Source organism: Aeromonas sp. TECH754 (assembly GCF_056279295.1).
Genome location: NZ_JBWBRA010000001.1, coordinates 4556470 through 4667799, shown reverse-complemented (window position 1 = coordinate 4667799; position 111330 = coordinate 4556470). Strand labels below are relative to the sequence as shown.

Sequence of the window (111330 nt, the reverse complement as noted above, 5' to 3'; positions counted from 1 at the left end):
GAGCGGATGACGGGGGCGCCAGGCAGCAGGCGTTCCAGCGCCATGCCATCCAGAGTGGCGGACATGATCAGCAGCTTGAGATCGTCCCGCAGCCCCTGCTGACTCTCGATAGAGAAGGCCAGCGCGGTATCGGCATGCAGGCTGCGTTCGTGAAATTCGTCGAAGATGACCAGAGAGACGCCCGCCAGTTCGGGATCTTGCTGCAACATCCGGGTCAGCACTCCCTCGGTCACTATCTCCAACTTGGTCTGTGCACTGGTGCGACTCTCGCCGCGCACCCGCAGGCCGATGCGCTCCCCCACCTTCTCCCCCAGCTGACGAGCCAGGAAGCTCGCGATGTTGCGCGCCGCCAGACGGCGGGGCTCCAGCATGATGATGCGACCGGGCAGCCGGTTTTGGCGCACCAGCTCCAGCGGCAGCAGGGTCGATTTGCCCGCGCCGGGGGGCGCCTGCAGGATCACGCTCGGATGAGCCGCGATGGCATCAAATAGCTCGGACAGCACCGAGACGATGGGGAGTTGGGACAAAACGGCGAAAACCTTCTGTGGCGACCTTAAAAACGGTGTCCATTCTGCCATAGCATCCGCCACGACCGTAAGCGGATGTCGCCGGCACGCGGCAACAACCCCGGGGCACGCCCCTCATCTCGACACCGAGCCCCGCTACCGGCTTCGCCATGGACCAGGGGCACCTGACAGCGATGGCAAGACAGGATCGGGCTCGCTGCCATAGAATGGGCCATTCCACTGTGCCCACGAGGACCGACGACGCCCATGTCCAAACTCTTCTTCGCCCTGCCTCTGCACGCGCTGGCGCCCGCCCTGATCGACTGGCGCGAGCGGCGTCCCTGGCCCGGCCTGCCAGTGCCCGAGGCCAATCTGCATCTGACCCTGGCCTTTCTCGGTGAGGCCGACGAGGCCACCCAGGCCCAACTGATGGCGGCCGCCGAGCTGCAACACTGCCCGCCCTTTCGCGTCCGGATCGATCAGACCGGCTGGTTCAGTCGTGCCAAGGCCGCCTGGGTGGGGCCGAAGGAGTGGCCGAACGAGCTGAACGTGCTGGCCAGGGCGCTGCGTCGTCACGGCGAGAAGCTGGGGCTTGGCAACGGCGAGCAGGGCTATCGCCCCCACATCACCCTGTCGCGCAAGGCCGGCGAGGCCCCGATTGAGCTGCCGGCGCCGGATTTCACGCTGCTGGCCGATCGCTTCTGCCTCTATCGCTCCGTCAGCACCCCGGAGGGAGTTCACTACGAGCCGCTGGCCTGCTGGCCACTGCGGGCCCGCGCCAAGCAAGACGAAGGCGTTCGCGTCACAGCAGAAAACCATAACGAGAACAATCGATGATCTTCGATCCCCCTTTACAGTCCGGGCAGTTGATCGCCCGCTACAAACGCTTCCTGACCGACGTGCAACTCGACAGCGGCGAGACCATCACCATCCACTGTGCCAACACCGGCGCCATGACCGGCTGCGCCCTGCCGGGCACCCGGGTCTGGTACTCCACCTCGGATAACCCCAAGCGCAAGCTGGCCCACAGCTGGGAGATAGCCCAGAGTCCGGCGGGCCACTTCATCTGCGTCAACACGGCCCGCGCGAACCAGATCGCCAGGGAGCTGATCGAGCAGGATCAGCTCGCCCCGCTGGCGGGGTATGCCAGGCTGCGCACCGAGGTGAAATATGGTGAGGAGAACAGCCGCATCGACCTGCTGCTGGAAGACGACCACAGGCCCTCATGCTACATAGAGGTGAAGTCCGTCACCCTGCTCGATGAGCGCGAGCAACCCGGCATGGGCTACTTCCCCGATGCGGTCACCGCCCGTGGCGCCAAGCACTTGCGTGAATTAATGGCCATGAAGGCGGCCGGCCACAGAGCCGTGCTGCTGTTCATGGTATTGCACTCGGGAATTGAGCGGATGCGCCCTGCGGCCCATATAGATCCGCTCTATAGTCAACTTATTGAGCAGGCTATGGCGGCAGGGGTTGAAATTTTATGCTATCGCCCCCATGTTGGGGTGCAAGGCATGGTGGCACAGAATTTTATTCCATTTGAATCTGGCTACCTGCTACCCGAGGGCTGCGAATAAATACTGGAGTGGGTAACATAATTGGCAAGGCTTGTTTGCCTCCGGTTAACCCTTCTGCTATAGATACGGCCCTCAATTTACGGATGGCACGGGTAGCGTGCTGAATTAGGAGACAGGGCATGCCAACAGGCGAAAACAGGAAATCTCTGGGCCCCCTGGCCATTGCGGGTGTAGAGCCTTACCAGGTCAAAGCCGGTGAGGAGTACATGAATGACCAACAGAAGGTACATTTTCGCAAGATCCTGGGAGCCTGGCGCAACCAACTGATGCAAGAAGTTGACCGCACCGTCGACCATATGAAGGATGAGGCTGCCAATTTCCCGGATCCAGTCGATCGCGCCGCGCAGGAAGAAGAGTTTGCTCTCGAACTGCGGACCCGCGACCGTGAGCGCAAGCTGATCAAGAAGATCGAGAAGACCTTGCTGCTGCTCGAAGAAGACGACTTTGGTTACTGCGAACACTGCGGCATCGAAATCGGCATTCGTCGTCTCGAAGCCCGTCCGACCGCCGACCTCTGCGTCGACTGCAAGACGCTGGCCGAAATCAAGGAAAAACAGATGGCCGGCTGATGCCGACCGTCGAGATGTACAAAAAGGGAGCCTGCGAGCTCCCTTTTTTATTGAGCTTTTGGCCGGTGCGTCCCAAAATGCTGCCTCAATGCATCCTTTGCCCGAATCGCCAACCCCGTGAACACAGCTCCCCCCTCCCGGCGCCGTCCTTATATAGGCCGCTTTGCCCCCTCCCCCTCGGGTCCGCTCCATTTTGGCTCCCTGATCGCGGCGCTCGGCAGCTTCCTGCAAGCCAGATCCCGGCAAGGGCGCTGGCTGGTGCGCATCGAAGACATCGATCCGCCACGGGAGATGGCGGGGGCCAGCGGCCTCATCCTCCAAACTCTGGAGGCCCACGGCCTGCACTGGGACGGGGAGATCATGTTCCAGAGCCAACGGCACGGGCGCTATGACGAGATCATCGAGCAATTGTATCGGGCAGGAGCGCTCTACTGGTGCCGCTGCACCCGGCGCGAGATCATGGCCAGCGGCGGCCTGTACAACGGCCATTGCCGCACGCTGGGGCTGGGGGCACCGGATTGCGCCGCCCGCCTGCGCCAGCATCACCCCGTCTATCGCTTCGAGGATGCACTGCAGGGTGAGATCGCCGTGCCCAGCGGGCTGGCCGAGGAGGATTTCATTGTTCGCCGCCGGGACGGGCTCTACGCCTATAACCTGGCGGTGGTGGTGGATGACATGGACAGCGGCATCACCGAGATAGTGCGTGGCGCCGATCTGCTGGAGCCCACGGTACGCCAGATTGCGCTCTACCAGACGCTGGGAGCCACGGTACCCGACTGGGTGCACCTGCCGCTGGCGGTGCTGGCCGATGGCAACAAGCTGTCCAAGCAGAACCATGCGCCGGCGCTGGCGATGGATGATGTCAGACCGGCCCTGTGGCAGGCGCTCGCGTTTCTCGGCCAATGCCCGCCACCTGAGCTCAGAGCGGGCTCGGTCGACGAGATCGTCACCTGGGGCATCGAACACTGGCAGCTGGCACGGGTCCCGCGCCAGCAAAAGATCGCTTTGGGAGCCCGATAGGCAGACCCCATTGTTGCTCATTGGCTGAGCACGGCGCCTGCCGAATACCGCCCGTGGTTTTGCTCGCGGGCAGGCCCGAGGCCCCTGAAGAAACCGCACTGTTTCTCATTTGGTCAGGGCTGAGCTATGATAGGCCGCTATTTTTTGGCCTCCCGTCAATTTGAAGTCATGAAGAGGTGTACCATTTTTTCCCAGATCGCAAACTTTTGCCGCAAGGTGCTCGGCAAGGAAGACGGCGAGCAGTCGGTGGAGTCAACCATTCCGACCCACGTAGCCGGCCAGCGTCGTACCTTAAGCCGTGACCAACACCCCATCTCGCGCAAAGAGATCAGCGAGAATGCACTCAAGGTGCTCTACCGCCTGAATAAAGGTGGCTATGACGCCTACCTGGTCGGCGGCGGCGTCCGTGACCTGCTGCTCGGGAAGACGCCAAAGGATTTCGACATCGCCACCAACGCGACCCCGGAGCAGATCAAGGCGTTGTTCAGCAACTGCCGCCTGATCGGCCGTCGCTTCCGCCTGGCCCACATCGTCTTTGGTCGTGACGTGATCGAAGTGGCTACCTTCCGTGGTCACCACCATCAGGTCAATACCAGCAAGCATGTGTCGGCCCAGTCTGATGAAGGCATGCTGCTGCGGGACAACGTCTACGGCACCATCGAAGAAGATGCCGAGCGCCGCGACTTCACCGTCAACGCCCTCTACTACAGTGCCAAGGATTTCACCCTGCACGACTTCGAGGGTGGCATCGAGGATCTGGCCCAGCGCAAGCTGGAGCTGATCGGCGACCCCGAGACCCGCTACCGGGAAGATCCGGTGCGGATGCTGCGTGCCGTGCGTTTCGCCGCCAAGCTGGACATGACCATCAGCCCGCGCAGCGCCGCCCCCATCAAGGAGCTGGCACCGCTGCTGCAGGACATTCCGGCCGCACGCCTGTTTGAGGAGACGCTCAAGCTGTTCCTGGCCGGCGATGGCCTCGCCACCTACAAGCTGCTGCGCGAATACGGGCTGTTCCAGCCGCTGTTCCCGCAGGTGGCCGCCCTGTTCACCCCCCACGGCAACTCGCCGTTCGAGCAGTTCATCGAGCTGGCGCTGATGGACACCGACAACCGGGTCCGCGAAGACAAGCGGGTCAATCCGGCCTTCCTCTACGCCACCCTGCTGTGGGGCTGTGTCGAGGCCCGCGCCCGGGTGCTGGAAAACGAGAGCGGCCTGCCCTGGCACGACGCCTTCATGCTGGCCATCAACGAGGTGCTGGACGCCCAGGTACGGATCATCGCCGTGCCGCGCCGCTTCACCACCGACGTGCGCGACATCTGGGCGCTGCAACAGCGGCTCACCCGTCGCCAGGGCCGTCACCCCGAGCGCGCCATGGAGCATCCGAAGTTCCGCGCCGCCTTCGACTTCCTGCTGCTGCGCAACCGGGTCGAACGGGGCCTGGGCGAGCTCGCCAGCTGGTGGGAACGCTACGTGGCCTCCAACCCGGACGTGCGTCCGCAACTGCAACGGGAAGCGACTCGCCGCCCGGCGAGCGGTGAACGCGCCCCGGCAACGGAGCCCCGTGGCAGTGACGGTGAGAAACGCGGCACCAACAGCCGCAATCGCCGTCGTCCCCGCCGCCGCAAACCCAAAGCGGCCGAGTGATACTCTGATGACCGAGGTCTTCGTTGCCGTCGGCTCCAATCTGGGCAATCCCGTCGCCCAGGCCCGGCATGCCATCGCCGCCCTGGGCAGGCTGCCGGAGTCAGAGCTGCAACAGGCCTCGCAACTTTACGGCAGTCGCCCCATGGGCCCTGCGGACCAGCCGGACTACGTCAATGCCGTGGTGCGACTTCATACCCGGCTCGGCCCCCTGGCCTTGCTGGATCAACTGCAGAAAATCGAGTTGGAACAGGGACGTGTGCGCAAGGACGAGCGTTGGGGACCAAGAACTCTGGATCTGGATCTGCTGCTGTACGGCGAGCAGGTCATCCAGCATGAGCGCCTGACCGTCCCCCACTACGGCATGAAGGAGCGGGAATTTGTCCTGCTCCCCCTTGCCGAGCTCGTACCCGCCCTGGTGCTGCCCTGCGGCACCCCACTCACCGAACTGGTTGCCCGCTGCCCGCGCAATGGTCTCGTGATCCTTGCCGGCGCCACGGGTGAGTAGAGGAGTAGGAGCAACCTTATGAGCAAGATAACCACCACCAGCCTGTTGAAGATGAAGCAGGACGGGCAAAAGATCACCGCTATCACCGCCTATGATGCCAGCTTCGCCAAGCTGTTCGACGACGAAGGCGCTCAGGTGCTGCTCATCGGTGACTCCCTCGGCATGGTGCTGCAGGGGGGGGAAGACACCCTGGGCGTCAACATGGACGAGATGGTCTATCACACCCGCTGCGTGGTGCGCGGCACCAGCAAGGCGCTGGTGGTGAGCGACATGCCGTTCATGAGTTACGCCACCCCGGAGCAGACCTACCAGAACGCCGCCCGCCTGATGGCCGCCGGCGCTCGTATGGTGAAGATGGAAGGGGGCGACTGGCTGTGTGACAGCATCCGCCACCTGACCCGCAACGGCGTGCCGGTCTGCGGTCACCTCGGTCTGACCCCGCAATCCGTGCACGTGTTTGGCGGCTTCAAGATCCAGGGCCGCGACGAGTTCCAGGCCCAGGAGATGTATCGCCACGCGCTCGAACTGCAAGCCGCCGGCATCCAGTTGCTGGTGCTCGAATGCGTGCCGGTCGCCCTGGCCGAGCGCATCACCAAGGCGCTGCGCATCCCGGTGATTGGCATCGGTGCCGGCCCCGCCACCGACGGCCAGATCCTGGTCATGCACGATGCCTTCGGCATCACCTCCGGCTATGTGCCCAAGTTCACCAAGAACTTCCTGGCCGAGACCGGCGACATGCATGCCGCCATCCGCCTCTACGTGAAGCAGGTCAGCGAGGGCACCTTCCCCGGCCCCGAACACTGCTTCAACTGATTGCACGCCCCACGGGCAAGAGCGGGGGCACAGGCCCCCGCTTCGTCATTCTTAACTGGTCGATTCCATCTCTCTTTGAAGTATCTGAAGGTGAACTCTTGATGTTGGTCGTTAACAATCCCGCCGCGCTGCGTGAGCAGATCAATCAATGGCGTCGCGAAGGCCGAGCCATCGCATTCGTGCCCACCATGGGCAATCTCCATCAGGGCCATCTCACGCTGGTCGATGAGGCGCGCAGCCACGGTGAGAAGGTGGTGGTCAGCATCTTCGTCAACCCCTTGCAGTTCGACAAGGCCGACGACCTCGCCAACTACCCCCGCACCCTGGAGCAGGATTGCACCGCCCTGCAAGCCGCCGGCGTGGATCTGGTGTTCACCCCGACGCCAGAGCTGATGTACCCCCACGGGCTCGCCAGCCAGACCTTCGTCGAGGTACCCGGCCTCTCCGGCCTGTTGGAAGGCGCGCTGCGGCCGGGGCATTTTCGTGGTGTCAGCACCGTCGTCGCCAAGCTGTTCAATCTGGTGCAACCGGACGTAGCCTGCTTCGGCCAGAAGGATTATCAGCAACTGGCGCTGATCCGCAAGATGGTGGCCGACCTGGCCATGCCGGTCCAGATCGTCGGCGTGCCGACCGTGCGGGCCGAGGACGGGCTGGCGCTCTCCTCGCGCAACGGCTACCTCAGCGCGGCCGAGCGGACGCTGGCCCCCGAGCTCGCACGCACCATGAACTGGATAGCCCAGCAGATTGAGGCGGGGGATCATCACCTGCCCTCGCTGGTGGCTCAGGCCAGCCAGCGTCTCGACAACGCCGGCTTCAGGACTGATGCCATCGACATCGTCGATGCCGACACCCTCGAATCCGCCACCGGCGAGAGCGAGCGGCTGGTGATCCTGATGGCGGCCTATCTCGGCAAGGCCCGCCTCATCGACAACCGCGTGGTTGCCCTCATCAACGAGCGGCACGACTGACGATCCCGATGGCCAGCCGTCATCCCGGTCAGGCCATCTTGTCGACCACAGTGTTGCGGCGTACCAAGCCGCCTGAGCCCAAGGAAACACCATGTCCAAGAAGGTTTATTGCATCGCCCAGTTCCAGCCCAAGCCGGGCCAGGAGCAGGCCCTGTTCGCCGTGCTGCAGAGTCTTGAGCCCAACACCCTGCGCGAGGATGGCTGCCAGCAGTACATCGTCACTCGCCACATCCCCAGCCCGTTCGCCGGGGGCGAGAGCTTTCCCCTGGTGTTCAACGAGATCTGGCGGGACATGGCGAGCTTCGAGGCACACTGCCAGCGGACCGAGATCAAGGCCTTCTTCGAGCGCTGCTGTCTGGCCGAAGATGGGATCGTCGCCAAGTGGAACGTCTGTGTCTATAGCGATGAACCGGAGCAATACGACGCCCCCGTTCTCTGAGATGGTCCAGCTATCAAGTAAAAAGGCACCCGAGGGTGCCTTTTCTCATGGCGCCAGCACTCAGTGCCGCAGGCCGGTGCCACGGGAGATCAGCCACCAGGCCAACCCGTAGAACACCACGATGAAGCCGATGATGATGAGGTAGGCGGTGCCGAGCGGCACGTCCGAGATGCCGAGGAAGCCGTAGCGGAACGCGTTCACCATGTAGATGATGGGGTTCACCTGGGAGACACCCTGCCAGAAGGGAGGCAGCAGGCTGATGGAGTAGAAGACCCCGCCAAGGTAGGTGAGCGGCGTCAACACGAAGGTCGGGATGATGCTGATGTCGTCGAAGGTCTTGGCAAACACCGCGTTGATCAGCCCCGCCAGGGAGAACAGGATCGAGGTCAGCAGCACGGTGAAACAGACGCTGAACAGATGATGGATCTGCAGCGGCACGAAGAACAGCGACACCAGCGTGACGATGAGGCCGACGCAGAGACCGCGCGCCACGCCACCGCCCACATAGCCGGCGATGATGACGTAGTTCGGCACCGGCGCCACCAGCAGTTCCTCCACGTTGCGCTGGAACTTGGCGCTGAAGAAGGAGGAGGCGACGTTGGAGTAGGAGTTGGTGATGACCGACATCATGATGAGGCCGGGCACGATGAACTCCATGTAGCTGAAGCCACCCATGTCACCGATGCGCGAACCGATGAGGTTGCCGAAGATGACGAAGTAGAGGCTCATGGTGATGGCCGGCGGCACCAGGGTCTGCAGCCAGATCCGGGTGAAACGGGTCACCTCCTTGGTCAGGATGCTCTTGAAGGCGATGTAATAGGTGTTGGCGTTCATGCGCTATGACTCTCTTCCACCGGGGTGATGCAAATAGAATGGGTATTCATGCCTTGCGGCCCTCCTCCACCAGATTGACGAACAGCTCTTCCAGCCGGTTGGCCTTGTTGCGCATGCTCTGCACCTGCACGCCCTGGGCCGAGAGCTGTTCGAACAGGCTGTTGAGGGACTGGCTCTTGTCCAGCTCCACCTCCAGGGTGCGCTCATCCTGCATGCGGCCCTGGAATGCGGGCACATCCGGCACGGCCGAGCCGGGGGCCAGGTCCAGCATGAAGGTCTCGCGACCCAGCTTGCCGAGCAACTGCTTCATGCTGGTGTTTTCAATCAGGCGACCCTTGTCGATGATGCCGATGTTGCGGCACAGCATCTCCGCCTCTTCCAGATAGTGGGTGGTGAGTATGATGGTGACGCCCTGCTCGTTGAGCTGCTGCAGGAACTGCCACATGGAGCGGCGGATCTCGATGTCCACCCCGGCGGTCGGCTCGTCCAGGATCAGCAGCTTGGGTTCATGCATCAGGGCGCGGGCGATCATCAGGCGGCGTTTCATGCCGCCGGAGAGGGTGCGGGCCGCCATGTCGCGCTTGTCCCACAGATCGAGCTGGCGCAGGTATTTCTCGGCACGCACCTTGGCCTCGCCACTCGGCACGCCGTAGAAGCCAGCCTGATGGGTGACTATCTGGCTCACCTTCTCGAACATGCTGAAGTTGAACTCCTGCGGCACCAGCCCGAGCTGGGCCTTGGCCTGCTCCAGCTGGCTGTCGATGTCGTAGCCGAACACCTTCACCTTGCCGGCACTCTTGTTCACCAGTGAGCTGATGACGCCGATGGTGGTGGACTTGCCCGCCCCGTTCGGGCCGAGCAGGGCGAAGAAATCCCCCTGCTTGACGGTGAGATCTATGCCCTTGAGGGCTTCGACGCCCCCTTGATAGGTCTTTTTCAGACCGGTGATTTCCAATGCGTTCATTGCAACCCCTGTGATGGATGATGCGCCCATCGCGAGACAGAAAAGGCGGCCAAGGCCGCCTGCAGACAGTGATGGCGGACCATCATCCTGCCTTTGCCACTTCCGAGCCTTGCTTATTCTTGCGGAACAACCTTGCCGATGAACGGCAGATTACGATATTTCTGGGCGTAGTCGATACCACAGCCCACCACGAATTCGTCCGGGATGGCGAAGCCTACCCAGTCTATCGGCACCTGTACCTCACGGCGAGACGGTTTGTCCAGCAGGGTGCAGATGGCCAGGGACCTGGGTTCACGCAGGGAGAGGATCTCGCGCACCTTGTTGAGGGTGTAACCGGTATCGATGATGTCTTCGACGATCACGATGTCCTTGCCCTTGATGTCATCATCCAGGTCTTTCAGGATGCGCACGTCACGGGTGCTGTGCATGCCGGAGCCATAGCTGGAGGCGGTCATAAAATCCAGGGTGACGGGCAGTTGGGTCTGACGGCACAGATCGGCCAGGAAGACGCAGGAGCCGCGCAAGAGGCCAATCATGACCACTTCATCGGAACCCTGGTAACGGGCGGTGATCTCTTCACCCAATTTGGCGATCCGGGCGGCGACTTCGGCCTCGGAGATCATCACCTCGACAATGTGCTTCATCACATACTCCAATAATGGCCAAGGGTTATTGGCCGTTCATTAACATCAAAACCGAAGATTCTACCATTCCAACCGGAGGGCGTCAGGCATACGTGATGCTTTTATCGGCTTATTTTAATTGATAGAGTTAGCGAGCCTTTTGGCATTATCGGTGACAATACTATAAACACCATAATCAATAACTATTAGATGAAAAAACTATGGAACCACGCGCAGAAATAAGACGTCGGACCCGGCTCTCGCCGGAGGCTCGCCGTGATCAATTGATGGAATGTGCCATCGAGGTGTTCTCCCGTCGCGGCATCGGCCGTGCGGGGCATGCCGAGATTGCCGAGCAGGCCAAGGTATCGGTCGCGACCGTGTTCAACTACTTCAACACCCGTGAAGAACTGGTCGATGAGGTATTGGCCGAGATCGAAGGCTTTGTGCAACAGATCCTCGAGCAGGCTTACAGTGGCCAGGGTCCAGTCAGGGACAGCATCCACCGCCACGTGAAGCTGTTTGTCGATGCGGCCTATGATCAACCAGACCACGCCAGTATCTGGCTGGAGTGGAGCTCATCGGTGCGGGAAGAGGTATGGCCTCGCTACACCCGCTTGCTGGACAAGGCGCTGGAACGCATTGCGCCCCACCTGCAAGCCGCCATGGACAGTGGCGAGATCCAGAGCGTGCTGTCGGCGCAGGATCTGGCCCGCTCCCTGACCGGGTTTGGCTATGTCATGATGCAGATGATCAATCAACCTCAGCGCCCGTCCCGGGAAGAGGTGACCGATTTCCTGTTCAAGTATGTGACGGCCCCCATCCAGGCCGCTTGATGCCCTGCCAATGAAAAGCGGCGCCGACTGTTCAGGTCGGCGCCGCTTTTGTTTGTCTGTTATCCACTCAGATCAAGGCTTGGCATAGCCCCAGCGCTGGGTCAGATCCTGCTCGATACCGAGGTGGTCCAGGATCCGCGCCACCATGAAGTCCACCAGATCCTCGATGCTCTTGGGCTCGTGATAGAAGCCCGGCGCCGCGGGCATGATGGTCACCCCGAGCCGCGCCAGCTTCAGCATGTTCTCCAGATGGATCGCGGAGAAGGGGCTCTCTCTGGGCACCAGGATGAGCTGGCCGCGCTCCTTGATCACCACGTCCGCCGCCCGCTCCAGCAGGTTGTCGGAGGCACCGCAGGCGATGGCCGAGACGGTTCCCATGGAGCAGGGACAGACCACCATCTGCTTGGGGGCAGCCGAGCCCGAGGCCACCGGCGAGAACCACTCCTCCTTGCCGCAGGCCACTATCTGCCCCTCTTTTGCACCATATTGGCGGCAAAGGTAAGCAGACAACTCCCTGGGGGAACTCGGCCAATCCACCTGCCGCTCGGTTTTCAGCACCACCCGGGCCGCCGAGGAGGCCAGCAGATAGACCCGATAATCGGCTTGCACCAGACATTGGAGCAGTCGCAGGGCATAAGGCGCGCCGGAGGCGCCCGTCAGCGCCAAAGTGATCTGTTTATCCATATTAACTTGAGATCTTCTGCTGGAGGCGGGCGAGCAGCTTGTCGTGAATGCCGCCAAAGCCGCCGTTGCTCATGATCAGAATATGATCGCCGGCGCGACTCTCGGCGACCAGGTTGTCGATCAGGCGCTCCAGATCGCCAAACACGGTCGCCGGACGGCTCATGTGGGAAGTGACCTCGCCCAGATCCCAGCCGATGTTGGACGGCTGGAAGAAGAACACCTCATCGGCGCCGTCGAAGCAGGCGGCCAGCTCAGCCTTGTGCACCCCCAGCTTCATGGTGTTGGAGCGGGGCTCCAGCACCGCCAGGATGCGGGCCTTGCCTCCGTTCGCATCAACCCTGGCGCGCAGGCCGCCGAGGGTGGTGTCGATGGCGGTCGGGTGGTGGGCGAAGTCGTCATAGACGCTGACGCCGGCCACCTCGCCTTTGAGCTCCATGCGCCGCTTGGGAGACTTGAACTGGCACAGGGCTGCGATGCCGTGCTCCACCATGACGCCGGCATGGCGGGCCGCGGCGATGGCCATCAGGCCATTGCTGACGTTGTGCTCGCCGATGCACTCCCAGTGCACCTCACCCTGTTTGGTGCCGTCGAGCCACACCTCGAACACCGAGCCGTCGTCCGCCAGCTTGACCGCCTTCCACTTGGCGTCGTCCTGACCCACCAGCTCCACCTCGCTCCAGCAGCCCATCTCACGCACGACACTGAGATTGTGATCGGCCTGCGGGAACAGCACCCGGCCATTGCTCGGCACGGTGCGCATCAGATGGTGGAACTGGCGCTGGATGGCGGCCAGATCCGGGAAGATGTCCGCGTGGTCGAACTCCAGGTTGTTCATGATGAGGGTGCGCGGATGGTAGTGGACGAATTTGGATCGCTTGTCGAAGAAGGCGCAGTCGTACTCGTCCGCCTCGATGACGAAGAAGGGTGCAGATCCTAAGCGCGCGGAGACCGGGAAGTTGCCCGGCACGCCACCGATGAGGAAACCGGGTTCCAGTTTGGCGTACTCCAGCACCCAGGCCAGCATGCTGGCGGTGGTGGTCTTGCCATGGGTGCCCGCCACGGCCAGCACCCAGCGATCTTTCAGCACATGCTCCAGCAACCACTGCGGGCCGGAGATATAAGGCAGATTGCGATCCAGCACATATTCCACGCAAGGGTTGCCACGGCTCATGGCATTGCCGACCACCACCAGATCCGGGGCCGGGCTGAGCTGGGACGGGTCATAGCCCTCGGTCAACTCGATGCCCTGCTGCTCGAGCTGGGTGCTCATGGGGGGATAGACGTTGGCATCCGAGCCGGTCACCCGATAACCGAGCTGCTTCGCCAACACCGCCAGACCACCCATGAAGGTGCCGCAGATCCCGAGAATGTGAATGTGCATACCACTGCCTTTTCCAGTAAAGGGAGCCCGCATTCTACCAAGGTAACTGCAATTTGGCAGACCCAAGCTGACCGATGGGCGCCAACTCTGTCGCAGTGCCCTTGAAATATGGTCATTTGATGCGACATCGCTATAATATCGGCCTGCAAACTTGACTCAAACACTCAGAGGAAACGTCATGAGCCTGAACCTGGTACCGGCTGGCAAGAGCCTGCCCGACGACATCTACGTCATCATCGAGATCCCGCAGAATGCCGATCCGATCAAATACGAAGTCGACAAGGACAGCGGTGCCATCTTCGTTGACCGCTTCATGTCCACCCCGATGTTCTACCCGTGCAACTACGGCTACGTGAACGCCACCCTGTCTCTGGATGGGGATCCCGTCGACGTGCTGGTGCCGACGCCGTACCCGCTGCTGGCTGGCTCCGTCATTCGCTGCCGCCCGGTCGGCGTGCTGAAAATGACCGACGAATCTGGCGAAGATGCCAAGATCGTGGCCGTACCGCACTCCAAGCTGACCAAGCAATACGATCACATCAAGGATGTGAACGATCTGCCCGAGCTGCTGAAGGCCCAGATCCAGCACTTCTTCGAGCGCTACAAAGAGCTGGAAGCAGGCAAGTGGGTCAAGGTGGAAGGTTGGGGCGACAAGGCTGCCGCCGAAGCCGAGATCGTTACCTCCGCCGAGCGTTACGCTGCCGCCAAGTAAGCGTACCCCTCGCAAAAAAGGCGCCTCATGGCGCCTTTTTATTTGCTCTGGGCTGGCGATCCGGCGGATCCCCCTGGATATAGAGATCACGCCCATTCTGCCGGTAAGGGCGATAGTAGCTGTCACCACAGCGGTAGTCCCCACCAGCTTCCCCCACCAGATCGCAGTTGACCGGCAACACCTCCAGCCATTTCACCGCCTGCTGGAAACGCAGCCACTCCTGCCACTCATGTTCCCGCGCCAGCTGATCCCGCAGGGCAAAGGTGTCGGCCGTGGACAGCCCCTGATTGACGAAGACCTGGCCCGCCGCCGCAGGCAACGCCAGCAATAGCAGAAAGAAGGTGGCGACAGCTTTCATGGTGGTTCCCCGTATGACTTATTTTCAAAATTAAATTTAAAGTTTTATCAGATAATTACCAATTCATGTGCATATGAATCAATCCAAATTCCGCCGTCTAACCTAGTTGTTTAATATTACCCGGCGCAGGATGCACCCTCATGAAACTGGCACAAGGTCTGCTGTGGAGTCTGGTACTTGGCTCGGCCACCGCCCACGAGGTCAACTTCAGCTGGCAATGGCAGTCCGCCGACGGCCAGCAGAAACACCTGCAACTGAGCACGGATGATCGTGTCATCTCGGCCAGCCGACACGAGATGACGCTGATCGATACCTCCCTCAACTTCCCGCTGGAGACGCTCTACTCCTACATCAGCCCCCGGCTTTACAGCAGCATCAACCAGATCAACGAGAACAGCCCCGAAACCGCCACCAAATTCCGCAATCTGGAACAGGCGTTTACCCTGCACGACGACAGCCTGGAGTCGGCCCAGTTCTGGCAGGCCTATCAGCAGTATCAGGAAGATGCCTTCTACCAGATGCGGGTGCTGCCCTGCGTTCATCCGGCCAATCGCAAGTTGCCCTGTGTGAGACCCAATTATTCCCAGTTGTTCTATCAGTTCAAGGGGGACCTGAAGGCCCTTGCCCAGCAGTTCTCGGCCAAGGATCTGGCCACCAGCGTCAACCTGTTGCAGGAGTGGTTGAACGCCATTCCCACTCCCCCCGAGCAGATGGATCACTTCGCCCCGCCCCTCCAGGCGCTGCAGGACAACAAGGCCGACAGCGACGAGAAGGCGCTGTTGATGGCCAGCCTGCTGGCCGAGCTGGCGCCGCAATATATGCTCAGCATCATCTATCCGAACATCAGCATCGGCAGTGTCTCCCCGGCCTGGCTCGCCATCACGGCCGACAGCGGCTTGAAGGGAGAAACCGTGGTGATCGACAACCAGCGCCACATCTTGCTGACCGGCTCCCCCCTGCTGGCCCAGCAGATGACCATGGCCCAGATCCCGCTGGTGAGCGAGCCGCTCTACTGACACCGACTCCTCAAACCAGTTAATAATCGATTGATTATTAACTGCCGCATGCCATTCTAGCCGCCCTCGCCCGCCAGCGTCCTGCGTTGACACGCAGCATAGCCTGATCATTCGCGACTTTATTTAACACTTTTTAAACACATCCGATCAGTTTAGGATGAGTACTGCCCCATTCCCTCAATCATGAAATCGTTATAACATAACAAAGGAGTGTCATCAGGATGAAACATCTCGTACTTACTCTGGCGCTGCTGCCGAGCCTGGTCATGGCCCACAACATCAAGGAATCCGCTCAGGTGCCGCTGGTCAATATCAGCGACAAGGGTGAGCTGGTGCTGAAAGACAAAGAGATCAGCTACCAGCCATGGCAGAGCCAGGTGCTGACCGGCAAGGTATTTCTGATCCAGCACATCGCGGGTCGTTCCAGTGCCAAGGAGCTCAACGCCCCCATGATCGAGGCGATCAAGGTGGCCAAGTTGCCCCACGAGCAGTACCAGACCGTCACCATCATCAACAGCAATGACGCCATCTGGGGTACCTCCGGCTTTGTGAAGAGCAGCGCCGAAGACACCAAGAAAGAGTTCCCCTGGTCCGCGCTGGTGCTGGATGCCAAGGGCATGGCCCGCAACGCCTGGGCGCTCGCGCCGGAGAGTTCGGCCATCGTATTGCTGGATAAAGAGGGCAAGGTGCTGTTCGCCAAAGATGGCCAGCTCGATGCCACCGACATCACCAAGGTGATGGGGCTCATCAAGTCCCATCTGTGAATCAGAGAGGAGGGGCGCTGATGGCGCCCTTTCCATAGGGGTTTATGGTTAGTTCCAAGCTGAAAATCTGGCTATTGCTGCTGGGCTGGTTGTGGTTGCAACCGGCACTGGCACAGCACCCGCTGGAAGCGGATCTGCCTGACCACAGCCACCATTGCCTCATCTGTGCCCTCCATCTGGATGGCAAGCTGGCGCTGACCCCGCCCCCCAGCCTTAGCGCTCCGCAGTTTTCCGATTATCCCCCGGCCATTCCCGGCTTCACCAGCACGGGCAACCTCAGCGCCCGCTATTACAGCATCCGAGCCCCGCCAGTCTTTCATCGTTCCCGTTTTTGAATAGCTCCCCTATTAATTGTTTTAAAAGGAATAACGATGAAAGCAGTCACCCTGTTGCTGGCGGCCGCCGCCTTTGGCGCACAAGCGAATCACGATGAACACGAGAGTCACGGTGCCCACGAGCACGGCCACGGCCACCTCAATCTGGTGCTCGATGGCAACCAGCTGATGATCGAGCTGCAGGCGCCCGCCGCCGATCTGGTGGGCTTCGAACATGCCGCCAAGACGGATGCCGAGAAGGCGCAATATGCCAAGGCCATGACCCAACTCAAGCAGCCGGCCAGCCTGTTCCGGCTCGATCCCGCCGCCGGTTGCGCCCTGACCCAGCAGGAGATCAACGCCGCCAAGGAAGAACATGACCATGACCATGACCATGACCATGACCATGAAAAGGCTGGCAGCGATCAGGATGAACACCACCACGAAGACGGCCATGCCGATCTCGGCGCCATGTACACCTATACCTGCGCGGCCCCGGCCAAGCTGACTGGATTGGAAGCCACCCTCTTTACCGTCTACCCGAGCCTGGAGAAACTGAGCGTGCAGGGCATCCTGCCCACCGGTCAGACTGCGGCCGAGCTGACCCCGTCCGCCTACAAGCTGAGCTGGTGAACCCATGAACAACGCCGTGGTTGAGATCCGCGATCTGGCCTTCGCCTGGCCAGGTGGCGAGGCTGTACTCGATCTGCCCGCCCTTCGCATCGCGCAAGGGGAGCGGGTGTTTATCAAGGGGCCTTCGGGTTCCGGCAAGTCGACCCTGCTCGGGCTGCTTGCCGGGATCCAGACCGCCGACCACGGCACCCTGGAGGTGCTGGGCCAGCCTTTGGCTCAGCTCTCCGGCCGCGCCCGTGACCACTTCCGGGCGGCCAATCTGGGTTATATCTTCCAGCAGTTCAATCTGCTGCCTTTTTTATCCGTACTGGATAATGTCACTACTGCACTCACCTTCTCCCGAGAGAAGCGATCCCGCCTGCGCGGCAGTCCGGAACAGGAGGCTCGCCGCCTGCTGGGCGAGTTGCAGTTGCCGGACGAGGCGCTGCACAGGCCGGTCCATGCCTTGAGCATCGGCCAGCAACAGCGTGTCGCCGCCGCCCGGGCGCTGATAGGCTCGCCGCCCCTGGTGATCGCCGACGAGCCCACCTCGGCGCTCGATACCGACAACAGAGCCGCCTTCATCAAGCTGTTGTTCGAGGAGTGCGACAAGCAGGGCTCGACCCTCATCTTCGTCAGCCACGACCCCTATCTCGAACCCCTCTTCCCCCGGGTGGAAAACCTGCAGCAGCTTAATCGGAGGGCCGTATGAGCAGCAGCACCCCTCTCTGCCTGTGGCAGAAAAAACCGACCAATAGCGCTACCCAAACCATAAAAAGGAGGGTGGCATGCTGAAACTCGCCCTGCAAAGTCTCTGGGCCCGTCGCCTCACCGCCGGGCTCACCCTGTTGGCCGTGGCCATCAGCGTCACCCTGCTGCTCGGGGTGGAGCGGGTGCGCACCGAGGCGCGCGAGAGCTTCGCCAATACCGTCTCCGGCACCGATCTCATCGTCGGCGCCCGCTCCGGCCAGGTGAACCTGCTGCTCTACGCGGTGTTTCGCATCGGCAACCCCACCAACAACGTGGGCTGGGACACCTATCAGGCCATCAAACAGCGGCCCGGCATCGCCTGGACCATTCCCCTCTCCCTCGGGGATTCCCACAAGGGCTTCCGGGTGCTCGGCACCACTGGCGACTACTTCCGCCACCTGAAGTACGGCCAGCAACAGTCCCTGCAGATGCGGGAAGGCCGCCCGTTCGAGACGCCGTTCGAGGCGGTGCTCGGCGCCCAGGTGGCCGAGAAACTCGGCTACAAACTGGATCAGTCCATCGTCATCGCCCACGGCGCCGGCAACACCTCCTTCAGCCAGCACGACAACCTGCCGTTCAAGGTGGTGGGGATCCTGGCGCCGACCGGCACCCCGGTCGATCGTACCGTGCACGTGCCGCTGGCCGGCATCGAGGCCATCCACCTCGGCTGGGACACGGGTCGCCACAGCAAGAACGTCACCGCCGAGCAGGCGCTGGCGCAGGATCTCACCCCCAAGACCATCACCGCCTTTATGGTGGGCTTAAGTAATCGCATATTGGCGTTCCAGCTGCAGCGTGGCATCAACACCTACACCGGTGAACCTCTGATGGCCATCTTGCCGGGGGCCGCATTGCAGGAGCTGTGGGGCATGATGAGCGTGATGGAGACGGCGCTCAGCGTCATCGCCGGCTTCGTGGTGGTGGCGGGCCTCATCGGCATGCTGACCACCCTGCTGGCGGGGCTCAACGAGCGGCGCCGCGAACTCGCCATCTTGCGCTCCCTCGGCGCCGGCCCGTCCCATCTGTTCCTGCTGCTGGCGCTGGAGGCCATGGCCCTCACCACCCTCGGCATCGCCCTCGGGGTCGCGGTGCTCTACCTCGGACAGCTGCTTGCCACCCCCTGGCTGCTCAGCCACTATGGCCTGCAACTCGGCCTCGGCCTGCCGAGCGCCTACGAATGGCAACTGCTGGGACTGGTGTGGCTGGCAGGCATGGTGATTGGGCTGCTGCCCGCCGCCCGCGCGTATCGCTACAGCCTGAGCGATGGCATGAGTATCCGGATATGACGATGACGAAAGGAAAGATGACGATGTGGAGAATGCTGGCGCTGCTGCTGGGTGTGTTGGCATTGCCTGCCCATGCCGTAGATTACAAGACAATCGACTGGGATGTGCTCATTCCAGAGGGTGAAAAACTGCTACCGCCGCCCCAGGTCAGCCACGACGGCAACCTGGCCTCGGTGCCGCAGCCGGTCGGCGGGGTCAACAAGAAGCTGGACAACCAGGACTTGCGCATCCCGGGCTTCGTGGTGCCGCTGGAGGGAGATGCCAAGAAGATCACCGCCTTCCTGCTGGTGCCCTACTTCGGCGCCTGCATCCATGTGCCGCCGCCCCCCACCAACCAGGTGATCTACGTGAGCTACCCCAAGGGCGCGCCTGTGGACGATCTGTGGGACGCCATCTGGGTGAAGGGCAAGATGCGCACCATCAGTTCGAGTCACGAGATGGCCACCGCCTCCTACTCCATGGAGGCGACCGAGGTCAGCGTCTACGAAGAGTAAGCCGCTACGCCTATTGTCTTGATGCACAATCAAAATGGTCTCCCTCGGGAGGCCATTTTGTTATCCGGCCTGCACATCGGGCCCCAGCACCGTCTGAGAATCTGTTCACGACCTGTAACGAGAGGTCGTCAGCAAAGTAAAGAGCAGCGCAGGAACCGGAGCGTATAGATATACGTGAGGATTCCGAGCAGCACATGAACCTTGATCACGAGCTCACAGTAAGATCGTGGATAGGTTCTGGGGATTGCTCGTTTGGCTGCTTGGGGTAACATTGAATACCAGCCTGATCCACCCCTGCCATCACGGAGCCAGCATGGCCGATCTTCCGCCCCCCAAGAAAGAGAGTTCCATTCTGAGCAGTCAGGAGCAGACCCTGCGCCTGGCCCGCAGCCGCAACATCGATGGCATGCTGACCCGCAACAGCGACAGCACCTTCGAGCAGCGCGCCACCTTCCGCCAACTGGCGGATCAGGCCGCCCGCCAGCGCAACCTGGAATCCATCATGGTGATGGCGGCGCGCCACTGCGAGGAGACGGCCGCCGGTGGCGAGATGGACAGCGACTGGCTGACCCGCTTCCTGCAGCTGGCCGAAGAGATCAGCATGGTGCCCATGCAGCAGCTGTGGGGGCGGATCTTCGCGCTGGAGGTGGCGACTCCGGGCCGCTTCTCCATCCGGGCCCTCAGCACCCTCAAGGAGATGACCCAGCGCGAGGCCCAGCTGTTCCAGCGCATCTGCGCCCTCTGCTGTCACTACGAGGGCAGCGACGAGCAGCGCCTGCTGCTCGGCATGCACAAGGGCGCCAGCCTGCTCAGCCGCGCCAAAGTCACTCGCATGGGGCTAGGCAAATACCGGGTGCCCTACAGCGCCCTGCTGCTGCTGTTCGATCTCGGCCTGCTGCACCGAGGGGAGCTGGAATCCGGGCCGCTGCCGGCGGACGGGGTCGAGCTCGCCTTTGGCAACCAGCATTGGCGACTGCGCCAGCGTCAGAGCGGCCTGACCCTGCTCTACTACCGCCTCACCCCGGTCGGCAACGAGCTCGCCCTGCTGCTGGATGAGCCGCCGCTGGAGGAGTACCTGCAGGATCTGAAGACCCTGCTGGCGACCAACCTGCAGATAGAGACCCTGACAGCGCCCCCCGCCAGCGCGCCGGAGATCAACGCCTGAATCGGCCGGGAGCCCATCTGGGCTCCCGCTTCACGGCTTGCCAAATTGCGAAAGCAGGGATTTCATTCCCAAAACGGCTCCCAAAAAGCGAATCGATTCAGCAATCTATCGATACCTCGCCCGGTCGCCCTCCTCCGCTGACACATTTTTTTCGAACAACTCCCGTCCAGCCCATTATTTGAGCTTTTTCCGCCACTCTGGTGCACGGCTTGCAGACGGGACTCATAGCCCCAATCCCAGCCGGAATCCCTATGAGAGTCAATCAACCCGTCACCCAGCGTGAGCGTCTCTTTCCCGAGCATCAGAGCCTGATCTCGACCACGGATCTGGAGAGCCGTATCACCCATGCCAACGAGGAGTTCTGCCAGATCGCCGGCTTCGCGCTGGAGGAGCTGCAAGGATCCCCGCACAACCTGGTGCGCCACCCCGACATGCCGAGCCAAGCCTTCGCCGACATGTGGGCACACCTGCGCCAAAACAAGAGCTGGATGGGGCCGGTCAAGAACCGCTGCAAGAATGGCGATCACTACTGGGTCAATGCCTTCGTCACCCCCATTCAGGATGCCAACGGCAAGGTCGTGGAGTACCAATCCGTGCGCACCGCGCCGGATGGGGAGCTGAAGCAGCGGACGGAGCGGGTCTATGCCCAGATGCGGGAGGGGCAACAACCCCTGGCCCTGCGCCTACCAGCCTTCTCCCACACGCTCGTGCTCAACCTCTGCTTGCTGCTTGCCCTGATGGCCATGCTGGCGCTGGGCTATCGCCACGAGTCGGGTTGGCTGCTGGCCACAGCCGTCCTGCCGCTGGCGGGCGCTGCCCTTGTCGTCAACGCCCTCTCCCGGCGCCTTGGCACACTCGGCAAGCTGGCCCGCAACCGCTTCGACAACCCGCTGATGCAGTTGCTTTACACGGGCCGGGTCGACAACCTGGCCGCCGTCGAGCTCGCCATGCGGATGAATCAGGCCGAGTTCAACGCCGTGCTGGCCCGCACCCAGCAGACCTGCCAGCAGATCTTGCGGGCGGCGCAGACGGACTTGCACAACGCCGAGGCCATCACCGACAACCTGCAGCAGCAACAGGCGCAGACCAACCAGGTCGCCACCGCCATCACCGAAATGGCGGAATCCATCCGCGAGGTATCCCACAGCTCGACCGCCTCCTCCGATCGCTTGGACGAGACCGCCGATCTGTTCAAGGAGGGCAATCGGAGCGTGCTAGAGACCATGACTGCGGTAGAAGGAATGCACAGCGAGCTGGTCACATCCAAGGGGGTGATCAACACGCTCGCCACTCAATGCCGGGCCATCGACGGCATCCTGGATGTGATCAACAACATCGCCAACCAGACCAACCTGCTGGCCCTCAACGCCGCCATCGAGGCCGCCCGGGCCGGTGAGGCGGGCCGTGGCTTCTCGGTGGTGGCGGACGAGATCCGCTCCCTTGCCATCAAGACCCAGTCCTCCACCGGCGAGATCCAGAAGATGATCAGCCTGCTGCAGGGCAGTGCCGGGGATGCAGAGCAGGCCATGGAGAAGGGGGAACAGCTCTCTGCCAGTTGCCGGCTCAAGGCCTCCGCCACCGGCGACGTGCTGCAGCAGATAAGCGACCGCTTGCTGCAGGTGGCCGCCGGCAGCAGCCAGATTGCCCAGGCGGTGCAAGAACAATCCCAGGTCACCATGGACATCAACCGCAACGTGCTCAACATCAAGAGCCTCGCGGATGACTCCAGTCTGGGCAGCCAGCACGCGGTGCAGGGCGTCATCGCGCTGGTGCGGCAATTAAGCGAACTGGAGCGGCTGGTGCGCCAATTCCAGCAACGTCCCTCCCCCCATGCAGCCAGCGAATCGCTGTCCAGTGGTCGAGCCCTGCTCGCCCGCTGAGCCGATCCCGTCACAACCAAGAACTAAGTAAGCCGTGCGCTAAAAATGAATGGGCCCGTATCGTCACCGATACAGGGCCCATCGACATTATGGCGCCAGCGCAGGGATTTCTTTATCAGACCCCGACCCCACAAAGCGGCCAGCCGCTTATCCACCCGTACCACCACCGGCTTGCCCTTGCCGCTCTCGGAATAGCGGCTGTGCGACACCGCACTCGACAGGGTGATAGCCCCGAATTCACTCCCCCGCCCAGATGCGCTGTGAGCGTTGGGGGCCAGATGCCCATCACCACCTGTTATTAATAAATTTGTTGATCTGGCCCAGAAAACGCCCCTCTTCCGCTTCTCTCCCCAGCCCCGTTCGGTAACACTGCCATTTGGTAAATGTCTCGTCGGAATCACCCATGAGCCAGACCAGAGCCATATCGCAGGTAAAAAGCAGCAGACTGGAGGCTGTCATTCAGGGGCGGTAGCGTGGTTTTGCAGGTTGGCGCAGAGCGCAGCGAAGCCCAACAGACGAGCATTATCACGTCAACCAGAGCGAGATAAACATGGATTTGGTCGAACGGTAAAACAAATTTGCAGATACGTTTCGCGGTAAACGTTGGGCTTCACTTCGTTCAGCGCCAACCTACGATTTTTAGCCCAACATACGAGATGAGCGCCGTGTAGCGGCCAACAGGTCGGCGAGCGGCCCCCTCAGTCACAGGCAGGCACGGTATTGTGACATCCGATTCGCCAAAGCGAGGCAACAACGGCAGGCAATGGAAAGCCTGTCAGCAAAAGACGATTGTGACTGCCTTATCTTGATCTTGCTACAGCCCCAATACATGTAATTAATCATCTCATGGAACGAGCATGAAAATTGAATGTCCTAAATGCTTTAAAAAAAATGATTTGCATCTTGAAGCAAAAGTTAAATGTGGCAACTGCCAAGAGGAACTGACTGGAAATACGTTTAAAAAACCGATTATATCAGGTGGTGCTATATTAGCTATTGGTCTTGTGAGTGGACAGGTAGCTGACTATGCTTTCTTTGATAATCGATATCCCATGCTGGTCGAGTATTCAATTGTTGATACATGTACCAACTCAGATCAAGATTTGGTAAGTAAAACCATATATATTAATAGAAGAAACATTTGTTTATGCGCAATGACAGATACCATGAATGAAATTTCATATATTAGATACAAAGCTGATAACAAAAGTTTTTTATCAGCTTTTCAAAAAAACTCTAATGAATGCATAAGGCGGGAAGACTAGCTTCACCGCCCCTTTGTTATGATTTATTTGCCACTCTTTGATGGCGCGTTTCCTCTTCCCCCTCCTGAAATACCACCTGTTGTCGAAGGCCAGTTACCACCCGGACCAGGGTGTGACGAAGGGCCTCGATTACTACCTCCCTTACCTGAATTACCTGAATTACCTGAATTACCTGAATTACCTGAATTACCTGAGTGAGAATTTCCACCTTTTGCCATATATCGATACTCTCCATGTAAGTTCACATATCCAGAGACCGTCTGGATATGTGAAGGCTACCGGTAACATAGGGGACATTTGGAGACAAATATGCAACATGATGATTTTTCCGTAAAAATTAAAATGGAGCTTTCTAGGATCGGCTGGAGCCTTAATGATTTTGTTATAGAGTATGACAAATATTATTCATATAAGTCGAAACTCACCCTTGATTCATTCAAAAAACAGTTATCAAGGAAAACGACCAACCATTCTTTACTTAAAAACTACCTTTATTTCATCTATCAACATGAGACATGGCGGAGGTTAGATAATATCAAGCCCTCGTTTGTAGGCGATCATCTTGAGGAAGAGTTTATTTGTGAAATGACCAATATATCCCGCAGCATCACAAGAAAACTAAAAAAAGACTAATTTGAGCCCCCACCGTTCTGAGCGCTGCATAGCGGCCAACAAGTTGGCGAGCTGTCGCCTCAGTCTATTGCTTCCCCCTCCGACTCGCCGAGACGCAGGAGAGCGAATCGGCGGGGGTGCCTTTCTTTTGGTGACTTTACTTTGGCCACACAAAGAAAAATCACTCGCCACAGCCCGAAAAGCTGGCGAAACCCCGTATAACGGCAATCCAGCAGGGATTGTGATGTGAATCATAGGTAGAGGCCAGGCGCTTGACCGAGCGCCTTCCTCTTTGACGGTGCAATACGCTGCACTTATTGCACCCTACATCCATCTCAAAAACGCTCGGCGAAGAAATAGCGGCAGCGATAAAGGGAATGGTTGGCAGGCAATAAACAAGGGGGCAAACGCCCCCTTGTTTATCACTACTCGATATGTGCAAGCGCACCTTAGTCGATCAGCCCCCGCTGCCGCAGGGCGGTCAACAGCTCGTCCACCAGGGCTTCCACCGGCTTGCCGGCGTTAAGTAGATGAATTTCCGGCTGCTCGGGAGCCTCGTAGGCGGAATCGATACCGGTGAAATTGCGGATCTCGCCGGCCCGCGCCTTCTTGTAGAGCCCCTTGGGGTCCCGCTCTTCGCACACGGCGAGCGGCGCATCCACAAACACCTCGATAAACTCGTCGGCACCCAGGAGATTGCGCACCAGATCCCGTTCGGCACGAAACGGCGAGATAAAGGCGGTGAGGACGATAAGGCCCGCATCCACCATTAATTTCGCTACTTCGCCAACCCGGCGGATATTCTCCTGCCGGGCGGCATCGTCGAAGCCAAGATCACCACAGAGGCCGTGGCGCACGTTATCTCCATCCAGCAGATAGGTGTGCTTGCCCTCGGCTGCCAGCGCCTGCTCCAGCGCCCCCGCCAGGGTGGATTTGCCCGCCCCGGACAGCCCGGTAAACCAGAGCACCAGCGGCTTCTGCTCCTTCAACTGCGATCGGCTCTGCTTGCTGACGGCATGCTGATGCCACACGACGTTATTCATCCTGACTCCTTCTCTACGGCTCGTTCCCTCCCCCTCCCCCAAAGGGAGAGGGGATATTAAACCCCTTCTCCCTCTCTGTTTTTAATCGGCGGGAGAAGGGTTGGGGATGAGGGGAAGCGCTTCATCGCGCCCTCTCCCGAGGGAGAGGGCGCCAGGCTTTATTGCTTGCCGCTGTCGTTGCCGACTGCCAGCGCCTGCCAATGGGGGAAGTGCTTGCGCACCAGGGCGTTGAGCTCGATTTCGAACTCGCTGTACTGCCCTGCTTTGCCAGCAAGAGTCACCACCTGGGCCGCCAGCCCTTCCACTATCATGCCGGCACCGACGGTGACGTTGGTCAGCCGGTCGATCAGGATGAAGCTGCCGGTGTCGCGGATCTCTTGGTAGGGATCGAACGCCACCGGATCGGTCAGGCTCAGTTCGCACAGACCGATCTCGTTGAGCTTCAGTTCGCTCGCGTCCAGCTCGTCCAGCTTGTTGATCTCGATGCGGTGGCGAATGACCTCCACCTGGCCACGGGTCTTCTTGGTGGCCAGCTTGATGTCGTAGACCCGGCCCGGTTGCAGGGACTCCTCCCCCATCCAGACGATGTGGGCCAGCACGTTCTGGGTCACCTTGGGCTGGCGAGCGGCGTCCACCAGCAGATCGCCGCGGCTGATGTCGATCTCGTCCGCGAAGGTGACTGTGATGGCCTGACCCGGCAGGGCATACTCCAGATCCCCGTCGAAGGTGACGATGCGCGTCACCTTGCTCTGCTTGCCGGACGGCAGCACCGCCAGGGTGTCACCCACCCGCAAGATACCGGATGCCAGGGTGCCCGCGAAGCCGCGAAAGTCCAGGTTCGGGCGGCTGACATACTGCACCGGCAGGCGCACCGGGTGGCGTTCCAGCTCCCGCTCCACCTCGGCATTTTCCAGCAGGGAGAGCAGGGTCTCCCCCTGATACCAGGCCAGCTTGTCGCTCGGGTTGACCACGTTGTCCCCGTCCAGCGCCGAGACCGGCACTATCTGAATCGTCTCGACGTTGAGCTTCTTGGCGAACTCCCGATACTCGGCGCTGATGCGCTCGAACACCTGCTGGCTGAACTCCACCAGATCCATCTTGTTGACCGCTACCACGAACTGCTTGATACCAAGCAAGCTGGCGATAAAGCTGTGGCGACGGGTCTGATCCAGCACCCCCTTGCGGGCATCGATGAGGATGATGGCGAGATCGCAGGTGGAGGCGCCGGTGGCCATGTTGCGGGTGTACTGCTCGTGGCCCGGGGTATCCGAGATGATAAATTTGCGCTTGGCCGTGGAGAAGTAGCGGTAGGCCACGTCTATGGTGATGCCCTGCTCGCGCTCGGCCTGCAGGCCGTCCACCAGCAGCGCCAGATCCAGCTTCTCACCCGTGGTGCCGAGCTTCTGGCTGTCGGACTCCAGCGCCTTGAGCTGATCTTCATAGATCTGCTGGGAGTCGTGCAACAATCGGCCAATGAGAGTGCTCTTGCCGTCATCCACGCTGCCGCAGGTGAGAAAACGCAGCAGGCTCTTGTGCTGCTGGGCGTGCAGGTAGGTTTCGATGCCCTGCTCTGTGATGGCGGTCTGAATGTGGTTGTTCATGTGTCGATCCCTTAGAACATTTTTTTAGAAATAGCCCTGACGCTTCTTCTGCTCCATGGAGCCCGCCTGATCGTGGTCGATGAGTCGTCCCTGCCGCTCGCTCGAGGTGGTCAGCAGCATCTCCTCGATGATCTCCGGCAAGGTGGTGGCGTCGGATTCGATGGCCCCGGTCAGCGGGTAGCAACCGAGGGTGCGGAAGCGCACCAGCTCCTGCTTCACCTCGTCTTCCGGGCCTATTGGCATGCGCTCGTCATCCACCATGATCTTGATGCCGCTGCGCTCCACCACGGGGCGCACGGCAGCGAAGTAGAGCGGCACTATGTCGATGTTTTCCAGGTAGATGTATTGCCAGATATCGAGCTCGGTCCAGTTGGAGAGCGGGAACACCCGGATGCTCTCCCCCTTGTTGACCTGGCTGTTGTAGACGCGCCACAGCTCGGGCCTCTGGTTCTTGGGATCCCAGCGGTGAGACTTGTCACGGAAGGAGTAGACCCGCTCCTTGGCGCGGGATTTTTCCTCATCCCGGCGCGCGCCACCGAAGGCGGCGTCGAAGCCGTATTTGTTGAGCGCCTGCTTGAGCCCCTCGGTCTTCATGATGTCGGTGTGCTTGCCGCTGCCGTGCACGAAGGGGTTGATGTCCATCGCCAGACCGTCCGGGTTCTTATGGACGATGAGATCCAGCCCGTACTTGGCGGCGGTCTCGTCCCGGAACTTGATCATCTCCTTGAACTTCCAGTTGGTGTCCACGTGCAGCAGGGGGAAGGGGATCTTGCCCGGGTAGAAGGCCTTGCGGGCCAGGTGCAGCATGACGGAGGAGTCCTTGCCGATAGAGTACATCATCACCGGGTTTTCAAATTCGGCGGCCACCTCGCGGATGATGTGGATGCTCTCGGCTTCCAGTTGTTGCAGGTGGGTTAGTCTTTCACGATCCATGTCTGGGTCCTCAGTCATTACCAGCACGCCTTGGCGTGCCGTGGGTTCAGTGCGGCGCCGCGTCTGCAGCGCCGGAAAATCGATTCATCTTTGGCGGGAGATGGCTCAGGCCAGGCTGATCAGCTTCAGATCCGTGCTGCCCACATCGGCAACCTGCGCGCCCCCTTGCTCGCCAAACCAGGCGAGTTGCTCGCGCAGGGCCACCACTTCGCCGATGACGATGAGCGAGGGGCTTGCCGCCTGCTGGGCCAGACCCGCCAGCTCGCCAAGCGTGCCGATCAGCACGCGCTGGCACGGCTGGGTGCCCCGCTCGATGATGGCGATGGGGGTGGTTCGACTTCGGCCATGGTCGACCAGCTGCTGCTGAATGTGTTCGGAGCGCATCAGCCCCATGTAGATCACCAGGGTCTGGTTGGTGACGGCGAGCTGTTGCCAGTCCGGCTCCTTGCCATCCTTCTGACCCCCTTGCTGACAATGCCCGGTGATAAAGACGGCGCTCTGGGCATAGTCGCGGTGAGTGAGCGGAATACCGGCGTAGGCGGTGGCACCGGCGGCAGCCGTGATGCCGGGCACCACCGAGAAGGGAATACCCTCGGCGGCCAGCACTTCCAGCTCCTCGCCACCGCGGCCAAACATGAAGGGATCGCCGCCCTTGAGCCGCACCACCCGATTGCCCGCGCGGGCATATTCCACCAGCAGGCGGTTGGTCTCCTCCTGGGGTACGCTGTGGGCGCCGGCCTTCTTGCCGACCGACACCAGGGTCGCGTCCCGGCGCACCAGATCCAGGATCTCGGGGGAGACCAGCTGGTCGTAGAGCACCACTTCCGCCTGCTGGATCTGTTGCAGCCCCTTGAGGGTCAGCAGGCCAGGATCGCCGGGACCCGCACCCACCAGCACCACTTCGCCGACTTCAGTCTGGGCCTTGTCCAGCCCCTCATTGAGCCAATACTCGGCACTCTGCCAATCCTGCTGCTCGATCAGGCTGCCGAGGGTGTTGGAGGCAAAAGCACGCTCCCAGAAGCGGCGACGATCGGAGAGAGACGACAACACCCGTTTGGCCTTGCCACGCACCCGGCCGGAGAGTTCGGCCAACCCGCCCAGATGGCGGGGCAGCAGGCTCTCGAGTCGCTCGCGCAGCAACCGCACCAATACCGGCGCCTTGCCGCCGCTGGAAACGGCAACCACTATGGGGCTGCGATCGATGATCGACGGGAAGATAAAGCTGGAGCGCTGTGGGTCATCCACCACATTGACGAACAGGCCGAGGGCGTCGGCACTCTGGTAGACCAGGCCGTTGACTTCGAGGCTGTCGGTGGCCGCCACCACCAGGATCTGGCCCGCCAGATGGGCCGGGTCGAATCGCGCTGCCAGATGGGTGAAGCGATCGGCCAGTTCATTGAACGCCGAGTCGAGCACCGGGGAGACCAGGGTCAGCCGGGCGCCCGCCGCCAGCAGCAGGCGCGCCTTGCGCAGGGCAACCTCGCCCCCGCCCACCAGCAATACCGGGCGGCCTTCCAACTTGGCAAACATAGGTAAATAATCCATCAGGGCCCGCTCCTCGGCATACGACGACATCTGGGGCGACTATAGGCAGGCTGCTTATTCCTTCAAAATAATAAAAAATGCTCTTTAATGCGTTTTGGTAATTAGTAAAGCCCTATGCTGGCAAAGCCGAGTGAATGTCCTTGTGGTGCTGAGCACCAGACTCTAGGCTAGTGAAAGTGTTTCATAAGGAGCTTAATAATGAATGAGTCATTGATTGTATTGGGGATCTTCGTGTTCCTGGTACTCGCGACCCTGAGCGCCGGCATCAAGATAGTGCCGCAGGGTTACAACTGGACGGTGGAGCGCTTCGGCCGCTACACCCGCACCCTCTCCCCCGGCCTCAACCTGCTCATTCCCTATGTGGATCGCGTGGGACACAAGATCATCATGATGGAACAGGTGCTGGACATCCCGGCCCAGGAGGTGATCTCCCGCGACAACGCCAACGTCACCATAGACGCCATCAGCTTCGTGCAGGTGGTAGACGCCCGCAAGGGTGCCTACGAGGTCAACGATCTCACCAGCGCCATCCGCAACCTCACCATGACCAACATGCGGACCGTGCTCGGCGCCATGGAGCTGGACGAGATGCTGTCCCAGCGCGACACCATCAACGAGAAGCTGCTACGCACCATGGATGCCGCCACCGCTCCCTGGGGCATCAAGGTGACCCGGATCGAGATCAAGGATGTGCGCCCGCCGCTCGCGCTGGTAGAAGCCATGAACGCCCAGATGAAGGCCGAACGGCAGAAACGGGCCGAGGTGCTGGAGGCCGAAGGGGTGCGCCAGTCCAAGATCCTCAAGGCGGAGGGGGAGAAACAGTCCCAGATCCTGAAAGCCGAGGGCGAGCGCCAGGCCGCCTTCCTCGCCGCCGAGGCGCGCGAAAGGGCCGCCGAGGCCGAAGCCAAGGCGACCCACATGGTCTCAAGAGCCATAGCGGAAGGGGATATGCAGGCCATCAACTACTTCGTGGCCCAGAAATACACCGAGGCGCTGGCCCGTATCGGTGAAGGCCCCAACAGCAAGATCATCATGATGCCGCTGGAGGCGGGCAGCCTGATAGGCTCGGTCGCCGGTATGGCCGAGCTGTTCAACAAGGATGGCAAGGGCAACAAGTCATGACAGCCCTGTTCGAGGGGCTGACCCACTGGCACTGGCTGGGGCTGGGCTTCGCCCTGCTGGCCATCGAGGTGCTGGGATCGGTGGGCTTTCTGCTCTGGACCGGCATAGCCGCACTGGAAGTCGGGATCCTGCTGCTGCTGTTGCCCTTCGGCTGGCAAGCCCAGTTGCTGCTGTTCGCGGTGCAGTCCCTGCTCACCACCTGGGCCTGGTGGCGCTGGCAGCACAGGCGCGATCGCTCTAGCCAGGATGCGGCCAGCACCATCAACGAGCGGATGCACAGCTACCTGGGGCGGGAGCTGACCCTGCTGGATGATGTGATCCAAGGCAGCAGCCGGGTGCACCTGGACGACACCGTCTGGACGGTACGCTGCGAGGTCGCCCTGCCGGCGGGCAGCCGGGTCAAAGTGGTGGGCGCCGACTCCCACATCCTGCTGGTGGAGCCGCTGACCTGAGCGCGGTGCCTGCCCCTCAACCTCGTGAAAAACCCATAAAAAAACGGGCCCGACGCACAAGCGCCGGGCCCGTTTTCAGATGAGGTGCAGGCTTAGTTGGCCTTGGCATCGCTCACTGCAGCTTCCGCCTTGGTAGCTACGTCAGCAGCAGCCTTCTCGACGGTAGCAGAGGCTTCGGAAGCGGCCTTCTCTACGGTAGAGGCAGCTTCGCTAACAGTTGCAGCAACTTCGGCGGCCGGAGTAGCGGCCGGAGCGGCGGCTTCTTCTTTCTGACCACAGGCGGTCAACATCAGACCCAGGATACCGGCTACCAGTACTTTGTTCATGTGCATACCCTCAAAAAAAGATGGAGAGATGGTCTCGACGACCATCACTGTGCGTCTTCACCCCCGGTAAGCAAAGCCATACACCGGGAGCCAGGAGGCGCGCGAAATATAGCGCCATACGCCGCCAATGAAAACGCATATCACAATGATATTTTCTCGTGAGCTGGATGAAAAGAACTACTGCAACGACAAATATTAATATAATCCACCATAGAACATCGTCAATTGCATAATAAAACACCGTTACCCACGCCATTACCAGCCACTCATTGCCGTTTCACCCAACCGGCTCCGGCCCCGAAAATCGACCTCAGTCAGACAGCTTCTGACAGCTCAACCGTTTGCCCTGGCTGTCGCTCTCCCTGGCCAGATCCAGCAGCGCCATCACCGCCAGTGCCTCCGGCGCAGGCACCGGGTTGCTGGCTTCGCCTCTGATGGCGGCGCAGATCCCACGGTAATACGCGCCGTAGTCACCCGCCTCACCGGCCACTGCGTGCTGCTGCACCTGACCATCCCGGATGCGGCTGAGCTGGCCCGGCTCCGGATCCCGGCCCCATTCGGCAGCGGGCGGACGCAGGCCGAGCTTGAGCTGCTCCTCCTGCACGTCCATGCCGAACTTGATGAAGGACCCTTCGCTGCCGTGGATCACGAAGCGCGGCATGGTGGCGGACACCAGGCAGCTGCCGTGCAGGATCACCCGCAGCGCGCCGTAGCCCAGCACCACGTGGAAGTAGTCATCGCTCAGGGCACCGGGGCGCTGCTGGGCCAGATCGGCCTGGATCCAGTCGGGCTGGCCGAACAGCTGCAGCGATTGGTCGAGGATGTGCGGGCCGAGATCGAACCAGAGGCCGGAGCCCGGACCACCGGCCTCGCGCCAGCGCTGACGCACCTCGGGGCGATAACGGTCAAAGTGGGATTCAAACTGGGCAATCTCGCCAAGCGCTCCCTCGGCCAGCAGCCGGCGCACCGTGAGGAAGTCCCCGTCCCAGCGCCGGTTGTGGAAGATGCTGAGCAGCCGTTGCTGCTTCTGCGCCAGCTCCACCAGCGCCTCGGCTTCGGTCAGATCCAGCGCGAACGGCTTGTCGATCACCACGTGCTTGCCTGCCAGCAGTGCCTGACGGGCGATGGGGGCATGGGTGTCGTTCGGCGTGGCGATCACCACCAGATCCACGCTCGGATCGGCCAGCACCTGTTCCAGGGTACCGACCTGGCAACCGGGCAACTCTGCCTGCACCTTGGCGGCATCCCGGCTCACCACCCAACCGAGGGAGAGACCCGGGGTAGTGGTCAAGAAGGGGGCATGAAAGGTCTGGCCTGCAAAGCCATAGCCCACCAGGGCGGCGTTGATTGTGTGACTCATGGGATTCTCCGCTGAACTCTGTCCATTATGATAAGCGTCGGCTGGGCTCTCGCCCAAAAAACAAGGGGGCCCAAGCCCCCGTTTGCGCTCATCAGAGCACAGGATTTATTGCCAACACAAGCCGCGTTATCCATCAGCCCCGAGGAAATGGGCGGCTCGCGCCATCAAGGCTGCAGACAGAGGCGACGGCCCTGACGGGTCATCAGCAGCAACAGCGGCGGCAACAGCAGCCACATGTGCAGCGCCAGCTGGCCGAGAGGATCCGGCATCAGCGCGCCGGTGAGCCCCACCAGGGCGCCGGAGCCGCTCATCTGGAACAGGCCGAGCAGGGCTGCCGCCGTGCCGGCGCAGTGGCCGAAGGGAGCCAGCGCCATGCCTGCCGCGGCGCCCAGGATCATGGCGAAGCCGATGCTGGAGAGGAACACAGGCCCCATCATCGCCAGCGGATGAGCGAGGTGCATGGTCAGGGTCAGCACCACGGCCGAGGCCAGCAGCACCAGCAGACCGATGCGCAGGGTGCGTCTCGGACCCACCCTGGCGATGAAGCGCGGCGCCAGGAAGCAGGCCAGAATGTTCAGCGCCGCGTTGGCGGTAAACCAGTAGCTGAAGCCGTTCATGTCCAGACCCAGCTTGACCATCAGTTGCACCGGCGCGGCGGTGACATAGGCCAGGATCACCGCCATCGCCAGCATGCAGAGGCTGGCGTTGAACAGGAAGCTTGGGCTTCGCAGCACCGGGCTGTAGCGCGCCCAGCTGATCAGTTGGCCATGGCTGTTGGTCTCCTCCGGACGAGTCTCCGGCATGCGCCACAGCAACCAGCTGCCGACGATGACCGCATAACCGGCCATGAACCAGAAGTTCGCCGACCAGCCCGCCTTGGCGGTCAGCCAGCCACCGAGCAGCGGTGCCAGCGCGGGAATGAAGCAGATGGCACCATTGAGATAAGAGATCATCTGGCCACTCTTCTTGGGGCCATAGCTGTCACGCACCACCGAGAAGGCGGCAACCGAGGTGGCGCAGGCGCCGAAGCCCTGCAGCACCCGCGCCAGCATCAGCTCACCCAGGCTGGCGGCAAAGCCGGCGGCCAGGGCACTCAGGCCATAGAGCAGCACGCCGCCCAGCGCGATGGGCTTGCGGCCATAGCGGTCGGCAAGCGGTCCCACCAGCAACTGACCCAACCCCATGCTGAACAGGAACCAGGTGATGGTGCCCTGCATCAGGGTCACCTCGGCGCCGAGCTGCTCGGCCATCTGCGGGATGGCGGGCAAATAGATGTCGATGGCCAGCGGACTGAACAGCACCAGGAGTACAAGCAGAAGAATCAATGGCATCAGTCACCTCAAGCCGTGGGGAATGTCGATTGGGGCGCGAGTCTACTGACTCACAGTAATGAATTGAAATGGTATTTAATCACTTCGGTTATTCCTTTACGGAAAGATGCATCTAGCTTGCTCCTAAACCATCCCAATCCGTGGCCGGGGCGGCCCTGGCAAGGGGTAATTGGCGCTTTGACTAAATGCCCGCCCCGCATAGAATGCGCAGATTATTTTTGCGGAGATGCGTGATGAGCAAGCTTGTCCTGGCAACAGGTAACCAGAAAAAGGTGAAAGAATTGGCCGCCATGCTGGCCGATATGAAGATCCAGGTGATCCCGCAGAGCGAGTTCGCTGTCCCCGACGCCGAGGAGACCGGCACCACCTTCGTCGAGAATGCCATCATCAAGGCGCGTCACGCCGCCCGCATCACCGGCCTGCCTGCCGTCGCCGACGACTCCGGCCTGGAGGTGGACCTGCTGCACGGCCGCCCCGGCGTCTATTCCGCCCGCTTCGCCGGTGTGGGTGCCAGTGACCAGGACAACATCGCCAAGCTGCTGGAAGAGCTCAAGGGCGCGCCAGACTACCTCAAGAGCGCCCGTTTCTGGTGCGTGCTGGTCTATATGCGCCACGCCGACGATCCCACTCCCATCATCTGCCAGGCAAGCTGGGAGGGGACCATCCTCGATGAGCCGCGCGGTCAGCACGGCTTCGGCTATGATCCCGTGTTCTTCGTGCCCGATCACGACTGTACCTCAGCCCAGATGCCGGCGGAGCTGAAGAACCAGCTCAGCCACCGTGGCCAGGCGCTGGCCAAGCTCAAGGCCGCACTGGCGGCGGCCCACTGAGACCGGACTGCACACCGGCATACTGCGGCCGGCATTTCATCTACAATGGGGGCCATCAGCCCCCGTTTTGCTCGTGGTCTCGTCGCTCAACCAACACGCACTGTCATTGACAACGGGGGTCAGACTCGGCCCCCGTTTTGATTTTTTGATTACTGGAAACCCCATGCTGCAACTGCCGCCTCTCTCCCTCTATATCCATGTGCCCTGGTGTGTCCAGAAGTGCCCCTATTGCGACTTCAACTCCCATGCCCAGAAGGGAGAGCTGCCTCACCTCGAGTATGTGGCCGCCCTGCTGGAGGATCTGGATCAGGATCTGCACTGGGCCCAGGGACGCCCGCTCTCCTCCATTTTTATCGGCGGGGGAACACCCAGTTTATTGAGCGTCGAGGCCATGCAGGCGCTGCTGGACGGGGTGCGGGTGCGCATCGCGCTGACCCCGGATTGCGAGATCACCATGGAGGCCAACCCCGGCACCGTGGAGGCGGACAAGTTCGCCGGTTTCCAGCGCGCCGGCATCAACCGCATCTCCATCGGGGTGCAGAGCTTCCAGCAGGAGAAGCTGACCCGGCTCGGCCGCATCCACGGCCCCGAGGAGGCGCGCAAGGCCGCCGAGTTGGCCCACGCCATCGCACTGCCCACCTTCAACCTGGACCTGATGCACGGCCTGCCGGATCAGAGTCTCGACGATGCGCTCTACGATCTGCAGCAGGCCATCGACTGTGCGCCGCCGCATCTGTCCTGGTATCAGCTCACCATAGAGCCGAACACGGCCTTCGCCTCCAAGCCGCCCACGCTGCCGGAGGATGACACCCTGTGGGACATCTACGAGCAGGGCCACGCCATGCTTACCGCCCAGGGTTACCACCAATACGAGATTTCAGCCTACGCCAAGGCGGGCTATCAGTGCCGCCACAACCTCAACTACTGGCGCTTCGGCGACTATCTGGGGATCGGCTGCGGCGCCCACGGCAAGATGACGGATCTGACCAACCAGCGGATCCTGCGCAGCAGCAAGGTGAAGCACCCGAAAGGCTATCTGGATCCCGCCCGCCCCTATCTGGACAACCAGTGGCAGGTGAGCGAGGACGATCTGCCGCTCGAGTATTTCATGAACCGGTTCCGGCTGTTCGAGCCCGCCCCCAAGGCGGAGTTCGAGGCCTACACCGGTCTGGCGCTGGAGCGAGTGGAGACCATGCTGACCATCGCCCAGACCAAGGAGCTGATCGAGGATCTCGGCGACTGCTGGCAGCTGACCTCACTCGGCCATCGCTACCTGAACGTCTTGCTCGAGCTCTTTATGGACGAATGAGGACTTGCTCAGGGTCTTGCTGCAAGACCTTGAGCCAGCTCTGCCGAAGAGAGAAACAACAGGGGCGCCAATGGCGCCCCTGTTGTTTGACCTGGTGCCTTGCGGCAGAAACCCGCTCAGCAGCAGACGCTCATCATCCGCTGTTGACCGGGCTCCCACCGCTTGCCGTGCTTGGCCTTGCGCTGATAGCTGCCCTTGCCCTTCTTGCTCGGCTCGACCCGTCCCTGGAACAGCGGGGAGGTCACCAATGCCTTGAGGTGATTGTCCTGGATGACCCCGCGCTGATGATCGTGAGCGGGCTCGGTGGTGGCGATGACCACCTTCTGCTTGGCCATAACGGCTCCTTTGCGATGACTGAGTCTGATTGTCGGTTGTTCAATGCCTAGCCGAAGTTGACACCCGGTGGCGAAAAACGCGCCGATTGTGCGCTTCCCCTACGCCGAGTGCAAGAGAGGGCGGTACAAGGATTCAGGCTGCGGGCGGCAAGGGTGCCGGGCGGTAGACAACCCGTACCAGACCGCTCGGCAGCAGGGTGCTGGAGACAGGATTGAGGCCGCCGGGCAGGGCCCCCGCAAACAGCGGTACGCCGGCACCTAGGGTGACCGGCACCCAGAACAGGGTCAGCTCATCCACCAACCCGGCCTGCAGTCCCTGGCGCACCAGATTGCCACCGTCCAGATAGAGATGCCGTGCCCCCTCCTGCCACAACGCCCCCAACACCTGCGCCAGCGTCCCTTGCCGGAAGGAGACGTTCGCTGCAGGCTCGGCCGGTCTGTGGGTCAATACCACCACCGGCTTGTCACCGTAGGGCCAGTCGGGAAAGGCGCGCACGACATCGAAGGTGTTGCGCCCCATCAGCAGCGCATCCACGCTCGCCATCAGGGCGTTGTAGCCGGTCTCCTCCGGCGAGTCGCCGGAAAAGGGGGTCAGCCAGTCGAGACTGTCCCCCTCCCCGGCGATGAAGCCGTCGAGAGAGAGCGCCAGGAAGGCGGAGAGTCGGGGGCGCTGGGACGCCGCGTTCATGGATTCAGTGCTCATGGTCGTGATGCTCGTGGCGGGAGGGGGTACCGGACTCCAGGGTTTCGAGGATGGCGCAGTGCTCGGCCGAGCGCGGACCACCGCAGCAGATGTTGGAGAGCTCGCGCAGGTTATCGCGAAACCGGGTCAACTCGATGATCTTCTGCTCCACCTGCGCCAGCTTGGCATCGGCCACCGCCTTCACCTCCTGGCAGGTGACGCTGGCCTTGTTGGTATCGAGATCCAGCAGCTCGCCGATATCGGCAAGGGAGAACCCCACCGACTTGGCGCGGATGATGAATTCCAGCCGCCGCCTGTCCTGCTCGCCGTAGAGGCGATAGCCGGACTCGTTCCGGAGCCCCGGCGAGATGAGCCCGTTCTTCTCGTAAAAACGCAGGGTATCCGCCTTTACCCCGCATGCCCTGGCCAGTTCCCCGATCCGATACATGTCCGCTCTCCCGCTGGCATTGGTACTCAATATAAACCGGCTCTCACTATCACCCCTTTGCCTGTCGATTGCCAGCCAAAGGCAGGAAAGCAGTAGATAACAGGCTCCCGCCCGCTCATTTCCAATCAAAACACTGAAAAGACAAACGTTTCACAAAATGCGGGCAGAAAACGTTTAACACCGCACCACAAAAGGCTTCGCGATTTCAAAAAATCCACCACGGCTCACATTTTCTGTGTAGAATACGCGCCCACAAGAGAGCGTCGCGTCAAGCGGGTATTTCCTAAAATACTTTTGCCAGCTGCCGGTGAGAGTGCTTTGCGAAATCCCCCACTTCCATTTATTTGGGGACTCTCTGTGTTGAGCCTCGCCTCCCATGGAACGGTCCCCGTTATGCTGAGGACGATAGTGTGATGGAACAAGCTCGACCCATTCGCCGTGCACTGCTGAGTGTGTCTGACAAGACCGGCATCCTGGAATTTGCCAAGGCCCTCAACGAGCGTGGTGTGGCCCTGCTCTCCACCGGGGGCACCGCCAAGCTGCTCGCCGAAGCGGGTCTGCCGGTGACCGAGGTCTCCGACTACACCGGATTCCCCGAGATGATGGACGGCCGGGTCAAGACCCTGCATCCCAAGGTGCACGGTGGCATTCTCGGCCGCCGCGATCGGGATGACGCCATCATGGCCCAGCACGCTATCTCCCCCATCGACATGGTTGTCGTCAACCTCTATCCCTTCGCCGCCACCGTCGCCAAGCCAGGCTGTACCCTGGAAGACGCGGTCGAGAACATCGATATCGGTGGCCCGACCATGGTGCGCTCCGCCGCCAAGAACCACAAAGACGTGGCTATCGTCGTCAAGGCTGCCGACTACGGCCGGGTGATCGCCGAGATGGACGCCAACGGCAACAGCCTGCGCCTGGCTACCCGCTTCGATCTCGCCATCGCGGCCTTCGAGCACACCGCCGCCTACGACGGCATGATCGCCAACTACTTCGGTACCCTGGTGCCTAGCTACGGCGACAACAAGGAGGGCGACGCCGAGTCCCGCTTCCCGCGCACCTTCAACAGCCAGTTCATCAAGAAGCAGGACATGCGCTACGGCGAGAACAGCCACCAGGCTGCCGCCTTCTATACCGAAGAGCATGCCGCCCCGGGTTCGGTGGCAAGCAGCCGACAGCTGCAGGGCAAGGCCCTCTCCTACAACAACATCGCCGACACCGACGCGGCGCTGGAGTGCGTGAAGGAGTTCAGCGAGCCGGCCTGCGTCATCGTCAAGCACGCCAACCCTTGCGGCGTGGCCATCGGCACCGACCTGCTGGCGGCCTACGAGCGCGCCTGGCAGACCGACCCTACCTCGGCCTTCGGCGGCATCATCGCCTTCAACCGTGAACTGGATGGCGCCACCGCCGTCGCCATCGTCGAGCGCCAGTTTGTGGAGGTCATCATAGCCCCGAGTGTCAGCCAGGAAGCCCGTGACGCTGTTGCCGCCAAGCAGAACGTGCGCCTGCTCGAATGCGGCCAGTGGACGGCACCGGCCCAGGGCTTCGATCTGAAGCGCGTCAACGGCGGCCTGCTGGTGCAGGAACGCGACCTTGGCATGGTCACGCTCGGAGATTTGAAGGTCGTCAGCAAGCGCCAGCCCACCGAGGCCGAGCTCAAAGATCTGCTGTTCTGCTGGAAAGTCGCCAAGTTCGTCAAATCCAACGCCATCGTCTACGCCAAAGACGGCCAGACCATAGGGGTCGGCGCCGGCCAGATGAGCCGGGTCTACTCCGCCAAGATAGCCGGCATCAAGGCCGAGGATGAAGGCTTGACGGTGGCGGGTTCCGTCATGGCGTCCGATGCCTTCTTCCCGTTCCGCGACGGCATCGATGCCGCCGCCGCCGCCGGCATCGCCTGCGTTATCCAGCCGGGTGGCTCGATGCGGGATCAGGAAGTGATCGACGCCGCCGACGAGCACGGCATGTGCATGCTGTTCACCAACATGCGCCACTTCCGCCACTGATGAGACGGGCCGCCACAAGCGGCCCTCTTTCCAACGAACTATTTCAACTGACTGGTTTGCACCTGCAAATGCAGTGAGTTATCACGAATAGAAGCGAGCGAGACGATGAAAGTACTGATCATTGGTAATGGCGGCCGTGAACATGCCCTGGCCTGGAAGGCCCAGCAATCCCCCATGGTGACCCGGGTGTTCGTCGCCCCCGGTAATGCCGGCACGGCCCACGAGGGCAGCATAGAGAACGTCGCCATCGAGCCCACCGACATCGACGGCCTGCTGGCCTTCGCCAAGCAGCAGCAGATCGGCCTCACCATCGTCGGGCCGGAAGCCCCGCTGGTGAAAGGGGTGGTGAACGCCTTCCGCGCCGAAGGGCTCGCCATCTTCGGCCCGACCGCCGCCGCCGCCCAGCTGGAAGGCTCCAAGGCCTTCGCCAAGGATTTCCTGGCCCGTCACGCCATTCCGACCGCCGAGTACCAGAACTTCACCGAGGTGGAGCCGGCACTGGCCTACCTGCGTGAGAAAGGCGCCCCCATCGTCATCAAGGCTGACGGCCTGGCCGCCGGCAAGGGCGTCATCGTCGCCATGACCCTCGAAGAGGCCGAAGAGGCCGTGATCGACATGCTGTCCGGCAATGCGTTCGGCGATGCCGGCGCCCGGGTGGTGATCGAGGAGTTCCTGGACGGGGAAGAGGCGAGCTTCATCGTCATGGTGGACGGTGAGCATGTGCTGCCCATGGCCACCAGCCAGGATCACAAGCGGGTCGGCGACGGCGATACCGGCCTCAACACCGGCGGCATGGGGGCTTACTCCCCGGCCCCCGTGGTGACCGATGCGGTACACCGACGCGTGATGGAGCAGGTGATCATGCCGACGGTGCGCGGCATGGCCGCCGAGGGTAACGTCTACACCGGTTTCCTCTACGCCGGCCTGATGATCGACGGCCAGGGCAACCCCAAGGTGATCGAGTTCAACTGCCGCTTCGGCGACCCCGAAACCCAACCCATCATGCTGCGCATGCGCTCGGATCTGGTGGAGCTGTGCCTGGCCGCCTGCGCCGGCAAGCTGGATCGGGTCGAAGCCATTTATGATCCCCGCGTCGCCATCGGCGTGGTGCTGGCCGCCGGCGGCTACCCCGGTGACTATGTCCAGGGCAAGCCCATCAGCGGCCTGCCGGTGGAAGAGGCGAGCGGCGAGAAGGTGTTCCACGCCGGCTCCCGGCTAGACGGGGATACCGTGGTCACCGCCGGTGGCCGCGTGCTGTGCGCCACCGCGCTCGGCCACACGGTCGCCGAGGCGCAGCGCCGCGCCTACCAGCTGGCGGATCGCATCCAGTGGGACGGCGTCTTCTATCGCCGCGACATCGGCTGGCGCGCCATCCTGCGTGAGCAGGCCCAATAATCGGGCACTCGTCTCAAGCTGAACATCAGGGCCTGCGGGCCCTTTTTGCTGCCCCTTTTTGCTGCCCTCGGCGGGGTGCCATCGGTCGGACCGGCCCTCAGAACACGGCCATGATGCCCGACTTCCCTCTCTCTCAGTCGGTTCGCAGACGAGCCGCCAATCTGACTCGCATCTCCCTCCGTTTTGCTCTGACCGGCTACATGCCGTCAGCACAATGCACACATTTCGTCACAATTGGTCGCACTTTATCCATACAATTGCCCCGCTTTCATGGCATCATGCTGCATGACACCGCACTCAAATGAGTGCCATAAGAAACTGCAATGTCGTTACCTCATAAGGAAATCCCATGTTGAAAACTGTGCGCCCCCTGCTGTTGCCCCTGATGTTCGGTCTGCTGGCCCTGCCTGCCATGGCCGGCGATCTGGAGCAGCCGATGAAGAATATCGGCTTCAACTACAAGCAGGCCGTCAAGGCTGACGATGCCGCCACCATGGAGAAACACATCAAGGAGATGAAGGCCCAGCTCGACATCGCCAAAGAGAAGAAGATGCCGGACGCCAAGAAGGCGAAGTTCCTGGAAGGCATGAACGAGGTACAAGGTGAGCTGGATGCCAGCCTGGCTGCGCTGCAGGCCGGTGATCAGGAGAAGGCCCGCGCCCATCTGGCCAAGGTCAACGACCTGAAGAAGGAGTACCACACCTATGCCAAGCAGAAGGGCTGATCCCTTTCGCTGGGATGCGCTGGTTCGTCTCACTCACTGGGGAGTGGCGGCCGCCTGTGTCGCCAACCTCTGGTTCAACGAGGCCGGCGAGACCTGGCACGAGCGGCTCGGCTATCTGGCCATCATATTGATTAGCCTGCGACTGGGCTGGGGCCTCTCCTTCGCGAGAGGCCCCGCCCGCCTGAGTGCCCTCATCCCGCATCGGAGCGAGTTCCATCAGCAGGCGGAGGCGTTGCGCGAACGTACGCCCCCCGCCCCCGGCCATCACGGCAGCGGCAAGCTGGCGGTCTGGGCACTCTGGTTGCTCATCCTGGCCACCGCGGGCAGCGGCTGGTTCCAGAACACCGAGCTGGGCTTTGAACTGGGGGCCGACGACTGGCACGAATGGTGCACCTGGGCGCTGCAGGCCATGATAGCTCTGCACCTGTGCGCCATCGTCTATACCTCCTGGCGCCAGCGCCACAATCTGGTGACCCGCATGCTGCCAGCTCGCCGCCGCGCAGCCCCTGCCCGCCAAGAAACGCACTCCTGAGCCAGGCGAGCACCCACCCCGGGTGCTCGTCCCATCCCGGATATCCCGTCAGCCCTCTGTTGCCGCCATTGCATGGCCAGGCACAGTGATCTTCCTGCGCCGAGGTTCACACTCGTGGTCCCCATCCGCCAACCGCTGGCTGAGATTGAACAATTTTCCGATCAGGGTCTCAATACAGCCTTTTGATGAGCCTCATATGAAAGCATTTTCATTCACAGTTCTTAATTAATTCTCGCTGTTCGATTTTCAACCATTTCGATTTCATCAATGCTACTGGCCGAACGAGGTTGTTCGTCGTCCGTTCGAGACTCAGGCAGTGATAACCAATAACAAAGTCGAAGGGAAAATCGTCATGCACAACACACTGTTTCGAACCGCCCTGCTCGCCGCAGCGCTTGGCTCATTCAGCCACAGCGCCAGCGCCGAAGGGGTCATGGTCCACCTGTTCCAATGGAAGTTCAACGATATCGCCAACGAGTGCGAGACCGTGCTCGGGCCCAAGGGGTTCGGGGGCGTCCAGATCACGCCGCCGGCCGAACACAAGCAGGGCAGCGAGTACTGGTGGACCGTCTACCAGCCCGTCAGCTTCAAAAACTTCAACAGCTTTGGCGGTAGCGAGGCGGAGCTCAAGAGCATGATCGCCCGCTGCAACGCCGCCGGGGTCAAGATCTACGCCGACGCCGTCTTCAACCAGCTCGCCTCGGGCACAGGTACCGCCACCGGCGGTGGCAGCTACAACTCGGGTCAATTCCAGTACCCCCAGTTTGGCTACAACGACTTCCACCACAGCGGTGACATCACCAACTACGGCGACAGCAACAACGTCTGGAACGGGGCCCTCTATGGCATGCCGGATCTGAACACCGGCTCCGCCTACGTGCAGGATCAGATCGCCACCTACATGAAGACCCTGCTCGGCTGGGGGGTCGCTGGTTTTCGAGTCGATGCGGCCAAACACATGGCCCCGAGCGAGGTGAAGGCGATCCTCGACAAGGCGGGCAGTCCCAAGGCCTATCTGGAGGTGATAGGCGCCGGCGGTGAGTCCGCCGAGATCCAGCCCAACCGTTACACCTATATCGACAGGGTCACCGACTTCAAATACGGCACCAGTCTGGCCGCCAACTTCAACGGCCAGATCAAGAACCTCAAGACCCTGGGCGAGAGCTGGGGCCTGCTCCCCTCCGACAAGTCCTTCATCTTCGTGGTCAACCACGACCGCGAACGCGGCCACGGTGGCGGCGGCATGCTCACCTTCATGAACGGTGCCCGCTATGAGCTGGCCAACGTCTTCATGATGGCCTGGCCCTATGGCTGGAAGCAGGTGATGTCAGGCTATCGCTTCGCCGACATGGGCAAGTACGAGACCGACAAGGGGGCGCCCGGCAGCACGCCTTGCTCCGACAGCCAGTGGAACTGCGAGCAGCGCCGCCCGGCCATCATGAACATGGCCCTGTTCAACAACCGCACCGAGGGCACCGCGGTCAGCAACTGGTGGGACAACGGCAACAACCAGATCGCCTTCGGCCGGGGTGACAAGGGCTTCGTCGCCATCAACAACGAGAGCGGCAGCCTGGTGGCCTCGGTGCAGACCAGCCTGCCGGCCGGCGAGTATTGCAATATCCTGAGTGGCAACGACTACTGCAGCGGCGCCTACATCACAGTCGATGGCAGCGGCAAGGCCAACCTGAACCTCGCCGGCATGAAGGCCGCCGCCATCCTGGCTGGCTGCACCAAGGCCAGCCCCTGTGGCGGGACCACCCTGCCTGGCAACAAGTTCAGCAGCATGCACCTGCGCGGTACCCACAATGCCTGGGGCAATACCCCCATGACAGTCGATGCCCACCGCGTCTGGTCCGCCACCGTCAACCTGACCGGCGCCGGTGATGCCACCGGGACCCAGCGCTTCAAGTTCGACGTCTTCGGCAACTGGACCGAAAACTACGGCGACAACGAGGGGGATGGCATCGCCGACAAGGGCAGCACCAAGGACATCTACCTCAGCGGCACCGGTCAGTATCGCGTCTCCCTCAAGGAGAGCGACCTCAGCTACCAGATCTCCCCGCTGAACAACAACCAGGCGCCCGTCGCCGTCCTCTCCCCCAAGACCATCAGCGTCAAGCTGGGTGAGAGCGTGGTGTTCGATGCCTCTGCCTCCAGCGACGATGCTGGCGTGGTGAGCTACGCCTGGTCCACCGGCGGCAGTGCCAAGACCGAGACAGTCCAGTTCGATACGCTGGGAACCCGTACCGTCACCGTGACCGTCACCGACGCCGAGGGGCTGACCGCCAGCGCCAGCGCCGTCGTGACCGTTACCGACAACAACGGCGCCTACAACAGCGTGTTGCCGACTCTGAGCTTCCGTGGCACCCCCAACAGCTGGGGGACGCTTGCCATGACGCTGGTCGCCGACAACCAGTGGGAAGCGTTGGTCAGCTTCGACGGCCAGACCAATCAGCGCTTCAAGTTCGACGTCAAGGGAGACTGGACCCAGAACTACGGCGACACCGACAAGGACGGCATCGCCAACCTCGCTGGCAATGACATCACCACCACGGTCATCGGCCAGTACCGGGTGCGCTTCAACGACCAGACCCTGGCTTATAGCCTGACCCCGGTCAGCGTCGGCTATGCGAAGACCTTCCCCAGCCTGAACATCCGTGGCACCCCCAACAACTGGGGTTCCATCCCCATGAGCCTGGTCGGCGATCACCTGTGGCAGGCCAGCGTCACTTTCACCGGCAGCGGTGATGCCAGCGGGGGCCAGCGCTTCAAGTTCGACGTCAAGGGCGACTGGAGCCAGAACTACGGCGACACCAACAAGGATGGCGTGGCCGAGTCGGCAGGCGCCGACATCACCACCGCCGTAGTCGGAGCCTATCTGGTGCGCTTCAATGACCAGACTCTGACCTACAGCCTGAGCGCCCAGTAAGCGACGAGATTCCGGTGGCAGGCGGCGCCATGCCGCTCGCCACCGGATGCAGGCCTCTCCCACCATGACAGAGCCGTGTCACCGGCCCCCCGATCCGGTGACGCGGTTCTGCTTACATCCTCCCTCATATCCCAATCTCCAGCCGCACGGTTCATACGCAGCAGATGAGCTCGCTTACCCCATTTCCCGGCCACCGACTCGCAGGCATACTGGGTCGACATTCCCATGCTGGAGCGCATATGAAACAACTCGAAGCCCTCAAGGCCGAGGGCAGGATTGAAGAGGCACGTCAACACGGTCTGCTGCAGCTCGCCGAGCACCCGCAGCACGCCGAGCTGCACTACGAGGTGGCCGGTCTGCACGACATGCTCGGGCGCGAGACCCAGGCCATTCCCCTCTACCAGAAGGCCATCGCACTGGGATTGAGTGAAACCTCGCTGCGGGGTGCCTGGCTGGGCCTCGGCAGCTCCTATCGCAGCACCGGTCAGTACGCCGAGGCGCTGGCCGCCTTCGACCAAGCCCTGACTCGCTTCCCCGATGCCAATGAGTTCAAGGTGTTTCGTGCCATGACCTGTTACAACCTGGGGCAGCACAAGGAGGGGATGGAGAGCCTGCTGACGGTGTTGGCCGCGACCACAGCGGATCCGTCCCTCATCACATACCGGCGCGCCATGGCGCTCTATGCCGAGGATCTGGACAGGCGCTGGTGAAACGCCAGAAACGACAAAGCCGCTCATGATGAGCGGCTTTGTCTGGATTTGGTGGCCCCTGCCTGACTTGAACAGGCGACCAATCGATTATGAGTCGACTGCTCTAACCAACTGAGCTAAGGGGCCAGAATCTTGCTTTTGCGGCGTGGATTATAGGGGATGGGAGATACCTCGTCCATAGGCAGATCAACCACTTGCCGAGATTTTGTACAGCCTCCGTCAATATCTGTGATCCCCGCGCTGCCAACAACCCGGATAAAACAAAGCCCCGCATGGCGGGGCTTTTTGACAAGGCTTGTCGGCTACTTTCAGGACTATTCGTCCAGGAAGCTGCGCAGCACTTCCGAGCGGCTCGGATGGCGCAGTTTGCGCAAGGCCTTGGCTTCGATCTGACGAATACGCTCACGGGTCACGTCGAACTGCTTGCCCACTTCCTCAAGGGTGTGGTCAGTATTCATGTCGATACCGAAACGCATGCGCAGCACCTTGGCTTCACGGGCAGTCAGACCGGCCAGCACTTCGCGGGTTGCGTTGCGCAGGCTCTCGCTGGTCGCCGCATCCGCCGGCAGGGCCAGGGTGGTATCTTCGATGAAGTCACCCAAGTGGGAGTCTTCATCATCACCGATGGGCGTCTCCATGGAGATGGGCTCCTTGGCGATCTTCAATACCTTGCGGATCTTGTCTTCCGGCATGCCCATGCGCATCGCCAGCTCTTCCGGGTTCGGTTCACGACCCATCTCCTGCAGCATCTGGCGGGAGATACGGTTGAGCTTGTTGATGGTCTCGATCATGTGCACAGGGATACGGATGGTACGGGCCTGATCCGCGATGGAGCGGGTAATGGCCTGACGGATCCACCAGGTAGCATAGGTCGAGAACTTGTAGCCACGACGGTATTCAAACTTGTCCACCGCTTTCATCAGACCGATGTTGCCCTCCTGGATCAGATCCAGGAATTGCAGGCCACGGTTGGTGTACTTCTTGGCGATGGAGATAACCAGACGCAAGTTGGCCTCAACCATCTCTTTCTTCGCACGGCGGGCCTTGGCCTCACCGATGCTCATGCGACGGTTGATGTCCTTGATCTGGGCAATTGACAGGCCGGTTTCTTCTTCGATCTGCTGCAGCTTGCCGATGGCACGCAGCACATCTTCGTCCATCTCGAGCAGACGGGGAGACCAGGCCTTGCCAGCCTGCTTCTGGTATTCGAACCACGCAGTCTCGCACTCGTTGTTGGTGAAGGCCGCGACGAAGGTTTTCTTCGGCATCTTGGCCTGCTCAACGCAGAGCTTCATGATGATGCGTTCCTGCACACGAACCCGTTCCATCATCTCGCGCATGTTGTTGACCAGGCGATCGAACTGCTTGGGCATCAGGCGGAATTGACGGAACACATCGGCCAGCTGGGCGATAGCGGCCTGGGTGTCGTCGTGGGCACGACCATTCTTCTGAATGGAGAGACGGGTTACTTCGTACTGGGCACGCAGTTCACCGAACTTCTCACGGGCGACTTCAGGATCCGGACCACCGTCCCCTTCTTCGTCGGCGTCGTCACCATCCCCATCTTCATCTTCGTCTTCATCTTCGTCTTCGTCAGCCAGGTCATCTTCGCTGAGCTCGGAGCCGATATGAGTAGCGGTTGGCGCCACATCATCAGCTTCGTTAGGGTCGATAAAGCCAGAGATGATATCGGACAGGCGCAGTTGCTCGGCTTCGTACTTGTCGTACTGTTCGAGCAGGTAAGTAATGGCTTCAGGATACTCGGCAACGGAGCTTTGTACCTGATTGATACCATCCTCGATCCGCTTGGCGATGTCGATTTCGCCTTCGCGGGTCAGCAATTCGACGGTGCCCATTTCCCGCATGTACATGCGGACGGGATCGGTCGTGCGACCGATCTCAGATTCAACAGATGCCAGAGCCTGGGCCGCTGCTTCGGCAGCGTCCTCATCGGCGGTGCCACCTTCGGCCATGATCAGGTCATCGGCATCCGGGGCGTTTTCCACCACCTGGATACCCATGTCGTTGATCATCTGGATGATGTCTTCGATCTGGTCAGAGTCGACGATGTCTTGCGGGAGGTGATCGTTCACCTCGGCATAGGTCAGGTAGCCCTGTTCTTTACCTTTGGCAACGAGGAGTTTAAGCTGAGACTGCGGGGTTTGCTCCATAGAACTCATCCGGTTGGTGTTGCTAGGTTGCGCGTACAGTGCGCTGCTGCGCAAATAGCCAATTCTAATAGAAAACCGCCAGACATGCTATGTCTGGTTGCGGCGTCGGTCATGAGAAACCCCTGCCCGCAGTATTGTCGGGGCCAGGCGGTTATAAAATTTTTGCTTTTAATCCCGTCGATTCGGGCAACAGTAGACATATTGGGGCCCATCACTCAAATATCAAGCCCCGCTCTCATTTCTTTTCTCGGTCTGTACCTCTTTGATCAGCATCATCAGCTCCTGTGTTTCCTCAGAGCTTAGTCCCTCCTGAGCCACTTTGGCCTGCAATTCTTCAATCCGTTGCTTCAGAAACTGATTGATGAAACCGACGAAGGTATCCTGCAACTCCCCCAGAATATCCGGCTCCTGGTCGAGCCTGACATCTTCAAACAGGTCGTGCATCGCCAGTTGGGCGAGGATCTCCCCTTCCCGAGTACCGCGCCAATGCTCCAGCAAAATACCGGTGGTGACGGCGGGCTGGGACAGGATCTGTTGATGCAGTTGCAGCAGAAATTTGATCCCCTGCACTCGCAGCCCGGCGAGTTCCGGCATGGCCGGCAACTCGGCCGTCACCGCCGGATACTGCAACATCAGTGCCAGCGCGCGCCGGATCGGCGTCAGCTTGGCGGCCTTGGGTTTGGTGAGCTCGGCCTTTGGCTGGCTGTTGCGGGCAAACAGCTCGGCGATCCGCTGCTTGTTCTCTCCCCAGCGCATCATGCTGGAGAGCCGGGTGATCAACCCCTCCCGGGTGAAGCCTTCCGGCACTCGGCGAATAAGCTCGGCCGCCTTGTTGGCGACTTCGAATTTACCCGCCTCACCGGACAACGCCGCATCCCGCCCCAGGCGTTCGAACATGAAGTCGGCAAAAGGCTGCGCCTCGTCCAGCAAAGCCTCGAATCCCTCCTTGCCAATCTGACGCACCAGGGAATCCGGATCCTCGCCATCCGGCAGGAACACGAACTTGAGTTCACGCCCGTCCTGCAGGTGAGGCAGTGCATTATCCAGTGCTCGCCAGGCCGCCTCACGACCGGCATTGTCACCGTCATAGCAGCAGACCACTTCGGCCGTGGTACGAAACAGGGTATGGATATGGTCGCTGGTGGTGGCGGTGCCAAGCGCCGCTACCGCGTAGTCGATGTCGTACTGCCCGAGCGCCACCACGTCCATGTAGCCTTCCACCACCAGGATCCGGCGAGGATCCTTGTGTGCCTGCTTCACCTCATAGAGTCCGAACAGCTCTCGCCCCTTGTGGAAGATGGGGGTTTCCGGCGAGTTGAGGTACTTGGGCGTACCATCACCGAGCACCCGGCCACCGAAGCCGATAACTCGACCACGCTTGTCACGGATCGGGAACATGATGCGATCGCGGAAACGATCATAGCTGCCGGGACCACTATCACGCGTGATCAGCATGCCGCCGGAGATAAGCAACTGCTCGTGATCCCGGCTGGCACCAAAGCGGCGCCTGACCTGATCCCAATCTGCCGGGGCATAACCGATATTGAAGCGCTTGACCACTTCTCCGGTCAGACCACGCCCCTTCAAATACTCGACTGCCTGGGGGGCATTTTTCAGATTGCTCTCGTAGAAGCGGGCAATCTGGTTCATCAGCTCGAAGAGATCCTTGCTGACTGCCGGCGATGCCTTGCCCGTTCCGCCCGCACTCTGTTCGCGGGGCACCTGCATGCCTTGCATGTTGGCGAGCTCTTCAATCGCGTCGGGGAATTCGAGTCCGTCGTACTCCATGACAAAGCCGATGGCATTGCCGTGGGCGCCACAACCGAAACAGTGATAGAACTGTTTCTCCTGGCTGACGGTGAAAGAGGGGCTTTTTTCGTTATGAAAAGGACAGCAAGCCTGATAGTTCTTGCCGGCCTTCTTCAGCCGCACTCGCGAGTCGATCAACTCGACGATGTCGGTGCGTACGAGCAGATCATCGATGAAGGATTGTGGGATCCTGCCTGCCATAACCGTCCTGTTTCATTACTCGGAAAAATAAAAAAGCCGCGCATTCACAGGGAAGCACGGCTTCTTTCGACTAACAAGAGAAATGCCTGTTACGCCAAGCGGGTTTTCACCTGAGCACTGACGGCGCCGACATCGGCACGCCCCTGAATCTTCGGCTTCAAAACAGCCATGACCTTGCCCATATCAGCCATGACGGCAGCACCACTTTCAGTGATGGCTTGCTCGATCAACGCGGCAATTTCGTCTGCGGTCAGCTGTTGCGGCAGGAATTCCTGCAACACCACGATCTCGGCAGACTCTTTGTCGGCAAGATCCTGACGACCGGCAGCTTCAAATTGGCTGATGGAATCGCGGCGCTGTTTGACCATCTTGGTCACGACAGCGAGGATATCCTCATCATTAAGCTCGATACGGGAATCAACTTCACGCTGCTTGATTTCTGCCATCAACAAACGGATCGTCCCCAGGCGAGCCTTATCTCTGGCAAGCATGGCGAGTTTTTGTTGATCCTTGAGTTGATCCTTCAGAGACACGGCATTATCCCCGATTAGTACAGGCGGATACGACGTGCGTTTTCGCGGGACAGCTTCTTGGCGTGACGCTTAACGGCAGACGCTTTGGCGCGCTTACGGATGGTAGTCGGCTTCTCGTAGAACTCACGGCTACGAACTTCAGACAGGATACCGGCCTTTTCGCAAGAACGCTTGAAGCGACGCAGAGCAACGTCAAACGGCTCATTTTCACGGACTTTGATTACTGGCATGTGCCTTTCACCTCAGTGATATATTGTTAGCTGACCATCAGTCGATCAGCATGTCTTAAAATGGTGCGAAATTATACTCTGGACAGGGAATGAAAGTAAACCCGTAGAGATCGCTCTGGTTTAAAAAACCCGCGAAGGTTACCATAGCCGTCTCATTTTAGCAGTGAAATTTTTTAGCAATGCGTGTATTGGGCATAGAGACATCCTGTGACGAAACCGGGATCGCGATCTTCGATGATCAAAAAGGGATCCTTTCCCATCAGTTATACAGCCAGGTCAAGCTGCATGCGGACTACGGTGGCGTCGTCCCCGAGCTTGCCAGCCGAGATCATGTGCGCAAGACGATCCCCTTGATCCAGGCCGCATTGCAAGAGGCGGGGCTGGGCAAGGATGACATCGACGGCATCGCCTACACCGCGGGTCCAGGTCTGGTTGGCGCCATCCTGGTCGGTGCGACCATAGGCCGCTCGCTTGCCATGGCGTGGAACAAACCGGCCATCGCCGTACATCACATGGAGGGTCATCTGCTGGCTCCCATGCTGGAAGAAAAAGCCCCCGAGTTCCCCTTCGTGGCGCTGCTGGTCTCCGGTGGTCACTCCATGCTGGTGCGAGTCGATGGCATCGGCAGCTATCAGCTGCTGGGCGAGTCCATCGACGATGCCGCCGGCGAGGCATTCGACAAGACCGCCAAGCTGATGGGATTGGACTATCCGGGCGGCCCTCTGCTGTCGCGTCTTGCCGAGAAGGGCACCACGGGCCGCTTCACCTTCCCGCGCCCCATGACCGATAGACCCGGGCTCGACATGAGCTTCTCCGGCCTCAAGACGTTTGCCGCCAACACCATCGCGGCCAATGACAACGATGAGCAGACCCGCGCCGATATCGCCCGCGCCTTCGAGGATGCGGTGGTCGACACTCTGGCCATCAAGTGCCGCCGCGCCCTGAAAGAGACGGGGCTGCAGCGCCTGGTTGTCGCCGGTGGCGTCAGCGCCAACCGCCATCTGCGGGCCCAGTTGGCCGAGCTGATGGAGAGCCTCAAGGGCGAGGTATTCTATCCCCGCACCGAATACTGCACCGACAACGGCGCCATGATCGCCTACGCCGGCATGCAGCGCCTCAAGGCTGGCGTGTTTGAACCCCTGGTCATCAAGGCGGTGCCGCGCTGGCCGCTGGATACCCTGGATCCGGTGTGATCCACAGGATCCATCGCAATATAAAAAAGGGGCCTCAGGCCCCTTTTTGCTTATCTTCGTGGTACGAATACCCTGATTAATACGGACTAATTGGTTCTAAACAGAGCCTCGATGGAGAGCCCCTGTCCCATCAGGATCTCCCTCAGACGACGCAGCCCCTCGACCTGGATCTGGCGTACCCGCTCCCGAGTCAGCCCAATCTCGGCCCCCACATCTTCCAGGGTGGCAGGCTCATAACCGAGCAGGCCGAAACGACGAGCCAGCACCTCACGCTGCTTGGGATTAAGCTCCTCCAGCCAGTGCACGATACTGGCGCGCATATCGTCGTCCTGGGACTCCAGCTCCGGGCCCATGCCACGCTCGTCGGAGAGCACATCCAGCAGCGCCTTGTCCCGATCGCCTCCGATGGGGGTATCCACCGAGGTGATCTTCTCATTGAGCTTGAGCATGCGGTTCACGTCGTCGACCGAGCGATCCAGCGCGTGGGCAATGTCCTCGGCGGTAGGTTCATGATCGAGACGGTGAGAGAGCTCGCGGGCGGTACGCAGATAGACGTTCAGCTCCTTGACCACATGAATGGGCAGACGGATGGTGCGGGTCTGGTTCATGATGGCCCGCTCTATGGTCTGGCGGATCCACCAGGTGGCATAGGTGGAGAAACGGAAACCGCGCTCGGGATCGAATTTCTCGACCGCACGGATGAGACCGAGGTTACCCTCTTCGATGAGATCCAGCAGCACCAGGCCGCGGTTGTTGTAGCGTCGGGCGATCTTGACCACCAGCCGCAGGTTGGATTCGATCATGCGCTTGCGGGCGGCTTTGTCACCACGCAAGGCACGACGGGCGTAATAGACTTCTTCTTCGGCTGTGAGCAAGGGAGAGAATCCTATCTCCCCCAGATAGAGCTGGGTGGCATCCATTACCTTGTTCAGCTCGGGCACCATGAGCTCGTCGGAGATAATCTCCTCAGCCTCGGCGGTGACTTCCTGAACTTCTTCTTCCTCCTCCTCTTGAGACTCCAGCTCTTCGTCGAACTCTAACTCTGCATCCTGCATTACCAGTTGTTCTTGGCTCATGATATGTCTCCCTGACCTGAACCAGAGCAAGACTCAGCTCTCTGGGTTAACGCTTTGGCAAATAGCCCATCGGGTTGATTGACTTGCCTTTGTACCGGATTTCAAAGTGCAAGCGCACATCCGGCGCATCCGTGCTACCCATATTGGCGATGACAGCCCCGCCCTTGACGGAGTCTCCCTCCTTCACCCTCAACTCATCGTTATGGGCATAGGCGGAGAGGTAGTCATCGTTGTGCTTGAGAATAATCAGCTTGCCATAACCCCGCAGTGCGCTACCCGCATAGACCACCTTGCCACCGCTCGCGGCGTAGATGGGTTGCCCCTTCTGGCCCGAGATATCGATACCCTTGTTACCCTGTTCGGCAACAGAGAAACCTTCGACGATCCGGCCTTGCGTCGGCCAGTGCCACGAGAGTGTCGACTGGGAGTTGCTGTTTTTTTGTTCTGTCGACTGAGCGTATGCTGTTGAAGATGCCGGAGCAATGCTTTTTTGTGCGATGAATGGGGTGGTCGTACCTGCTGGTGCAGTCGCCAAAGGTTTCGGACCGGAACTGGTCACTGCCGGTGTCGTCACCGCCACCATCTGGCTGCCGCCGGTCGCGACCGACGAGGGTACGCTGAGCACCTGACCCACATGCAAACCATAGGGTGCCTGCAGGTTGTTGCGCTGTGCCAGGGTCTGGTTGGAAACGTTGAACTGGCGGCCGATGCTGCTCAGAGTATCGCCACGGCGCACCTCATAAGTGCCGTTACTGGCACCGCTGCCTTGGCTGACTGCGCTGCCCACAGCCACCACGGCACCGGATGAGGCGCCATCCAGCCTGAGTTGCTGACCCGGATAAATGTTATAGGGAGGGCTGATGCCATTGAGACTGACCAGCGATGCGACATCCATACCCGAGCGGAACGCGATGGAATAGAGCGTATCCCCTCTGACCACAGTGTAACCACCACCCGGGATGGCGGGCTTGGTCATGCCTTGACGCGTCGGAATGGTCGAGGCGACCGGATCATTGCCCAGACTTTGTACCGGAGCAGCAGTCTTGCTGGAAGAGCAGGCAAGCAGCAGCCACGACAACACGACAACACTGCTACCTTGCCAAACACGCGAACGCATAGTGGATCCTTAACGACTAAACCAGAAATAGGCCGCAATGGCCAAACCAATACAGAGCCAGCCCAGCACATCCACGTAGTGCATCAGCTTGCGCTCCATCTTCTCACCGCCCCAGCTCATCAGTCCCGCCACCAGGAAAAAGCGCATGCCACGACCGATCAGAGAGGTCAGGATGAAGGGCAACAGCGCCATGTGGAGCAGGCCTGCCGTGACGGTAAACACCTTGTAGGGGATCGGCGTGAAACTGGCAATAAAAATCACCCAGATCCCCCACTGCTCGAACCACTGCTCGGCCAGGACAATCTTGTCTTCGTAACCGACCGATATCACCAGCGGCTGCACCACCGGATCCCACAAGGCATAGCCAAGCAGGTAACCAAACAGCGCACCCAATACTGAAAACAGGGTCGCGAGAGCGGCATAATGCCAGGCACGCTGGGGCCTGGCCAGCGCCATGGGGGCCAGCATCACATCCACCGGAATGGGCCAGAATACCGACTCGATGAAGGCGGTGATGGCGAGATACCAGGGGGCATATTTGTGGCGAGCCCAGCGCATGACCACGGCGTAGAGGCGGGAGAACAACTTCACTCAACATCTCCGTCGATAAGAGGAACAAAACGCACCGGCTCCAGCACCCGGCTGGTCAGCTGGGAGCCTGAGCGTTCGATAAGCTGCAGCGTCTGCTGACTGTCACCCACCGGTAACACCAGTCGGCCGCCATCGGCGAGCTGATCAGTCAGTGCCTTGGGCACCTCGCTCGCCGCCGCCGTCACCAGGATCGCATCGAACGGCCCCTTGTTGGGCCATCCCAACCAGCCGTTGCCGTGCTTGGCCGAAACGTTGTGCAGATCGAGCTGACGCAGCCGGCGCCGGGCCAGGAACTGCAGCGACTTGATTCGCTCCACCGTATAGACATGTTCCACCAAGTGAGCCAGCACGGCGGTCTGATAACCGGAGCCAGTGCCGATCTCCAGCACATGGGCCGGATTGTTCTGGATCAGGAGCTCGGTCATCCGCGCCACTATGTAGGGCTGAGAGATGGTCTGACCCTGACCAATGGGCAGGGCCGTATTGTCCCAGGCCTTGTGCGCCATGGCCTCGTCCACAAATAGCTGGCGCGGCACTTTCGCAATCGCCGCGAGCACGCGGAAATCACGAATGTCCTGAGCGATCAGCTGATTCAACAGGCGCTGTACGATCACCGCGTCATCCCTGCAGATCCAGCCAGGCTCCCAGACTCGCCAGACTGCCATAGGCCGTCATGTCGATGGTCAAGGGGGTGATGGAGACATAGCCCTGCTCGATGGCAGCGAAATCCGTACCCTCCCCCGCATCCTGCTGGCTGCCCGGCGGGCCTATCCAGTAGATGGGCTGGCCACGGGGATCCTCGGTGCGGATCACCGCTTCGGCCCGGTGGCGATTGCCAAGGCGGGTCACCCTGATCCCCTTGATCTGCTCGAGGGGCAGATCCGGTACATTCACGTTGAGGATCTGATCGGCGGGCAGCGGGTGCACCATCAGGCCCCGCACCAGCTGGGCCGCATAATGGGCCGCCGTGCCGAAGTGAGTCTTGCCCACCAGCGAGATGGCCAGCGACGGGAAACCGAGGTGACGTCCCTCGGTGGCGGCCGCCACCGTGCCCGAGTAGATGACGTCATCCCCCAGATTGGCGCCGTGATTGATGCCGGCCACCACCATGTCCGGCTCCGGGCGCACCAGCTCATTGACCGCGAGGTGCACGCAATCGGTCGGCGTACCCTTGACCGCATAATATCCAGTTTCACTGATGCGGGTGACCCGCAACGGCACTTCCAGCGTCAGGGAATGACTCGCGCCACTGCGGTTGCGATCCGGCGCGACCACAATGACCTCGCCACAGGCAGTCAGTGCCGTGCTGAGGGCACGAATGCCCTCGGCGTGTACTCCATCGTCATTACTGACCAGAATTCGCATCGGTTGGGTTCCTGAAACCGTGATCGGCCTCTTCGGCCTGCATTAACTCGCGTACCACGCTGGTGGCAAAGGCGCCGGCTGGCAGGGAGAACGACAGGGTCAACACGTCAGCTCCCAGCTCCCAGCTCATCCCTTCCGGTTGCAGCAACAGCGGGCGTCTGTCCTGATCCAGCCCGGCCTTCTCCAGGCCCGCGCACCAGTCGGCGTAAGTGGCCAGCACGCCCTGTTCGAATTCGGCGGCGGCGCCCTGACTGGCCAGTCGACCACGGCCCCACTGGGGAGCGGTCAGTTGCACGTCACCCGAGGCCAGCCGCGCTTCCAGCTCGGGAGTCACCGTCTCCTCACTGAAGATGGAGTGGCTGCCCTTGAGCATCAGACAATCACCGGCCAGCAGCTGGTGAGCCAGTCCCTGCTCGATACGGGCGCTGACGATGGCGTTGAACAGCATGCTGCGGGCGGCGGACAGATAGAGGGAGCGCTTGTTGCGATCATTGATCCGCTTGCCGGCGAACATCGCCTTGGCCGCTTCCAGGTTGTTACCACCGCGGCCGAAACGCTGCTCGCCGTAGTAGTTCGGCACCCCCTGGCTGGCGATAGCCTGCAGGCGGGATGCCAACCCCTCGGTCTGCTCCAGGCCGGTGAGGCGCAGGCTGAAGTGATTCCCCTTGAGGTAACCGACCCGCAGCTTGCGGTTGTGACGCCTGGCTTGCAGGATCTGGATGCTGTCGCTCTGGATCACCGACAGATCGGGTTCGGCCTTGCCCGGCAGGTGGATGCCGAACCACTGCTCGGTCACCGCATGGCGATCTTTCAGGCCGGCCCAGGTCACCGCATTGCGGTTGACCCCGGCCGCATCGGCCAGCAAGCCCGCGACCCAGGCGGTATTTTCGCCGGTCTTGCGCACCCGCACGAAGATGTGTTCACCCTCGCCACAGGGCTCGAAGCCGAGATCCTCGACCACCACGAAGTCACTGGCCTCGGCCTTGAGGATGCCACGGGCGGTCGGCACCCCGTGCAGATAGCTAAGCTGTTCCAACATTATTGTTTCACCAGTAAGACGACGGCTTCAGTGGCGATCCCTTCCTTGCGCCCCGTAAAACCAAGCTGTTCGGTGGTGGTCGCCTTGACGTTCACCCGGTTCAAATCACATTGCAGATCGGCGGCCAGCACCGCGCACATGGCGTCGATATGGGGCGCCATCTTGGGGACCTGGGCGATGATGGTCACGTCCAGGTTGCCGATGGCATAGCCCGCTTGCCGTACCCGGGCAAACACGTCCCGCAGCAGGATCCGGCTGTCGATCCCCTTGAACTCGGCTGCGGTATCGGGGAAGTGACGGCCGATGTCGCCGGCACCGATGGCGCCGAGCAGGGCATCGCTCACCGCGTGCAGCACCACGTCGCCATCGGAATGGGCCAGCAGGCCCTGCTCATAGGGTACCGGCACCCCACCCAGCATGCAGGGACCGACCCCACCAAACTTGTGCACATCAAAACCATGTCCAATGCGGATCATGATGGCTCCTTGAACGATGAATCGGGTTGCGCCTGCTGGCGCCCATTCTGTTGCTCTAAAAACAGCCCCGCCAGAGAGAGATCCTCCGGCCGGGTCACCTTGATATTGTCGGCGCGCCCCTCCACCATCCGCACGGCGAAACCGGCCCGCTCCATGGCGGAGGCCTCGTCGGTGATGCTGGCCCCCAGCGCCAATCCTTCCTCCAGCGCCCGCCTCAGCGGGAGGCTGGGGAACATCTGCGGGGTCAGGGCGTGCCAGAGCTGCTCGCGCTCGACGGTCGCCACTATGGTGCCAGCCGCGTCGGTACGCTTCATGGTATCGCGCACCCGGCTGCCGAGGATGGCACCATCGCACGCCAGGGCCGCCACGATCAGCGCATCGAGATCGCCGTGATGCAGGCAGGGACGGGCGGCATCGTGCACCAGCACCCAGTCCGAGCTCGTCACCTGCAGGGCATTGAGCACCGAGTAGGCGCGCTCGGCGCCGCCTTCGACCCGCAAGATGCGCGGATCGGCCGCGATGGGCAGCGAATCGAACCAGCCATCCTGGGGAGCCAGCGCCACTATCACCTGGCCGATGGCCGGATGGGACAGCAGGCAGCCGAGGCTATGCTCCAGGATGGTCTTCCCCGCCAGCGGCAGGTACTGTTTCGGGCAGTCGGCCCCCATGCGGCTGCCGATACCGGCGGCCGGGACTATGGCGGTCAAACCGGTGGCGGTCAGCCTGCGGTGCGGATCAGTCATCGTATGGGGCACCGTCCGGCTCTGTTTCTTGATCTTTTTCTTTGGGAATGATCCGGTAGAAGGTCTCGCCCTGCTTGATGTAACCGAGATCGTTGCGCGACAGCTCCTCGATGGCCTCCAGGCCCGAGGTCAGATCGTCGATCTCACGGTAAATCAAATTGTTGCGATCCTTGAGAGTCAGATTGTCCTGCTGCTGCCGATTGATGGCATCGGAGAGTTCCCGATAGTCGGAGAGGCCGTTCTTCCCCAGCCAGAAGTCGTATTGCAGCCCTCCCAACAGGAAGAGCAGGATAAGAGTGAATAGCCGCATGCACTGAATCTCCTTCAAGCGGCCTAGTTTCCCATATTCGCAGGCAAGACAAAAGGAAGCCGGTGTGCCAGACGGGCAAGGGGGAAGAAAAAAGCGGGCGAGGCTCGCGGGCCGAATATGAAAAAACCGCGCCGAAGAGCTGGCGCGGCTTTGCAGCCGTCAGACAACCGATACAAAAAAGCCCCGCCACAAGGTGGCGGGGCTTCATGCAGCTCAAGTGAAACTAGGCATTAAGCCTGGTTTTTCACTTCTTTCAGACCGCGGAACGGAGCCTTGGCACCCAGGGCTTCTTCGATACGGATCAGCTGGTTGTACTTGGCAACACGGTCAGAACGGCTCATGGAACCGGTCTTGATCTGGCCAGCAGCAGTACCCACGGCCAGGTCGGCGATGGTCGCGTCTTCGGTCTCACCGGAACGGTGGGAGATGACGGCGGTGTAGCCAGCGTCTTTGGCCATCTTGATGGCAGCCAGCGTTTCGGTCAGGGAACCGATCTGGTTGAACTTGATCAGGATGGAGTTGGCGATGCCGTTGTCGATGCCGCGCTTCAGGATCTTGGTGTTGGTTACGAACAGGTCGTCACCCACGATCTGGATCTTGCTGCCCAGTTCCTTGGTCTGGTAGGCGAAGCCATCCCAGTCAGATTCGTCCAGGCCATCTTCGATGGAGACGATCGGGAACTTGGTGGTCAGGTCGGCCAGGTAGTCGGAGAACTCGTTGGAGGTGAAGATACGACCTTCGCCCTTCAGGTTGTACTCTTTCTTCTCGGCGTCATAGAACTCGGATGCAGCGCAGTCCATGGCCAGAGTGATGTCGGTGCCCAGTTTGTAACCGGCAGCGGCAACGGCTTCGGCGATCACTTCCAGTGCTTCGGCGTTGGACTTCAGGTTGGGAGCGAAACCACCTTCGTCACCCACGGCGGTAGCGTAGCCCTTGGACTTCAGTACCTTGGCCAGGTTGTGGAACACTTCGGCACCCATGCGGATGGCTTCTTTCAGGGTCTTGGCGCCAACCGGCTGAACCATGAACTCCTGGATGTCGACGTTGTTGTCGGCATGCTCACCACCGTTGATGATGTTCATCATGGGCAGCGGCATGGAGTAGACACCCGGGGTACCGTTCAGCTCGGCGATGTGAGCGTACAGCGGCAGGCCCTTGGAAGCGGCAGCAGCCTTGGCAGCGGCCAGAGAAACGGCCAGAATGGCGTTGGCACCAAACTTGGATTTGTTCTCGGTACCGTCCAGATCGATCATGATCTGGTCCAGATTGGCTTGATCCTTGGCATCTTTACCCAGCAGCGCTTGGGCGATCGGGCCGTTGACGGCTTCGATGGCTTTCAGTACGCCTTTACCCAGGAAACGGCTCTTGTCGCCGTCACGCAGTTCCAGCGCTTCGCGGGAACCGGTGGACGCGCCAGACGGAGCGGCTGCCATACCAACAAAACCACCTTCCAGATGAACTTCGGCCTCAACGGTCGGGTTACCACGGGAGTCGATGATTTCACGACCGATCACTTTAACGATCTTGGACATGTGTATTTCCTCAGGTTTCGTAAAAAAACAACAAAAATATGCCAAAAAAAGCGGCTGCGGCACAGAGCCTCAACCGCATTTATTTTAAATTACTTCAAATTACGCTTCTGATACTCACCGGCAGCCTTCACAAAACCAGCGAACAGGGCGTGTCCATCGCGGGGAGTCGAGGTGAACTCCGGGTGGAACTGCGCCGCTACAAACCAAGGGTGATCCGGAATCTCGATAATTTCCACCAGCTTCTTGTCGGCGGAGAGACCGGTCACCTTCAAGCCGGCCGCTTCAATCTGCGGCAGCAACTTGTTGTTCACCTCATAGCGGTGACGGTGGCGCTCATAGATGGTCGGGCTGCCGTACATCTGACGCACCTTGGAGCCTTCGACCAGGTGGCAGAGCTGGGAACCCAGACGCATGGTGCCGCCCAGATCGGATTTCTCGGTGCGGGTCTCGACGTTGCCCTCTTCATCCACCCATTCGGTGATGAGGCCAACGACCGGGTAGGCGCAATCTTTCTTGAATTCGGAGGAGTGAGCGCCGGTCATGCCGGCCACGTTGCGAGCGAACTCGATCATGGCAACCTGCATGCCGAGGCAGATACCCAGGTAGGGGATCTTGTTCTCACGAGCATATTGCGCCGCCAGGATCTTGCCTTCCACGCCGCGCTCACCGAAGCCACCCGGCACCAGGATCGCATCCAGACCGTCCAGCAGCTCGGCGCCACGGGTCTCGATGTCCTGGGAGTCGATGAACTTGATGTTGACCGACAGGCGGGTCTTCAGGCCACCGTGCTTGAGCGCCTCGTTGACGGACTTGTAGGCATCCGGCAGGGACACATACTTACCGACCATGCCGATGGTCACTTCCGCGGTCGGGTTGGCCTCTTCGTAGACAACCTGTTCCCACTCGGACAGGTCGGCTTCCTTGCACGCCAGACCGAAACGGGCGATGAAGTAGTCATCCAGATTCTGGGACTTCAGCAGCGCCGGGATCTTGTAGATGGAGTCGACGTCTTTCATGGAGATGACGGCGCGCTCGGGCACGTTGCAGAACAGGGCGATCTTGGCACGCTCGTTGGCCGGAATGGCGCGATCGGAGCGGCAGATCAGCACGTCTGGCTGGATCCCGATGGAGAGCAGTTCTTTGACGGAGTGCTGGGTCGGCTTGGTCTTCACCTCGCCGGCGGCGGCCAGGTAAGGCACCAGGGTCAGATGCATGAACATGGCATTGTCGCGGCTCACTTCAGCGGCCAGCTGACGAATGGCTTCGAGGAACGGCAGGGACTCGATATCGCCCACGGTACCGCCCACTTCGACGATGGCCACCTGATGGCCTTCGGCACCGGCAATCACCCGCTCCTTGATGGCGTTGGTGATGTGCGGGATCACCTGAATGGTGGCGCCCAGGTAGTCACCGCGGCGCTCTTTGCGCAGCACGTCGGCGTAGATGCGACCGGTGGTGAAGTTGTTGCGACGGGTCATCTTGGTGCGGATGAAACGCTCGTAATGACCCAGATCCAGATCGGTCTCGGCCCCGTCCTCGGTTACGAACACTTCACCATGCTGGGTCGGGCTCATGGTGCCCGGATCCACGTTGATATAGGGGTCCAGTTTCATGATGGTCACATCCAGACCACGGGCTTCCAGAATGGCTGCCAGAGAAGCTGCGGCAATGCCTTTGCCGAGGGATGAAACAACGCCACCAGTTACAAAAATATATTTTGTCGTCATGCTGAACCTGAAAGAAGTTTAGGGAATTTTAAGGGGTGCTTCGGGGATGAAGCAGGACGGGGAAGCAGTATACCAAAACCCCCTCTCCCAAACAATGAACAAAAATCTATCAGGCTCCCCGCCCCCCCGTCTTGCGCCAAATCAACTTTGTTCGGTTTCCTTGGCCTTGTCCCAAGCCGCATCGAGCTTCTCCAGGGTGCAATCGGTCATTTTCAAGCCTTCCGCGGCAATAAACTGCTCAACCTGACGAAAACGACGTTCAAACTTGGCGTTGGCAAAGCGCAGTACCTGTTCCGGATCCTTGCCAAGATGCCGCACCAGGTTGACGGTGGCAAACAGCAGGTCGCCGAGCTCGTCGCTCACCCGCGCCTCGTCCACATCCACCATCAGCGCCTCTTCCATCACCTCCTCGATCTCCTCGTGGATCTTGTCCACCACGGGGCCGAGGGTCTTCCAGTCGAAGCCGACGGTGGCGCAACGCTTCTGGATCTTGGCGGCCCGGGTCAGGGCCGGCAGCGCCAGCGGAATGTCATCCAGCACGCTCTCTTTATCGAGGGCGGCCCGCTCCTTGGCCTTCTCCGCCTCCCAATTCTGCTTCACCGCCTGTTCGTCCTCGAGGTTCGCCTCGGCGAACACATGGGGATGACGGCGGATGAGCTTCTCGCTCACGGTATCGACGATATCGGCAAAATCGAACAGCCCCCGTTCCTTGCCTAGCTGGGCATAGAACACTACCTGAAACAGCAGATCGCCGAGTTCACCCTTTAATCCCTCCCAATCCCGGGTTTCGATGGCGTCGGCCACTTCGTAGGCTTCCTCCAGGGTATGGGGCACTATGGTCTGGAAATCCTGCTTGAGGTCCCAGGGGCAACCGCCGTTCGGGTCGCGCAATTGCGCCATGATGTCGAGCAGTTTGGGCAGATCATAACGTGGGGACATAAGCGGTTCACTTCATCAAAGAGGGTCAAAGAACAACCGGCCACAAGGGCCGGTCGGTTGATATCACAGGCGCTTGGCGCTGATCACGTCGTTGAGCTGGCTGAGCTTGGACAGCGCCCGGTTGAAGGCGTTGATGTTGTAGATCTCCAGCTCCATGTCGATCTCGGCGGTCTGCTCACGCACGTTGGAGCGCGAGCGCACCCCCATCACGTTGATCTTCTCGTTGGCGAGCACGGTCGTGATGTCACGCAGCAGGCCGGATCTGTCGTTGGAGAGGATGCGGATGGTGAGACCGTAGCCACCGGAGTAGTTCTCCCCCCAGACCGCTTCGATCAGCCGCTCCGGGTTGCGACGGGTCAGCTCCTTGAGCTGCTCGCAATCCTCCCGGTGAATGGAGACGCCGCGGCCCATGGTGATGAAGCCCTGGATGCCATCCCCCGGAATGGGCTGGCAGCAGCGGGCGATATGAGTCATCAGATTGCCGACCCCTTCCACCACGATATGATCCTTGGGCTTGGGCCGGAACGGCGCGTTGGCCTTCTGTTCCAGCTTCGCCAGCAGGCGGCGATCCTCTTCCTCGGCCGTCGGTTTGTTGTAGCGGGTGTCCAGATAGTTGAGCAACTGGTTGATGCGAATGTCGCCGCTGCCGATACCGGCCAGCAGGTCATCCAGCTCCTCCGCATGGAAGCGCTCCAGCACCACCTTGTCCACCTTGGAGAGGGTCAGGTTGTGCCTGTCCAGCTCCTTCTCCAGCAACTCCTTGCCGGCGGCGATGTTCTTGTCCCGATCCAGCTTCCTGAACCAGGTCGCCACCTTGGCCCGCGCCCGGCTGGAGCGCAGAAAACCGGCGTTGGGGTTCATCCAGTCGCGGCTCGGGTTCGGCTCCTTCTGGGTGATCACATCGACCTGATCGCCGGTCTGCAGCGTATAGGTGAAGGGCACGATGCGGCCATCCACCTTGGTGCCGATGCAGCGGTGACCGATCATGCTGTGCACGTGATAGGCGAAGTCCAGCGGCGTCGCGCCGGCCGGCAGATCGATGACATCGCCCTTGGGGGTGAACACATAGACTCTGTCTTCGAACACCTGACTGCGCAGATCGTCCAGCAGAGAGCCGCTTTCCGAGAGATCCTCCTGCCAGGCGAGGAGCTTGCGCAGCCACTCGATCTTGTCCTCGAAGGTGCTGGTCTTGGCGGCGGCCTGGGCCCCTTCTTTGTAGCGCCAGTGGGCGGCAACGCCGAGTTCGGCATCCTGGTGCATCTGATCGGTACGGATCTGGATCTCGACCGTCTTGCCCTCCTCCCCCACCACCACGGTATGGATGGACTGATAACCGTTGGGCTTGGGGTTGGCGACGTAATCGTCGAACTCGCGGGGAATATGGTGGAAATGGGTGTGCACTATGCCGAGCGCCGCGTAGCAATCCTGCAGCCGTTTGGTCACCACCCGCACCGCACGCACATCGAACAACTCATTGAATTCAAGATGCTTTTTCTGCATCTTGCGCCAGATGCTGTAGATGTGTTTCGGTCGGCCATAGACTTCGGCCTCGACCCCGGCCTCGGCCAGCGCATCGCGCAGGGACTGCACGAACTCACGGATGTAACGCTCTCGATCGAGGCGTTTCTCGTCGAGCTGTTTGGCAATCTGCTTGTAGGTGTCCGGGTGCAGGTAACGGAAGGCGAGATCCTCCAATTCCCATTTCAGCTGACCGATACCGAGCCGGTTGGCCAGCGGCGCATAGATGTTGGTGATCTCCTGGGCCATCAGCACCCGGGTCTCTTCATCCGCCTTCTTCGCTTCCCGCAGGCAGGCGATCCGCTCCGCCAGCTTGATCACCACGGCACGCACGTCCTCGACCATGGCAAGCAGCATGCGCCGCACATTGTCGACCTGCTCCGGCGAGGTCTCGGTGCGATGCAGGGTCTGCAGGGAACGGATGGCCTCCATCTCCAGTACCCCTTCCACCAGCTTGGCGATCTTGGTACCGAAGTCTTCCTCAACCTTCTCCTGCTTGAGGAGACCGGTTTCGACGAAGGGGTAGAGGATGGCGGCCTTGAGGGTGGCGAGATCCATGCTGAGCATCAGCAAAATGCCCACCATCTCGACGCCGCGCACCAGCAGGCGGCTGGTGAGCGCCTCGTCGCCGAGGGTCAGACAATACTGGTAGGCGGTTCGCAGCTGATTCTTGTCGCTTTCACTCAGGGAGAGGGAACTGACCCACTCCTCCAGGGTGAAATTGTCTTTCAAATGAATATCGCGCACCGCAACCATGGTATCAATCCTTAAAATTGTGGGGTCGAAAGCCAGTGCTTTCCTGCCCCTCATCAGCTGATGAATGTCTCAAATGGGGATAAACAAGAGACTTTTCAAGGCATGTCATCCTTAAAGGTGACAGGAGTCTCCAACAAACCTTGCCGATCCCTGCGGGTCTAGATTACCCCAATCATTTTCTCTCAGACAGCACTCTGGATTCCAGCTGGCCTATATGCAAGAGCACATCCAGCCCCTACAACATGCCAACTGTCGGGACCGGATGAACGCGTTTATTTTTTCTCAAACAGTGCCATGGATTCCAGATGGCCGGTGTGAGGGAACATGTCCAGCATCCCCAAGCGGGTCAGCCGGTAGCCCTCCTTCACCAGCACCTGGCTGTCTCTGGCCAGGGTCACCGGGTTACAGGAAACATAGACCACTCGCTTGGGGGAAAGTGCCGCCACGTGGCTCATCACCTCCAGCGCACCGGGTCTGGCCGGGTCCAGCAATACCAGGTCAAATCCTTCCCGCGCCCAGGACATGCCGACGATGTCACCGCTCAAGTCAGCCTTGTAGAACCGAGCGTTGTCGATGCCATTGCGCCGGGCGTTTTCCTCGGCGCGCGCCACCATGGCCAGCTCCCCTTCGACTCCCACCACCTCGCGGGCCTGACGGGCCAGCGGCAGGGTGAAGTTGCCGATGCCACAGAACAGATCCAGCACCTTGTCATCCTTGGTCGCCCCGAGCCAGGCCAGCGCCTGGGCCACCATGCTCTGGTTGATGGGGCCGTTGACCTGAATGAAGTCTCCGGGGGCGAATGCAAGAGTCAGACCATCGAGCGAATAGCTCGGCTGGAATTGCTGGCGCAGCGGTTCAATTTGCTCATCCGCCGCCTGCAGATAGAGATCGATACCCTGAGCCTCGGCGAATTCGACCAATAGGGCGCGATCCGTCTCGTTGGGACGACCGGTGTGGCGCAGCAGCATCATGATGCCCTGCTCGGCCTGGATGAACTCGGCGTGACCCAGCTCACGCTGGCTCTTGAGGCGATTGAGGCATGTCCGCAGCGGCTCGATGAGGGCAGACAACGGCGCGCTCAAGACGGGGCAGCCGGTGATCTCCACCAGATCGCTCGACTGGCGGCGACGGAAACCAACCCGGGTGCAGCGACCGTTCTTGTCAAACTTGATGGCCAGCCGGCAGACCCGGCGATAGGCACGGGATTCCCCTGTCAGCACGGGCTCCAGCGCCGGGGCCTGGATGTTGCCGAGCCGCTCGAACAGGCTGACCAGCCCGGCCTCCTTGGCGGCCTGCTGATCCGCCTCACTCAGGTGCTGGGCGCTGCAACCGCCGCACTCACGATAATGGGCGCAGAAAGGGGCGATGCGATTGGCCGCCGGGGTCACTATCTGTTGCAAGGCGGCGTGGGCATACTGCTTCTTGTCATCGATGATGCGAGCCTTGATCCGCTCGCCGGGCAGCGCCCCTTCGACGAAGATGGCCTTGCCCTGATGACGGCCGATGCCGACACAGTGGTGATCCAGACTGTCTATCGTAAATTCAATACGTTGGGGCTGGGTGGATTTCTTTTGGGGCTTGAAAAACTGGGCCATAAAACTTGGTGCCTATAGGTGGCTATGTCATGATTGTGGAATCTGCAGCAGGCCATTGTCCCACAAGAATAATAGTATGACCAAATACGGTCTGAGGGCCCGGACTGTGGCATTCAACCCTATCGCCAATGCTGACCATAAGTGGCCCCTGGATATGACCCGATACGGCCCCAAAGCCCGAGCTGCAACGACCCTTATCTTCTTGCCCCCCTTCATCGCCGGCGGTTTATCAGCATGACCAGATATGGCCTCAGAGCCCGTGTGCTGGCCTTTACCATATTGCCAACCCTGGTCATCGGCGGACTGATCGCCGGTTATTTCACCTTCCACCGCTATCATCAGCTGGAAAACAACCTGATTGATCAGGGCATCAACATCATCGAGCCCCTGGCCATCGCCAGCGAATATGGCATGACCCAGCACAGTCGCGAGTCCCTCAAGCGGCTGATCGGGCTCACCCATCGCAAGAATTCGCCCTTCATCAAGTCCATTGCCGTCTTCACTCAGGACAACCAGCTGTTCGTCACCTCCAACTACCACAGAGACTTCGGCCAGCTGCGGCTGCCCGATGGCACCGCCATCCCGGAGTTGACCAGCGTCTCGTTCAACGGCGACGACATCATCCTGCGTACCCCGATCCAGGCCGAGACCAGCCTGGATGGCTTCCCCTTGCCGAGCGAGCTGGAGCCACCGGTGATTGGCTACATCTCCATGCAGCTGGCCACCGACAGGGCCATCGTCCTGCAATACCGGGACGCCTTCTTCGCCGTGCTCATGGTGCTCATCGGGCTCGCCATCAGCACCCTGTTCGGCTTCAGGCTGGTCAAGAGCGTGACCCAACCCATCACCGATATGGTGCAGGCGGTGCACCGGATCAGGGAGGGGCGGCTCGATACCCGGGTCAGCGGCCAGCTCACCGGCGAGCTGGACATGCTGAAAAACGGCATCAACGCCATGGCCAAGGCGCTGTCGGAATACCATGAAGAGATGCAGCAGAACATCGATCAGGCCACCTCGGATCTGCGCGAAACGCTGGAACAGATAGAGATCCAGAACGTCGAGCTCGACATGGCGAAGAAGCGGGCGCAGGAGGCGGCCAGGGTCAAGTCCGAGTTCCTTGCCAACATGTCCCACGAGCTGCGTACCCCGCTCAACGGCGTCATCGGCTTCACCCGCCAGCTGCTCAAGACCAGCCTGACCCCGAACCAGGCCGACTACATGCAGACCATCGAGAAGTCGGCGCGCAACCTGCTCGGCATCATCAACGACATCCTCGATTTCTCGAAGCTCGAGGCCGGCAAGTTGCAGCTGGAGCACATCCCCTTCAGCCTGCGCGACACCCTCAACGAGACCATGCACCTGCTGGGCCCCAGCGCCCACGACAAGCAGTTGGAGCTCTCCTTGCAGGTGGATGCCGCGGTGCCGGACTACCTCACCGGCGACCCCATGCGCCTGCAGCAGGTGCTGACCAACCTCACCGGCAACGCCATCAAGTTCACCGAGCGCGGCAACGTGGATGTCCGCGTCGAGCAGACCGGCGGCGCCAACGGCAACAAGGTGCGCCTCAAGGTGTTGATCCGCGACACCGGCATCGGCATCTCCGAGGAGCAGCAACGCCAGCTGTTCCAGGCCTTCAACCAGGCCGACTCGTCGATCTCGCGCCGCTATGGCGGCACCGGGCTCGGTCTCGTCATCACTCAGAAACTGGTACAGCAGATGGGCGGCCAGATCCGGTTCGAATCCGAATTCGGCAAGGGCTCCGTCTTCTCCTTCAACCTGGAGCTGGACATCTCCCCCCTGCCCCAGACCGACCGGCTGCCGCTGGACGGGATCCAGGGCAAACGGGTCTGGCTGCTGGAACCAGATCCCTTCGCCCACGCCTCCCTGCACGTCTTGCTGACCGAATGGCAGCTGGATGTCCAATCCCTGTCCATCGACGCGGACTGGCCCGAGATGAACAGCCAGGACATCGTCATCATCGGCAGCAGCACCCTGCATACCCCGCAGCAGGTGATCCGCCGCCTCGATGCCCTGAGCGGGCAACACAACACCATAGTGGTGCTCAGCAGTCACGAGCCTGCCCTGTATGACGCCATGCAGGCTCACGGCGCCCAGCATTGCCTCTCCAAGCCCATCAATCATCGCAAGCTGCTCAATGCCCTGCTCTCCCCGGATGCAGCCAGGAGCCCGCTGTTGCCCGCCCCATCACAGCACCATGTGCAGGAGATAAAAGTACAGGACGTCAAGGTGCTGGCGGTGGATGACAATGCCGCCAACCTCAAGCTCATCGCGGCCATGCTCAAGGAGATGGTGAGCCAGGTGGTGGTGTGCAAGAACGGCAAGGAGGCGGTCAGCCTGGCCCAGAGCCAGCCGTTCGACATCATCTTCATGGATATCCAGATGCCGATCATGGATGGCATCAGCGCCACCCAGGCTATTCGCCACCACTCCCTCAACACCGAGACCCCCATAGTGGCGGTCACCGCCCACGCCATTCCCGGTGAGCGGGAGCGGCTGATCCGCCAGGGCATGGACGACTATCTGGCCAAGCCCATCGACGAGAGCATGCTGATGCAGCTCATCACCGACTTCGCCCATCGCCGCCACCAGAATCACGGGGATCAGCAGATAGACTGGTCGCTGGCAGTGCGCCAGGCCGCCGGCAAGACAGATCTCGCCCTGGAGATGCTGCGCATGCTGCTGGCCAGCTTCGATGAAGTGGAGCCAGTGCTGGAGGCCGCGCTGGCAGGCGGGGTGGATGACGCCGAGGTGCTGGCCCAGCTGCACCGACTCAACGGTGGCTGCGCCTACTCGGGCGTGCCCGGCCTGCAGCGGCTGCTCTCCCAGCTGGAGCAACAACTGCGCGACGGCGTGCCGGTCAGCGAGCTGGAGCCCGAACTGCTGGAGCTGCAGGATGCGCTGGAGCAGGTGCGCCAGGAGGCGCCCCGCTACCTCGGCGCGGCCGACTGAACTGCTTTAGGAGCGGATACCAGCACTGGCACCATGATGCGTATCGCACGGTGCACTGGGCGGCATTCGCAAGGGATCGGGCAAAGCGGCCCGCTTTTTATGGCGGTAAGCCTGACAGATGGTAAAATCGCGCCGTTTCCACAGGAGTCAACATGACCAATAACGATATTCTGCGCCGTCTGCGCTACGCCCTCACCATCAGCAATGACCAGATGGTCGAGATGTTTGCCAAGGGCAATCTGACCGTCGATCACGCCCAACTGCACAGCTGGATGCTAAAAGGCGCAACGGAAGAGGAAGCGGCAGAAGCCGGCTTTGTCGCCTGTCCCGATGCGGCCCTGAGCCAGTTCCTCGACGGCTTTATCGCCGTGCGACGTGGCGTGCGGGAAGGCGCCCCCGCCCAGGTGATCCCGAACCGGATCAACAACAACCTGATCCTGCGCAAGCTGCGGATCGGTCTGGACTACAAAGAAGAGGACATGCTCAGCACCCTCAAGCTGGCCAACTTCAACCTGTCCAAGTCCGAGCTCAGTGCCCTGTTCCGCTCCAAGGATCACAAGCACTATCAGGATTGCGGGGATCAGATCCTGCGCAACTTCCTCATCGGTCTCACTGCCAAGTACCGCGTCTGAGCCATGGGCCAGCGTCGTTGTGCTCAGTCTGCCCGGATGAGTGAACGACGCTGGCCAGCCTCCAGGCCTGGTTTGCGGCAACCCCTGCTGCTGTTCCTTTGCCTGTGGCTGACGGCCTGTCAGCCCGCCCCCTATCAGCTCTCCAGCCGTCATGTCAGCGCCAGCCAGAATGAGCGTATCGCCTTCCTGATCCTGCACTATACCGACGAAGACGACGACCACTCCCTGCGCCTGCTGACCGAGCCCGAGCACAAGGTGAGTGCCCACTATCTTGTCCCGCGCGACACTGAGCAACGCCCGCTCCCCGTCTATCAGCTGGTGCCCGACAGCCAGCGCGCCTGGCATGCGGGCCGCAGCCGCTGGCAGCAGTATGCGGGGCTCAACGCCAGTTCCCTCGGCATCGAGATAGTCAACCTGGGGTACGACGAGCGGGAGGCGCAGCTGCCCGCCCAACTGCGCCACTGGCAGCCCTATACCCCCGCCCAGATCGCCGCCGTCGGCGCGTTGGCACGCGACCTGGTGCATCGTTACCGGATACCGCCAACCCAGGTGCTGGGTCACAGCGACGTCGCCCCCGAGCGCAAGCAAGATCCCGGCCCGCTGTTCCCCTGGCGTGAGCTTGCACTGACCTATGGCGTCGGTGCCTGGCCTGACGAGGCCAGGGTGACGGCCCTGCGCGCAAGTCAGTTGCCCGTCTGGGATGCCCTGCAATGGCAGCAGAACCTGGCTCGCTACGGCTATGGCATCACCCCCAGCGGTGACTGGGATGCGCAGAGCCGCGCCGTGCTGCGCGCCTTCCAGCTCCATTTTCGCCCCACCCTGGTCAGTGGCGAGCCGGATGCGGAGAGCCAAGCCATCCTCACGACATTGCTCGAGCGTTACTTCCCGGCTCCTTGAATCGCCTTTCCCGGCCGCCATCGGCGGTGAACCAGATACCGGTCCCCAACAAAGGTTTCTGATGGCATTGCTGGCCCGTGACTTGCCAGCCCTTCAATGGATCTTCCTGACCTGAACGCCCGAAAACAACAAAGGACGCCGTGGCGTCCCTTGTTCGTTCGATCCCGATAATCCGGCATCAGATCCCTTGGCGGGCTTCCTGCATCAGCAGACGCATGTCGCTGACCGCCTTGGCCAGACCGTCGAAGGCGGCGCGGCCGATGATGGCGTGGCCGATGTTGAGTTCATAGAGCTCGGGGATGGCGGCGATGGCCTTGACGTTGTGGTAGTGCAGGCCGTGGCCGGCATTGACCTTGAGCCCCTTGCCAGCGGCATAGGAGGCACCGGCGGCGATACGCTTGAACTCGGCGTTGCGCTCCGCATCCGTGGTGGCATCGGCGTAACGGCCGGTGTGGATCTCGATGAAGGGGGCGCCACTCGCGGCGGCGGCGTCGATCTGCAGCGGATCCGCGTCGATGAACAGGGACACCTGGGCACCGGCGGCGGCCAGACGGGTCACCGCATCGGTGATCTTGTCGAGCTGGCCGGCCACGTCCAGGCCACCCTCGGTGGTCACCTCGGTGCGCTTCTCCGGTACCAGGCAAACGAACTGGGGCTGGATGCGCTGCGCGATGCCGATCATCTCCTCGGTCACCGCCATCTCCAGGTTCATCCTGGTCTGGATAGTCTGGCGCAGGACCTCGACATCACGGTCGGTGATGTGGCGGCGATCTTCCCGCAGGTGAACCGTGATGCCATCGGCACCGGCCTGCTCGGCCACGAAGGCGGCTTGCACTGGATCCGGGTACTGGGTACCGCGGGCATTGCGCAGGGTGGCGATGTGGTCGATGTTCACACCCAGGTAGATCTCGCTCATTGCTTACTCCTTGATACAGGTCATCTGTTCGGGCTGGCGACTGCGCCAGCCTCGTCAATCCATGGTTCGCCCGGGGCAGGACGCGCCCACGAACGCCAGTATTTCTCTCTTTATGCGGCGCATTTATCCATATAAAGAATCACCACATTAATCCATATCAGCCAGAAACACTGCCTCGACGTTTCAAAAACAGCTCCCGACTCTTCAACTGACGCTTGCCGAGATAGGGCTGCAGTGCCAGCCGGCTGAACCGCTTGGCCGCCTGCAGCAAGGGGGGCGTGTCGAAACGCCCCTCGGCGAAGGCCAGCAGGTGGGCGCCGAGGAACAGGGTACGGGGATCCGGCGCCCGCTCGCAAGCGACAAAGCCGAGCTCGCGCTCGAAGCCATACAGCAGGGCTGGCTGGATCGGGGATTCGTCGTCGGCGGCGTATTCAAAATCCACCGCATAGCCGAGCGCCTGCAATAGCAGGAACTCGAAGCGGCGCAGGGGCAGCTCCGGGGTCTCACCATCCGCCAGCGCCATCAGGGCGCGGGCATAGGCGTCGAACACCTCGGGGAAGGGGGTATGGGCTTCCAGCAGGTAGTAGACCAGCTCGTTCAGGTAGAGGCCGTAGAACAGGCGATCGCCGCCGAGCCGCAGAGAGTGATCTGGACATTCGACCTGGGCGAGATTCTTGAGATCCCCCTTGCCGCGCCAACTCAGAGTGAGAAAGGAGAAGGGTTGTAGCAGCCCCTTCAGAGGGGAGCGTGGCCCGCGAGAACCGCGAGCCACCAGGGTAAAGCGGCCACTATCCTGGGTGAAAACCTCGACCAGCTGACTGGTCTCCCGATAGGGCCGACTGTGGATGACGAAAGCCGGACTCAGCAATCGCTCATCGCCACTTAGTCGTCGCCATAGCCGAGACTGCGCAGGGCGCGCTCGTCATCGGCCCAGCCGGATTTGACCTTGACCCACAGCTCCAGATGCACCTTGTTTTGGAACAATCGCTCCATGTCGAGCCGTGCCTCTGTGCCTATGGTCTTGATCTTCTCGCCCTTGTTGCCGATGACCATCTTCTTCTGGCCGTCACGCTCCACCAGGATCAGGCCGTGGATGTGGTACAGACCATTCTCCTCGACCTTGAAGCGCTCGATCTCCACCGTCACCGAGTAAGGCAGCTCCTCACCGGTGAAGCGCATCAGCTTCTCGCGGATGATCTCGGACGCCATGAAGCGGGACGAGCGATCGGTCACGTAGTCTTCCGGGAAGAAGTGGTTGTTCTCCGGCAGCAGATCCTTGGCCCACTCGCGGATCTTCTCCACGTTGGTGCCCTTCTCGGCACTGATGGGCAGGATGTGGGCGAAGTTCATCTGCTGACCGAGCCACTCCAGGTGGGGCAGCAGGTCTTCCTTCTCCTTGACGTTGTCGACCTTGTTGACCGCCAGCACCACGGGACAGGGCAGGTGGCGCAACTTGCCGAGCACCATCTCGTCATCCTTGGTCCAGTGGGTGCCGTCGACCATGAATACCACCATGGCCACGTCCCCCAGCGAACTGGTGGCAGCGCGGTTCATCAACCGGTTGATGGCCCGCTTCTCCTCGATGTGCAGACCCGGGGTATCCACGAAGATGGTTTGATAGTTGTCCTCGGTGTCGATCCCCAAAATCCGGTGACGGGTGGTCTGGGGTTTCTTCGAGGTGATGCTGACCTTCTGGCCGAGCAGCTTGTTGAGCAGGGTGGACTTGCCCACGTTGGGGCGGCCCACGATGGCGACAAAGCCGCAATATGTCGTATCTGTCATGACAGTTTTTCCAATGCTTGCTGCGCCGCGGCCTGTTCGGCCTTGCGACGGCTGGTGCCGACCCCGACCAGCGGACCCGCCAGGCCATCCACGTCACACTGGACGGTGAATTCCTGGTTGTGGGCTTCGCCCTTGACGTTGGTCACTGTGTAGGTCGGCAGGGATTTGCGGGTTCCCTGCAAAATTTCCTGCAGACGGGTCTTGGGATCCTTCTGCTCTATGCCTGGTTTTATCTCGTCCAGGCGGCTGGCGTACCAGCTGAGCAGCAGAGTCCGCACCGTCTCCAGATTGGTATCCAGATAGACGGCACCGATCACCGCCTCGACCGTGTCGGCCAGAATGGATTCGCGGCGGAATCCGCCACTCTTCAGCTCGCCCGGCCCCAGGATCAGGTGATCGCCGAGGTCGAACTCCCGACCGAGCTCGGCCAGGGTCTTCTCGCGCACCAGGGTGGCGCGCATCCGGCTGAGATCCCCTTCCGCCGCTTGCGGGAAGCGGTGGAACAGCTCGTCGGCAATCACCAGACTCAGGATGGAGTCACCCAGAAATTCCAGTCGCTCGTTGTGACGGGAACCGGCGCTGCGGTGAGTCAGCGCACGGGTCAGTCGGTCCTGATCCTGAAAGACATGCCCGAGACGGGACTGCAGTCTGTTCATCTTGATATTCATTTACTGTATTCCGCCGATGCGGTTGAAGCGCACGCCAGTCGGCACCCAGCTTGGCAAGCTGGAACCTTCTTCGCGCTCAAATTCGAAACTGATCCAGATGGCAACCGCCTTGCCCACCAGGTTCTGCTCGGGCACGAAGCCCCAGAACCGGCTGTCGGTACTGTTGTCGCGGTTGTCACCCATCACGAAATAGTGGCCTTCCGGCACCACCCACTCATCCGGGTAGGTGCCCGGTTGACGGTAATAGCGATCCACCAGATCCGGCATCAGGGGATTGCGCAGGGTCTCGTGAGGGACGGTTCCGAGCTGTTCGGTGTAGCGAGCCAGCGGGATCCCCATCTGACTGAACTCGCCCCGTTGTTCAAACTTGACATCGAGCTTCTTGAAGCCCGGGCACGTTTTCCCTTCCTGCTCCTCGCACTTGGGTCTGATCATCAGCTCCTTGTTGCGATAGATGACCCTGTCCCCCGGCATGCCGACCACCCGCTTGATGTAGTCCACCCGGGTATCCAACGGATACTTGAACACCACCACGTCGCCGCGCTCAGGCTTGCCTGTCTCGAGGAACTGGGTGTTGGTCACCGGATCCTTGAGGCCGTAAGCAAACTTCTCCACCAGGATGAAGTCGCCCACCAGCAGGGTCGGCATCATGGAGCCGGACGGGATCTGGAACGGCTCAAAGATGAAGGAACGCAGGATCAGCACCAACGCGATGACCGGGAAGACTCCACCCGTCTGTTCAATCCAGACCGGCATGGGGGCGACCTTGGCCAGCGTCCTCTCGTCAACATTCGGGCCGGCATTGGCACGGGCCGCCGCAATCTTGGCCGCCCGTTGCTTGGACCAGACCAGCTTGTCGACGGTCCAGATGATGCCGGTCAGGACGGTGACAATCGCCAGGATCAGGGAAAAGGTGCTTGCCATCTAGTTAGTCCTTGCCAACGTGGAGGATAGCGAGGAAGGCCTCTTGCGGCACGTCGACACGGCCGACAGACTTCATCCGCTTCTTGCCTTCTTTCTGCTTGTTCAACAGCTTCTTCTTCCGGCTCACGTCACCGCCGTAACACTTGGCGGTCACGTCTTTGCGCAGGGCCTTGACGGTGCTGCGAGCGATGATCTGGTTGCCGATGGACGCCTGGATGGCGATGTCGAACATCTGGCGCGGGATCAGCTCACGCATTTTCTCCACCACCTGGCGACCGCGATACTGGGCGTTCTCCTTGTGGGTGATGATGGCCAGGGCATCGACGCGCTCACCGTTGATCATGATGTCGAGGCGCACCATGTCGGAAGTCTCGAAGCGCTTGAAGCCGTAATCCAGCGAGGCGTAGCCGCGACTGGTGGACTTGAGGCGGTCGAAGAAGTCGAGCACCACTTCCGCCATCGGGATCTCGTAGGTCAGCGCCACCTGCTTGCCGTGGTAGACCATGTTGGTCTGCACGCCACGCTTCTCGATACAGAGGGTGATGACGTTGCCCATGTATTCCTGCGGCAGCAGGATGTTGCACTCGGCGATGGGCTCGCGCATCTCCTTGATGTTGTTCACCGCAGGCATGGCTGACGGGCTGTCGATGTGGATGGTCGAGCCGTCGTTCAGCTCGATTTCATACACGACGGTCGGCGCCGTGGTGATCAGATCCAGATCGTATTCCCGCTCCAGCCGCTCCTGGATGATCTCCATGTGCAGCATGCCGAGGAAGCCACAACGGAAGCCGAAGCCCAGCGCGGTGGAGCTTTCCGGTTCGAAGAACAGGGAGGCATCGTTGAGGGACAGCTTGTCCAGCGCATCACGGAACGACTCGTAGTCATCGCTGGAGATGGGGAACAGGCCCGCATACACCTGCGGCTTGACCTTCTTGAAGCCCGTCAGCGCCTTCTCGGCACCGTTCTTGGCCTGGGTCAGGGTATCGCCCACGGGCGCGCCGTGGATGTCCTTGATGCCGCAGACGACCCAACCTACCTCGCCGCAACCCAGCCCTTGGGTATCCACCTGCTTGGGGGTGAAGATACCGATGCGATCGACGCCCCACACCTGACCGGTGCTCATCACCTTGATCTTGTCATTCTTCTTGAGCGAACCGTTCTTGATGCGCACCAGAGAGACGACGCCGAGGTAGGAGTCAAACCAGGAGTCGATGATCAGCGCCTGCAGCGGGGCATCGGGATCACCGATAGGCGCCGGGATGCGGGCCACTATCTCTTCGAGCACCAGATCGACCCCGAGGCCGGTCTTGGCGGAGCAACGCACCGCCTCCATGGCGTCGATACCGACGATGTCTTCGATCTCTTCGGCGACCCGCTCGGGTTCGGCGGCCGGCAGGTCGATCTTGTTGAGGATCGGCACCACTTCCAGCTCCATCTCCATGGCGGTGTAGCAGTTGGCCAGAGTCTGTGCCTCAACCCCCTGACCGGCATCCACCACCAGCAGCGCCCCTTCACAGGCCGCCAATGAGCGGGAAACCTCGTAGGAGAAATCCACGTGGCCGGGGGTGTCGATAAAGTTCAGCTGGTAGGTGTTACCGTCTTGTGCCTGGTAGTTCAGGGTCACACTCTGTGCTTTGATGGTAATGCCGCGCTCGCGCTCCAGATCCATGGAGTCAAGCACCTGAGCCTGCATCTCGCGGTCGGACAGGCCGCCACAAGTCTGGATCAGACGGTCCGACAGGGTCGATTTACCGTGGTCGATGTGCGCAATAATCGAAAAGTTACGAATGTGTTTCATCGAGCAAGAATCACTCAAAATTAAGTTAGGGTCGGATATGAGGGCAGGATTTTACTGGATAACCCGGTCGACGGCCAATCTTTAGTCGACGGGCACCACAAATAGCGCCTTGCCAATCAAGCGCTGGCGGGGCAGTGAGCACCACGCCGAGCATGAAAGAGCCAGAAATCAAATCTGGCCGGTGTCAGGAGAGGTTTCGGGTACTGAGTACCACACCGAGCATGCGGGGGCCATATTCCCCTTGCTCGAGCCTTGCGGAAAAGTAACGAACCAGTAAAAAACCGAAGGTCCCACCGAGCAGACAGCTGAGGATGGTCACCCCCTCGCCCGCCGACAACAGCGGAGCCAGCCAGAGCTGCCCAAGGATGGCACCGAGCAGCAGGCAGAACAGCGGCAGTACATAGACCAAGGCCGCACCGCGCAGGATGCTCGCCTGGGGAATACCGAGCCGGATCTGCTGGCCAACCATGACCTCGCCGGTGAGGGCGACCCGCAGCCGCTGCGACTTGATGGGAAAGGCCTTGGCAACGGTGCCGGTGCCGCAGTTGGACTGCTGATGGCAGCCGCTGCAGGCGGAGCGCCGTTCGCACTCCACCCAGGCATGAGTTCCCTCGATGGCCACCACGGTCGCCAGTTCTTCACTCATAGTACTCACCTGACGGCTCCAGACTAACAGCAATGGATTTATCCAATCTGAACACGCCCGTCCCGCCGCGGCAAGCCAAATAGGTGTATCTCGCAGGGAGCTTTATTGCACCGCCTCGTTGCGGGCCAGTGGCTGCACCGATTCGGCGATGCGCTTTGCGGTCTCAGCCGGGACCTCGCCCACCACGGTGATTTCCACCCCGACCTCGTTGACATAACTCACCAGCGAAGTGGCACCCTGGCGTATCAGCTGCTGGCGCACCGCCTGCTTGGGATCGACCCGGGAGACATAGACGGAGAGATCCACCAGGCCGTCGGAGAGCATCATGTAGTCCACCGGCTGGCTGGTGCTGACCAGCTGGTGCCGATCCTGAGAGAGTACCTTGAATCCACCCGGTAACCAGGTCAGGTGCCAGCTCAGGGTCTGCTGGGGTGTGGGATAGGCATCTTCCAGCGCCAGTGCCTCCGGCAGCTTGCTGTTGGCCAGGGTCACCAGCCAGGGCGCCGGTGTCGACTGCCTGTCCAGATCCACCCCAAGCACTTGCTCTACCAGGTTGCCTTCCCGATCCACCATGTCGACCCGCAGCAACAGATGACTCTGCTCGTCAACCCAGAGCACGAAACCGTACTTGTCTGCCTCTTTCGGCACCAGCCTCACCACTTTTGCGACCAGACCGGCCACCCGGCTGCGGCCGGCCAGCACGGGGTCATAGCTCTCCAGCACCCTCGGCAGCGGCATCTTCACCAGGCTCGACCAGACACCGGGGAAGCGGGCGCCCTTGAGGGTATAGGGCTCGTGGGTGTTTTCGAAGAAGGTGTATTCGTTCTGGCGTTGCAGATATTCCACCGTCTTGCCATCGAGGTAGCTCAGATGAGCGACCTCCTTGCCATCGATCACCCCGTGACTGAAGCGAATGGGCTCGAGGCGACCCTGACGGGCCTTGACCATGGATAACTCGAAATTCTGATGCGAAACGGCACTCTGCATCTGCTGCAACAAGGCCTCGGCCGACAGATCGTCGGCCGAGGCCTTGGCACAAATCAGCAGGAGAGAGGCCAGCAGGACACGGCTGGACTGGCGCACGATCTGATCCCTAAAAATGCGTTATTCCTGGATCTGCTTGTCTTGCAGCAGACGTTGTTGCAATTGGTGATCTCGCAAGAAGGCATTGATCCGCTCGCGTTGCTCTTGCATCTGCTGCTCGCTCAGCCCTTGCTGGCGAGTGGTGGCGCGGTTGCCATCCTGCGGATAATGCACGCTCACCGGCGCCGCACTGCCGCCTACCGGTATGGTGTTGAGCACCGGATTGGCCGGCATGCCGTCGCTGCCTTGATACTGCTGCACCCCGAAGATGACGGCGGCGGCAACCGATGCGGCGATGGCGTACTGCCCCATCTGTTGGCCGAAGCGGCGGATCAGCGGTAACACCTTGGCGGTGGTGTGAACCTGCGGCGTGGCAGTCTGCACCGGCTTGGGTGCCAGAATGGTCGGCTCGTCTTCCAGCGCCAGCATGATGCTGTCGCTGAGATCCAGTTGCAGATTGACCGGGAGGTCGCCCCGCATGGCATCACCGATCAGATGGTAACGAGTCCAAGTATCCTGCAAGGCTGGATCCATTCCCAGCTCATCCAGTACCTCCACCTCACTCAGGTCGCCATCCATCAGGGCTGAAAGTTGCTCTTTATTTGCCATAAGTTTGCCTGTCTTTCCCCAGTTTTAATTCTCGATCAGAGGTTGCAGCTTTTTATCGATTGCTTCCCTCGCCCGGAAGATGCGGGATCTCACCGTACCGACCGGACAATCCATGATCTCCGCAATCTCTTCGTAGCTCAGACCTTCCATTTCACGAAGGGTGATCGCTGTTCTCAAGTCTTCAGGCAAGGCTTCTATGGCGGTGAACACGGTGCGCTTGATCTCGTCGGTCAGCACCAGGTTTTCCGGGGTAGCCACCTCTTGCAAGGCTTCACCACCACCATAATATTCAGCCTCATCTGCTTCGACATCACTGCTGGGCGGTCTGCGCCCCTGTGACGTCAGGTAATTTTTGGCCGTGTTGACGGCGATCCGGTACAACCAAGTGTAAAACGCGCTCTCGCCACGGAATGTCGGCAACGCACGGTAAGCCTTGATGAAGGCCTCCTGCGCCACATCCGGTACATCGCCCGGATTGTTGACATACCTGGCCACCAGGTTGACCACCTTATGCTGGTATTTTTTTACCAGCAGGTTGAATGCATTTTTATCGCCACGCTGGACCCGTTCAACCAGCTGTTCGTCCAGTAGATTCTGGTCGCTCATCAGAGCCGTAAAACCCCCATCAGGTTATCGTTTTTCTTTTCCGGCCCTTCCTAAGCGCACAAGTTCAGACAGGAGGAATCAGAGAAAGTTCGCTTGCATTGAAAAAAATGTGATGCGGGCTGCATCACAACCCCCCTTGGGCTACCATGGGGCCAGTTCTTAATCCAGGCCAATGATACTTATGAAAGCAAGTGTTGAATACCTTTGCGACGTACTGATCATTGGCAGCGGTGCCGCCGGTCTGTCCCTCGCATTGCGATTGGCAGACCAGGCCAAAGTCCTGGTTCTGAGCAAGGGGCCCATCAGTGAAGGGGCCACTTTCTATGCGCAAGGAGGCATCGCTGCCGTGTTCGACGAGACCGACAGCATCGAATCTCATGTGAGCGACACGCTCAACGCCGGCGCCGGGTTGTGTGACCCGGCCGTGGTGGAGTTCACCGCCCGCAACGCCCGCGACTCCATCCAGTGGCTGATCCAGCAAGGAGTCCCCTTCGATCAGGAAGAGGATGCCGAGGGCGAATCCCACTATCACCTGACCCGGGAAGGGGGTCACAGCCATCGCCGCATCTTCCACGCGGCCGATGCCACCGGCAAGGCGGTGCAGCTCACCCTGATCGATCAGGTGCGGGCCCATCCCAACATCCGGCTGATGGAGCGCTTCAACGCGGTCGATCTCATCACCACCCGCAAGCTGAACCTGCCGGGCAACAAGGTGCTTGGCGCCTACGTCTGGAACCGCAACGTCGAGCAGGTCGAGGTGATCCGCGCCCGCTTCGTGGCGCTGGCCACCGGCGGCGCCTCCAAGGTGTATCAATACACCTCCAACCCGGATGTGAGCTCCGGCGATGGCATCGCCATGGCCTGGCGCGCCGGCTGTCGGGTGGCAAACCTGGAGTTCAACCAGTTCCACCCCACCAGCCTGTTCCACCCGGAGGATCCCAACTTCCTGCTGACCGAGGCACTGCGTGGCGAGGGAGCCTATCTGCGCCGCCCCGACGGCAGCCGCTTCATGTCGGATTTTGATCCCAGAGAGGAGCTGGCGCCCCGTGACATCGTCGCGCGCGCCATCGACCACGAGATGAAACGACTCGGGGCCGACTGCATGTATCTGGACATCAGCCACAAGCCGGCGGACTTCATCATCAAGCACTTTCCGACCATCCACGAGCGCTGCCTTGCGGTCGGCATCGACATCACCAAGGAGCCCATGCCCATCGTGCCGGCGGCCCACTACACCTGTGGCGGCGTGATGATCGACAACAATGGCCAGACCGATGTTCCCGGCCTCTACGCCATCGGCGAGGTGACCTACACCGGTCTGCACGGCGCCAACCGCATGGCCTCCAACTCGCTGCTGGAATGCGTGGTCTACGCCCATCAGGCGGGGGCCGACATTCTGGGCAAGCTGCCAAAGAGCGTGGAGCCGCCCAAGTTGCCCGCCTGGGACGAGAGTCAGGTGGACGACTCGGACGAGCAGGTGGTGATCCAGCACAACTGGCACGAGCTGCGGCTGATGATGTGGGACTACGTGGGGATAGTGCGCACCAACAAGCGCCTCGCCCGCGCCAAGCGCCGCATCGACTTGCTCAAGCAGGAGGTGCAGGAGTACTACGCGAACTTCCGGGTCTCCAACAACCTGCTGGAGCTGCGCAACCTGTTGCAGGTGGCCGAGCTCATCGTCAACTGCGCCCTGCAGCGCAAGGAGTCCCGCGGCCTGCATTACAACCTGGACTACCCGGATCTACAGCCGGACTCCAAACCGACGGTGCTGACGCCTGACAGGGACTGAACGACCCGAATGCCCCCCAGATGACCCCGCTTCGGCGGGGTCATCTGTTTATGGAAGGGCAATTTATGGAAGGACAATGGGGATTGGAAGAGGACTAGCGGGGTGGCGCGAGCTGGATGGTGCGAGCCAGCATGCGGTAGTGCGCCGGCGCCAGCGCATCGGAGAAGAGCCAGAGCCGAAGCCCAGACCCCTCCCCCTGCAGTTGCAGCCAGAGCACGCCGGGCAGCACGCGGCAACGGGGGCCAAGCCGGTAGCGTCGCCCCTGCCACGCCAACCATTCCCCATCCCAGATCAGCTCCCCCTGCACTTGCAGGGCGCGGCGCCAGGCGAGCCAGAGCGCCGCCAGCCAGCAGGGCAGGAACAGGCCCCACTGCCAGCCCTGGATCAGGCTGGCGGTGGGCCAGAGCAACAACAGAAACAGGAGGCACAGCAGGCAAAGCTGCTGGCGAGAGACGAGAACGGGCATTGGTACCCGCGTCCGGGCGGCGGTGCCGTCAGTCATGATGGCTCTGGTTGCGCGTCAGGTACGGGGGTCAGCGCAGATTGTCGTGACGGGCCTGGTTGCGTTCCAGGATCAGCGGGATCATGGCGGCGAACGCGGGATCTTCCGGCACGCCGTGGCCCATGCTCCAACGGAACAACTCGGGATCCTCGCACGCCAGCAGGCGGATGAAGGTCTGCTGTTGCTCGTCGCTCAGGCCGTCGAACTCATGTTCGAGAAAAGGCATAAAGATCACATCCAGCTCGAGCATGCCACGGCGGCAGGCCCATTTCAGGCGGGACTTTTCAATTGGGCTCAACATGGAACTCTCCTTACAAAGACCCGGGAATGGTAGCAGCTGGATTTTCCGGCTGACAAACATTCCTTCCGTCTTTACCATGCAGGTCACACACTTTCTGCCTCTGGAATGTCATCGTGAGCCTGCCAATCCCTGTTTTACCCACCGAGCCAACCCTTTTCTCCCTCACCGACCTCGCCATCACCAGCCTCAGCGGTCAGGACCGCACCAAGTATCTGCAAGGCCAGGTCACCTGCGACGTCAACGCGCTGCAACCGGGCCAGAGCAGCCTCGGCGGTCACTGCGATCCCAAGGGCAAGCTGTGGAGCGATTTTCGCCTGCTCTGCCTGGCGGATCGTCTGCTGCTGCTGACCAAGCCCTCGGTGCTGGTGCGCCAGCTGCCGGAGCTCAAGAAGTTTGCGGTGTTCGCCAAGGTAGAGATAGGTGAGAACCACGGTCAGGCGGTCGGGGTGGCCGGTCAGGGCACGGATGGCTGGATCGCGACGCGATATGGCCTTCAGGAAACCGGCCTCATCGAAGGCGGCATGGCGGTGCGGGTCGAGGCGGATCGCTGGCTGCTGGTGAGCGAGCAGCCACTGACCATCGACTTGCCCACCGGCAGCGAGTCGCTCTGGTGGGGGCTGGAGATCAAGGCGGGCTTGCCGCACCTGGAGGCGGTGCATCAGGGGGAATACATTCCGCAGATGCTGAACCTGCAGGCGCTGGATGGCATCAGCTTCACCAAGGGCTGTTACATGGGGCAGGAGATCGTCGCCCGCGCCAAGTATCGTGGCGCCAACAACCGCGCCCTGTTCGTGCTGGCGGGGACAGCCAGCACGCCCGTCGCCAGCGGCGATCCCCTGGAGCTCCGCCTCGGTGACAACTGGCGCCGCAGTGGTATGGTGCTCAACGCCTGGCAGCAGGAGGGACAGCTGTGGATCACCGCCGTGCTGCCCAAGGACACCGAGGCCGACGCCCAATTCCGCCTCAAGCAGGAGGAAGCCTCCAGCCTCAGCCTGCGACCCCTGCCCTATTCCCTGATCGACTGACCCCGATCGACAGCCAGAGGCACTAGCGAGGCACCCGCGCCAGCAGTGCCTCTTTCAGCCAGCGCCCCGCCAGCCCCAGCGGGCGAGCGCGATACCACTGCAACTCCAGCCCCAACGCCTGGCTCGCGAGAAAGTCGGGCTCCAGTATCACCACCTCTCCCCTGGCCAGCGGCCGATGCAGCAGGAAGTCGGGGATGGCGGCCCACCCCAGCCCCAGTTTCACCAGCTCCAGGATGCCCAGATCCCCCTCGACCCACCACACCTGGGACGAGAGGCGGAAGCGATGGCGCTCCGTCCCCTCCCGCCGCCCCGTCACCATCAGCTGGCGTGCGCCCTGCAGGTCGCTCTCCCGCAACGGCACCTTGTGGGCCAGCGGGTGATCCGGGGAGACCACCAGCGGCATGCTGACGACCCCGAGCGAGCGAGCGACGAGCTCCCGCTCCGGCTGCTCCTTTTGATAGCTGATGCCGAGCTGGGCGCGGCCGCTCTTGAGCAGTTCGGTCAGATCCTCCATCAGCGGGAACAGCAGCTCCAGCTCCACCGTCGGGTAACGGGCGGCGAACTCCTCCAGCAGGGAACCGAGCCAGGGCAGGTGGGAGTCATCGTCGATGGCCAGGGTGAGCCGCGATTCGATGCCGGTGGTCAGCTCCCCCGCGATCGCCTGCAGCCGCTCGCTCTGGGCCAGCAGGATGCCGGCCTCCTGGCTGATGCGGGCCCCCGCCTCGGTCAGCACGGGGTAGCGGCCACTGCGGTCGAACAGCTCCAGGCCGAGATCGATCTCCAGATTGGCGATGGCGGTGCTCACCACCGACTGCGCCTTGCCCAGCTTGCGTGCCGCCGCCGAGAAGGAGCCCGTCTCCGCTGCCGCCAGCAGCGCCTTGAGTTGTTCCAGAGAGGGGTTCATCGGCCTGTTCCTGTGATGGTGGGGCGTCTCATCCATCTATTTTAGCGATAGATACCAACGTGAATCTATCCAATATAAGCGCTAAATTGGCCGCCATAGAGATTCAGCCATCAAGAAAAGGAGACTGAAGATGCGTAATACTCGTGATCGTCTGCGCCACGCCATTGGCTTCGAGCTCATTGGCCTGCTGATCGCGGCCCCTCTGGCAAGCTGGGTCACCGGCGTCGGCCTCAATCACATGGGCCCGCTGGCCCTGTTCTTCTCGGTGGTCGCCACCGTCTGGAACTATGCCTACAACATCGGGGTGGACAAGCTGCTGCTGCGCTACCAGGGCCATACTCACAAGACGCTGTGGCAACGGGTGCTGCATACCTTCGGCTTCGAGGGAGGCCTGCTGGTCGTCGCTCTGCCGGTGATGTCCTGGTGGCTCAATATCGGCCTGCTGGAGGCGCTGGTGCTGGATCTGGGCTTCGTGCTGTTCTATCTGGTCTATGCCTTCGTCTACAACTGGAGCTATGACAAGCTGTTCCCCATCCCGGCTCGGGTGCAGCAGAACGCACTGGGTTAAGCGAGAGAAACATCGGCAGGTTTACGAGGCACCACCATGCGACGCGGCATGATGGCGCCGGGAGGACAAGGCGCCGGGCCTGCCGGGCGATCAGGCTTGTGCCTTCACCTCGTCGGCCGGGGCCTCTGCCTCGGCTGATTCTTGTGCCAGCAGGGCCTCGAGCTTGCTCTGGTACTGGGTCAGCATGCGCTGGGCCGCCACCATATCCCCCTTGTGCAGACGCTCGAACAGATGGTGTTGCACCACGCCGTTGAGATACTCCACCGTGACGGGTTGATCCAGGGCAGCCAGCAGCTCCTCTTTTTCCAGCTCGGCATTGATTTCATCGGCACTGGTACGCAGCAGACCGGCCAGTTGCACCAACATACGGCGCTCACCTTCGCGCAACAGGCTCAACATGCGGTTTCTCTGCTGCTCATTCTGTTGGGTCATACATTTCCTTACGTCGAATGGGAACAAGCCAGCTCATTCTGCCCTGTCCTTTTCATAGCGTCTATCTCGGGCGCATCACTTATTTGGCGGCCTCGCAGGACATGCACGGCGGGTGCTATTTATGCGGCTGCTAGGTATAGTAGCCTCTGGTTTATGGGCCTGTTTCAACCCATTCTGACGAGATTTTCACGCCATGACCGACGCTATTCTGGTGCTATGCACCTGCCCGGATGAAGCCAGTGCAGAACGCATCTGCGAACGACTGCTGACCGGACACCTCGCCGCCTGCATCAACCAGCTGCCGGGGCTCACCTCCGTCTATCGCTGGCAGGGCAAGATTGAACGCAGCCGTGAAATCCAGCTCATCATCAAGTCGAGGAGCGGGCTGTTCGAGCCCCTGCGCCAGTGCATCCTCGAGAATCACCCCTACGAGCTGCCGGAGATCCTGGCGCTGCCCGTCAGCCAGGGTCATCAGCCTTATCTCGACTGGTTGACCCAGGAGACCTCATGATCCCGTCCCGTCTGCGCGCTCGCCTGTACTATTTTCTGCTCGTCCTGCTGGCGCTGCTCTGCTCCTTGCAGGCCATGCCCGCCCGGGCCAGCGGCAGCGATCTGCTCGCCAGCCTCGGCATCGAGACCCAGGCTCAGCCCAAGTTTCTGAAGGTCGACGAGGCCTTCGTGCTGGAGAGCGAGCAGCGAGGGGACAAGCTGCTGCTGACCCTGCGCATCGCCGAGGGGTATTATCTCTATCGTCACCGCTTCAGCTTCCAGGGGGAGCACCTCGCCTTCCGCGAACCCGAGCTGCCTGCGGGCACCGAGCACGAGGATGACTTCTTCGGCAAGACCCGGGTCTTCTATCAGGAGGTGCAGATCCCGCTCACCCTGACCGAGGTGGGCCAGGGCGCCAGCATCAAGATAAGCTACCAGGGCTGCACCGAGGGCCTCTGCTATCCGCCCACCGATCAGCGGGTGGCGGTGCAACCCATCGTTGCCACGGCAAGCGATGCGGGCGCGGCCGACACAGAGGCTGCCGCCGACACCCCGGCCAGCAGCCAGCAGGATCAACTGGCCGCCGCCCTCGGCAGCCAGGGATTCTGGCTCAGCATCGCCGCCTTCTTCGCGCTGGGGCTGGGGCTCGCCTTCACCCCCTGCGTCTTCCCCATGTACCCCATACTGACCGGCATCATCGCCGGCGCCGGCCAGCGCCTCTCCACCCGCCGCGCCTTCCTGCTCTCCTTCGTCTATGTGCAGGGCATGGCGGTCACCTACACCCTGCTCGGGCTGGTGGTGGCCTCGGCCGGCTTGAAATTCCAGGCAGCACTGCAGCATCCCTACGTGCTGATCGGCCTCTCGGCGATGTTCGTGTTGCTGGCGCTCTCCATGTTCGGGCTCTACAGCCTGCAACTGCCGAGCAGCCTGCAGACCCGGCTCTCCGGCCTGTCCAATCGCCAGCAGGGTGGCTCCGTGGTCGGGGTCGGCATCATGGGGATGATTTCCGGCCTAGTCTGCTCCCCCTGTACCACGGCGCCGCTGTCGGGGGCACTCATCTACGTCGCCCAGAGCGGCGACCTCTGGCTCGGCGGCGCGGCGCTCTATGCCCTGTCGCTCGGCATGGGGCTGCCACTGCTGTTGCTCGGCACCTCGGGGGGCAGGCTGCTGCCGAGGGCCGGCGCCTGGATGGATGTGATCAAGCAGCTGTTCGGCTTTGCGCTGCTGGCGGTGCCCGTGCTGCTGCTGTCGCGGCTGTGGAGCGATCACATTACCAACCTGCTCTGGCTGGGCTGGGGTCTGGCGCTGTGCGCCTATCTCTATCACCACAACCAGCACCGTCCCCACTCCATAGGTCGGAGCCTGTGCGGCTTCATCCTGTTGCTGGTGATGATCGGCGCCGTGGTGACGGGCAAGGACCTGCTGTTGCCGACACCGGGGATCGGTGCCAGCACCCAGACCCAGACGCCCCAATTCATCCGCATCAAGACCCTGGACGATCTCAGGAGCCAGCTCGCCGCCGCCCGGGGCAAGCCGGTGCTGCTGGATCTCTATGCCGACTGGTGCGTGGCCTGCAAGGAGTTCGAGCACAAGACCTTCAGCGATCCCGCGGTGCGGGCGCGCTTCAACGAGATGGTGCTGCTGCAGGCGGATGTCACCGTCAACGACGATGCCGATGTCGAGTTGCTCAACGGCCTAGAGGTGCTGGGATTGCCGACCCTGATCTTCTTCGACCGTGCCGGCAATGAGGTGAGCGGCCAGCGGGTGACCGGCTTCATGGGCCCCGTCGAATTCCTCGCCCATCTGGACAAGCTGCGCTGAGGCCCCGGGGCGACAGCCCCGGGCCAAGCCACGATTTTTCTGGCCATCCCTTGTATCTGCGAGACGCCGTGGCAAACTTTGCCCTTTCCCGTCTCGTTCGTCCGGAGTTTTGATGAAAAAGTGGTTCATCCCCCTGCTGGCCTGCTGGCTTTATGGCTGCGACGCGGGTCCCGGTGAAGAGGCGATCCAGACTCAGGTCACCGCCAGACTGCAGGCCGATGCCGATGCCGCCCTGTTCGATATCAGCGACGTCGCCGTGCTTGGCAAGGAGGAGCGGATGGAGGGGGTCTATCTGGTGAAGGTGGGTTACCGGCTGCACTTCAAGCAGGGGCTGGATCAGTTGCAGATCCTGCATGATGAAGATCTGGTCTACGACAGGGTCGGTCCCTTCCAGCAGGAGATGGGACTGATGGAGCTGGAGCGCAAATACGGCGAGTTCGAGGCTGGTCAGGCACTGGCCCTGGAGAGCGAGGTCTGGATGATGAAGACCGAGCAGGGCTGGCGCCTCGCCGAGCCCGGCCAGACGCAAGCGCCTGATGCTCCCGCCTCCTGATTGCCCTCATGCCCTGCAGCATCCTGGGCTAGCAACCATCCCTTCCTGACTGTCACCCGGCGCCTCCCCGGCGCCGCTCATCGTCTCACAACAGATCCTTCATCCTGTGCCACAGCATCCCCAGCGCCAGCAGGGGGGAGCGCAGGGAAGGCCCGCCCGGGAAGGTCATGTGGGGCACGCGCGCAAACAGATCGAAGCCGCGGCTCTCCCCTGCTATCGCCTCCGCCACCAGCTTGGCCGCCATGTGGGTGGCATTCAGACCGTGCCCCGAGTAAGCCTGGGCGTAGAACACATTGGGGTATTGCTTGAGGCGCCCGATCTGCGGCAAGCGGTTCGCTCCTATGCCTATCATGCCCCCCCACTGGAACTCGATGGCAGTGCCCGCGAGCTCCGGGAAGACCCGTAGCAGCTTGGGCAACATGAAGGCCTTGATGTCCTTGGGATCCCGTCCCGAATAGTTGCAGGCCCCGCCAAACAGCAGGCGACCATCTGCCGACAGCCGGTAGTAATCGAGCGCCACGTTCTGATCGCAGACCGCCATGTTCTGCGGCAGCAGGCGCTGACGCAGCCGCTTCTCCAGCACCTCGGTGGCGAGGATGTAGGATCCCGCCGGCAGCACCTTGCCCCCCAGATCGGGGTTGAGGTCGTTGAGATAAGCGTTGCAGCCGATCACCAGGTAGTCGGCACTGACCCGGCCGTGGGCCGTGGTGACCTGCACCCGATCGCCGTAGTCGATGTGGATGACGCGGGATTGCTCGAACAGGGACACCCCGAGGCTCGCGGCGGCGCAGGCCTCGCCGAGCGCCAGGTTGAGGGGATGCAGGTGGCCCGAGCCCATGTCGATCATGCCGCCAAGATAGCGATCCGACCCCACCACCGACTTGATCTCGTTCTTTGGCACCAGTCTGAGCTCATGCCGATACCCCAGGCTGGCCAGGTGCTCGGCATCCTCCGCAAACCCCGCAAGGTGGCGCGGCTTGGTGGCGAGATCGCAATAGCCCCAGCGCAGATCGCAGTCGATGTTGAACTGCTCGATGCGCTGGCGCACCAGCTCCACCGCCTCCAGCCCCATCAGATCCAGCTCGCGCACGCCCTGCTCGCCGATCCAGCGGGCAAACTGGCTGGTGTCGTGGCCGATGCCGCGAATGAGCTGGCCGCCGTTGCGCCCGGACGCCCCCCAGCCGATGCGGTTGGCCTCCAGCAGCACTACCTTGTAACCCGCCTGTGCCAGGTTGATGGCGGTGTTGAGGCCGGTGAAACCACCGCCGATGATGCAGACATCGGTGTCGAGCTCACCGCTGAGCTCGGGCCACTGCCGGTCGTCGTTGCGGGTCGCCGCGTAATAGGAGGCGACGTGCTCCTGGTGTCCGTGTTGTCTTCCTGTGTGCATGCTCAGCATCCTGCCATGGTCGCATTCGTTTACTAAATTAAACGCATCGTCCTCGATAATACCCAGCCCATGGGTACGGATCCAGCCTGCCGGGATCAAAGAAATGCAAAAGGTGTCCCGAAGGACACCTTATTTACGAGAGACCATCACAGCGCAGCCATAAAAAAGGCGCCCCGTGGGGCGCCTCTTCATGCCTGCAAGGTACGGTAACGAATTACAGTACGTTGATGGCATTCAGGTCGGAGAAGGCTTTCTCCAGACGGGCGATCATGGAAGTCTGACCGGCACGCAGCCATACGCGCGGATCGTAGAACTTCTTGTTCGGCTTGTCGGCGCCTTCCGGGTTGCCCAGCTGACCCTGCAGGTAAGCTTCGTTGGTCTTGTAGAAGTGCAACAGACCTTCCCAGGTAGCCCACTGGGTGTCGGTGTCGATGTTCATCTTCACGACGCCGTAGGAGATGGATTCGCGGATCTCTTCCAGGGTGGAGCCTGAACCACCGTGGAACACGAAGTCCAGGGACTTGGCCGGCAGACCAAACTTCTCGGAAACGTACTTCTGGGAAGCGTCCAGGATGGACGGGGTCAGCTTGACGTTACCCGGCTTGTACACACCGTGCACGTTGCCGAAGGAGGCAGCGATGGTGAAACGCGGGCTGATCTTGGACAGACGCTCGTAGGCGTAGGCCACGTCTTCCGGCTGGGTATACAGGGCGGATTGGTCCATGTGGCTGTTGTCCACACCGTCTTCTTCGCCACCGGTGCAACCCAGTTCCAGTTCCAGAGTCATGTTCATCTTGGCCATGCGTACCAGGTACTCACAGCAGATGTCGATGTTCTCTTCCAGGGACTCTTCGGACAGATCCAGCATGTGGGAGGAGAACAGCGGCTTGCCGGTTTCGGCAAAGTGCTTCTCGCCCGCGTCCAGCAGACCGTCGATCCACGGCAGCAGCTTCTTGGCGGCGTGGTCGGTGTGCAGGATAACCGGGATGCCGTAGGCTTCGGCAACGGCGTGAACGTGCTTGGCACCGGAGATGGCACCCAGGATGGCGGCTTGCTGACCTTCCAGCTTCAGGCCTTTACCGGCGGTGAACACGGCACCACCGTTGGAGAACTGAACGATGACCGGCGCTTTAACCTTGGCAGCAGCTTCCAGTACGGCGTTGACGGAGTCGGTACCGACGCAGTTGACGGCTGGCAGAGCGAAGCCGTTTTCTTTCGCGATGGCGAACACTTTCTGAACGTCATCACCAGTGATCACGCCGGGTTTTACGAAGTCGAAAATTTTCTTAGACATGTTAAATCGTCCTGTTCTCGTATGCCGTTAATAAAAAATGGGGGGTTCATCATGAACTGGCACAGCGGTCACATGATAAACGAAACGGGAGGCTTTTGCCCCCCGTCCCGGGTCAATTAGGCTTTGGCGCGCTGTTCCAGCATCGCAACGGCCGGCAGTACCTTGCCTTCCACGAACTCCAGGAAGGCGCCGCCGCCGGTGGAGATGTAGGAGACCTTGTCGGCGATGCCGAACTTGTCGATGGCCGCCAAGGTGTCACCACCACCAGCGATGGAGAAGGCCGGGGAAGCGGCGATCGCTTCGGCGATGATCTTGGTGCCGGCGGAGAACTGATCGAACTCGAACACGCCGACCGGGCCGTTCCACAGGATGGTCTTGGCGTTCATGATGATGTCGGCCAGGGCCTTGGCAGAGTCAGGGCCGATGTCGAAGATCATGTCGCCGTCAGTCACGTCGGAGACGGACTTGATGGTGGCCGGAGTGGATTCGGAGAACTCGGTGCCCACGACCACGTCGGTGGTGACCGGAATGTTGGTCTCGGCGGCCAGTTTCTTGGCGGTATCGAGCAGGTCGTGTTCGCACAGGGACTTGCCGACGTTGTGACCGGCAGCGGCGATGAAGGTGTTGGCGATGCCACCACCGACCACCAGCTGGTCAGCGATCTTGGACAGGGATTCCAGTACGGTCAGCTTGGTGGAGACCTTGGAGCCGCCAACGATGGCAACCATCGGGCGCTCAGGCTTGAGCATGGCTTTGCCCAGGGCTTCCAGTTCACCGGCCAGCAGCGGACCGGCACAGGCGATCGGGGCAAATTGAGCCACACCGTAGGTAGACCCTTCGGCGCGGTGAGCAGTACCGAATGCATCCATTACAAAGACGTCACACAGGGCGGCGTATTTTTTGGCCAGCTCTTCGGTGTTCTTCTTCTCGCCCTTGTTGAAGCGGCAGTTTTCCAGTACGACCAGCTCACCGGCGGCGACGTCTACGCCATCCAGGTAATCCTTGGCCAGGCGGACCGGGCAGGACAGAGCGTCTTTCAGATAGTTGACGACCGGCGCCAGGGAGAACTCTTCGTTGTACTCACCCTCGGTCGGACGACCCAGGTGGGAGGTGATCATCAGCTTGGCGCCCTTTTCCAGAGCCAGCTTGATGGTCGGCAGCGTTGCCACGATACGTGCGTCGGAAGTGACCTTGCCGTCTTTTACCGGTACGTTCAGGTCAGCACGGATCAGAACGCGTTTTCCCGCCAGATCCAGGTCGGTCATCTTGATAACAGACATATTCAGTCCTCTATATTTTCAGGTAATGTTAAAAACAGTAACCTTGCGCCCGGTGCACGCTCTCAGCATGCGGCCATCATGGCCCGGGTGGTATCCAGCATGCGGTTCGCGAAGCCCCATTCGTTATCACACCACATCAGCATCTTGACGAGGTTGGCATCGCTCACCCGAGTCTGGGTACCATCAATGATGCAGGAGTGTGCATCATGATTAAAGTCTACGGAGACCAAAGGCTCTTCCGTGTAGTCCAGGATACCGCTTAATGTACCTCTGGATGCCCGTTGCAGGGCTTGATTTACGTCACTAACTGTCACTTTTTTACGAACAGTAATGCTCAAATCCATGGCGGTGACGTTGATGGTCGGCACCCGTACCGCGATCGCTTCGAACTTGCCGGCGAAGTGGGGCAGGATACGCTCCAACCCCTTTGCCAGCTTGGTATCCACCGGAATGATGGACTGGCTGGCGGCGCGGGTTCGGCGCAAGTCACTGTGGTAGGCATCGATGACTTGCTGATCGTGCATGGCCGAATGAATTGTCGTAATAGTACCACAATTTATCTCGAATTCTCGATGCAAAGTTTCGATGACGGGCACCACGCAGTTGGTGGTACAGGAGGCATTGGAGACGATCCGCTCCCTTCCCGTCAGCGTCTGGTGGTTCACCCCGAAAACGATTGTCGCATCCACGTCCGCATCCGCCGGATGGGAGAACAATACCTTGCCCGCTCCCGCCCCCAAATGCAGCTCGGCATCCGCCCGCGAGCCGAACACGCCGGTGCAATCGAGCACCACATCCACCCCCAGCGCTCGCCAGGGCAAATTGGCCGGATCCCGCTCGGCGAACAGAGAGATGAGATCCTCCCCCACCAGCATGCTGTTGCCCGCCAGCTGTACCGGATGGTGGAAACGGCCGTGGCTGGTGTCGAAGCGGGTGAGGTGCACCATGGCCTCGGGCGCCGCCAGCTCGTTGATGGCGACGATTTTGATGTTCTTGTCGCGACCGCTCTCGTAGAGGGCCCGCAGCACGTTGCGGCCGATCCGGCCGTAGCCGTTGATGGCAATCTTGATCATGGGAAAAGTGTGTCCTTAGCGACGGCAATGAAGGCCGATGGATGACTCATGACAGCAAGGCATCCTGGAAGACGCCCCGGGCCAGCAGCGCCGCCCCGAACACCCCGGCGCTGTCCCCCAGTGCCGGGGCAATGATGGGCGTGGCGAAGCGGGGATTGAACAGGAAGGGCAGCACCGTCTGCCGGCCTGCGGTATAGAGGCTCTGCACATTGCCGACCCCGCCGCCGATGACGATGACGTCCGGATCCAGGATGTTGACCACGTTGGCCAGCGCCTGGCCAAACAGCAGGTGCAGCCGGTCGATGGTGAGCCTGGCCACGTGATCGTGAGCCGTGGCTGCCGCTATCTTGGCCAGCGACAGGTGGCGTTTGGCCTTGGCTTCGTACCAGGCCTCCAGCGCGGGACCGCTGATGAAGGTCTCGACGCAGCCGCGCTTGCCGCAGTAGCACTCGGGACCGTCCGGTGAGAGCACATTGTGGCCCCACTCCCCGCCGATGCCGTGGTGACCGTTGAGGATCTGGCCGTTGATGACGATGCCGGACCCCACACCGGTCCCCATGATGATGCCGAACACCACCTTGGCCTCGGGATGTTGCTGACGCACCGCCCCCAGGTGGGTTTCCGCCAGGGCGAAGCAGTTGGCGTCGTTGGCGATGAGCACCGGCACACCCAGTTTGCGCTCGAGATCTTCCTTGAACGGCTTGCCGTTGAGCTCGGTGGTGTTGCAGTTCTTCATCAACCCGGTCTGGGGATCCCGCGCCCCCGGCGTGCCCATGCCGATGATGGCAGGACGTTTACCTAGTTTCTCAGCACACTCATCCACCAGCTTGGCGATCTGACCGATCATGTGCTGATAACCGCCGGCACGCTCGGTGGGGATGCGATGGCGCAGCAGCACCTCGTCGCCCGCCAGCACCACGCATTCGCACTTGGTCCCGCCCAGATCGATGCCCCAATCCCACGATGTCTTGCTCATTCTGCCTCCTGCATGGCGAGCCGGCCGAGACGCGGCCCCGCACGCTGTCGCTCATCTTGTGTGTGACCACCGCCACAGAGGACGCAGTGTAACCCGAGCCGGGGCCCCGGCGCAGCTCCCAAACAGTGCGGATGCCACGCACCAGCGTCCTCAAGCCACTGCCGCCGATAACGAAACGGAGCCCGCAGGCTCCGTTGTTAAATCAAGCTCGGTTCGCCTCAGCGCCCGTGGTACTGAGCGGACAGCTCGTGCACCGCGTTGACGAAGACGCCGGCGTGCTCAGGGTCCACATCCTGATGGATGCCGTGACCCAGGTTGAAGACGTGGCCGTTGCCCTCACCGAAACCGGCAAGGATGGTGGCGACCTCTTCACGGATACGCTCGGGAGCGGCGTACAGCATGGAAGGATCCATGTTGCCCTGCAGCGCCACCTTGTCACCGACCCGGCGCTTGGCATCGCTGATGTCGGTGGTCCAGTCCAGCCCCAGCGCGTCGCAACCGGTGGCGGCGATCTGCTCCAGCCACTGGCCGCCGTTCTTGGTGAACAGGGTCACCGGCACCCGGCGCCCTTCGTGTTCGCGGATCAGGCCGTCGACGATCTTGTGCATGTATTGCAGGGAGAAGTCGCGGTAATCCCGCGGGGTCAGCACCCCGCCCCAGGTGTCGAACACCATGACGGACTGGGCACCGGCCTTGATCTGGGCGTTCAGGTACGCGATCACGCTGTCCGCCAGCTTGTCCAGCAGCAGGTGCAGGGTTATGGGCTCGGCGTACATCATCTGCTTGATCTTGGTGAACGCCTTGGAACTGCCCCCCTCCACCATGTAGGTGGCCAGGGTCCAGGGGCTGCCGGAGAAGCCGATCAGCGGCACTTCGCCCTTGAGTTCGCGGCGGATGGTGCGCACCGCGTTCATCACGTAGCCGAGCTCGTCTTCCGGATCCGGGATGGGCAGCGCCTGCACATCGGCCATGGACTGGATCGGGCGCTCGAAACGCGGGCCTTCGCCGTGCTCGAAGTAGAGGCCGAGCCCCATGGCGTCGGGCACGGTCAGGATGTCGGAGAAGAGGATGGCGGCATCGAGCGGATAGCGGCGCAGGGGCTGCAGGGTGACTTCACAGGCTAGTTCGGCGTTGCGGCACAGGGACATGAAGTCCCCCGCGACGGCGCGAGTCGCCTTGTATTCCGGCAGGTAACGGCCGGCCTGACGCATCATCCACACCGGGGTCATGTCCACTTCCTGGCGCAGCAGGGCGCGCAGGTATCGATCGTTCTTCAGCTCTTTCATCCCAGTTCCTGAGTCATATCCAGCATAAAATGGCGGATATGATACCACTTTGTGCGGGGGGAAGGGCGGCCCAAAGAGGGCGCTGCGCCGCTTCGAGTGCAAAGATGTGAAGGGGCGCAAACAAGCGCCCCTCTTTTTCCGTTGATTTCCGCTGGCGTGGGGGCCGTCAGACCCCGTCACCGAGACACAGCTCGATGAGCCGGCGCGCTATGGTGCCGTGGGGCGGCAGCCGGGGCAACGCATCGGCATGGAAGAAGTCGGCGGCCACCAGCTCCTCGTCCTGCACCTTGATCTCGCCGCCATGATAGTCGGCGGTGAAGCCCATCATCAGGCTGTGGGGGAAGGGCCAGGGCTGGCTCGCGACATAACGGATATTGCCGACCCGGATGCCGCTCTCCTCGAACACCTCCCGCGCCACGCACTGCTCCAGGTTCTCCCCGGCTTCCACGAAACCGGCCAGCACGGTGAACATGGGATCCTCGGCCTGATAGTGACGGCGATGGGCCGCCAGCAGGATGGACCGCCCCTTGCGCACCGCCACTATGATGCAGGGGGAGATGCGCGGGTAGACCACATGGCCCTGCAGACACCCCTGCGCCCACTCCCCTGTCTTGGGGGCCATGGGGGCGCCGCACTCGCCGCAGAAGCGGTGGCTGCGGCGAAAAGTCGCCAGTTGCCAGGCGCGGCCGGCGAGCCGAAAACCCACCTCATCCCCCGCCACCATCAGCTGGCGCAGCGGCGTCATAGACCGGGTATCCGCTTCCGCCCCCAGATCCAGCAGATAGCAGGGCAGTCCGTCCCATTCGTCGAAACGCTCGAACGGGAGCTCGCGCAGATCGGCGGGCAGTTGGGTGAGGGCACAGCAGGGGATCTGCCCCTTGTCGTCCAGCAGGACGAGGTGATCGCCCCCCAGCACGAACCAGCGGGCCTGTTCGGTCGATGACATAGATGAAAGCTCTTGGTGAGAAAGACGTGCGAGGCACGGACAAGTGGGGTTTATCTTACGATCGGGCTGGCTCGGAGGCGACCCCAAGATGGCCATCGATTCTCTTGCCGCCCAAAAGCAGAGGGGCCGCCCTGGCGACCCCTCTTTCCTTTCAATCGATCCGTTCGATCAATTCATCCAGCGCTCGCTGCTCTTGCGGCGACGAGGCAGCATGGGTAACAAGATCCCCAGCAGGATGCCGCCACCCACCATGGCGCCACCGCGGATGAACCAGTCCATCTGCATGTCGTGCTCCTGGTTGTCATAGCTCTGGGTCAGGGCATCGTTCTGCTCCTTGAGATTACCCATCTCCTCGCTCTGGCTGGCGAGCTGGGCCTTCAGGCTGGCGATCTCCTTGGTCTGCTCGGCGATCTGGCCATCCTTCTCGGTGAAGCGTCGCTCGTTGTCGCCGTTGAGGTTCAGCAGGCGGGCCTTGGCCTCTTCCAGCGCCTTCTCAACCTGGGGCAGGCGCTCGCGCAGGCTGATGTCGGTCTGCAGCTCGGCGTTCTTGATCCAGCCTTCACGGCCACGGCCGTCCACCACCTGGGTGAAACCGGCCTCGTTGTTCACTGCCTTGACCTCCAGCGGTTCACCGGCCTTGACGCTGCCGAGGATCCGGTACTGGGTGCCCGGACCGTTGTGGATGTAGGTAAATATGTCGTCTGAAACATAACGGGTATCGGCCAGTGCCTGTTGGGCACACAAGCAGATCAGGATCCCGAGAAGGGCGCGCATGGTCGATCGATTCTCTTCGTTGAGTTAGGTGACAGGCGGAATGTTAAGCTGCTGGCGGGTCAAAGGACAAGCAAAGAAAAGCGTCATCCCCCTCCCTGAGAGCTGTCTCGCAACTTCTCCCGTTTGCCACGCGACCATTCCAGACGCCGGAGGCTAGGGCTGACGCAGGGACCGCACCTCTTCGCGCAGGGCCTTGAGCTCTTGCAGCACCAGCGCCTGCTGTTCATTGTGCTGGCGTCGCCACTGCGCATCGTCATCGTTGGTGCGCCCGGGGTGCACGAACAGGCTGGCCATGAAGCCGCTGAGGGCACCAAACAACCCGACCCCGAACAGGATGAGCAGGCTGGCGACGAAGCGCCCCTCCTCGGTCTTGGGCACCAGATCCCCGTATCCCACGGTCGACAGGGTCACCAGCGTCCACCAGAACGCATCATAAGGCGTCTGGATCAGGCTGCCGGGCTGGTCAGTCTCGAGCCAGTACATGACGCCCGAGCCCACCCCCAGCAACAGGAAGAACAGGAACAGGATGCCGGACAGGGTCGTCTCATTGCGCTCGCGGCGAAACATGGAGAGCAGATCCGGCTTGTCCCGCAACAGTTGATAGACCCGCCACAGCTGAATGAGCCGGGCCCAGCGCAGTTGCTCCACCATGGGCAGGCTGCCCGGCAGATAGAACCAGTTTGCCTTGAGGAAGGCCATCTTGTCGGGGGCCCGCCCCCAGCCATAGGCGAGATGGGCAAGGAAGAAATAGCAAATCAGGCTGTCGACGTCATAGAACAGCTGCAGGGTCTGCGGGCTCCATTCGTGATGCCCCCACCAGCGGGCGGCCACCAGAGCAACGGAGATCACCGACAGAAACGCCATCAGCAGATCCATGGTGCGCAGATGAGGTAAGTGCAGATGAGTTAAGTGATGTCGCATACATTTTCCTACTTCAAACACAGTCCGAATTAATAAAAGGGAAGATAATGCCGATAGTCCTGAAGACAAAGGAAAAACCGCCATCAAGAAGGAGAAAGATTATGCAGTTAAACCCGCTGGAACGGCGCATGAGCAACATCCGGCTGGTGCCCAAAGTGGTACTGCTCATGGTGTTCAGCACCCTGTTGCTGCTGGCCAAGCTCTGGTTTGATGCCAGCAATCTGGAGGCCACCCTGCTGGCCGAGGGGATAGAGGCGGCCAAGGCCAATGCCATCGCCGATCGCCTGCTCTGGACCGGCGTCATGGAGACGGCGCTGATGGGGGTTATCTTCGTCGTCCTGCTGCTGACCGGCTCCCGCCTGATGGTCAAACAGGTACACTACCTGGTGGGTCTGCTGGAGCGCTTCGCGCGCAAGGATCTCAGCCACAGCGTACTGCTCAAGTCCCGCGACGAGTTCGGTGACATCGCCAAGGCGGTCGCCCACTCCCAGGACAACCTCAAGCAGGTGTTCGGCACCCAGCGGGTCGCCTGCAAGGAGCTCAACGAGATCGCCTCCCAGGTCACCCTCTGCATGGAGGAGGCGAACGAGGCGATCAATGAAGAATTCACCCAGATAGAGCAACTGGCGAGCGCCATGAGCCAGATGGTCGGCGCCATTCGCGAGGTCGCCAACCATGCGGAGCAGGCCTCCCACGCCACCGCCGATGCCAGTCAGTTAGCCCGGGAGGGCAGCCGCTGCGTGGCCGACACCGTCAGCACCATCGACACCCTGTCCGGCAATATTCAGCGCTCCTCGGACGTGGTCAACGAGGTGGAGCACGGGGTCGATCGCATCGGCTCCGTGGTCGACACCATTCGCAGCATCTCGGAGCAGACCAATCTGCTGGCGCTGAACGCAGCCATCGAGGCCGCCCGCGCCGGCGAGGCGGGGCGTGGCTTCGCGGTAGTGGCCTCCGAGGTGCGCGAGCTGGCGAACCGGGCCCAGGCCGCCACCGTCGAGATCCAGAAGATGATCGAGCAGTTGCAGGGCAACGCCCGCCAGGCCGTCGACCTGATGGCCCAGAGCGTAAAGCAGGCCGACAAGGGAGTGGAGCAGGTCACCCAGGCCGGCGATCAGCTCGCCACCATAGTGCAGCGGGTGCAGGGAGTGGCGGACATGAACCGCCAGATCGCCACCGCCTCCGAGCAGCAGAGCTCGGTCGCCGAGGAGATGAACGCCAACCTGGAGCAGGTCAAACAGGTGGTGGAAGGATCCGTGGTGGTACTGCGCGAGCTGCGCGAGGCCTCCGAACTGGTGGAGCACCACAGTCAGACCCTGGACTCTCATATCCAGGCCTTCAAGCTGGCCTGACCGGGACATTTCGCTATGTTGAGAGGCTCCGCAAGGGGCCTTTTTCATGTATGCCACGGCAAGCTGCCGGAACGGGGAAGGAACACAGCCAGCTCCTGGACAGCCGTCTTATCCAGGCCTTCAAGCTGGCCTGATGGCACTGTGCGCCGTCACGGGGGCTGATCTGACAGGCAGAGACGAGTACAGTGAAAGGCCCCGCAAGGGGCCTTTCTTTTTTCATCACGGCAAGGAGCCAGGATGCAGAACACCCAATCCCCCCAATTGGAGATCAGCGACGACAAGGGTCGGCTCGATGTGCCGCTGATCCACCGTTTCCTGTCCGAGCAGGCCTACTGGAGCCTCGGCATTCCATACGCCACCGTACAGCGGGCCATCCATCATTCGCTGTGTTTCGGCGGCTATCTGGTCGGCCAGCAGGTCGCCTTCGCCCGGGTCATCACCGACCAGGCCACCTTCGGCTACCTGGCCGATGTGTTCGTGCTGCCGGCCCATCGTGGCCAGGGCCACAGCAAGGCGTTGATCGCCGCCATTCTCGCCCATCCCGAGTTGCAGGGGCTGCGCCGCCTCATGCTGGCCACCTCGGATGCCCAGGGGCTCTACGCCGGTTTTGGCTTCGTGCCACCGGCCAATCCCGCCAGCCTGATGGAAAAATACGATCCCGAGATCTACCGGCGCCCCTGAGCCGACGCCCTTTTTCCCCGCCAGATCATGGTTCTCGCCCCCGCGCTGTGACGCGGGGGCGCGGCAATGATAGATTGGCTACCGGCTTTTTATCTCACTCGCAGAACCGTTAATCACAAGGACGGCAACCGTGGCCCAGCATTCTTCTTCTCTCTCGTCTGTTTCCCCCGCTCTTCCCTCCTTGTTGCAAGAGCAGGCCCGGCGCCAATGGCAACGGCTGCTCGAGCTGTCCCCCGACTATGGGGATCTGCCCCTGGAGCGGCAGCAAACACTGCTCACCCTGTTCGGTCTCTCCGACTTCGTCTCTGACTCCCTCATCAAGCAGCCTGAACTGCTGGGGGAAACCCTGGCGTCGGGTGATCTGGAGCGGATCGAGCGCTGGCCCGCCTACGAGCCGGATCTGGCGGCCCTGCTTGCACAGCTGAACGACGAGGAGGCACTCAAGCGCTCACTGCGTCAGTTCAGGCGCAGCCGGATGTTGGTGATCGCCTGGCGCGAGCTGCTGGGGCAAGCCGAGGTGGAAGAGAGCTTCATCCATCTCACCAAGCTGGCGGATGCGCTCATCTGCGGCGCCCGCGACTGGCTCTATGCCAAGCAGTGCAGCGAGCTCGGCACCCCGGTGGATGGCAACGGGGATCCCCAGCCGCTGCTGATCCTCGGCATGGGCAAGCTCGGCGGCGGCGAGCTCAACTTTTCCTCGGACATCGACCTTATCTTCACCTTCCCCGACAACGGCTACACCGTCGGCGGACGGCGGGAGCTGGCCAACCAGCAGTTCTTCATCAAGCTCGGCCAGCGCCTGATCAATGCCCTGCACCAGCCGACCCAGGACGGCCAGGTGTTCAGGGTCGACATGCGGCTGCGCCCGTTCGGCGAGGCGGGGCCGCTCGCTATCTCGTTTGCCGCCATGGAGGATTACTACCAGCACCACGGTCGCAACTGGGAGCGTTACGCCATGGTCAAGGCGCGGGTGCTGGGCACTCGATGCGAACACGCTCAGGCGCTCACCGAGCTGCTGCGCCCCTTCGTATTCCGTCGCTACATCGACTTCGGGGTCATCGACGGTCTGCGCCAGATGAAGGCGATGATCGCCGCCGAAGTGCGCCGCAAGGGGCTGGAGGGCAACATCAAGCTCGGCGCCGGCGGCATTCGCGAGGTGGAGTTCATCGCTCAGGCGCTGCAACTGATCCGCGGCGGCCGCGAACCCGCCCTGCGGGTGCGCCACCTGCCAGAGGCGCTGGCTGCCATCGCCGCCGGTGGCGCCCTCGACGGTGAGCGCTGTGCGCGGCTGCTCGGCGCCTACCGCTTCCTGCGCCGGGTCGAGAATATCCTGCAGGAGATCGGCGATCAGCAGACCCAGAGCCTGCCCACCGAGCCGCGGGATCGCCAGCGGCTGACCTGCTCGCTGGGCTTCGATGACTGGGACGCCTTTATGGCCCATCTCGACGAGGAGATGGCCGCGGTCCATCAGGAGTTCGTCGCCGTGGTGGGGGAAGAGAAAGAAGCCTCCTCCCATCTGGATCAGCTCTGGCTCGATCTGTGGCGCACCGAGCTCGATGCCGTCGAGCTGGAGCAGTTGCTGACCGCGCAAGGGGTGAGCGATGCCGCCCCGCTGTGCGCCGCGCTGCTGCGCTTCAAGGAGGAGTACCGGCGTCGCCAGGTCGGCCCCCAGGGGCGGATAGCGCTGGATGGGCTGATGCCGGAGCTGCTGCGGCTGGTGGTGGCCAGCGAGCAACCGGGCCGGCTGTTCGAGCGGGTCTGCACCCTGCTGACCCGCATCTTCACCCGCAGCGCCTACCTGCAACTGCTGGCGGAAAACCCCGCCGCCCTGCGCCAGCTGGTGCGGCTGTGCGATGCCAGCCACCTGGTGAGCGAGCAGCTCGCCCGCTACCCCATCCTGCTGGACGAGTTGCTGGATCCCCAGCACCTCTACCACCCGACGCCGCTCGATCAGTACAAGCCCCAACTGCGCCAGTTCCTGCTGCGCATCCCGGAGGAGGACGTGGAACAGCAGATGGAGGCACTGCGCCAGTTCAAGCAGGTGCAGTTGCTGCGCATCGTGGCCGCCGACATCGCCGGCGCCCTGCCGCTGATGAAGGTGAGCGATCACCTCACCTGGCTGGCGGAGGCGATCTGTGAGGAGGTGGTCAATCAGGCCTGGGCCCAGATGAGCGAGCGCTACGGGGTGCCTCCCGAGGTGACTGCGAGCGGTCGGCGCGGCTTCGCCGTGGTGGCCTATGGCAAGCTCGGCGGCATCGAGCTCGGCTACGGCTCGGATCTGGATCTGGTGTTCCTGCACGGCGGCGATCCCAACGGCTACACCGATGGCCGCAAGCCCATCGACAGCCGCCAGTTCTATCTGCGCCTGGCCCAACGGATCCTGCACCTGTTCAGCACCCGCACCCCGTCCGGCATCCTGTACGAGATCGACATGCGACTGCGCCCGAGCGGCGACGCCGGTCTGCTGGTCTCCTCGCTCTCCGCCTACGAGCAATACCAGCAGAAGGAGGCCTGGACCTGGGAACATCAGGCACTGGTGCGGGCCCGCCCCATCTATGGCGATGACGCCATCGTTGCCGAGTTTGCCCGTGTCCGCCGCGCCGTGCTGGCCAAGGAGCGCGATCTCCCCACCCTGGCCCGCGAGGTGCGCGAGATGCGCCAGAAGATGCGGGATCATCTGCTCAAGGCCGGCGAGGGGGAGTTCGATCTCAAGCAGTCTCCCGGCGGCATGGTGGACATCGAGTTCATCGCCCAGTACCTGGTGCTGGCCCATGCCAGCGGCGAACCGGAGGCGTTGACCCGCTGGTCCGATAACGTGCGCATCTTCGATGAGTGCGTGCTGGCGGGGGTGCTCAGCCTGGCGCAGGCGGAGAGGCTGAAACAGGCCTATCTGGAGATCCGCAACCTCGGCCATCGCCTCAATCTGTCGGAGATCTCCCGCAAGGTGGGGGACGATCAACTGCGGGTCGAACGGGACCATGTTCTGGCGGTCTGGCGACAACAGCTCGGAGACTAAACAACAAGGGGCGCCACGGCGCCCCTTGTCATTCGGGAAGAAGGCTCACACCCTGCGTCAGCGCCCGCCGGCCACGTCGATAAAGGTGCCGGTGGCGTAGGAGGCTTCGTCGGACAGCAGCCAGGCGATGGCGGCAGCGACTTCTGCCGGTTGACCGCCCCGTAGCAGTGGAATATTCCCCTTAATACGCTCTACCCGGCCGGGCTCACCACCATCGGCATGCATGTCGGTGTAGATGAAACCGGGCCGTACCCCATTGACTCGGATCCCCTGCGCCGCCACCTCCAGTGACAACCCCTTGGTCAGCACGTCGATGGCCCCCTTGGAGGCGGCATAGTCGACATATTCCCCCGCAGAGCCGAGGCGGGCGGCGGCCGAGGAGACATTGACGATGGCGCCGCCGTTGGTCATCCGCCGAATGGCTTCGCGACAACAGAGGAAGTAGCTGGTGACATTGGTGGTCAGCGTCTTGTTGATCCGCTCGGCGCTCATCTCCAGCACCTTCATTTGCGGTTGCAAGATGCCAGCATTATTGACCAGATGAGTGATGGGGCCGAGCCGGGCGTCCATCTCGTCAAACAGTCGCACCACCTCGGCCTCGACGCTGACGTCGGCCTGCACGGCGATGCAGGAGACCGGATGCTGCGCCCGGATCTCGGCCACCAGCGCCTCGGCAGCTGCCCGGTCATGGCGATAGTTGATACAGAGCCAGTAGTCCTGCCCCGCCAGATGACGGGCGGTCGCCGCCCCTATCCCCCGACCACCCCCGGTGATCAATGCAATCCTGTTCATCCCGTCTCCTTGTCCGTGTTCTTTGCTCGCCCCCGATACTACCCCATGGCAAGCCCGCTGCCACGGTCGCCATGGGACTGTCTTCCTTGTCGTGAGGCTATCCAGCAACTGCATTTTTCATGAACACAAGTCGCCACGGCGCCGGTCTTGTTGAATGAGCGTCGTCAACGCGACCCGGAATGATCCAGTTGTACGAGCAGGATCGTAACAGGATCCGTGAGTCACAGCCTCCCTGAGAGCAATGCCGGAGGTCAGCTCCTCACCTAGATGACGTCACGCGGACACCCGACCAAGACTGGCCGAGTGCCGAAATGTCCAAGGAGTCAAAGATGCACGCAATCCGCAACACCCTCAACCGTCTGGCCGTTGCCGCCCTGGCGATGGCGGCTGTCTCCCTCTCTGGCGCAGTCATGGCCGCCAATACGGGGCAGCATGGCGAGGATCAGGTTCAGTGTATGGCGGCGAACAGCTGCACGGGTCAATCCGTCTGCAAGGATCAGAGCACCCGCAGCATGACCCGGGAAGAGTGCAACACCAAGGGTGGCAAGGTTCGTTAAGCGGACGACCCCACACTTGCGTGGCCGGTGCCTGTGAAGGCAACCGGCCTGTTTTTTTTAGGCTTTTTCCCGCCGAACAGCAGGATGTAAAGTCGCCTTTGACGGCAATCCCCGCTTGAGGTTGCAGGAGCCGGATCACCGCCAGATAGATAAATAAAACGGGCCCGAGGGCCCGTTGTCATGCTGATGGTCGATGGAGGCGAGCTTACTTGAACAGCCCCTTGAGCAGCTGATCGGCCGCCCCCTTGATCCTCTCGTCGTCGGCCTTGTCACCCAGCAGCTTCTTGAGGCCGCGCTCGGCCTCCTTGCGAGCCTTCTCCTCCAGCACCTTGTTGTTGCTGAGCAGCTCCTTCACGTCGAGCCGGTAGCTGGGCGCCTGCCAGTGGCCGCCGATGCGCACCGGTATGGTGATGTCCTTGAGATCATCCACCGTCTTGCCGCCCTGCCCCTTGCTGCTCTCGACCACAGAGGTGAGGAACAGGAAGTCGAGGGTCTCGGGCACCAGCGCGGTCTGCCCCTGGCCCTTCACCCGCAGGGCCGGTGCGAACAGCTGGATGTCGTCGCTGCGCGCCACCCCGTTTGCGAGCTGGAAGTTGGCCGTGAGGGCGCTGAAGTCAGTCTTGCGCACCTCCTTGACCTGCTCGGCGCCCTTGCCGGTCAGGGTGGCCCGCGCCTGGCGGATCATCTCCGCCAGGTTGATGCCGTGCAGCGCACCATCACTCAACTTCAGGCTGACAGTGCCCTGCATCTGGCTGCGCAGGGCCTGCTCGGAGAGACCGCGCCCCTGTACCTGGATGTCCAGATCCCCCTTGCCTTCCAGTCGGTCGTTCTGGGCCAGGGTCTGCAACAGCGGACGCACGTTCACCCCCTGTACCCGCTTGTGTACCTGATAGCTGGCGGGTTGCTGGCGGGCATCGAGCACCCCGCTGGCGCTCACCTGTCCACCGGCCACCCCGGCACTGAACTGGCTGAGGCTGAGCTGACCCCCCGCCAACGCAAGCCGCAGATCGACGGCACTCAAGTCCAGTCCTTTCACCCGCAGGCTGCCCAGTTGCAGCCGCCCGGTCAGGTCGAGCTGCTTAAGGGCACTCAGATCAGGCTCCACCGCGGAGAGGGCCTGCGCCGCCTGAACGGGCGCGGCCTGCGCCGGGCTGGCCGTCACAGCCGACGGGGCGGCCGCCTTGGCCGCCTCCTGCTTGCCGAGCCAGGCGTCGAGATCCAGCTTGTCGCCCTTGAGATCGAACTCCACCCTGGGCACGGCCCCGAGCTGCACCACAGACTCGCCGCTCAGCAGGGCTTCATCGGCGCTCACCACCAGCTTGCTCAGGGTGATCTTCTGTTTCTCCAGCTCGGCGCGGGCGAAGCCTGCCAGCTTGAGGGCCAGCTGCTGGCGTGGCAGCGCCTCCCCATTCAGCTTGGCCTCCAGCTTGGCATCCGAGACCTCCAGCAGTTGCAGCTCCTTGTCGAGCCGGGCCTTGAGGGTACCGTCCAGCGAGCCGGCCACGGCAGGCCGATCGCCAGTCCCCTCTGCGCCTTGCAGGCTCAGGGTCAGGCTGCTCCACTCCCCGAGCGCCAGTCGATCGGCCTTGAGGTTGAAGGCATCCAGTCGCTGCCCCGGCGCACTCAGGCTGCCGCTCAGGGTCAACTCTTTCAGGGCGCTGGCCCGCGCATCCTCGGCCAGCTTGATCTGCGCCTGCCCCTTGATATCGAAGGCCAGCTTGCCTTGATCCCCCTTGGCGGCCAGGGTCACCGGCACCCACTGGCCCAGGGTCAGCTGGCCCAGCTTGAGGTCAAGCCGCTCGAGGCGCGATTCGGTGCCCTTGCGATCGTCGCGCACCAGGGCGCTGGCCTGCTCGAGCACCACCCCCTGCAACTCGATCTGCCAGGGCTTGCGCTCCTGCCCGGGCGCCGGGCTGGCGGGCTTACCTGCGGGTGGCGCGCTCTTGCTCTGATCCTTCACGAGATCCTGCAGGTTGGAGCGGCCATCGGCCTTGGTCTGGATGAACAGATGGGCCCCGTTCAGGGTGATCTCGCCTATCTCCAGCCGATGGGAGAGCAGCGGCAGCAGGGCGACCGAGGCCTCCCCCCGCTCGACGCGGATGAGATCCGGCTCGGCAAACCCGGCGGGGTTGCGAAGCTGCACCCGCTCGAGGGAGAGGCCGAGGCTCGGCCAGAAACGCCAGCCGATGTCACCCGCGATCACCAGCTCGCGGCCGGTGTTCTTTCTGACTTGCTCAGCCAGCTGGGGCTTGAACTGGTTCGGGTCGATCAGGCTGACCAGGGCGACGATGGACACCAGGGCGGCCAACGCCAACCCCAGCAGTATGTAAATGATCTTCTTCACGATGGGCTCCTCAATGCAGATCCTGTGGCTGACTATACCACCGGGGGGATGACAGATGACGCACTCCCGCCAAAACGGGGAAATGGCGAGACAGGGATGGTCGCGGCGGCCTCTCCCTCTCCCGGCTCGCCCACAAGGATCTGGCGCTGGCGGTCGCCGGCTGTGGCTGGGGCTGCGGGTCATGCTGCCCTATCTGGCCTCGGCGCTGCTGATCCTGCCCCGGCTTTGGATGGGAAGCGGCTCCTGACGGCACCCGACAACAGGGGTATACTGGCGCCTCTTGGCATCGGAGGAGAGACGAGCATGGCGAGTGATTGGGACAACATTCTGGCGGGCGGCCCCCTCACCCAGACCGGGGAGATAGCGAACGACCGCATCCGCGGCCAGGCCTTGCTGGCCCAACTCAACGCCTCCTCATCGGGGGATCACGCCTTGCGTCAGCGTCTGTGCGGCGAGCTGTTCGGCCAGTGCCCGGAATCGTGCTGGATCAGCACCCCCTTCACCTGCGAGTTTGGCCGCAACATCCACATCGGCGAGAAGACCTTCTTCAATTTCAACGTCACCATCCTCGACGTGGGCGAGGTGCATATCGGCAACCACGTGCTGCTGGCTCCGAACGTGCAGATCTACACCGCCACCCACAGCCTGGACCATCTGGAGCGTCGCGGCTGGACCGCCTACAACCAGCCGGTGCGCATCGGCGATGACTGCTGGATAGGCGGCGGCGCCATCATCTGTCCCGGCGTCACCATAGGACCGCGCACCATCATAGGGGCCGGCGCCGTGGTCACCCGCGACATCCCCGCCGATTCCCTCGCCGTGGGCAACCCGGCCAGGGTGATCCGCACCTTGAGCCCGGACGAGCCCCGGGATCCGGAGGCCATGCCATGAGCCGAGCGAACGACGGCGCCATCATTCACCTGCTCGGCCGGAGCGAACCTCAAGATCGGGAGCCAACCTCATGATCTGGCTGGCCCTGCTGCCCCTGCTGTGGACCGGCTGGATCGGGATTCAGGATGCCAACTGGTGGCCGCTGGCCCTGATCACCACCATGAGCCTGCTCACCGCGCTCGCCTACGCCCACGACAAGCGCCAGGCGGTGCGCGGCGGTTGGCGCGTGCCGGAATTCCGACTGCATCTGCTGGAGCTGCTCGGCGGTTGGCCCGGCGCCCTGCTGGCCCGTCACTGGTTGCGCCACAAGACCCAGAAGGGGAGTTATCGGCTGGTATTCTGGGCTATCGTGCTGCTGCACCTCACCCTGTGGGGACTCTGGGTCGGGCGCCCGCTCTGGCAGGGACCCTGACCCGCGCCCCAGGGGTATTGCCGCTCGCAAGCGGCTGTGAGACAACGATAGCCAGCGAGATGGATCCTCTCGTTTATGCATCGGCAAGGAGTCGTGTATGACCATGTGGACAGGCATAGTCCTGATTGTCTTTATCAGCGTGTTGTTCGGCTACCTCGGCAAGCGCGCCCGCTACCGGCTGGGGGACGTTCGCATCACCGACCGCCTCGGCAAGCAGGACATGATCATCAAAGAGCTGCAGGAGCGGGTCGCCAACCTGGAGGCCATCGTCATCGAGGAGGAGAAGCGTCGGCCGTTCAAGGATCTCTGAGCCGCACCAGTTTTCATGCGACCTCCTTGATTCCAGGGTTGACCCTAACACCCGCGTCATAGGCCAAGGAGCTGACTCGCGGATTGCACACAAATACCAAGTGATAAGTACAGCAGCCCTGCGTATACGCTTGAAAAATACATTTTTAAGCAGGCATCTGAAGATCACTAACTAATTGCTTAGATGAAGTAGATTCTAAAGAGCTTCTTTTAGTTTGTAGCTTCTCAAGCAAATAGTGATTGGCCAAATCGAATTCAGCAAATATCGTACCCCAAGTCTTAACATAACCTTTTATTCTATCGTTTTTTGTACTAAACACTAATCCAGGCTCGTTTTTAGCTTCTGCAGTCTCTAATGCGGAATTTATATCAAAATCTCTTTCGGAAATCTTCCTACCAACTAGAATTATTTCAAACCTCATTTTCTCCATAGAAAACCCGGCATGCTCAGAAATAATTCGCGCATAGTTTTTTATTTGCTTCAGATGTTTTTCATTTAAAGAAATTGATGGCCTCTTAATTTCTATAATTGTGCACTGGTAGTAAGATTCCCCTCGAGAATTAAATGCCATGTTTTTTCTTGCCAAGAATAAATCTACTTGCCGCCTAGCTCCCTCAATGTTTATAGCTTCGTCAAGTTCTGCTGACTCGAAGTCATCTTTATCTATTGAGTCTATCCCATTAACCATATTTCTAAGGTTTAATGATATTTTTTGAAAATCATCTTCCTCCGCACCAAGAAGAGTATATTTGTTCCCAAACAGCCACGTATTACTTTCTATAATCCCCTGTAAGTCTGGCGTTTCAAGTACCTTCCTATAATGTTCAACCATTATTTCGCGGAGTTTGTGTACAGCCATTCCTCTTCTTTCTAGAACCTCGATAGTACTAATAATATTTTCCAAAGAGGAACTTTTAATTTGCTCCGATAACAGATTAATCTGTTTTTCATCTAAATTTAAGACGCCACCTAAGACATCAAGTATCGTATCATTTTCATTTGACACAAGTATCCTGTCTATCAGAGCTATCAGAATTTTTAATGGTTTTTCCTTGATGTTATTGAAAATAGCTGGATCAGCGAGATAAAGGCTCTTAACAAAAGACTTAGTATTTTGCTTCCTCCATATAGCCTCTTCTTTATTTAGATGCTTATGCTCAGGAAAATACCCTTTTAATTCATACTCTTCTATTTTTTCATCTACAAAATCACGGAGAAATTGCTCATATATTTCACTACTAAATTCATTTATGAATTTTTTTAGCTTCTTAAATTCATATGACTGAGGAGTCACCTGTGGTTTATCTGTAAAATTTAACGATGTGCCATTTTTTTCAAAGTTATCAAACCAATCTGATCTTGCATAAGTACTAAGATGAAAGTTAGGCTTCTTGTTGAAACTACTTAAGTCTCTATGCAAGATTCGTCCATCATGGTTTACAACATAGTTATATGACTTCTCATCGCCCGGTTTATTTAACCATCGGATAAGGTCAATTTTGAAATTAATATTATCGATGGATATTTGTTTTTCTACTAGCTTGTACTCTGGTATCTTTATTTCTGCTCCATTTATGATTAGCTTGCGATCTGGGTTTAGGATCAAACGCCAACCAAAATAGCTTTCTAGCCTTCTTTCTATAGAGTTAATCTCAGGAAGGTTATTATGGAAATTATTAAGCATCACACAAGTGCCCGATTTTAGATCACTTAACAATGCATGCTGGTTTTCGCTATCAATCTCCTCCGCCAAGAAATTTCTGAGCCTTGAGCTTTCTATTTCAATTTTAGAGTTCGAGTTATGACATTTGGTATACCACGTTGCATTTGAGCAAAGTAAATGAAAGGCTAACCTTCCTTTACCATGTGCGCCTTGTACATCATCATCTCCCTGTTTAGATGACTCATTAAACCTAGAGAAATGTGAATCACATTCATTTATATCAATCCCTGAGCCATCATCTAAGATAGTTACAGAAACTAAGCCATGCATAT

Annotated in this window: 110 protein-coding genes and 1 tRNA gene (2 of these 111 cut by a window edge); 49 read left to right on the top strand and 62 right to left on the bottom strand. The window is 61.1% G+C overall.

Annotation, left to right across the window (positions count from 1 at the left end; translation table 11 throughout):
• Positions 1–527 carry the start of an ATP-dependent helicase HrpB gene (hrpB, locus tag ACZ9IL_RS21485; protein ID WP_476005268.1) on the bottom strand. Its footprint begins 1921 nt before the window's first position, so only the first 527 of its 2448 coding nucleotides appear in the window; its start codon is at positions 525–527; its stop codon lies off the left edge, out of view.
• Between the two features lie 246 nt (positions 528–773).
• Between hrpB and thpR the strand changes: the two genes are divergently transcribed.
• The 9 genes from thpR (at position 774) to ACZ9IL_RS21440 (ending at position 8041) form a co-directional block, all read left to right on the top strand.
• The gene (gene thpR, locus ACZ9IL_RS21480) at positions 774–1343 is read left to right on the top strand and encodes an RNA 2',3'-cyclic phosphodiesterase (protein ID WP_476005267.1); all 570 of its coding nucleotides are present in this window, start codon (positions 774–776) and stop codon (positions 1341–1343) included.
• The gene (gene sfsA / locus ACZ9IL_RS21475) at positions 1340–2083 is read left to right on the top strand and encodes a DNA/RNA nuclease SfsA (protein ID WP_476005266.1); all 744 of its coding nucleotides are present in this window, start codon (positions 1340–1342) and stop codon (positions 2081–2083) included. The genes thpR and sfsA overlap by 4 nt, the downstream gene beginning before the upstream one ends.
• A 119-nt stretch (positions 2084–2202) precedes the next feature.
• A complete protein-coding gene (gene dksA / locus ACZ9IL_RS21470; protein WP_005329052.1) occupies positions 2203–2652 on the top strand; it encodes an RNA polymerase-binding protein DksA in 450 nt (149 codons plus the stop codon).
• Positions 2653–2769: 117 nt separating this feature from the next.
• Positions 2770–3672 (top strand): tRNA glutamyl-Q(34) synthetase GluQRS, encoded by a 903-nt coding sequence (gene gluQRS, locus ACZ9IL_RS21465; RefSeq protein WP_476005265.1) that lies wholly within the window; start codon positions 2770–2772, stop codon positions 3670–3672.
• Between the two features lie 168 nt (positions 3673–3840).
• A complete protein-coding gene (gene pcnB / locus ACZ9IL_RS21460) occupies positions 3841–5316 on the top strand; it encodes a polynucleotide adenylyltransferase PcnB (protein ID WP_476005264.1) in 1476 nt (491 codons plus the stop codon).
• A gap of 7 nt (positions 5317–5323) precedes the next feature.
• Positions 5324–5821, top strand: a complete 498-nt coding sequence (gene folK, locus ACZ9IL_RS21455; RefSeq protein WP_476005263.1) for a 2-amino-4-hydroxy-6-hydroxymethyldihydropteridine diphosphokinase — start codon at positions 5324–5326, stop codon at positions 5819–5821.
• An 18-nt stretch (positions 5822–5839) separates the two neighbouring features.
• A complete protein-coding gene (gene panB, locus ACZ9IL_RS21450; RefSeq protein ID WP_476005262.1) occupies positions 5840–6634 on the top strand; it encodes a 3-methyl-2-oxobutanoate hydroxymethyltransferase in 795 nt (264 codons plus the stop codon).
• Between the two features lie 101 nt (positions 6635–6735).
• The gene (gene panC, locus ACZ9IL_RS21445) at positions 6736–7602 is read left to right on the top strand and encodes a pantoate--beta-alanine ligase (protein ID WP_476005261.1); all 867 of its coding nucleotides are present in this window, start codon (positions 6736–6738) and stop codon (positions 7600–7602) included.
• A gap of 91 nt (positions 7603–7693) precedes the next feature.
• On the top strand, positions 7694–8041 hold the full coding sequence (locus ACZ9IL_RS21440) for a putative quinol monooxygenase (RefSeq protein WP_476005260.1): 348 nt from the start codon (positions 7694–7696) through the stop codon (positions 8039–8041).
• 60 nt (positions 8042–8101) lie between these two features.
• Here ACZ9IL_RS21440 and ACZ9IL_RS21435 read toward each other — a convergent pair whose 3' ends face one another.
• From ACZ9IL_RS21435 to hpt, 3 genes are all read right to left on the bottom strand, one after another.
• Positions 8102–8875, bottom strand: a complete 774-nt coding sequence (locus tag ACZ9IL_RS21435) for an ABC transporter permease (protein ID WP_476005259.1) — start codon at positions 8873–8875, stop codon at positions 8102–8104.
• A gap of 46 nt (positions 8876–8921) precedes the next feature.
• Positions 8922–9839: an ABC transporter ATP-binding protein gene (locus ACZ9IL_RS21430; protein WP_476005258.1), complete on the bottom strand. Its 918-nt coding sequence runs from the start codon at positions 9837–9839 to the stop codon at positions 8922–8924.
• 113 nt (positions 9840–9952) lie between these two features.
• Entirely contained in the window at positions 9953–10483 is a 531-nt protein-coding gene (gene hpt, locus ACZ9IL_RS21425) for a hypoxanthine phosphoribosyltransferase (protein ID WP_476005257.1), read from the bottom strand.
• A 200-nt stretch (positions 10484–10683) separates the two neighbouring features.
• Here hpt and ACZ9IL_RS21420 point away from each other — a divergent pair, with 200 nt between their 5' ends.
• Positions 10684–11298 (top strand): TetR/AcrR family transcriptional regulator, encoded by a 615-nt coding sequence (locus ACZ9IL_RS21420; RefSeq protein WP_033128792.1) that lies wholly within the window; start codon positions 10684–10686, stop codon positions 11296–11298.
• Positions 11299–11370: 72 nt separating this feature from the next.
• Here ACZ9IL_RS21420 and ACZ9IL_RS21415 read toward each other — a convergent pair whose 3' ends face one another.
• Positions 11371–11982: a flavin prenyltransferase UbiX gene (locus tag ACZ9IL_RS21415; RefSeq protein WP_476005256.1), complete on the bottom strand. Its 612-nt coding sequence runs from the start codon at positions 11980–11982 to the stop codon at positions 11371–11373.
• 1 nt (position 11983) lies between these two features.
• Positions 11984–13363: a UDP-N-acetylmuramate:L-alanyl-gamma-D-glutamyl-meso-diaminopimelate ligase gene (gene mpl / locus ACZ9IL_RS21410; RefSeq protein ID WP_476005255.1), complete on the bottom strand. Its 1380-nt coding sequence runs from the start codon at positions 13361–13363 to the stop codon at positions 11984–11986.
• Between the two features lie 178 nt (positions 13364–13541).
• Here mpl and ppa point away from each other — a divergent pair, with 178 nt between their 5' ends.
• Entirely contained in the window at positions 13542–14075 is a 534-nt protein-coding gene (ppa, locus tag ACZ9IL_RS21405; RefSeq protein ID WP_033128795.1) for an inorganic diphosphatase, read from the top strand.
• A gap of 25 nt (positions 14076–14100) precedes the next feature.
• Here the strand turns inward: ppa and ACZ9IL_RS21400 are convergent, their stop codons facing one another.
• Complete coding sequence (locus tag ACZ9IL_RS21400; RefSeq protein WP_476005254.1) at positions 14101–14433, bottom strand: hypothetical protein; 333 nt, start codon at positions 14431–14433, stop codon at positions 14101–14103.
• A gap of 140 nt (positions 14434–14573) precedes the next feature.
• Here ACZ9IL_RS21400 and ACZ9IL_RS21395 point away from each other — a divergent pair, with 140 nt between their 5' ends.
• The 11 genes from ACZ9IL_RS21395 (at position 14574) to ACZ9IL_RS21345 (ending at position 24612) form a co-directional block, all read left to right on the top strand.
• On the top strand, positions 14574–15449 hold the full coding sequence (locus ACZ9IL_RS21395; RefSeq protein WP_476005253.1) for a hypothetical protein: 876 nt from the start codon (positions 14574–14576) through the stop codon (positions 15447–15449).
• Positions 15450–15670: 221 nt separating this feature from the next.
• Positions 15671–16213 (top strand): YtfJ family protein, encoded by a 543-nt coding sequence (locus tag ACZ9IL_RS21390; RefSeq protein WP_476005252.1) that lies wholly within the window; start codon positions 15671–15673, stop codon positions 16211–16213.
• A gap of 44 nt (positions 16214–16257) precedes the next feature.
• On the top strand, positions 16258–16548 hold the full coding sequence (locus tag ACZ9IL_RS21385; protein WP_476005251.1) for a hypothetical protein: 291 nt from the start codon (positions 16258–16260) through the stop codon (positions 16546–16548).
• 36 nt (positions 16549–16584) lie between these two features.
• Positions 16585–17160: a DUF2796 domain-containing protein gene (locus ACZ9IL_RS21380; protein ID WP_476005250.1), complete on the top strand. Its 576-nt coding sequence runs from the start codon at positions 16585–16587 to the stop codon at positions 17158–17160.
• 4 nt (positions 17161–17164) lie between these two features.
• Positions 17165–17851: an ABC transporter ATP-binding protein gene (locus ACZ9IL_RS21375; protein WP_476005249.1), complete on the top strand. Its 687-nt coding sequence runs from the start codon at positions 17165–17167 to the stop codon at positions 17849–17851.
• A gap of 76 nt (positions 17852–17927) precedes the next feature.
• The gene (locus tag ACZ9IL_RS21370) at positions 17928–19175 is read left to right on the top strand and encodes an ABC transporter permease (RefSeq protein ID WP_476005248.1); all 1248 of its coding nucleotides are present in this window, start codon (positions 17928–17930) and stop codon (positions 19173–19175) included.
• A 17-nt stretch (positions 19176–19192) separates the two neighbouring features.
• Positions 19193–19669, top strand: coding sequence for a DUF3299 domain-containing protein (locus ACZ9IL_RS21365; RefSeq protein ID WP_033128957.1), 477 nt, complete (start codon positions 19193–19195; stop codon positions 19667–19669).
• 313 nt (positions 19670–19982) lie between these two features.
• On the top strand, positions 19983–20834 hold the full coding sequence (locus ACZ9IL_RS21360) for a TIGR03899 family protein (RefSeq protein ID WP_476005247.1): 852 nt from the start codon (positions 19983–19985) through the stop codon (positions 20832–20834).
• 251 nt (positions 20835–21085) lie between these two features.
• Positions 21086–22714 (top strand): methyl-accepting chemotaxis protein, encoded by a 1629-nt coding sequence (locus ACZ9IL_RS21355; RefSeq protein ID WP_476005246.1) that lies wholly within the window; start codon positions 21086–21088, stop codon positions 22712–22714.
• An 857-nt stretch (positions 22715–23571) separates the two neighbouring features.
• Entirely contained in the window at positions 23572–23979 is a 408-nt protein-coding gene (locus tag ACZ9IL_RS21350) for an eS27 family ribosomal protein (protein ID WP_476005245.1), read from the top strand.
• A gap of 309 nt (positions 23980–24288) precedes the next feature.
• Positions 24289–24612 carry a hypothetical protein gene (locus tag ACZ9IL_RS21345; protein ID WP_476005244.1) on the top strand — a complete coding sequence of 108 codons (324 nt, stop codon included), beginning with the start codon at positions 24289–24291 and terminating at the stop codon, positions 24610–24612.
• 428 nt (positions 24613–25040) lie between these two features.
• Here the strand turns inward: ACZ9IL_RS21345 and cysC are convergent, their stop codons facing one another.
• From cysC to cysG, 4 genes are all read right to left on the bottom strand, one after another.
• Entirely contained in the window at positions 25041–25634 is a 594-nt protein-coding gene (gene cysC / locus ACZ9IL_RS21340; RefSeq protein WP_476005243.1) for an adenylyl-sulfate kinase, read from the bottom strand.
• A 158-nt stretch (positions 25635–25792) separates the two neighbouring features.
• The gene (gene cysN, locus ACZ9IL_RS21335; protein WP_476005242.1) at positions 25793–27235 is read right to left on the bottom strand and encodes a sulfate adenylyltransferase subunit CysN; all 1443 of its coding nucleotides are present in this window, start codon (positions 27233–27235) and stop codon (positions 25793–25795) included.
• A gap of 24 nt (positions 27236–27259) precedes the next feature.
• On the bottom strand, positions 27260–28168 hold the full coding sequence (cysD, locus tag ACZ9IL_RS21330) for a sulfate adenylyltransferase subunit CysD (RefSeq protein WP_033128808.1): 909 nt from the start codon (positions 28166–28168) through the stop codon (positions 27260–27262).
• A 105-nt stretch (positions 28169–28273) separates the two neighbouring features.
• Positions 28274–29713: a siroheme synthase CysG gene (cysG, locus tag ACZ9IL_RS21325; protein ID WP_476005241.1), complete on the bottom strand. Its 1440-nt coding sequence runs from the start codon at positions 29711–29713 to the stop codon at positions 28274–28276.
• Positions 29714–29911: 198 nt separating this feature from the next.
• Between cysG and ACZ9IL_RS21320 the strand changes: the two genes are divergently transcribed.
• A complete protein-coding gene (locus ACZ9IL_RS21320; RefSeq protein WP_476005240.1) occupies positions 29912–30835 on the top strand; it encodes an SPFH domain-containing protein in 924 nt (307 codons plus the stop codon).
• The gene (locus ACZ9IL_RS21315) at positions 30832–31287 is read left to right on the top strand and encodes an NfeD family protein (RefSeq protein WP_476005239.1); all 456 of its coding nucleotides are present in this window, start codon (positions 30832–30834) and stop codon (positions 31285–31287) included. The genes ACZ9IL_RS21320 and ACZ9IL_RS21315 overlap by 4 nt, the downstream gene beginning before the upstream one ends.
• 92 nt (positions 31288–31379) lie before the next feature.
• Here the strand turns inward: ACZ9IL_RS21315 and ACZ9IL_RS21310 are convergent, their stop codons facing one another.
• The 3 genes from ACZ9IL_RS21310 to ACZ9IL_RS21300 form a co-directional block, all read right to left on the bottom strand.
• Positions 31380–31613, bottom strand: coding sequence for a hypothetical protein (locus ACZ9IL_RS21310; protein ID WP_033128959.1), 234 nt, complete (start codon positions 31611–31613; stop codon positions 31380–31382).
• A 310-nt stretch (positions 31614–31923) separates the two neighbouring features.
• The gene (locus ACZ9IL_RS21305; RefSeq protein ID WP_476005238.1) at positions 31924–32973 is read right to left on the bottom strand and encodes an oxidoreductase; all 1050 of its coding nucleotides are present in this window, start codon (positions 32971–32973) and stop codon (positions 31924–31926) included.
• Positions 32974–33137: 164 nt separating this feature from the next.
• On the bottom strand, positions 33138–34304 hold the full coding sequence (locus ACZ9IL_RS21300) for a multidrug effflux MFS transporter (RefSeq protein WP_476005237.1): 1167 nt from the start codon (positions 34302–34304) through the stop codon (positions 33138–33140).
• A 233-nt stretch (positions 34305–34537) separates the two neighbouring features.
• On the opposite strand from ACZ9IL_RS21300, the gene ACZ9IL_RS21295 reads away from it, so the two are divergent.
• Both ACZ9IL_RS21295 and hemW read left to right on the top strand, forming a co-directional pair.
• A complete protein-coding gene (locus ACZ9IL_RS21295) occupies positions 34538–35134 on the top strand; it encodes an XTP/dITP diphosphatase (RefSeq protein WP_476005236.1) in 597 nt (198 codons plus the stop codon).
• Positions 35135–35297: 163 nt separating this feature from the next.
• A complete protein-coding gene (gene hemW, locus ACZ9IL_RS21290) occupies positions 35298–36443 on the top strand; it encodes a radical SAM family heme chaperone HemW (RefSeq protein ID WP_476005235.1) in 1146 nt (381 codons plus the stop codon).
• A 116-nt stretch (positions 36444–36559) separates the two neighbouring features.
• On the opposite strand, the gene ACZ9IL_RS21285 is transcribed toward hemW, so the two are convergent.
• The 3 genes from ACZ9IL_RS21285 to zntR all read right to left on the bottom strand — a co-directional run bounded on the left by ACZ9IL_RS21285 (position 36560) and on the right by zntR (position 37908).
• Positions 36560–36778 carry an alternative ribosome-rescue factor A gene (locus tag ACZ9IL_RS21285; RefSeq protein WP_476005234.1) on the bottom strand — a complete coding sequence of 73 codons (219 nt, stop codon included), beginning with the start codon at positions 36776–36778 and terminating at the stop codon, positions 36560–36562.
• A gap of 133 nt (positions 36779–36911) precedes the next feature.
• Positions 36912–37466, bottom strand: a complete 555-nt coding sequence (locus tag ACZ9IL_RS21280; protein ID WP_476005394.1) for a dihydrofolate reductase family protein — start codon at positions 37464–37466, stop codon at positions 36912–36914.
• Between the two features lie 4 nt (positions 37467–37470).
• Positions 37471–37908, bottom strand: a complete 438-nt coding sequence (gene zntR, locus ACZ9IL_RS21275) for a Zn(2+)-responsive transcriptional regulator (RefSeq protein WP_476005233.1) — start codon at positions 37906–37908, stop codon at positions 37471–37473.
• A gap of 413 nt (positions 37909–38321) precedes the next feature.
• Between zntR and purH the strand changes: the two genes are divergently transcribed.
• The 6 genes from purH to ACZ9IL_RS21245 all read left to right on the top strand — a co-directional run bounded on the left by purH (position 38322) and on the right by ACZ9IL_RS21245 (position 46204).
• Positions 38322–39914: a bifunctional phosphoribosylaminoimidazolecarboxamide formyltransferase/IMP cyclohydrolase gene (gene purH / locus ACZ9IL_RS21270; RefSeq protein WP_476005232.1), complete on the top strand. Its 1593-nt coding sequence runs from the start codon at positions 38322–38324 to the stop codon at positions 39912–39914.
• 105 nt (positions 39915–40019) lie between these two features.
• On the top strand, positions 40020–41309 hold the full coding sequence (gene purD, locus ACZ9IL_RS21265; protein ID WP_476005231.1) for a phosphoribosylamine--glycine ligase: 1290 nt from the start codon (positions 40020–40022) through the stop codon (positions 41307–41309).
• A gap of 349 nt (positions 41310–41658) precedes the next feature.
• The gene (locus tag ACZ9IL_RS21260) at positions 41659–42033 is read left to right on the top strand and encodes a cytochrome b562 (RefSeq protein ID WP_476005230.1); all 375 of its coding nucleotides are present in this window, start codon (positions 41659–41661) and stop codon (positions 42031–42033) included.
• Entirely contained in the window at positions 42014–42565 is a 552-nt protein-coding gene (locus ACZ9IL_RS21255) for a cytochrome b/b6 domain-containing protein (protein ID WP_476005229.1), read from the top strand. The genes ACZ9IL_RS21260 and ACZ9IL_RS21255 overlap by 20 nt, the downstream gene beginning before the upstream one ends.
• A gap of 352 nt (positions 42566–42917) precedes the next feature.
• Entirely contained in the window at positions 42918–45494 is a 2577-nt protein-coding gene (locus ACZ9IL_RS21250; RefSeq protein WP_476005228.1) for an alpha amylase C-terminal domain-containing protein, read from the top strand.
• A 239-nt stretch (positions 45495–45733) separates the two neighbouring features.
• Positions 45734–46204: a tetratricopeptide repeat protein gene (locus ACZ9IL_RS21245; protein WP_476005227.1), complete on the top strand. Its 471-nt coding sequence runs from the start codon at positions 45734–45736 to the stop codon at positions 46202–46204.
• Positions 46205–46253: 49 nt separating this feature from the next.
• On the opposite strand, the gene ACZ9IL_RS21240 is transcribed toward ACZ9IL_RS21245, so the two are convergent.
• From ACZ9IL_RS21240 to rpsU, 5 genes are all read right to left on the bottom strand, one after another.
• Positions 46254–46330 (bottom strand) — tRNA-Ile (locus ACZ9IL_RS21240).
• Positions 46331–46518: 188 nt separating this feature from the next.
• Complete coding sequence (gene rpoD, locus ACZ9IL_RS21235) at positions 46519–48414, bottom strand: RNA polymerase sigma factor RpoD (RefSeq protein WP_476005393.1); 1896 nt, start codon at positions 48412–48414, stop codon at positions 46519–46521.
• 183 nt (positions 48415–48597) lie between these two features.
• Positions 48598–50385, bottom strand: coding sequence for a DNA primase (dnaG, locus tag ACZ9IL_RS21230; protein WP_476005226.1), 1788 nt, complete (start codon positions 50383–50385; stop codon positions 48598–48600).
• Positions 50386–50474: 89 nt separating this feature from the next.
• The gene (locus tag ACZ9IL_RS21225; protein ID WP_476005225.1) at positions 50475–50918 is read right to left on the bottom strand and encodes a GatB/YqeY domain-containing protein; all 444 of its coding nucleotides are present in this window, start codon (positions 50916–50918) and stop codon (positions 50475–50477) included.
• Positions 50919–50932: 14 nt separating this feature from the next.
• The gene (gene rpsU, locus ACZ9IL_RS21220; protein ID WP_005309452.1) at positions 50933–51148 is read right to left on the bottom strand and encodes a 30S ribosomal protein S21; all 216 of its coding nucleotides are present in this window, start codon (positions 51146–51148) and stop codon (positions 50933–50935) included.
• Positions 51149–51327: 179 nt separating this feature from the next.
• Between rpsU and tsaD the strand changes: the two genes are divergently transcribed.
• The gene (tsaD, locus tag ACZ9IL_RS21215) at positions 51328–52341 is read left to right on the top strand and encodes a tRNA (adenosine(37)-N6)-threonylcarbamoyltransferase complex transferase subunit TsaD (RefSeq protein WP_476005224.1); all 1014 of its coding nucleotides are present in this window, start codon (positions 51328–51330) and stop codon (positions 52339–52341) included.
• Between the two features lie 86 nt (positions 52342–52427).
• Here tsaD and rpoS read toward each other — a convergent pair whose 3' ends face one another.
• The 14 genes from rpoS to rlmD form a co-directional block, all read right to left on the bottom strand.
• On the bottom strand, positions 52428–53417 hold the full coding sequence (gene rpoS / locus ACZ9IL_RS21210; protein ID WP_476005223.1) for an RNA polymerase sigma factor RpoS: 990 nt from the start codon (positions 53415–53417) through the stop codon (positions 52428–52430).
• A gap of 46 nt (positions 53418–53463) precedes the next feature.
• Positions 53464–54534 carry a LysM peptidoglycan-binding domain-containing protein gene (locus ACZ9IL_RS21205; protein ID WP_476005222.1) on the bottom strand — a complete coding sequence of 357 codons (1071 nt, stop codon included), beginning with the start codon at positions 54532–54534 and terminating at the stop codon, positions 53464–53466.
• A 9-nt stretch (positions 54535–54543) separates the two neighbouring features.
• Positions 54544–55125 (bottom strand): YqaA family protein, encoded by a 582-nt coding sequence (locus ACZ9IL_RS21200; protein ID WP_476005221.1) that lies wholly within the window; start codon positions 55123–55125, stop codon positions 54544–54546.
• Positions 55122–55739: a protein-L-isoaspartate(D-aspartate) O-methyltransferase gene (locus ACZ9IL_RS21195; protein WP_476005220.1), complete on the bottom strand. Its 618-nt coding sequence runs from the start codon at positions 55737–55739 to the stop codon at positions 55122–55124. Before ACZ9IL_RS21195 ends, ACZ9IL_RS21200 begins: the two co-directional genes overlap by 4 nt.
• 4 nt (positions 55740–55743) lie before the next feature.
• The gene (surE, locus tag ACZ9IL_RS21190) at positions 55744–56490 is read right to left on the bottom strand and encodes a 5'/3'-nucleotidase SurE (protein WP_476005219.1); all 747 of its coding nucleotides are present in this window, start codon (positions 56488–56490) and stop codon (positions 55744–55746) included.
• Entirely contained in the window at positions 56471–57529 is a 1059-nt protein-coding gene (gene truD, locus ACZ9IL_RS21185) for a tRNA pseudouridine(13) synthase TruD (protein ID WP_476005218.1), read from the bottom strand. Before truD ends, surE begins: the two co-directional genes overlap by 20 nt.
• The gene (gene ispF / locus ACZ9IL_RS21180) at positions 57529–58005 is read right to left on the bottom strand and encodes a 2-C-methyl-D-erythritol 2,4-cyclodiphosphate synthase (RefSeq protein ID WP_476005217.1); all 477 of its coding nucleotides are present in this window, start codon (positions 58003–58005) and stop codon (positions 57529–57531) included. The genes truD and ispF overlap by 1 nt, the downstream gene beginning before the upstream one ends.
• Complete coding sequence (gene ispD / locus ACZ9IL_RS21175; RefSeq protein WP_476005216.1) at positions 58002–58748, bottom strand: 2-C-methyl-D-erythritol 4-phosphate cytidylyltransferase; 747 nt, start codon at positions 58746–58748, stop codon at positions 58002–58004. The genes ispF and ispD overlap by 4 nt, the downstream gene beginning before the upstream one ends.
• The gene (ftsB, locus tag ACZ9IL_RS21170) at positions 58741–59058 is read right to left on the bottom strand and encodes a cell division protein FtsB (protein WP_476005215.1); all 318 of its coding nucleotides are present in this window, start codon (positions 59056–59058) and stop codon (positions 58741–58743) included. The genes ispD and ftsB overlap by 8 nt, the downstream gene beginning before the upstream one ends.
• Positions 59059–59288: 230 nt before the next feature.
• Positions 59289–60590 carry a phosphopyruvate hydratase gene (gene eno, locus ACZ9IL_RS21165; protein WP_476005214.1) on the bottom strand — a complete coding sequence of 434 codons (1302 nt, stop codon included), beginning with the start codon at positions 60588–60590 and terminating at the stop codon, positions 59289–59291.
• Between the two features lie 89 nt (positions 60591–60679).
• A complete protein-coding gene (pyrG, locus tag ACZ9IL_RS21160) occupies positions 60680–62317 on the bottom strand; it encodes a glutamine hydrolyzing CTP synthase (protein ID WP_476005213.1) in 1638 nt (545 codons plus the stop codon).
• Between the two features lie 141 nt (positions 62318–62458).
• Positions 62459–63256 (bottom strand): nucleoside triphosphate pyrophosphohydrolase, encoded by a 798-nt coding sequence (gene mazG / locus ACZ9IL_RS21155; protein ID WP_476005212.1) that lies wholly within the window; start codon positions 63254–63256, stop codon positions 62459–62461.
• Positions 63257–63319: 63 nt separating this feature from the next.
• Positions 63320–65530 carry a GTP diphosphokinase gene (gene relA / locus ACZ9IL_RS21150; RefSeq protein WP_476005211.1) on the bottom strand — a complete coding sequence of 737 codons (2211 nt, stop codon included), beginning with the start codon at positions 65528–65530 and terminating at the stop codon, positions 63320–63322.
• A 272-nt stretch (positions 65531–65802) separates the two neighbouring features.
• Positions 65803–67125: a 23S rRNA (uracil(1939)-C(5))-methyltransferase RlmD gene (gene rlmD / locus ACZ9IL_RS21145; protein WP_476005210.1), complete on the bottom strand. Its 1323-nt coding sequence runs from the start codon at positions 67123–67125 to the stop codon at positions 65803–65805.
• Between the two features lie 234 nt (positions 67126–67359).
• Between rlmD and barA the strand changes: the two genes are divergently transcribed.
• The 3 genes from barA to ACZ9IL_RS21130 all read left to right on the top strand — a co-directional run bounded on the left by barA (position 67360) and on the right by ACZ9IL_RS21130 (position 71624).
• Positions 67360–70095: a two-component sensor histidine kinase BarA gene (gene barA, locus ACZ9IL_RS21140; RefSeq protein ID WP_476005209.1), complete on the top strand. Its 2736-nt coding sequence runs from the start codon at positions 67360–67362 to the stop codon at positions 70093–70095.
• Positions 70096–70247: 152 nt separating this feature from the next.
• Entirely contained in the window at positions 70248–70727 is a 480-nt protein-coding gene (locus ACZ9IL_RS21135; RefSeq protein WP_476005208.1) for a YehS family protein, read from the top strand.
• Positions 70728–70730: 3 nt separating this feature from the next.
• Positions 70731–71624 carry an N-acetylmuramoyl-L-alanine amidase gene (locus ACZ9IL_RS21130; RefSeq protein WP_476005207.1) on the top strand — a complete coding sequence of 298 codons (894 nt, stop codon included), beginning with the start codon at positions 70731–70733 and terminating at the stop codon, positions 71622–71624.
• A gap of 178 nt (positions 71625–71802) precedes the next feature.
• Here the strand turns inward: ACZ9IL_RS21130 and pdxJ are convergent, their stop codons facing one another.
• The 10 genes from pdxJ to rpoE all read right to left on the bottom strand — a co-directional run bounded on the left by pdxJ (position 71803) and on the right by rpoE (position 80656).
• Positions 71803–72540: a pyridoxine 5'-phosphate synthase gene (gene pdxJ / locus ACZ9IL_RS21125; RefSeq protein ID WP_476005206.1), complete on the bottom strand. Its 738-nt coding sequence runs from the start codon at positions 72538–72540 to the stop codon at positions 71803–71805.
• Positions 72541–72697: 157 nt separating this feature from the next.
• Positions 72698–73408 carry a DNA repair protein RecO gene (gene recO, locus ACZ9IL_RS21120; protein WP_476005205.1) on the bottom strand — a complete coding sequence of 237 codons (711 nt, stop codon included), beginning with the start codon at positions 73406–73408 and terminating at the stop codon, positions 72698–72700.
• Between the two features lie 14 nt (positions 73409–73422).
• The gene (gene era / locus ACZ9IL_RS21115) at positions 73423–74322 is read right to left on the bottom strand and encodes a GTPase Era (protein ID WP_476005204.1); all 900 of its coding nucleotides are present in this window, start codon (positions 74320–74322) and stop codon (positions 73423–73425) included.
• Positions 74319–74990: a ribonuclease III gene (gene rnc, locus ACZ9IL_RS21110; RefSeq protein WP_476005203.1), complete on the bottom strand. Its 672-nt coding sequence runs from the start codon at positions 74988–74990 to the stop codon at positions 74319–74321. The genes era and rnc overlap by 4 nt, the downstream gene beginning before the upstream one ends.
• Positions 74991–75914: a signal peptidase I gene (lepB, locus tag ACZ9IL_RS21105; RefSeq protein ID WP_476005202.1), complete on the bottom strand. Its 924-nt coding sequence runs from the start codon at positions 75912–75914 to the stop codon at positions 74991–74993. It abuts the gene before it with no gap.
• 4 nt (positions 75915–75918) lie between these two features.
• Positions 75919–77712, bottom strand: coding sequence for a translation elongation factor 4 (gene lepA / locus ACZ9IL_RS21100; RefSeq protein ID WP_476005201.1), 1794 nt, complete (start codon positions 77710–77712; stop codon positions 75919–75921).
• Between the two features lie 184 nt (positions 77713–77896).
• The gene (locus ACZ9IL_RS21095) at positions 77897–78358 is read right to left on the bottom strand and encodes a SoxR reducing system RseC family protein (protein WP_476005200.1); all 462 of its coding nucleotides are present in this window, start codon (positions 78356–78358) and stop codon (positions 77897–77899) included.
• A gap of 102 nt (positions 78359–78460) precedes the next feature.
• Complete coding sequence (locus ACZ9IL_RS21090; protein WP_476005199.1) at positions 78461–79441, bottom strand: MucB/RseB C-terminal domain-containing protein; 981 nt, start codon at positions 79439–79441, stop codon at positions 78461–78463.
• Between the two features lie 21 nt (positions 79442–79462).
• Complete coding sequence (locus ACZ9IL_RS21085) at positions 79463–80050, bottom strand: RseA family anti-sigma factor (protein ID WP_476005198.1); 588 nt, start codon at positions 80048–80050, stop codon at positions 79463–79465.
• 24 nt (positions 80051–80074) lie between these two features.
• A complete protein-coding gene (gene rpoE, locus ACZ9IL_RS21080) occupies positions 80075–80656 on the bottom strand; it encodes an RNA polymerase sigma factor RpoE (protein ID WP_476005197.1) in 582 nt (193 codons plus the stop codon).
• A gap of 181 nt (positions 80657–80837) precedes the next feature.
• Between rpoE and nadB the strand changes: the two genes are divergently transcribed.
• Positions 80838–82445, top strand: coding sequence for an L-aspartate oxidase (nadB, locus tag ACZ9IL_RS21075; RefSeq protein ID WP_476005196.1), 1608 nt, complete (start codon positions 80838–80840; stop codon positions 82443–82445).
• Positions 82446–82539: 94 nt separating this feature from the next.
• On the opposite strand, the gene ACZ9IL_RS21070 is transcribed toward nadB, so the two are convergent.
• Both ACZ9IL_RS21070 and ACZ9IL_RS21065 read right to left on the bottom strand, forming a co-directional pair.
• Positions 82540–82911 (bottom strand): protein YgfX, encoded by a 372-nt coding sequence (locus ACZ9IL_RS21070; protein WP_476005195.1) that lies wholly within the window; start codon positions 82909–82911, stop codon positions 82540–82542.
• Between the two features lie 67 nt (positions 82912–82978).
• Positions 82979–83248: an FAD assembly factor SdhE gene (locus tag ACZ9IL_RS21065; RefSeq protein ID WP_476005194.1), complete on the bottom strand. Its 270-nt coding sequence runs from the start codon at positions 83246–83248 to the stop codon at positions 82979–82981.
• A 119-nt stretch (positions 83249–83367) separates the two neighbouring features.
• Here ACZ9IL_RS21065 and ygfZ point away from each other — a divergent pair, with 119 nt between their 5' ends.
• Positions 83368–84273 (top strand): tRNA-modifying protein YgfZ, encoded by a 906-nt coding sequence (ygfZ, locus tag ACZ9IL_RS21060; RefSeq protein WP_476005392.1) that lies wholly within the window; start codon positions 83368–83370, stop codon positions 84271–84273.
• Positions 84274–84295: 22 nt separating this feature from the next.
• Here the strand turns inward: ygfZ and ACZ9IL_RS21055 are convergent, their stop codons facing one another.
• A complete protein-coding gene (locus tag ACZ9IL_RS21055; protein WP_476005193.1) occupies positions 84296–85177 on the bottom strand; it encodes a LysR family transcriptional regulator in 882 nt (293 codons plus the stop codon).
• A 130-nt stretch (positions 85178–85307) separates the two neighbouring features.
• Here ACZ9IL_RS21055 and ACZ9IL_RS21050 point away from each other — a divergent pair, with 130 nt between their 5' ends.
• Positions 85308–85745 carry a PACE efflux transporter gene (locus ACZ9IL_RS21050; RefSeq protein ID WP_476005191.1) on the top strand — a complete coding sequence of 146 codons (438 nt, stop codon included), beginning with the start codon at positions 85308–85310 and terminating at the stop codon, positions 85743–85745.
• Positions 85746–85835: 90 nt separating this feature from the next.
• Here the strand turns inward: ACZ9IL_RS21050 and ACZ9IL_RS21045 are convergent, their stop codons facing one another.
• Positions 85836–86177 carry a hypothetical protein gene (locus tag ACZ9IL_RS21045; protein ID WP_476005190.1) on the bottom strand — a complete coding sequence of 114 codons (342 nt, stop codon included), beginning with the start codon at positions 86175–86177 and terminating at the stop codon, positions 85836–85838.
• Between the two features lie 193 nt (positions 86178–86370).
• Between ACZ9IL_RS21045 and cutA the strand changes: the two genes are divergently transcribed.
• The 3 genes from cutA (at position 86371) to ACZ9IL_RS21030 (ending at position 89040) form a co-directional block, all read left to right on the top strand.
• Complete coding sequence (gene cutA, locus ACZ9IL_RS21040; protein ID WP_476005189.1) at positions 86371–86688, top strand: divalent-cation tolerance protein CutA; 318 nt, start codon at positions 86371–86373, stop codon at positions 86686–86688.
• Positions 86685–88487: a protein-disulfide reductase DsbD gene (locus ACZ9IL_RS21035; RefSeq protein ID WP_476005188.1), complete on the top strand. Its 1803-nt coding sequence runs from the start codon at positions 86685–86687 to the stop codon at positions 88485–88487. The genes cutA and ACZ9IL_RS21035 overlap by 4 nt, the downstream gene beginning before the upstream one ends.
• 112 nt (positions 88488–88599) lie before the next feature.
• A complete protein-coding gene (locus ACZ9IL_RS21030; protein ID WP_476005187.1) occupies positions 88600–89040 on the top strand; it encodes a hypothetical protein in 441 nt (146 codons plus the stop codon).
• Between the two features lie 85 nt (positions 89041–89125).
• Here ACZ9IL_RS21030 and ACZ9IL_RS21025 read toward each other — a convergent pair whose 3' ends face one another.
• The 9 genes from ACZ9IL_RS21025 to ACZ9IL_RS20985 all read right to left on the bottom strand — a co-directional run bounded on the left by ACZ9IL_RS21025 (position 89126) and on the right by ACZ9IL_RS20985 (position 99049).
• A complete protein-coding gene (locus tag ACZ9IL_RS21025) occupies positions 89126–90439 on the bottom strand; it encodes an NAD(P)/FAD-dependent oxidoreductase (protein ID WP_476005186.1) in 1314 nt (437 codons plus the stop codon).
• A gap of 205 nt (positions 90440–90644) precedes the next feature.
• Complete coding sequence (fbaA, locus tag ACZ9IL_RS21020) at positions 90645–91724, bottom strand: class II fructose-bisphosphate aldolase (protein WP_042643677.1); 1080 nt, start codon at positions 91722–91724, stop codon at positions 90645–90647.
• A gap of 116 nt (positions 91725–91840) precedes the next feature.
• Positions 91841–93004, bottom strand: a complete 1164-nt coding sequence (locus ACZ9IL_RS21015; RefSeq protein WP_476005185.1) for a phosphoglycerate kinase — start codon at positions 93002–93004, stop codon at positions 91841–91843.
• 62 nt (positions 93005–93066) lie between these two features.
• A complete protein-coding gene (gene epd, locus ACZ9IL_RS21010) occupies positions 93067–94077 on the bottom strand; it encodes an erythrose-4-phosphate dehydrogenase (protein ID WP_476005184.1) in 1011 nt (336 codons plus the stop codon).
• Between the two features lie 46 nt (positions 94078–94123).
• A complete protein-coding gene (locus ACZ9IL_RS21005; RefSeq protein ID WP_476005183.1) occupies positions 94124–95053 on the bottom strand; it encodes an ROK family protein in 930 nt (309 codons plus the stop codon).
• Between the two features lie 218 nt (positions 95054–95271).
• Positions 95272–96339, bottom strand: coding sequence for a uroporphyrinogen decarboxylase (gene hemE, locus ACZ9IL_RS21000; RefSeq protein WP_476005182.1), 1068 nt, complete (start codon positions 96337–96339; stop codon positions 95272–95274).
• A 166-nt stretch (positions 96340–96505) separates the two neighbouring features.
• Positions 96506–97285, bottom strand: coding sequence for an NAD(+) diphosphatase (gene nudC, locus ACZ9IL_RS20995; protein WP_476005181.1), 780 nt, complete (start codon positions 97283–97285; stop codon positions 96506–96508).
• A gap of 168 nt (positions 97286–97453) precedes the next feature.
• On the bottom strand, positions 97454–98059 hold the full coding sequence (locus ACZ9IL_RS20990; protein WP_476005180.1) for a TIGR04211 family SH3 domain-containing protein: 606 nt from the start codon (positions 98057–98059) through the stop codon (positions 97454–97456).
• A gap of 153 nt (positions 98060–98212) precedes the next feature.
• Positions 98213–99049 (bottom strand): potassium channel family protein, encoded by an 837-nt coding sequence (locus ACZ9IL_RS20985; protein ID WP_476005179.1) that lies wholly within the window; start codon positions 99047–99049, stop codon positions 98213–98215.
• Positions 99050–99081: 32 nt separating this feature from the next.
• On the opposite strand from ACZ9IL_RS20985, the gene ACZ9IL_RS20980 reads away from it, so the two are divergent.
• From ACZ9IL_RS20980 to glnE, 3 genes are all read left to right on the top strand, one after another.
• Entirely contained in the window at positions 99082–100332 is a 1251-nt protein-coding gene (locus ACZ9IL_RS20980; RefSeq protein WP_476005178.1) for a methyl-accepting chemotaxis protein, read from the top strand.
• A 237-nt stretch (positions 100333–100569) separates the two neighbouring features.
• Complete coding sequence (locus tag ACZ9IL_RS20975) at positions 100570–101013, top strand: GNAT family N-acetyltransferase (RefSeq protein ID WP_476005177.1); 444 nt, start codon at positions 100570–100572, stop codon at positions 101011–101013.
• A gap of 130 nt (positions 101014–101143) precedes the next feature.
• Positions 101144–104029 carry a bifunctional [glutamate--ammonia ligase]-adenylyl-L-tyrosine phosphorylase/[glutamate--ammonia-ligase] adenylyltransferase gene (gene glnE / locus ACZ9IL_RS20970; RefSeq protein WP_476005176.1) on the top strand — a complete coding sequence of 962 codons (2886 nt, stop codon included), beginning with the start codon at positions 101144–101146 and terminating at the stop codon, positions 104027–104029.
• A gap of 57 nt (positions 104030–104086) precedes the next feature.
• Here the strand turns inward: glnE and ACZ9IL_RS20965 are convergent, their stop codons facing one another.
• Positions 104087–104821 carry an SDR family oxidoreductase gene (locus tag ACZ9IL_RS20965; RefSeq protein WP_476005175.1) on the bottom strand — a complete coding sequence of 245 codons (735 nt, stop codon included), beginning with the start codon at positions 104819–104821 and terminating at the stop codon, positions 104087–104089.
• Positions 104822–105150: 329 nt separating this feature from the next.
• Here ACZ9IL_RS20965 and ACZ9IL_RS20960 point away from each other — a divergent pair, with 329 nt between their 5' ends.
• Positions 105151–105378 carry a BufA2 family periplasmic bufferin-type metallophore gene (locus tag ACZ9IL_RS20960; protein ID WP_476005174.1) on the top strand — a complete coding sequence of 76 codons (228 nt, stop codon included), beginning with the start codon at positions 105151–105153 and terminating at the stop codon, positions 105376–105378.
• 205 nt (positions 105379–105583) lie between these two features.
• Here ACZ9IL_RS20960 and ACZ9IL_RS20955 read toward each other — a convergent pair whose 3' ends face one another.
• Positions 105584–107722, bottom strand: coding sequence for an AsmA family protein (locus ACZ9IL_RS20955; RefSeq protein WP_476005173.1), 2139 nt, complete (start codon positions 107720–107722; stop codon positions 105584–105586).
• A 303-nt stretch (positions 107723–108025) separates the two neighbouring features.
• Here ACZ9IL_RS20955 and ACZ9IL_RS20950 point away from each other — a divergent pair, with 303 nt between their 5' ends.
• The 3 genes from ACZ9IL_RS20950 to ACZ9IL_RS20940 all read left to right on the top strand — a co-directional run bounded on the left by ACZ9IL_RS20950 (position 108026) and on the right by ACZ9IL_RS20940 (position 109335).
• Entirely contained in the window at positions 108026–108613 is a 588-nt protein-coding gene (locus ACZ9IL_RS20950) for a sugar O-acetyltransferase (RefSeq protein WP_476005172.1), read from the top strand.
• A 70-nt stretch (positions 108614–108683) separates the two neighbouring features.
• Positions 108684–109025, top strand: coding sequence for a DUF1294 domain-containing protein (locus ACZ9IL_RS20945; protein WP_476005171.1), 342 nt, complete (start codon positions 108684–108686; stop codon positions 109023–109025).
• A gap of 97 nt (positions 109026–109122) precedes the next feature.
• Complete coding sequence (locus ACZ9IL_RS20940; protein ID WP_476005170.1) at positions 109123–109335, top strand: hypothetical protein; 213 nt, start codon at positions 109123–109125, stop codon at positions 109333–109335.
• 145 nt (positions 109336–109480) lie between these two features.
• Here the strand turns inward: ACZ9IL_RS20940 and ACZ9IL_RS20935 are convergent, their stop codons facing one another.
• On the bottom strand, positions 109481–111330 hold the 3' portion of the coding sequence (locus ACZ9IL_RS20935; RefSeq protein ID WP_476005169.1) for an ATP-binding protein. Its footprint extends 163 nt past the window's final position; 1850 of the gene's 2013 nt are visible here — the last part of the coding sequence; its start codon lies beyond the right edge, outside the window; its stop codon occupies positions 109481–109483.

What these genes read in the sequence shown, in the direction of transcription:
- ACZ9IL_RS21025 (WP_476005186.1), bottom strand. Translation starts at nt 90,439, where the DNA reads ATGCTGAGCATGCACACAGGAAGACAACACGGACACCAGGAGCACGTC.
- ACZ9IL_RS20980 (WP_476005178.1), top strand. Translation starts at nt 99,082, where the DNA reads ATGCAGTTAAACCCGCTGGAACGGCGCATGAGCAACATCCGGCTGGTG.
- ACZ9IL_RS21370 (WP_476005248.1), top strand. Translation starts at nt 17,928, where the DNA reads ATGCTGAAACTCGCCCTGCAAAGTCTCTGGGCCCGTCGCCTCACCGCC.
- pyrG (WP_476005213.1), bottom strand. Translation starts at nt 62,317, where the DNA reads ATGACGACAAAATATATTTTTGTAACTGGTGGCGTTGTTTCATCCCTC.
- ACZ9IL_RS21260 (WP_476005230.1), top strand. Translation starts at nt 41,659, where the DNA reads ATGTTGAAAACTGTGCGCCCCCTGCTGTTGCCCCTGATGTTCGGTCTG.
- tsaD (WP_476005224.1), top strand. Translation starts at nt 51,328, where the DNA reads ATGCGTGTATTGGGCATAGAGACATCCTGTGACGAAACCGGGATCGCG.
- ACZ9IL_RS21070 (WP_476005195.1), bottom strand. Translation starts at nt 82,911, where the DNA reads ATGCCCGTTCTCGTCTCTCGCCAGCAGCTTTGCCTGCTGTGCCTCCTG.
- ACZ9IL_RS21395 (WP_476005253.1), top strand. Translation starts at nt 14,574, where the DNA reads ATGAAACTGGCACAAGGTCTGCTGTGGAGTCTGGTACTTGGCTCGGCC.
- ACZ9IL_RS21280 (WP_476005394.1), bottom strand. Translation starts at nt 37,466, where the DNA reads ATGAACGCGGCGTCCCAGCGCCCCCGACTCTCCGCCTTCCTGGCGCTC.
- ACZ9IL_RS21440 (WP_476005260.1), top strand. Translation starts at nt 7,694, where the DNA reads ATGTCCAAGAAGGTTTATTGCATCGCCCAGTTCCAGCCCAAGCCGGGC.
- ACZ9IL_RS21250 (WP_476005228.1), top strand. Translation starts at nt 42,918, where the DNA reads ATGCACAACACACTGTTTCGAACCGCCCTGCTCGCCGCAGCGCTTGGC.
- ACZ9IL_RS21015 (WP_476005185.1), bottom strand. Translation starts at nt 93,004, where the DNA reads ATGTCTGTTATCAAGATGACCGACCTGGATCTGGCGGGAAAACGCGTT.
- hemW (WP_476005235.1), top strand. Translation starts at nt 35,298, where the DNA reads ATGCTGCAACTGCCGCCTCTCTCCCTCTATATCCATGTGCCCTGGTGT.
- barA (WP_476005209.1), top strand. Translation starts at nt 67,360, where the DNA reads ATGACCAGATATGGCCTCAGAGCCCGTGTGCTGGCCTTTACCATATTG.
- ACZ9IL_RS21350 (WP_476005245.1), top strand. Translation starts at nt 23,572, where the DNA reads ATGAAAATTGAATGTCCTAAATGCTTTAAAAAAAATGATTTGCATCTT.
- ACZ9IL_RS21415 (WP_476005256.1), bottom strand. Translation starts at nt 11,982, where the DNA reads ATGGATAAACAGATCACTTTGGCGCTGACGGGCGCCTCCGGCGCGCCT.
- ACZ9IL_RS21135 (WP_476005208.1), top strand. Translation starts at nt 70,248, where the DNA reads ATGACCAATAACGATATTCTGCGCCGTCTGCGCTACGCCCTCACCATC.
- rpsU (WP_005309452.1), bottom strand. Translation starts at nt 51,148, where the DNA reads ATGCCAGTAATCAAAGTCCGTGAAAATGAGCCGTTTGACGTTGCTCTG.
- pcnB (WP_476005264.1), top strand. Translation starts at nt 3,841, where the DNA reads ATGAAGAGGTGTACCATTTTTTCCCAGATCGCAAACTTTTGCCGCAAG.
- dnaG (WP_476005226.1), bottom strand. Translation starts at nt 50,385, where the DNA reads ATGGCAGGCAGGATCCCACAATCCTTCATCGATGATCTGCTCGTACGC.
- ACZ9IL_RS21360 (WP_476005247.1), top strand. Translation starts at nt 19,983, where the DNA reads ATGGCCGATCTTCCGCCCCCCAAGAAAGAGAGTTCCATTCTGAGCAGT.
- ACZ9IL_RS20960 (WP_476005174.1), top strand. Translation starts at nt 105,151, where the DNA reads ATGCACGCAATCCGCAACACCCTCAACCGTCTGGCCGTTGCCGCCCTG.
- hemE (WP_476005182.1), bottom strand. Translation starts at nt 96,339, where the DNA reads ATGAAAGAGCTGAAGAACGATCGATACCTGCGCGCCCTGCTGCGCCAG.
- pdxJ (WP_476005206.1), bottom strand. Translation starts at nt 72,540, where the DNA reads ATGAGCGAGATCTACCTGGGTGTGAACATCGACCACATCGCCACCCTG.
- ACZ9IL_RS21420 (WP_033128792.1), top strand. Translation starts at nt 10,684, where the DNA reads ATGGAACCACGCGCAGAAATAAGACGTCGGACCCGGCTCTCGCCGGAG.
- ACZ9IL_RS21035 (WP_476005188.1), top strand. Translation starts at nt 86,685, where the DNA reads ATGATCCCGTCCCGTCTGCGCGCTCGCCTGTACTATTTTCTGCTCGTC.
- ACZ9IL_RS21300 (WP_476005237.1), bottom strand. Translation starts at nt 34,304, where the DNA reads ATGCCATTGATTCTTCTGCTTGTACTCCTGGTGCTGTTCAGTCCGCTG.
- purD (WP_476005231.1), top strand. Translation starts at nt 40,020, where the DNA reads ATGAAAGTACTGATCATTGGTAATGGCGGCCGTGAACATGCCCTGGCC.
- cysG (WP_476005241.1), bottom strand. Translation starts at nt 29,713, where the DNA reads ATGGATTATTTACCTATGTTTGCCAAGTTGGAAGGCCGCCCGGTATTG.
- zntR (WP_476005233.1), bottom strand. Translation starts at nt 37,908, where the DNA reads ATGTATCGGATCGGGGAACTGGCCAGGGCATGCGGGGTAAAGGCGGAT.
- dksA (WP_005329052.1), top strand. Translation starts at nt 2,203, where the DNA reads ATGCCAACAGGCGAAAACAGGAAATCTCTGGGCCCCCTGGCCATTGCG.
- ppa (WP_033128795.1), top strand. Translation starts at nt 13,542, where the DNA reads ATGAGCCTGAACCTGGTACCGGCTGGCAAGAGCCTGCCCGACGACATC.
- hpt (WP_476005257.1), bottom strand. Translation starts at nt 10,483, where the DNA reads ATGAAGCACATTGTCGAGGTGATGATCTCCGAGGCCGAAGTCGCCGCC.
- ACZ9IL_RS20975 (WP_476005177.1), top strand. Translation starts at nt 100,570, where the DNA reads ATGCAGAACACCCAATCCCCCCAATTGGAGATCAGCGACGACAAGGGT.
- ACZ9IL_RS21315 (WP_476005239.1), top strand. Translation starts at nt 30,832, where the DNA reads ATGACAGCCCTGTTCGAGGGGCTGACCCACTGGCACTGGCTGGGGCTG.
- lepA (WP_476005201.1), bottom strand. Translation starts at nt 77,712, where the DNA reads ATGAAACACATTCGTAACTTTTCGATTATTGCGCACATCGACCACGGT.
- ACZ9IL_RS20940 (WP_476005170.1), top strand. Translation starts at nt 109,123, where the DNA reads ATGACCATGTGGACAGGCATAGTCCTGATTGTCTTTATCAGCGTGTTG.
- truD (WP_476005218.1), bottom strand. Translation starts at nt 57,529, where the DNA reads ATGTTGGAACAGCTTAGCTATCTGCACGGGGTGCCGACCGCCCGTGGC.
- ACZ9IL_RS21245 (WP_476005227.1), top strand. Translation starts at nt 45,734, where the DNA reads ATGAAACAACTCGAAGCCCTCAAGGCCGAGGGCAGGATTGAAGAGGCA.
- surE (WP_476005219.1), bottom strand. Translation starts at nt 56,490, where the DNA reads ATGCGAATTCTGGTCAGTAATGACGATGGAGTACACGCCGAGGGCATT.
- ACZ9IL_RS21065 (WP_476005194.1), bottom strand. Translation starts at nt 83,248, where the DNA reads ATGTTGAGCCCAATTGAAAAGTCCCGCCTGAAATGGGCCTGCCGCCGT.
- ACZ9IL_RS21130 (WP_476005207.1), top strand. Translation starts at nt 70,731, where the DNA reads ATGGGCCAGCGTCGTTGTGCTCAGTCTGCCCGGATGAGTGAACGACGC.
- lepB (WP_476005202.1), bottom strand. Translation starts at nt 75,914, where the DNA reads ATGGCAAGCACCTTTTCCCTGATCCTGGCGATTGTCACCGTCCTGACC.
- ACZ9IL_RS21005 (WP_476005183.1), bottom strand. Translation starts at nt 95,053, where the DNA reads ATGAGCAAGACATCGTGGGATTGGGGCATCGATCTGGGCGGGACCAAG.
- ACZ9IL_RS21050 (WP_476005191.1), top strand. Translation starts at nt 85,308, where the DNA reads ATGCGTAATACTCGTGATCGTCTGCGCCACGCCATTGGCTTCGAGCTC.
- mpl (WP_476005255.1), bottom strand. Translation starts at nt 13,363, where the DNA reads ATGCACATTCACATTCTCGGGATCTGCGGCACCTTCATGGGTGGTCTG.
- eno (WP_476005214.1), bottom strand. Translation starts at nt 60,590, where the DNA reads ATGTCCAAGATCGTTAAAGTGATCGGTCGTGAAATCATCGACTCCCGT.
- nudC (WP_476005181.1), bottom strand. Translation starts at nt 97,285, where the DNA reads ATGTCATCGACCGAACAGGCCCGCTGGTTCGTGCTGGGGGGCGATCAC.
- mazG (WP_476005212.1), bottom strand. Translation starts at nt 63,256, where the DNA reads ATGTCCCCACGTTATGATCTGCCCAAACTGCTCGACATCATGGCGCAA.
- ftsB (WP_476005215.1), bottom strand. Translation starts at nt 59,058, where the DNA reads ATGCGGCTATTCACTCTTATCCTGCTCTTCCTGTTGGGAGGGCTGCAA.
- thpR (WP_476005267.1), top strand. Translation starts at nt 774, where the DNA reads ATGTCCAAACTCTTCTTCGCCCTGCCTCTGCACGCGCTGGCGCCCGCC.
- ACZ9IL_RS21285 (WP_476005234.1), bottom strand. Translation starts at nt 36,778, where the DNA reads ATGGCCAAGCAGAAGGTGGTCATCGCCACCACCGAGCCCGCTCACGAT.
- ACZ9IL_RS20950 (WP_476005172.1), top strand. Translation starts at nt 108,026, where the DNA reads ATGGCGAGTGATTGGGACAACATTCTGGCGGGCGGCCCCCTCACCCAG.
- rpoE (WP_476005197.1), bottom strand. Translation starts at nt 80,656, where the DNA reads ATGAGCGACCAGAATCTACTGGACGAACAGCTGGTTGAACGGGTCCAG.
- rpoS (WP_476005223.1), bottom strand. Translation starts at nt 53,417, where the DNA reads ATGAGCCAAGAACAACTGGTAATGCAGGATGCAGAGTTAGAGTTCGAC.
- ispD (WP_476005216.1), bottom strand. Translation starts at nt 58,748, where the DNA reads ATGACTGATCCGCACCGCAGGCTGACCGCCACCGGTTTGACCGCCATA.
- ACZ9IL_RS21390 (WP_476005252.1), top strand. Translation starts at nt 15,671, where the DNA reads ATGAAACATCTCGTACTTACTCTGGCGCTGCTGCCGAGCCTGGTCATG.
- ACZ9IL_RS21320 (WP_476005240.1), top strand. Translation starts at nt 29,912, where the DNA reads ATGAATGAGTCATTGATTGTATTGGGGATCTTCGTGTTCCTGGTACTC.
- ACZ9IL_RS21045 (WP_476005190.1), bottom strand. Translation starts at nt 86,177, where the DNA reads ATGACCCAACAGAATGAGCAGCAGAGAAACCGCATGTTGAGCCTGTTG.
- ACZ9IL_RS21355 (WP_476005246.1), top strand. Translation starts at nt 21,086, where the DNA reads ATGAGAGTCAATCAACCCGTCACCCAGCGTGAGCGTCTCTTTCCCGAG.
- cutA (WP_476005189.1), top strand. Translation starts at nt 86,371, where the DNA reads ATGACCGACGCTATTCTGGTGCTATGCACCTGCCCGGATGAAGCCAGT.
- panB (WP_476005262.1), top strand. Translation starts at nt 5,840, where the DNA reads ATGAGCAAGATAACCACCACCAGCCTGTTGAAGATGAAGCAGGACGGG.
- fbaA (WP_042643677.1), bottom strand. Translation starts at nt 91,724, where the DNA reads ATGTCTAAGAAAATTTTCGACTTCGTAAAACCCGGCGTGATCACTGGT.
- rlmD (WP_476005210.1), bottom strand. Translation starts at nt 67,125, where the DNA reads ATGGCCCAGTTTTTCAAGCCCCAAAAGAAATCCACCCAGCCCCAACGT.
- ACZ9IL_RS21255 (WP_476005229.1), top strand. Translation starts at nt 42,014, where the DNA reads ATGCCAAGCAGAAGGGCTGATCCCTTTCGCTGGGATGCGCTGGTTCGT.
- ACZ9IL_RS21095 (WP_476005200.1), bottom strand. Translation starts at nt 78,358, where the DNA reads ATGAGTGAAGAACTGGCGACCGTGGTGGCCATCGAGGGAACTCATGCC.
- cysC (WP_476005243.1), bottom strand. Translation starts at nt 25,634, where the DNA reads ATGAATAACGTCGTGTGGCATCAGCATGCCGTCAGCAAGCAGAGCCGA.
- ACZ9IL_RS21435 (WP_476005259.1), bottom strand. Translation starts at nt 8,875, where the DNA reads ATGAACGCCAACACCTATTACATCGCCTTCAAGAGCATCCTGACCAAG.
- ACZ9IL_RS21430 (WP_476005258.1), bottom strand. Translation starts at nt 9,839, where the DNA reads ATGAACGCATTGGAAATCACCGGTCTGAAAAAGACCTATCAAGGGGGC.
- era (WP_476005204.1), bottom strand. Translation starts at nt 74,322, where the DNA reads ATGACAGATACGACATATTGCGGCTTTGTCGCCATCGTGGGCCGCCCC.
- nadB (WP_476005196.1), top strand. Translation starts at nt 80,838, where the DNA reads ATGAAAGCAAGTGTTGAATACCTTTGCGACGTACTGATCATTGGCAGC.
- folK (WP_476005263.1), top strand. Translation starts at nt 5,324, where the DNA reads ATGACCGAGGTCTTCGTTGCCGTCGGCTCCAATCTGGGCAATCCCGTC.
- ACZ9IL_RS21030 (WP_476005187.1), top strand. Translation starts at nt 88,600, where the DNA reads ATGAAAAAGTGGTTCATCCCCCTGCTGGCCTGCTGGCTTTATGGCTGC.
- ACZ9IL_RS21055 (WP_476005193.1), bottom strand. Translation starts at nt 85,177, where the DNA reads ATGAACCCCTCTCTGGAACAACTCAAGGCGCTGCTGGCGGCAGCGGAG.
- ACZ9IL_RS21385 (WP_476005251.1), top strand. Translation starts at nt 16,258, where the DNA reads ATGGTTAGTTCCAAGCTGAAAATCTGGCTATTGCTGCTGGGCTGGTTG.
- ACZ9IL_RS20965 (WP_476005175.1), bottom strand. Translation starts at nt 104,821, where the DNA reads ATGAACAGGATTGCATTGATCACCGGGGGTGGTCGGGGGATAGGGGCG.
- relA (WP_476005211.1), bottom strand. Translation starts at nt 65,530, where the DNA reads ATGGTTGCGGTGCGCGATATTCATTTGAAAGACAATTTCACCCTGGAG.
- ACZ9IL_RS20945 (WP_476005171.1), top strand. Translation starts at nt 108,684, where the DNA reads ATGATCTGGCTGGCCCTGCTGCCCCTGCTGTGGACCGGCTGGATCGGG.
- panC (WP_476005261.1), top strand. Translation starts at nt 6,736, where the DNA reads ATGTTGGTCGTTAACAATCCCGCCGCGCTGCGTGAGCAGATCAATCAA.
- rnc (WP_476005203.1), bottom strand. Translation starts at nt 74,990, where the DNA reads ATGAATATCAAGATGAACAGACTGCAGTCCCGTCTCGGGCATGTCTTT.
- ACZ9IL_RS21380 (WP_476005250.1), top strand. Translation starts at nt 16,585, where the DNA reads ATGAAAGCAGTCACCCTGTTGCTGGCGGCCGCCGCCTTTGGCGCACAA.
- ACZ9IL_RS21310 (WP_033128959.1), bottom strand. Translation starts at nt 31,613, where the DNA reads ATGAACAAAGTACTGGTAGCCGGTATCCTGGGTCTGATGTTGACCGCC.
- ACZ9IL_RS21345 (WP_476005244.1), top strand. Translation starts at nt 24,289, where the DNA reads ATGCAACATGATGATTTTTCCGTAAAAATTAAAATGGAGCTTTCTAGG.
- sfsA (WP_476005266.1), top strand. Translation starts at nt 1,340, where the DNA reads ATGATCTTCGATCCCCCTTTACAGTCCGGGCAGTTGATCGCCCGCTAC.
- epd (WP_476005184.1), bottom strand. Translation starts at nt 94,077, where the DNA reads ATGATCAAGATTGCCATCAACGGCTACGGCCGGATCGGCCGCAACGTG.
- ACZ9IL_RS21085 (WP_476005198.1), bottom strand. Translation starts at nt 80,050, where the DNA reads ATGGCAAATAAAGAGCAACTTTCAGCCCTGATGGATGGCGACCTGAGT.
- ACZ9IL_RS21400 (WP_476005254.1), bottom strand. Translation starts at nt 14,433, where the DNA reads ATGAAAGCTGTCGCCACCTTCTTTCTGCTATTGCTGGCGTTGCCTGCG.
- ACZ9IL_RS21305 (WP_476005238.1), bottom strand. Translation starts at nt 32,973, where the DNA reads ATGAGTCACACAATCAACGCCGCCCTGGTGGGCTATGGCTTTGCAGGC.
- purH (WP_476005232.1), top strand. Translation starts at nt 38,322, where the DNA reads ATGGAACAAGCTCGACCCATTCGCCGTGCACTGCTGAGTGTGTCTGAC.
- ACZ9IL_RS21375 (WP_476005249.1), top strand. Translation starts at nt 17,165, where the DNA reads ATGAACAACGCCGTGGTTGAGATCCGCGATCTGGCCTTCGCCTGGCCA.
- ispF (WP_476005217.1), bottom strand. Translation starts at nt 58,005, where the DNA reads ATGATCCGCATTGGACATGGTTTTGATGTGCACAAGTTTGGTGGGGTC.
- ACZ9IL_RS21205 (WP_476005222.1), bottom strand. Translation starts at nt 54,534, where the DNA reads ATGCGTTCGCGTGTTTGGCAAGGTAGCAGTGTTGTCGTGTTGTCGTGG.
- ACZ9IL_RS20990 (WP_476005180.1), bottom strand. Translation starts at nt 98,059, where the DNA reads ATGCGCGCCCTTCTCGGGATCCTGATCTGCTTGTGTGCCCAACAGGCA.
- cysD (WP_033128808.1), bottom strand. Translation starts at nt 28,168, where the DNA reads ATGGATCGTGAAAGACTAACCCACCTGCAACAACTGGAAGCCGAGAGC.
- ACZ9IL_RS21295 (WP_476005236.1), top strand. Translation starts at nt 34,538, where the DNA reads ATGAGCAAGCTTGTCCTGGCAACAGGTAACCAGAAAAAGGTGAAAGAA.
- ACZ9IL_RS21365 (WP_033128957.1), top strand. Translation starts at nt 19,193, where the DNA reads ATGACGATGTGGAGAATGCTGGCGCTGCTGCTGGGTGTGTTGGCATTG.
- cysN (WP_476005242.1), bottom strand. Translation starts at nt 27,235, where the DNA reads ATGAACAACCACATTCAGACCGCCATCACAGAGCAGGGCATCGAAACC.